We start from the raw sequence: 87,905 nt of genomic DNA, 5'->3' as shown, positions 1-87,905 counted from the left end.
ACGTGTTACTCACCCGTTCGCCACTCCTTGTATAGTTCTACGTCAGTATTGAGCAAGCTCTCTAAATCAGTAGAACGACAAGGCGTTCGACTTGCATGTATTAGGCACGCCGCCAGCGTTTATCCTGAGCCAGGATCAAACTCTCATTTTGAGAATTTGAGTAGTACTCAAATTATGTTGTTGTTTAACAGATGTTAAACGAATTTACTAGCGAATTGACTTCGCAAATGTTTGCACCACATACGTGGTGACCCTACACATTTGTTATATCGAAACGATATTCAGTTTTCAATGATCTACAAATTGTTGACTGCTTTAATAGCGACAACAGAAATTAATTATACACGTTTCAAAATAGATGTCAACACCTTTTTGAAATTAATAATCCGATGACTTGCGTCCCTTCCCAATCAACATTTATTACTATAAACCATCTCCGAACGTTCGTCAACTACTTTATTTATTTATTTTTTTACGAACATTAAAAAAGGATCATTGCTACTAGCAATGATCCCATTCCATGCTTATCTAAAATAGTGCCAATTGATTTTGATCAGGCATTCCCGTTAGCACCCCATTCTCTTCAAAAAATTCCATTAAGGATTTAGAGATACCAGCGCGTTGTGCTAGGTCCTCTTTAGAGAGGAACTCGCCTTCTGCCCGTGCCGCTACAATTCGCTTTGCAACGTTGTCTCCTAGACCAGGCACTACATTAAATGGTGCAATCAAGGTCTGCCCTTCTATAATCCATTGCTCAGAATCAGACTTATAGAGGTCAACCATACTAAATTTCAGGCCACGTTCTAGTGCCTCATTGGCAATTTCCAAAACAGTTAATAGGTCTTTATCTTTAGCTGAAGCATCATTTCCCATGTGCTTAATTTCTTCTATCCGTGCCTTAGTAGAATTTAATCCCCTCGACATAGCTACTATATCAAAGTTCGTCGCACGAACCGAAAAATAGGCTGTGTAATAAAGAACTGGAAAGTAGACTTTAAAATATGCAATCCTAAGGGCCATCAGCACATAGGCAGCAGCATGCGCCCTTGGGAACATGTATTTAATCTTAAAGCAGGATTCGATATACCATTCTGGAACACCAGCTTCACGCATTTCAGCCTGATACTCGTCTGAGATTCCCTTTCCCTTACGAACTTTTTCCATGATTTGAAACGCAGACTCAGGCTGTACGCCGTAATTAATCAAATCGGTCATAATCTTGTCACGGGTTCCAATAACGGTACCAATATCAGCCACACCTTGTTGAATCAATTCATCCGCATTACCCCGCCACACATCTGTACCATGCGACAATCCTGATATTTGCAATAGCTCAGAATAGTTTTTAGGATGTGTTTCTTCTAACATGCCCCGTACAAAGGCCGTTCCAAACTCAGGAACTCCTAAGGTGCCAGTCTTGGAAAAAATTTGTTCTTCTGAAACGCCAAGCGCTTTAGGAGAAGTAAAGAGACTCATAACACCAGGATCATCCATTGGAATTGTCGTAGGATCAATTCCAGATAAATCTTGTAAGGCACGAATCATGGTTGGATCATCGTGTCCTAAAATATCCATCTTCAAAATGTTGTCGTGGATTGAATGGAAATCAAAATGCGTCGTCTTCCAAGTCGCTTCAGTATCATCAGCTGGATATTGAATCGGAGTAAAATCATAAATTTCCATATTATCAGGCACGATTAAAATTCCTGCGGGATGTTGGCCAGTTGTTCGCTTAACACCAGTGGCCCCCAAGGCAAGCCGATCAATTTCAGCCCCTCGTAATGTTAACTCATTTTCACGCTCGTAAGCCTTTGCATACCCATAAGCAGTCTTATCTGCCACAGTAGCAATGGTTCCAGCACGAAAAACATTATTCTCTCCAAACAATGATTTCATATAGTTATGCGCATAAGGTTGATAGTCACCAGAAAAGTTTAAATCAATATCAGGAACTTTATTCCCCTTAAATCCTAAGAAGGTTTCAAAGGGAATGTTATGTCCATCCCCAATCAACAAACTCCCATCAAGTGGACTGTATTTATCAGGTAAATCATAGCCAGACTCATACTGTCTTGGATCAACAAATTCAACATAGTCACCTTTAACGCTTCGATAATGTGGTGGCAAAGCATTCACTTCCGTCACCCCAATCAAAAAGGCCACCAAAGAAGACCCAACCGATCCACGGGAACCAACTAAATAACCATCTTTATTTGATTTAGCTACTAGCCGTTGCGCCACTAAATAAATGACTGAGAATCCATTTGAAATAATCGACTTGAGTTCTTGCTCAATTCGGGCCTCAATAATAGTTGGTAAATGGTCGCCATATAAGAGATGTGCAGTGTCATAGGTCCGCTGTCGAATTTCTTCCTCTGCTGTTGGCATATTAGGTGGATAATTCCCCGTTTTAATCGCTTCAACATCATCAATCTCATCTGCAATTAACCGCGTATTATCAATGACCAGTTTTTTGGCCAGGTCAGGTCCCATCCAGGCAAAGTCTTCTAGCATTTCCTGGGTCGTTCTAAAATAAACTTTAGGTAAACTATGTCGATTTAATGGATTAGCTCCTCCTTGTGAACTGATCAAGACTTTACGGTAAATATCGTCATGCGGGTCTAAATAATGGACATCTCCCGTGACAACGACTGGTTTACTTAACCGTTCCCCAATCTCAACCGTTTGTTGCATTAATTCTCGCAGGCGGGCTTCATCTTTAATCAGTTCACCCTCAATTAGTGGTACATAGTCTGCTGACGGGTGAATCTCAATATAATCATAATATTTTGCTATATCCGTTGCCTGGCCAACGCCCTTTTGCATTAATGCTTCCCAGAATTCGCCAGATGTATCACCGGTTCCAACTAAGAGTCCCTGACGATACTTGTTAAGCAAGGATCTAGGAACCCTTGGCACCTTATAAAAATAGTCGGTATTAGCTGCTGATAGCAACTTATACAGGTTTTTGACGCCCTCTTGATGCTGCACTAGCAAAGTAGCCCGGTTAGGCCGTCCATGCCGCCATGCAGCATTATCCTGCATATGATCGTTCAACTGATCAGCAAACGTAATCTGATAGCGTTTGGCTGCGTCTGCTAGAAACAAGTGGTTCAAATGACCTGTTGTTTCGGCATCATAGATAGCCCGGTGGTGATGTTCCAAAGAAACATTAAAATGCTTAGCTAATGTATTTAACCTGTAGGATCGCATATTCGGATACAAGAAACGTGCCAAGGTCAAAGTATCAATAATGACATTGGGCAAGGTTGGATAGCCATAGTGAACCCGTGCTTCGTTAACGAAGCCCACATCAAAAGTCACGTTATGACCCACTAAGATTGCATCCGCACAAAAGTCATTAAAAGCTTTGATGACCTCTTCTTCTGTCTTAGATCCCCTAACATCAGCATCCGTAATTGACGTTAAATTAACCGTTGTTTCGCTAAGGGGAAATCCAGGATCAATGAACTCTGAAAATTCGCCAATAACATTGCCTTTTTGCATTTTAACGGCTGATAGCTCAATAATCTTATCGTAGGCTGCTGACAAACCTGTGGTTTCAATATCAAAGACTACATAAACAGCATCGGCTAATGCAACATGTTGTGGGTTAAAAGCAATGGGTTCGCCATCCTCAACTAAGTTCACCTCAACACCATATAACATTTTAATCCCGTACTTAGCAGCTGAACTGGCTGCCTCAGGAAAACCTTGTGCGCCTGCCGTATCTGTGATGGCAATTGCATCCATCCCCCAGTCAGCCGCCCGCTTAACATAATCGCCGATACTATTAGTTGCATCCATAGTCGACATAATACTATGCGTATGCAATTCGACACGCTTATCCCCTTCATAGGTATCTTGACGTTGCGCATGCTTAACTAAGGTTAAATCATAGGCCATCATGGTCAAATCCCTGACATAATCATCTTGTTGAATAGGTCCGCGGGCCTTAATCCAAACACCAGGCTTAATCCGCTCAAAAAAGGCCTCATCATCTTCATCACGTGAGAAACGCTTTACGATAAACGAACTCGTATAATCCGTTACTTTCATCGTTAATATTTGACGGCCCGATTTCAACTGTCTAACTTCAGCATCAAATACATAGCCTTCTATAACAACTGACCGTTCCTCATCGACAATCTGATCCATCTTCACAATCTCTACATCATTCCCAATTTTACGACCAAGATTGTTACCAGCTTTGCCCTGATTAGCGTTTCGATGCTGATGTTGTTGCTCTAGTTGGACTTTAGCCTGAGAAACCATATGTTGTTCCTGTTGTGCCTTTTGTTGTGCTAATTGAGAGGCTGAGACTGCTGCCAATTGTTCATCTACCTGCGGCACAAAACTTAACGCCTGCTCAACACCTAATTGTTGGTACAATCTACGAATAACTGCTAAACCCTGTGTCTGGGCATAATTTGCCCAAGCTTGATTATCAAAAAGCACCTGAATTTGGGTTCCCTGTACCTGTAGTTTTGCATTAGCAAACGCTCTTTGCAAAGCTCCTCCATTCTTAGCTGCTTCGGCAATTACCCAAGGCCAGTAGGCCAAAATAGTTGTCATAGTAGGGGCCGTTTTAAGAGTAAGTTGAAAGTCCACTCTGGCAATCCCAGTAAAGGCACTTTGTAATCGCTCTATAAAATTACTAAAAGTTGCTAAGTCTGGTAAAGCAGTCAGGGTTAGCAGGAACTGCCACTTTTTAGACTTCTTATGAACAACTAATTTATCTAATTGAGCATTTTCAAAGCCAGCTGGGCATTGTGTATACTCTAACTGCTGCAATAAAACTTGGAACTGCTCACGCGCATCCAAAGCCATTCATTATCTCCTTTATGTCAGTCATTTATCAGATTCGCATACTGCTAAGAAGCAGTTGATTTAGTTAAAAAATAGCTAAAAAACCAGCCACTGTTTTTCAGCCACTGGTTACTTATAGCAAATTTTTAAACTTCTGGATGGTTATCCCCTAATAAAATGCCAAGGGTGTTAACCAGCTCTTCACTACGTACCTCGATGCCATCCTCAGCCTGGCGCAACTTCACTTCAACAATTCCTTCTTGGGCCTTTTTACCTACCGTCACCCGGACTGGTAGCCCAATTAAGTCAGAATCCTTAAATTTAACCCCTGGACGTTCTTTTCTATCATCCAAGAGAACTTCATATCCAGCTGCTTCCAACTGTTGTTCCAATTGATCGGCCAAATCTTTTTGTAGCTCATCAGTGTACTTAATCGGTACGATATGCACGTCCCAAGGGGCAACTGCTTTTGGCCAAGCTAACCCATTTTCATCGGCATTTTGTTCCGCAATCGCTGATAGAAGTCGTGAAACACCAATTCCATAAGAACCCATAATGACATCTGTTTGTCGGCCATTAGCATCTAAAACTTGGGCCCCCATAGATTCTGAATAACGCGTACCTAGCTTGAAAATATGCCCAATTTCAATACCACGAGTGAATTGTAATTGACCCTTACCGTCAATGGCTAAGTCCCCTTCTCGTACCGTTCGAATATCAGCGACTTGATCGATTCTAAAATCACGTCCCGGATTAGCATTTAAGTAGTGGAAGCCGTCTTCATTGGCACCGACTGTTATGTTAACCATATCCGTAACCCATTCATCAGCTATGATAGTTACATCTTCACCTACCGCAACTGGACCTAAGGACCCAAAGTTGGCCCCAATAATACGCTCTGCCTCTTCTTCAGTCGCCATCCGTAGTTGATTAGCTCCTAAAAGATTTTGCACTTTGACTTCATTAATATCAAAATCTCCACGCACCAACAGCAAGATTGGCTGGTCGTCAGCATACATAAAGATTGTTTTAACTAGGTCAATGGGTTCCTTTTGCAGGTAATCTGCTAGTTCCTTAATTGTTTTGACTTCCGGTGTTGCAATTTTTTCTAACGGTTCTTCAGGTGCATGTGATTTATTAGGCTGATAAAAGTCCTTTGCCATTTCTAAATTGGCTGCATAGTCAGACGCATTTGAGTAGGCAATAATATCTTCACCCGCTGCGGCCGGTGCTGAAAACTCCTTAGAGTCAGAACCACCCATCGCCCCAGCATCACCAACAATCACTCGATAATCAAGGCCAACTTGATCAAAAATAGCGGTAAAGGCTTGCTCCATCTGCTCATACGCATGATCCAATCCAGCTTGGTCAACTGAGAATGAATACACATCAAGCATGGTAAACTCACGACCCCTTAAAAGCCCAAAGCGTGGCCGATCTTCATCCCGGAATTTGGTTTGAATTTGGAACAAAGTTAACGGTAGCCGTTTATAAGACTTAATGTCATCACGAATCAAGGTTGTCATAGTTTCCTCGTGAGTAGGCCCCAAAATCATATCCCGATCATGCCGGTTCCTTAATTTAAACAGGTTAGGACCATAGGTTTCGTAACGACCAGATTCTTGCCACATTTCAGCTGGCAGGAGAACTGGCGTTGCCATTTCAACCGCATCGACTTTTTCCATCTCCCGCCTAATAATCGCGTTAACTTTATTAAGCACTCGTTGTGCTAATGGCAAGTATGCATATACCCCGGCCGAAACCTGACGAATATAGCCAGCACGCACCATCATTTGATGTGAAATCACCTCTGCATCAGCAGGGACCTCACGTAAGGTTGGAATAAACACCTTTGATTGCTTCATTTTTTATTAAACCCTCATTCTTAATTTATGTGTCCCATATGTACACAACCGTTTACCATTCATTTTACCATAACCTATGAGGCGCCATTACAGCAATCCACATATTAGTTACCAGTCATCCATTAGTTTAGTTAATAAAATAGCGTAAAATATCATTTCCTGTTACAAGGACCATCAAAACCACAAGAACCAAGGCGCCAACAACTGTTAGAGCAACTTCAATTTTTTCAGAAACTGGATGTCCAGTAATCGCTTCGATTCCATTCATTACTAATTTCCCACCATCTAGGGCTGGGATAGGTAATAGGTTCATCATCCCCAAGTTTATGGATAACATCGCAGTAAAGGCAACAATGCTTAGTAAACCATAATCACTAGCCTGCTCAGTTGATTTATAAATAGCAACTGGACCTCCCAGTTTATTCAAGGAAAAGTCTTGCACCAGATTTACAATTGCCCGCCAAATTTGTAAGGCTGCTTGACCAGTCGCTTGAAAGGCATACTTTAATCGTGCCCCCAGTGCCGTCGTCGTTGCCGGCATAATACCGATTTGACCGATCTTGTTGCCTTGAATTTCTACTGCTTGCGGTTTGACCACTGCCTTTTTGCTCTGATGCTGTCGCTGATAGGTGAGAACCAGTCGTTTGTTTTGAGCCGGTTGAATTTTACCCTGTAACCCTTGCCAAGAAGTCACTTTTTGCTGGTTGACAGCAGTAATGGTATCGCCCGGCTTTAATCCAGCTAGTGCAGCTGGAGAGTCTGGTCTAACCGCCTTAATTGTAGTCGTCGTCACCCCAGGTAAAGCAAATGCTAATCCAATAAACAAAACCAAGGTTAAGACAAAATTGTTAAAAGGCCCCGCAAAATTAATCAGGGCACGCTGCCATAATTTAGCTGACTGAAACTGGGTGTCAGCTGGTGCAATCAATACTTCAGTCCCATCAGCTTCAATCATGGTAGCATCATGATCGACTGCCAGCTTAACCAACTCCTCTTCGTTATCAGACCAGTAGCCCTGTAGGTACAAGTCATTTACCAGGTCCGCATCATCAATGATAAAGGGGCGTCCACCCACCAATTCTACCTGATCAGACTGATTAATCCGGGTTACCAACCCATCCGTTTCAACCACAGTAACTGTCATTCCAGGACGTAAGCTATCACTTTCATCCTCACCACGTCCAGCCATCCGTACATAACCACCTACTGGCAAAATACGCAATGTATAGGTTGTTCCATTCTTCCGCGTTTGAAACAACTTTGGTCCCATTCCAATGGCAAATTCACGGATTCTGACACCCGCTTTTTTGGCTACATAAAAGTGCCCAAATTCATGCACTAAGACAATTAAACCAAAAACTACGATAAAGGCTATCAATGTTTTCATATTTTCTCCGTTACCTTGCTTTAACTCAGGTCTTTTCACTAATCTAGTTAATCTTTACATAGGTTAGTATACAGGAAAAGGCATTTGAACGATTACGTTCCAAACGCCCCCCTAATATTTCTTACTAAAGTTATATCATTTACTAGGTTCTAAAAACCGCCTAGGAGGTAAAAAACAGGGAAGGCAATCAGCATCGAATCAAATCGATCGAGAATACCACCATGTCCCGGTAAAATATCTCCCGAATCCTTAACCTTATAAAACCTTTTTAATGCGGACTCAATCAAATCACCAAGTTGACCAGCTATTGATAAAATAAACGCAATCAGTACCATTAAACTCCAGTTATAACGTTGTGGGAAAAAGTAAACATAAATAGCAGCTACTAGAACGGCTAACAAGGTTCCACCAATTGATCCTTCCCAAGTCTTGTTTGGACTAATATGTGCAGCCAGCTTATGCTTACCCAGCTTGCGTCCCACCATGTAGGCACCAGAGTCTGTAACCCATACAATGAGTAAGACGAAGAACAAGGTCGTGATTCCTTCAGCCCGTGCTTGCACTAGCATATGAAAACCAATCCCGACATACATCATTGCTAAGGTAAATACCCCTGCATCTTCAAAATTGAATTTATTCTTTGCAACCACTGTGTGGACCAACATCAACAAGACAAAAATATAAAGGAGTGACGACCGGTGTAAGACGACCGGCGTATTGACAGTCTGCCAAAAGGCATCCGGAATCGTCATCACAACCGCTCCCACCATTGCTAAAATGGCCCCAAAATCAATTAATAAGGTGCGTCGCATTAACACAATCTCACTCGTTGCCACTAAGGCTAAAGCTGCTGCCAAGGCTTGTATCCACCAACCACCAGCTACTACCATTGGCACAAAAATGGCTAGGGCCACTATGGCCGTGATTACTCTTATTTTCATGAATTAGTCTCCTTCACTTGGTTATCTTTTTCTTCCAACCCGCCGAAACGTCGATGCCGGCCTTGATATGTTTTTAATGCACGTTTAAACACCTCACTGGTCACATCAGGCCAATGTTCATCAATAAAGACAAATTCACTATAAGCCAATTGCCACAACAGAAAGTTTGACAACCGTTCCTCACCGCTAGTACGAATTAACAAGTCAGGATCACGATATGGACTAAGATTGGCCGTCATCAACTCATCAGCAATCATTTCTTCAGTAATATCGCTTGGTGCTAATCCACCAGTCGCTACTTTTTGCCCCAAGGCTTGCATAGCTGTTGTCAGCTCAGCCCGTCCACCGTAGTTTAAGGCAAAGTTTAAAACCATCCCTGTATTGCCCGCGGTTTGGGCAACAGCTTTTTGAACTGCTACTTGAGTGTCGACAGGCAGATCATTCAGATAGCCCATCACTTCTACTCGTACGTTCTGCTCAATTAATTCTGGCACAAAGGTATCAAAAAACTTGCCAGGCAGTTTCATCAAGAAACCCACTTCGGTTCGTGGCCGTTTCCAGTTCTCTGTTGAAAAAGCATACAAGGTCAACACTTTAACCCCTAATTGACTGGCCGTCTTCGTAACCTCTTTTACAACTTCCATACCACGTTGGTGTCCAAAAATGCGTGGCTTATTCTGTTGCTTAGCCCAACGCCCATTTCCATCCATAATAATGGCAACATGGGCTGGGATTCGATTTAAATCCAGTTCTATCTGGGTAGTCGTTTTTTTACCACTTGCTTTGCCAAATTGCATTATCTTTCCTCCGCCTATCATTAGGCCTATGCACTAATTTAACCGAAATACGCTCTCGGTGGACTAGTTTGATAGCTCAGTCAATCCATCAGCCAAAATAGCCTCAATGGTATCAACAACTCCATTATGGTTATTATCATTTAGCGCCTGGGTAGCAATCCGCTTATGCATAAAAGGAGCCGCATTTGGCATCACAAAAGGGTGCTTTACATAACGAAGCATTTCTAGGTCATTATCATTATCACCAAAGGCAACCATTTCCTCAGGCTTGATCTGCCATAATTTCGCCAATTCAACCAACCCTGTTTTTTTATTGACTCCTGGTGCTAAAATATCAACTGATCCAAAGCCTGAACCCGTTGTATGCAATTCATCACCAAAGGCAACCCTTAATTTCTTAATATGTTCTTTCACATCCTCATGTTCATCCCAAATTAATGACACTCGGAAAATATCATCGTTAACATCTAAGAATCGTTCAACTTGATAAACATTAGGGTAGAAAAGTTTCGTCATTCTAATCATGTCATCAGTTGCGTGATTTGACACGTAAGCCCCATGAATACCTGAAAGAATGATCATATTGGCAGTTAATCCATTATGTTCTTTATTCCACTCTAAAATTCGTTTAATTTGATCACGGGTCAAGGTTTCCTTTGCTAGGATTTGCCCTTGGTCAGACACCAGTGCACCATTATCAGAAATATACGTAATCTGGTCAGGCCCAACTGGCTTAAAATAATCTCTTAATTTGGAGTACTGATTGCCACTAGCCGCGACAAAACGAATGCCGCGTGCCTGCATTTCATCCAACAATTGTCGCAATTTGGCTGCGTCATAAGTTCGATCATCTCGCAAAAGCGTCCCATCCATATCAGTTGCAATTAGTTTAATGGTCATCATTTACCCCTTCATTCTTTTTAAAAATTACTAATTTACTCAAAGCATAGTTACTTACAATGACAAAAACCTGGGATAAGATATTCCAGATAAAGTCATTCTGCTGTAAGACATAAACACCAAAAAGTACGATAACGTAGCCAATCACGCCAGTCGCAATCCGGGCTAGACAAAAAGCCACAAACTCATGCCAGAGTTCAGTAACGGAATGGGCACCACTTTCAAACACCCAAACCCGATTGGTCAGATAAGCAAAAATAACTGATCCTAACCAAGCGATGCTATACTTGACCGTCACAGGTGCATCAACTAAGCCCAACAACCAATACAAGGCAATATTGATAACCGTGGTTAAGCCCCCAAAAATTAAATAAAGTAATTGTTCTTTGTACTTTTTGTATAAGTCACTAATCGCTAGCATAAGTTCCTCTTTATTTAGCATATGTTTTGTCTAAAACTACAACAGGTAATTATAACAATAATGAGCGTAACGAAAGTAAGTTTGCTACAATATTAAGAGTAAGTTTATCACTTTTTTATTTACTGGACCTAAAATAGGTCTTATTCAGCATTATTTTAAACGTAACGAGGTTGGTCATGAACCAAGAATACGAAGAAAGCCTGGCCCGCCTGAACCGGCTAAAACAAACTCCTAATCAAAATGCTAATGCTGCCCTAGCAAACAATCAATCGGTGGACCACATTTCATCACGGACCATGTGGATTTCCCTACTTTTAACAGTCGCTTCAGAACTGGCAATTTGGTGGATTTATCCGCTCATTTATTCTAAAAACCTAGCTGGTGGTCAATGGCAACAGAACCCGCTTTTAGTGACCTACACCATCATTTTAGCCATTGCTATCTACTTTTGCATGGGGCAGGGATTTTTCCGCTGGTTAAATCTACTCATTGCATTAGTCCCCTTAGGCTTTTTATACTTTTTGTACGGTCAAATGTCGATCCAACAAATTATCTTATTAGGTCTGTTACCTTTGACATTAATTCTTATTAATATCACCTGGCTCAACCTACAAAATATGCTTGGCTTAATTTTATTTGCCGGTGTTGCCACCTTAAGCATTCCCGTTGTGATTTTTTACCAACAAAATACTTTCTTAACGCTTCCTTTTCTTACCAGCCTACTCCCCCTTTTTCTCAGTTACCTCTACTATATGAGCAGTATTTTCATCCCAAAGGGTCAAAAGAAGCGGGTCATTTCTTTATTTTTCGGTATTGTTTTTTTGCTAGATGTTTTAACTTTACCTTGGAACAGCTGGACCTTATTAGCTATCGTCTTGATTGTTTTTACTTGGATGATTTTAATTAATTTGAGTCTAAAGGCTAAATATCGCCTGAGTTTCTTATCCTTTTTACAAATGATTACCATTCTGGCCATCTTCTTACAACAAAAATAAGTAGAAAAGCAACTTCATTAAACAGTTATTTTCGACTAAAAACAAAACAGCCCTGCTAATCAGCAGGGCTGTTTTGTTTTTAGTTTTAATCGCTCGTCGATAACACACGGACCGCCTTCAAACTACGAAAATGTTCTTCATAGTCCATTCCGTAACCAACCAGAAACTCATTGGGCACTTTTGCACCAACGAAATCAGGGCGAATTCCGCCATCTGTAGGATGTTCTCTTTTATCCACCGCAACTGCAACATAGACCCTTTTGGCCCCCCGTTGAATAAAGTCATCCTTTAGATAACGCAGTGTAAGTCCCGTATCAATAACTTCATCCAAGAGCACCACGGTACGCCCCTTAAGGTCTGTATGCACATCCCGTTGGATTGTTATTCGACCAGTTGAAGCGGTACCCACATAGCTAGATACATCAATGTAATCCATTTCGACGTCGCGGTCTAAGGCTCGTAAAAGGTCAGCCATCCAAATGTAGGCCCCTTTCATAACACCAACAAAAACCGGCCGTTCAACTTCAGCTAATGTAAGACGTAGCTCCTCAGCTACCCGTGCAACCATTTCTTCAATGTCACTTGGCGATAAGACTGTTCGCTCTAAGGTCATCTTCATAGACGTTATTTATCCTCGTGCCAAATATCAAAAAGGACATTGGTTTGTTCATTAGATGGGCCAACTGCAAAGGTGTACAAGGGTACCCCAATTAACTCCTCTACTCGCTTTAGATATCGCTGTGCATTCACAGGTAAATCTTCGCGCCGTTTAACCTGCGTAATATCTTCCTGCCAGCCTGGCAACTCTTCATAGACAGGCTCAGCTCGTCTTACTTCAGCCAAACTAGCTGGATAATGTTCAATCCGTTCTCCATCTAAAGTATAAGCAACCGCAATTTTTACTACCGGCAAACCTGACAAAACATCTAAGGAATTTAAGGCTAGGTGTGTAAAGCCACCAATCCGAGCGGCATGCCGCAAGACGACGGTATCTAACCAACCAATCCGCCGTGGCCGGCCTGTCACCACGCCATACTCATGACCTGTTTCTCGAATTTGATCGCCAGTTTCGTCAAACAACTCCGTTGGGAAAGGCCCATCACCAACACGTGATGTATAGGCTTTGGCCACGCCCACGACTCGTTGAATCTTTGTTGGACCAATACCAGCACCAATCGTTGCCCCACCCCCAACAGGTGATGACGACGTAACATAAGGATAGGTACCATGATCAATATCCAGCATGGCTCCTTGTGCCCCTTCTAAGAGGACCTTTTTGCCACGATCTAAGTAGTCATTAATAATCACGGTAGTATCGGTAATATATGGCTTTAAAGCCTGACCATAATTGTAAAACTCTTCAACCAGTGGCTCCAGGTCAAATGGCTGCTGACCATATATCTTTTCTAATAATTCATTCTTTTCGGCCAATACGGTCGTTAAACGTTCACGTAAAATGTCTTCATTCAATAAATCTACCACGCGGATACCAGTTCGTGCTGCCTTATCCATATAGGCTGGCCCAATGCCACGACCAGTTGTTCCAATCTTACCAGCGCCCTTTTTAGCATCTGCCAACTGATCCATCAAAATATGGTAGGGAAAAATAACATGCGCCCGATCTGAAATTCGTAGGTTATCTGTTGTGACCCCTTTATCTTGAATACTCTTCAATTCAGCTAATAGGGCTTTCGGATTGACAACCGAACCATTTCCAATCACTGCTAGGCGTTCAGGTTTAAAAATACCTGAAGGGATTGAAGATAGTTCAAACTTTTGGCCGTCAACATAGATTGTATGTCCAGCGTTGTTACCACCTTGATAACGGACAACCATATCTGCATCTTGGGCAATAAAATTCGTTATTTTACCCTTTCCTTCATCGCCCCATTGACTACCAACCACTACGATTCCTGACATCATTTTTCTCCTTATCGCCATCTGGCTTTTAAACAGTTATCGATTGCACGCAAGCTAGGGGTCTCTGTTCTGATATTTACTCCCCTTTGCGCAATCCTTATCTAGTCTACCAGCAAAAAGTTAGTTCTTCAATCCCAAATCAACATATTGTTCGTTAAATTTTCTTTATAAGTGAATATAATAAAGTAATGTTCGTATTTAGGATTGACTTGGCGGTTCCGGCTATTTACAATATAAAGATGTTACAAATTACTTAACCCACTATTTTTCATCTGGAGGATGTCATGCACGCTATCGAGAAGTACTTTACTTTCGAGACCCTTGGTACCAATTTAAAAACAGAAGTTATTGCTGGTCTAACGACTTTTGTTTCCATGCTTTATATTCTATTTGTAAATCCTTCCGTGCTGGGCGCTGCTGGAATGGATAAAGGGGCCGTCTTCACTGCCACCGGACTGACAGCTGCCATTGCTACCATCTTTATGGGCATTGTTGCACGCTACCCAATCGGGATTGCCCCAGGCTTAGGTGTTAATGCTTTCTTTGCTTATTCAGTTGTGATTGGTATGAAGGTTCCTTGGCAAACTGCCATGGCCGGCGTCTTAATTGCTGCCTTAATCTTTCTTTTATTAACCTTTTTCAAAATTCGCGAAACCATCATTAATATTATTCCACAAAATTTAAAAATAGCGATTGCAGCTGGAATTGGCCTATTTATTACCTTTATCGGCTTAGTAAATGCAGGGATTGTTACTAAAAACGAAGCAACTATGGTTGGGCTAGGCCATCTTACATCACCCACAACATTATTAGCCATTTTTGGGTTGGTAATTACCATCATTTTAATGGCCCGTAAAGTACCAGCTGCCATTTTTATTGGTATGGTCATCACAACCTTAGCGGGTATGCTAACTGGTCTCATTGCTTTGCCAAATCACTTAGTTGCCTCAGTGCCTTCCTTAAGCCCTACCTTTGGCGTTGCCTTTAACCATCTGTCCGAGATTAATTCCCTCCAATTATGGACGGTGGTCTTAACCTTCCTGATTGTGACCTTCTTTGACACTGCCAGAACCATGATTGGTCTTGCCACCCAGGCTGGTTTCATGAAAAATGGCAAGATGCCACGCGCAGGTGCGGCCCTCATGTCTGATGCAGTAGGAATGACGGCTGGTGCAATCTTAGGTACCTCCCCTACCTCAGCATACGTTGAATCTTCAGCTGGAATGGCTGTCGGTGGTCGGTCTGGTTTCACATCTGTCATTACCGGCTTCTGCTTCTTATTGGCGCTCTTCTTCTCACCACTATTAACCGTCATCACCTCCCAGGTTACAGCACCAGCCTTAATTGTTGTTGGTATCTTAATGGCCAGCAATCTACGTGATATTGATTGGGATGACTTAGCCATTGCGGCGCCAGCCTTTCTGATTGTCATCGGTATGCCATTGACCTATTCAATCTCTGATGGAATTGCCCTTGGCTTCATTTTATATCCAATTATGATGATCGCAACTAAGCGTGCTAAGCAGGTCCATCCTTTGATGTATGTAATGGCCGTAATCTTTTTGATTTTCTTATTTGCAATTAATCGTTAGACAAATATCGGAATACAAGTCCGCTCTACAGGAAGTAAAATCCTATAGAGCGGGCTTTTTTATTTAGCTGTCCTTATTCTTTCCTGCCCCCCTCTTACCATCATCTCTTTCTTATCTAAGCTCATCAAACTAAAAATAGAATTATTTTCAGTCATAATACTATTTTGAACTAAAAAAAGAACCAGCCTCACTAGCTGGTTCTCTTAATATCGTTATGCCTGACTATCTACTGCTGAATCTTGACTTCGACTTTCAAACTCTGCCTTTAACGTTGCCTGTTCCTGCCGATAAAGTTGGCGAGTCTTTTCAGTCAACCCTGGTTCTAATTGATCCAAGGTAGCCCCCAAGGTTGCCACCGCTTTTTGGTAGTCATATTCATGTTCATAGTAATACCGCGCCTGTTGCGTGGCTTCTCGTACTGCTGCTTGATCTTGATAGCGTGAAGCTTGTCGCACTAACCGCTCTGTAATGGCCGCTGCCTCTAACACCGCCTGTGTCTTTTCTTCTAACGTATCTAAATCAGCAGTCACAATACTTGACTGGCGTTGCACATCATCAGCATTGACCCGTGAAGAATCTAATTGTTGTTCTAGTCGACCCAGTTCATCAGCAACTACATAAAACTGATGCAGATACTCATTTGGCAAACCTGCCAGACCTTGACGTTCAACCATACGTTGAATTTGGCGCATTTTTTCTTTTAATAAAACAACCCGCTGTCTAGTCTGACTGACAATTTTTGGTAACAAAGCTAATTCTTTAGCTAGTGCTGTTTGCTCTTCCTCAATCCGCGCCAAGTGGGCACGTAGCTCTTTTTGAGGTGCAAGTAACTCAGAAAAAACCACTTCATGCTGTCCAATTTTATTATTCAACTCCGTCAGGCTGGTACCCACTTGAGCCAACTCTGTTCGCCAGCGTTGGACCTGGCCCACTTCGTTTTTACTAAAAATAAAGTCCTGTGCTAGTCGATCCAAGTCAATCATTAAATCATGATTCACTTTACGATCAGCAACCAGATAAGTTTGCAAGCTTTCCCCTTGCGCAAATACCTTTTGTGCTGCTAATGCTTCATTATCAAAGGTCTCGTACAAGTGGTCTGTTTTTTCTGCTAATTCGTCAAGCTTAGCTTGTACTTTCTTTAGCGTTAAAGCAGCTAATAAATCAAGCGCAATCCCACGCTCTTTTTCCAGCTCAGCTAAGTAAGCTTCTACATCAAAGGTAAACTTAAATCCACGCTTGTCTAATTCTTGGTAAGCTTCCTTAAGCTCCTTAAATTGATCTGGCAATGTTTCTTCTAACGTTTTGTCCAAATCCGGAATTTGGGCCATCCGTTGTTCCAACTGGGGCGTTTCCATTCCTAAAGTTTCATAAATCTTAGCTGCAGCCGCATGATCACCCGCTTCAGTTAAGCGGGCAAATTCTGCAAATTCATCTTCCAAAGAACCCAAAACTTCTTCCAATTTATCGATGGCCGGCCCATAACTAAAGCTCTCAGCTAGCAATTGTTTACGCAAGCCCTGATAAGCTACTTCTAAATCCTTAACCGCCTGTTTATGGGCGATATCTAACTGCTCCAAATCCTTTAAGCCCTGATTGACAATATCAATCACAGTTTCCGCATCACGAATCTGCTGTTGTAATTGTTTAAGCCCTTGGCCGGATTTAACAAAGTTCAATCCTTGAGAATCATAAAGAACTTGATTAGCAGCTTCATCAATGGCCGCAAAACCTGTTTTCTCTAATTGCTCATACTTTCGTTCTAATATCTGAAATTGCTGTAGGGACTGTCCCGTCAAACTCAATTGACGTCCCTTTACAAGCCGATCACGCATGGGAATCTCAGTGAGTTTTTCTTTTTGTTCCACAAGTTTAGCTACCTTGTGAGCAGTTAAACGTTGAGAGACAAAGATAATCAGGTAAATAGCCGCTGACACGACAATTAAACCAATGACAATATGTCCTATTTCTGTCATACTCAATCACTTCTGGCGAACAGCGTCGCCAAACTCCTTTTTCCCAGAATTAACTAGTACTAGCCTATCACGGCTCAGCCTGGAATATTGTTTTTTAGAGTGGCTTTTAGTCTTATTTGGGTTTCTTTACTTTTTTTTAACCGAATTCAGCCGGTTAAATAAAAAAAGAGACTCCAAAGAGTCTCTTTCTTAAAACCATTTGTACTAAACAGTCGTTTATCCCAAACGGTTGTAGTATTCAACGATTAGTGCTTCATTGTAATCATGATCCAATTCTGAACGCTCAGGCAAACGAATCAAGCTACCAGTCATTGTATCGCGGTTAAACTCAACAAATGGCAAAGTACCTGCTTGACCATCCAAAGCAGCTTGGATGTATACATTGTTACGTGACTTCTCACGAACTGAAATTTCTTGGCCAACCTTAACTTCGTATGATGGAATATCAACGCGCTTTCCATCAACTGTAATGTGACCGTGGTTTACCAATTGACGGGCTTGTTGACGAGTTGTCGCCAAACCTAACCGGTAAACAATGTTATCCAAACGACGCTCCAACAAGGCCATGAAGTTGTCACCGTGAGTTCCCTTACGGATACGACCAGCCTTGTTAAAGAGGTTGTGGAATTGACGCTCAGTCAAACCATAAGTAAAACGAACCTTTTGCTTTTCAGCTAATTGAACGCCATAATCAGATGGCTTGCTCCGACGACCATTACCATGGTCACCAGGTGCATAAGGGCGACGAGCAAGTTCTTTACCAGTACCTGACAATGAAACGCCAAGACGACGTGACACACGGTACTTTGGTCCAGTATAACGTGACATATAGATGTCCTCCAGAATTTTTTAATTTGTTGAATTCTAGAGAATTGCCTCGCATTCGTGCAGTTAACCCAAACGTTCGCCGCTGCAGCGCAGTTACTAGTTCTTTTCTCTGCCATTCTTGAAACAGGTCGGTTAATTGTTGACGAGCTTGCGGACAATCCGCTGCAGTTTCCAACACAGACTCCATCCTACCAAAAAACAGACCCATTGGCAAGCAATGAATCTGTTAACTTAGTGTTCTAAATAAAATTCAAACCGCGCACCGACATATTGGGTACGGACATATTCAAAGGGCTGTCCATGTTGATCAAGGGTTACTTGCCCCAAGGACAAGACCGGATCTCCGCGATCTATCTGCAAATATTGAGCAATGCGCTCCACCGCTGCTCCTGCCGTCACCCGTTGTTGGGCCTTTCCCACCTGAATGTCTCGTTGGTCAGCTAAGGTTCGATACAGGGAATCAGTCAAATCTTTGCGAGCTAAACCGAAAACCAGTTTTTCAGGTAAGGTGGCAATTTCATAGGCAATCGGCTCACCATCGCCATACCGAATACGTTCCATCCGTAATACTGAATCACCATCTGTGAGTTTAAGGTGTTGAACTTCCGCATTAGTTGCAATCCCCGTGTAGTAAGCAATCGTCTTAGATGTTGCCACCTTTCCTGCAGCTGTCATTAACTCAGTAAATGAAGAGATGCCATTTAAACGTTCCTGCACCTTTTGCTCTGCCACGAAGGTACCTGCCCCTACCCGACGTTCTAACAATCCTTCATCCACTAAGAGCATAATAGCCTGTCGTAAGGTCATTCGCGACACTGAAAATTCTTCAGCTAAATCACGTTCAGCAGGTATTTTATCACCCGGTTGCCATTTTCCACTCGCAATTGCTTCAGACATATCATCATGTATTTGAATATATCTAGCTGCTTTCATTTAAATCATTTCTCCCTTAGGTGCATCCGCTTTAGTAAAATGACGCCCTTGACTATAAGTACCAGCCAAGTCAGTTAAATCAGCACTGAAGACATTTAGGTCAGCATCCTTGCCTACTGCTAGGGTACCTTTTTTTGACAAACCAAATTCACGGGCTTGGTTAACTGAAGCCATCTTAACTGCTTCTTCAATGGAAGCACCAGTAAAGGCCATCATATTCCGGAAGGCATCGTCAAATTCTAATACAGAACCAGCTAAGGTTCCATCAGCTAAACGTGCCTGCTTGTCCTTTACCCAAACTTGTTGACCACCTAACTCTGACTCACCATCACCTAGCCCCTTGGCTCGCATCGAATCAGTAATTAAGTCAATGCGGTCAGCCGTCTTTAACTTAAACGCTAAATTAACCATATCCGGCTTAATGTGATAGCCATCAACAATCATTTCAGTATAGATTTCATCTTCTAGCATAGCATGGCCCGTAACTCCTGGCTCACGATGTTTCATGGGCCGTTGTGCATTGTATAAGTGGGTAATATGTGGCGCCCGTACATTATCTTTCAAGAAGTCACGAGTTGCGTTTGAATGACCAACAGACCCAATAATATGATGATTCAATAAGTAGTCTTCAAAAGCGTGAATATCCTCTGCCTGTTCAGGGGCATAAGTAATTAAACGCACTCGATTACCTGATAATTCATTCCACTTAGCAACCAATTCCTTTGAAGGGGCGATAATGTATTCTTCTGGTTGAGCACCTTTAAAATGGGGATTGATAAAGGGCCCCTCGAGATGAACACCCACAATAGCTGGTTCGTCTTGCGCCGCCTCGTTAATTGCCCGCATAGCTTGATCAATATGCTCAACTGATTGGGTCATCGTCGTTGGAAAGACAGACGTTATGCCTTCGGTAATTTGTCCCCTTACCATTTGCTTAATATCTTCTGCCCTACCATCCATTGTGTCAAAGCCATAGGCACCATGAGTATGAACATCAATGAAACCCGGTACAATTACTTGACGATCAGCTCGCTGAATATCATCACTAGCCTGTGGTCGAAAATCGCGCATTGATCCCAAGCTTTCAATCTGTTGACCAAAACGGATAAATCCCTCATGAATAACTGGTTGTCCTTCTTCGCCGGTGTAAATTGTTGCATGTGTCAAAACAGTACTCATTTTCTTGCCTCCACTTGATTCACTTAACGTTCACATCTTTCATTATAATGGTATAGTCCAATTTTAGCAAGAAAAAAGAGTGCAGCTTAACACTGTCACTCTTTATAAATTATGAAATACCAAGTTACCTAGTTAATCTGCTGATAGAGCATCAATTGGATTCAACTTTGCAGCTCGTCGGGCAGGCAAAAGTGCAGCCAAGAAGGAAATAACTAAGGCCAAAGCAAAGGTCCAACCAATGTTAGCAGGCTGAATTTGAATCATATCAAACTTAGCAATTTGATAAAGGGCTAGATTAATTAAATAACCCAAGCCAAAAGCTAATCCCGTAGCAAGAATAGCCGATAACAAGCCTAGCAATAGCGATTCACTCGTAAATAGGCGTCGTATGTCACGTTTAGATTCACCCAGAGCCCGCAAAATACCAATTTCCTTAGTTCGTTCAGCCACCGACATAAACATACTAACAATAATCATCAGGGCCGATACAACTAATGAGATACCCGCAATAGTAGCGAGCACATTCGTTGCTAAGTCAACAATCGTATTTATCTCACCTAAAATCGAGCCAGCTGTCACTGCTGTGAATTCTCGCTGGTGCTTAGCATTCTTTAAACCATCAATCTTCTTTTGCACTTGATCAACATGCTCACGCTGGTCAACTCGAATAGTCACAAAGGTTGGGTCAGCCATTGCTTGCCCTTCTTGCAAGGCCGCTTTCATGGTTGCTGTGTTCATCAGGTTTAACGCACTTTTATCATAATCAACCACGCCAGCTATCCGTACTGTTTTAGTTAATTTAACGGGCATCCCCTCTTTATTCACACTGGTCCAGTTTAAGGTAACCTGCTTACCGACTACTGACCGCCAATCCTTAGTGCTATATTTCTTAGCGACGGTTTTCTTATCTACCGCAATTTCATTTTTACCAGGAATGGTTCCGGCCTTGATAATCCGCTTCTGATAATCACTCGACCAATTTGAAACGTTGGCCATATTGATTGTTTTAGAACCTAACTGGTCTACCTGAACATTTTGAAACTGGTAACCCGGCTGGATTTGTTTAACATGTTTAACTGAACGGAGTTGTTGTATTTGCTGATCAGAAAAGCTTCCTAATTGTGGATTTGTTTGTACTGCTGACGCCTGATCATCAGGAATGTAACGCATAACATTTACTGATTGTGGGTTAATAAAGGTGTTAATCTCCTTATCAATATAAGCCTTCACCCCATTACCCAGGCCACCAAACAAGAGAACCGCAAACAACCCAATTGCCGTTCCTAAAACAATTAAAAAGTTTTGCCAAAAATGATACTTAACATGTTTAAAAGCATTCTGATAACTTACCCAAGCTGGGAGCGGCCGAGCTTCAATTTGGCTTGGTTCACCTGGAACCGGGTAAGGTGGCCGCAGAATTTGATCATCGTCAATTTTACCATCTGCTAAGTGCACAATGCGCGTACCCGCATGGGCCACCTCTTGTGAATGTGTGACCGCAATAACTAATTTCCCCTGGGCGGCAATTTGATTCAAAATTGCCAAAACTTCCTTTGTATTTTCACCATCCAAAGCCCCAGTTGGCTCATCAGCAATAATAATTGCTGGGTCTTTTGCCAAAGCCCGGGCAATCGCTACTCGTTGTTTTTGCCCCCCCGATAACTGACTTGGATATTTTTTTGCCTGATCGGCTAGGCCCACATCCTTTAGTAAAGTTCGTGCCCGTTGTTCGCGCTCCTCACGGGTCAAATTTGTCATATCAAGCGATACCAGAACATTATCCAATACCGTCAAATGGCTAATTAAATTATAAGACTGATAAATGTAGCCAACAGTTGCCCGTCGGTACTCATCTAATTGCTTTTCCTTATGATGATCTAACACTTGACCATCTACCGTTACAGTTCCTGAAAAATTACGATCCAGGCCACCAATAATATTCATTAGGGTCGATTTTCCACCACCCGACTCACCCAGGATTGAAACAAATTCCCCTAAATTAAAATCTAAACTAATTCCTTTTAATACCGGAATGGTTTGATCACCGACGTAATAAGACTTATAAATATCTCGTAAACTTAAAAAAGCCATTTTTTCCTCCAGTCAATGTCCTGCTTGAAGCCGCTACCTTAGTTTTAACTCAGTCTGCCACCTGCATTAATGCTTGCCAAACTTCTAAAACACCATCATGATTATTATCCTTTGGTACCACAGTAAAGCCTTCATTCAAGAGGCGCTGATCTCCATTAGGCATTACAAAGGGATGACCAGCTAAGCGCAACATCTCTAAATCATTCATTCCATCCCCAAAGGCGATAAGCTGGTCACTACTAAGCCCAAGCTTGGTTAATAGTAGCGATAGGGTATTTGCCTTATTAACGCCAGCGGGTAGAATATCAACCGCCCCATAACCTGATGTAGTGGCATATAAGCCAATTCCAGCATCATTAATAGCCTCTGCCGCCTGGTCACTTTCACTTGCAGCCCAATTACCAGTCACCGTTAAAATGGGGTCTGAAATTTCTTGCAGTTGATCTATTTCATAAACTTCATCATAAAGGGAACGTGTAAAATCACGCTCCTTTGTTTGAATATTTCCCATTCCATTAACCAAATATAATTTATCTTTCGTGTAGGCTCGTAAGCCTTGGGTCGGTTTACCAATCTGGTCAACAATTAACTTTTGCAGCATCATGAGACTAGCAGCAGGTAAAGTTTGCATCGTTGCTGTCTCCTGTCTTAATTTCAAGACAACCCCGTTACTAGCCACTACATCAATGTCAGACATAAAAGGAGCAAATTTAGCCTCTACCCAGCGTAACTCTCTACCAGTCGCAACAACAAACCGGTTCCCCTGAGCTAGCCACTTCGTTAATAAGCGTCCAAAGGCTTCGCTTGAATAGGATAAATCTCGATGTAAAAAGGTATTATCCAAATCCGTTGCTAAAACTTTCATCTGTCCCTCCCTTGCTCTGTCTTTGTCAGTATTGTCTTCTTTTTCTTCTCATAGTTTACCATGTTATGTATAAAAAAAGAGGAAGCCTACTCCTAGAAAGTAAGTTTCCTCTTTTTTTATAGCTCATCAGGGAGTCGAACCCTGGATGCCGGTGTGAAAAACCGGAGTCTTAACCGCTTGACCAATGAGCCATCATCAGTTGCTAACACAACAATATTCATATTAGCAACTTCTACCAAATAATGCAAGCTTTTTTATAGAAAATTAGCTTATATCCCCTTGTTCATTTTTATCCATCGTGGCGCTAACCGCACCAGACAATACTTCTTCTAGCTGACCCTGAGTTAAATACGAGTACCCTGCGTTCGTTGAAACGCCGGCCGCTATCGCTAAGTTAGCTAATTGAGTAGCGGACAGCGGCGTTTCCGTCATATTAATACCAGTCCCAGTTAACGTTTGCAAGGCAATAACCTGTGCTTGATCCTCAGTTAGGCCTAATTGCTGCCCCACAGCTTGATAACTCTTAACAAAGGCAGCCACAAAAGCTGGTCCCGATCCTGCTAATGCCGATACTACGCTCAATTTTTGTTCTGGATATTCATCTGTTTTACCAAGTTCTAAGAAAAGCATGGCAATAGCCCCTCGGGTACTAGCATCCACATACTGATCAAACGCCAAACCAGTATAGCCATAACGAAGGGCTACATTAATATTAGAGACAGCTCTTGCGATAACCAAACGTTCACCCAGCACTTGGTGTAATTCTTTAAGCGTGCCCCCCGCTAAAACCGAAACAATGATAACTTCAGGTTTTTGCATACGTACCAAGCGTAATTCATCTGCAACTGTTTGCAAGTCCTGTGGTTTCATTGCCAATACCACCATATCCGCTTGTTCCCAAACTTTAGCCGGTGTATCGACTACCTGTATTCCCAATTCACTGGCAACTTGCTTCTCAGCTGTGGGTGCATAAACCACTTGATGAATTTCTTCACGTTTCTGCCAGCCCTTTACCATCGCTTGTGCCATTTGGCCAGCACCAATAAATCCAATCGTTAACATTTGTCTACCTCCTAATACTAAGAAAGGAGAGCTTTAATCAGCTCTCCCTCCTGCAGGCCTTTCTTTAAGCAAAACCGCGCCGGTTAGATAATGTGAAAGACTTATAATGGTATCGCATGGACATAATCAGGCCAATCCCAATCATATTCCCAATCAAAGCCGAACCCCCTTGCGAAATAAAAGGTAAGGGAATTCCAGTTAATGGCACCAAGCCAATATTCATACCAATATTTTCAAATATATGAAAGACTAACATCATCACTACCCCAGCAGCAATGTACGCGTAAAACTGGTTTGATGTATCATAAACTACCTGAAAAACTTGATAAATCAGAAGGAAATATAAAATCAAGACCAAAATACTCCCAATAAACCCAAAATTTTCCCCAATAACAGAGAAAATCATATCAGATTCTCTGACCGGCACATTAACATGTGACACATTAAACCCGGTTCCCATTAAACCACCTGAGCCAATCGCTTTCATGGACTGCCACAATTGAAAACCAGCATTTGTCGTGTCCCCTTGTGGATTTAACCAAGAATCAATTCTAGCAAATTGATAGGCTTCAAATCCAAAGTGCCCCAAAATCCGTCGACCCCAGGGTTGCGTAACAAAAACAATCGCTGTTGTTCCAACTGTTGCTGCCAATCCAATAATTGGCCCTAAAATAGACCAAGACAACCCGGAAACCATCGTCATCCCAAAAATAATCGCCAAAAAGACGAGCATAGTCCCAAAGTCATGTTGAGCCAAAACTAAGACCAGAATTGGTAAGGACCATAGAATAATCTTACGTAGCAATATCCAGTCGGAATTTAATGTATGAACCGGAAAATCTGAATTATGATTAGCAATGACCCGAGCCAACATAATAATAAAGGCTGGTTTCATTACTTCAGATGGTTGGAAGGTCAATGGACCAACCGCAAACCAAGACTTGGCCCCAGTTTTAACTGCATAGCTTCGACTATAGAAGATTAAAACAGCGACCATCAAGAAGACGCCAATCGCAAAAACATACGGTGCTAGACGCCAGAGTTGTTCTGAATCAAACTGCATAATCAATAAAACGACACCAGTTCCGACAATGTAATAGGCTAGTTGCATCAACACCATCCGTTTTACATTTAGACCATTTGTATCATTAGAGGCTGCCACATACAAAGATGAGAGCCCAACTAAAGCCAACATTAAGACCACGAAGACAATGGACCAATCAATATCACCATCGGAACTAAAAAAACGCTTTAGCATGTGCTTCCCCCACTTTTTAAGTTAATGATGTAAATTATAGTCCGCTATCAGTCGTGAAACACCTTCATCAAAATCGGCTACTGTAGACTTGCGACCATCATGGAAGGTAATTTCTACTCCATCATGCTCGTTAATCAATCCTAAACTGACTTTATTAACTTTCACCTCTGATACGTCCTGGTCCTGCTCAATAATCTCCACTGACACTGGTTTATTTTTTCTAGCCATTTAACCACCTATCTTTCCTGAGTCATATGGCTCAATAGTTCTCCCGCCCCTTTAGCGACATTATCAAGGGGATGATCTGCAATCATCACTGGTACATCAAGTTGACTCGCTAATAGTTCTGCTGTCCCGTGCAAGAGAGCTCCACCACCGGTCAAGATAATACCACGATCAATAATATCAGCAGCTAATTCCGGCTGAATACTTGCTAAGACGTTATGGGCCGCCGTGACAATCTGCTTTAGCGAATCATGCATGGCCTGTTCCGCCTCGTTTTCATTAATTGTAATGGTCTGGGGCATTCCTGAGAAATTATCCCGCCCCCGAACTTCCATAGCCTTAGGTTCGTCCTTTGGAATGGCAGTTCCAATTTCCATTTTCACCTTCTCAGCTGTCCGCTCACCAATCAACAAGCCATGCTCATGCTTAATATAATTAGCAATATCAGCATTTAGCTTATCACCAGCGACGCGAATTGACGTACTAGCCACAATATCACCCAAGGAAAGGACGGCAATATCTGAGGTTCCACCACCCATGTCAATGACCATCGATGCGATAGGTGAGAAAATATCTAAGCCAGCCCCTACAGCAGCTACCTTAGGCTCATATTCCAAATATACCTTGCCACCGCCTGACTTCTCAGCTGCTTCGATAATTGCTTTACGCTCAATTTCAGTAATGTTAGTAGGCGCACAAACCATAATATTAGGCCGCGACATAATTCCCTTTAAGTTGAGCTTGGCCATAAAATACGACAACATTTCTTCTGTCATATCAAAATCTGAGATGACCCCATCCTTTAGAGGACGCACTGCGCGAATATTACCCGGTGTCCGCCCTACCATGCGGTAGGCTTCCATGCCCACTGCCAGCACTTTATCCGTCTTTGTATCGACCGCGACTACGGAAGGCTCGTTTAGCACAATCCCTTCGCCGTCAACGTAGATGAGGACGTTGGCCGTCCCCAAATCAATGCCGATTTCCTTACTCATGTTTTCACCTCTTTAATGAACAACGCTGTGCGTCATCACTTATCTTACTTATTAAGTATCCCTTTAAGTATACAACAAGTTGCCCTAGCTTTAATAGACAGTGTAAAATTAAATTAAATATTCAATAAAAGGAAGCATACTACTATGAATTTTCCCCTTTCCACCCTGGGCGATATTTTATCGGCCCCCCTACTTCAGGAAAAACCCCTGCGTGTTACCGGAACTAGTTTTGATTCCCGCAAGACACAAGCAGGCGATCTATTCATTCCTATCGTGGCTGCAAATGATGGTCATGATTTTCTAGACGATGCCATTAAACATGGTGCAGTCGCCTCTTTATGGCAAAAAGACCACCAGCCGTACCCAACCCAACTGCCAATCATTTTAGTTGATGACACCCTGCTTGCCTTTCAACAATTGGCACAAGCCTATCTTAAAATGGTCCATCCTAAAGTAGTTGCTATCTCGGGATCAAATGGTAAAACCACTACGAAAGATTTGACAGCCGCCATTGGTGCCACCTCTTTTAACACCTATAAAACACCGGCTAACTTTAATAATGAACTCGGTGTTCCCACAACCATTCTGAATATGCCAGCAGACACAGAGCTATTAGTTATTGAACTAGGAATGGACCATCCAAACGACCTTGTCGCCCTCTCTAATCTAGTGCAACCAGATATTGCTGTCTTAACTATGATTGGTGAAGCACATATTGAATTTTTCAAAACTAGAGCCAAAATTGCTGATGGTAAAATGCAAATTATTACTGGCTTAAAGCCAGGCGGTAGTCTTGTCTATAATGGTGACGAACCCTTGTTAAGGGAACGTGTCCAACAACACCCAGCACTTAACACCCGAACCTTTGGTTTAGCAAACACGAATGACAACTTTGCCAATGCTATTCACTTAGCAAGCGCTAGTGCCCACTTTTGTTGGCAACCGCTTAACGAGACCATTCAAATTCCACTAACGGGCACTTACAATGTCAGCAATGCACTAGCTGCCCTGAGTGTTGGCCAACTGCTCGGTATTAGTCCAGCCTTAATGGCAAAAGCCTTAGCTACCGCAACCATTACTGAGAATCGCACCCAGTGGCTTCCTGGTAATTTTGGTGGCCAACTTTTATCAGATGTCTACAATGCAAACCCTACAGCCGTCCAGGAAGTATTAAAAAGTTTTGGTCAAGTCCCCACTAAGGGAGAGCGCTATGTTGTCTTAGGCGACATGCTAGAATTGGGAGCCCAAGGGCCGGCCATGCACGCTGCCCTAGCATCTTCTCTAAAGCCTCAAACTGTCCATGAGGTTTTCTTAATTGGCCCGCTGATGCAAAATCTAGCCGAAGAACTAACGAAAACCTATTCTGCTGACCACCTACACTACTATCGTCAAGACCAACAAGCTGAGCTAATCCATGATTTGCAAGCAACCTTGTCTCCAGATGATCTCTTATTACTTAAAGGATCACATGGCATGCATTTAGAACGAGTGGTCGCAGCATTGTACGACCACAACTAGCCTTTTTAAGGTTGATATTGACTATCACCTTTAAAAAGGCTAGCTTTAAGCAGAGTTAGTTCTTATTATCAATCTATTATGTTTACTAGGATGGGAGTATCTTATGTCTAAAGAAGAAACGAATCACGCTATTGAACCTAGCAGGATTGCTGTGCAACCCGAGACGATTGTAACCAGCGAACAGACGATTGTGACTGATTTAACTCGCAAATGCCTTTTTGCAGCGGGAATTATTGCCATTTTACTTGGCATTATTGCCTTTGCTTTTCCAAAACAAGCCTTAGCCTCAATGAGTGCTCTATTTGCTCTATTTTCCCTCTTTATAGCCATCATTGATCTCATGTTGGTCACTAAAAGTCAAACGTTAAAAGGGGCCTTTTTGATGAGCGCCCTACTGGCAACTACAATGTCCCTTATTTTCCTTTTTCGCCAGGATGTCACTAGTCAATTCATTGGCCTTATTTTTGGTTTCTGGATTTTGCTTAATGCAACCGCAATTTTAGCTCAAATGCGGTCACCAGAATTGCTAGCCGGTTGGCAACGACTAGTTGGCCTAGTATTAGGTCTAACGAGCCTAGCAATGGGACTTTACCTGTCTTTAGTTCCAGATATTGCGGCTAATACCATGTCCCTTGTTGTTGGTTCCTTTGCCGATCTCCTGGGCATTTACTTTATTTTAATTGCCCTCTTCAGTCGCAAAAATTAAGCTACTCTTGCTCTAGTTAGGACCACGTCGTAACCCTTGGCGTGGTTTTTTACTAGCCTGTAAGACAAATGGAAGGAATAGGATTATGCATGATTTTGTTAGCTTTATCAAACGCAAGGATACCCAACGTTATCTAGCCTTGCTATTGATCATCGCTTGTCTAGTTATTTTACATAAACAACTATCAATTATTTTACTAACCATTATCTTTTCTTACCTGTCGATCAGTAATGCTAATCGCGTTAGTCACCGTTGGCATCTACCCTACATAGTCGTCGTCTTAGCCCTCTATCTGGTTGTCGTTGTTCTCTTTTTCTTAGCCTTGCGTTTCGTTTTACCCGTTTTAATTGATCAATTTATGGCGTTGCCTAAGGAAATCAACCGTTTCTTTCAAACCTATCCTGCTATTCAAGGTTTAGCTGATGAAGCCTACAAAAAATTTGATATTTTGCAGGAAGTTATCGCCAATTGGCGGGTCCTCCTGGCTAGCGGTTGGGGAACAGTTAGTACGATTAGTCGACTTATCCTACAGGTCTTATTAGCAGCATTTCTAAGTTTTGTGCTCGCATTAACTTGGCAACGGCTCAAACGGTTTGGTCATCAATTTCTAACTTCTGATTATCCTCATTTGTTTATGCATATTTATGAACTTGGTGGAACCTTCATCTCTATCCTTGGTAGCGTGATTGAAGTACAGTTAAAAATTGCCCTTATCAATAGTGTTCTAATGGTGATTGGCCTCTTTATCCTTAAAGTTCCCAGCGTACTGGTCATGGGAGTTCTGATTTTCATTCTCGGTTTAATTCCCATTGCTGGGGTTCTGATTTCCCTGATTCCTTTAAGTGTTGTCACTTTGGCAGCTAATGGTCCCTGGGGGGTGCTTGAATTATGGGTACTTATCACCATTATTCATCTCTTTGAGGCTTACTTCTTGCATCCCCATCTCATGGCTAACCGCACCGAGTTACCAGTCTTTGTAACCTTTGCTACCCTGATTATTATGGAACATTTGTTAGGCGCCTGGGGATTAATCATCGGTGTCCCGATTGTTGCCTTTTTCTTAAACCTAATTGGCGTTCAACGGGCGGCCATTGCTGATCCAACAAATCAAGGAAATATTGAAAATAACCAAGAAGTTTAAACTAAAAAAGAGGGTACAGTTTTCAAAAACTGCACCCTCTTTTTTAATGCCTTTTTAAGAGATTCAATCGCTTCAAGCCATAAATCACTACTCCAACGACAACCAGGGCCACTAATAGCCAGGTCAACATGCCAGTAATACTATCAACCTTAACTAACATCTTAGTCCAGGCTTTCCCAGCGATGTGTCCTAGACTAATCAACACAGTATTCCAAATTGCAGATCCAGCAAAGGTAAAGACTAAGAACTGTAAGAAGGGCATCTTAGTCATGCCAGCCGGTACAGAAATTAGGCTACGTACCACTGGTATAAAACGGCCAAAAAAAACCGCGGCCCGACCATGCCTTTGAAAATGAGATTCAGCTTTTTCAAAATCAGCTAAGCGCAAACGAAGTATTCGGCCTAGCCGACTATCAACTAACTTTGCTAACCGCTCTCGATTCAAATACGTTCCTATCCAATAGAGCAAACTTGCTCCAATTAGCGCACCTAAGGTAGCTGCGCAGATAGCACCAAATATGTTTAATTGCCCCTGATAAGTTAAAAAGCCCGCAAAGGTCAAAATCAACTCCGAAGGAATAGGTGGAAAAATATTCTCTACGACAAGCAAGATAATGATTGCCAAATAGCCATATTGATTAATTGCAGTCTCGATTAACTGTTCCATCATGTCCCCATTTCTTTTGGTCATATTTCGTTTATTGGCCGTATAACTAACTCGCCTCTTTATAATCCGAATTAACTATGCCAAGTTAAACTTTAATTCACCATAAGAATAAATATTGTTAACATTAGCTATCCATTCTTTTTAGCTAGCTGCCGCTGCATTATCACCATTGTTAACTTCTGGTACTGCTTGATTAACCTTGGCTGTCTTAGCTGCATCAGTCACAGCTGCCTCCTGGTTGTTTGCCTCTACAGGTGCTTCATCATTGGCTGGTGCTTGATTCGCATAACCGGCCGCTGATTGTGGGTCTTGATAAGCGGCCCCCCCTTGATCAATCATTGCTTGACTTTGATCAGGTACAACTACTGGCGTTGTCTGACTTGGTGTTTCTTCTACCGGTGATTGGGCTGGAAGGCTACTACTTGCATCAGCTTGACTACTTTTTTCCTGCTTTGATGTGGGCTTACGCTTACTCTTTTGATTTGACTCATCTAGTTCTTTAACCTCAGCTTTAATAGCTTTAGTAATAACTGGAACTGGATGCTTAACATATAAGGCTAATTCCATCATCTCTTGGGCTGCTTGTTTATTACCTCGCTCAACTTGTTTTTGAGCCTTCGTCACATACCCTAATTGCTGCAAGGCAGCTGTCGTTTCTGCAGTTGAATGTAAGTGATCGGCTTTTTTATACTCCCGCTTGGCCGCTTGCCACGCTCCTTGTTTAATGTCTTGCTGGGCTGCTTTAACATACTGATTAAAGTGGCGTTTATCCATATATACCTTCGACCCATACGCCCCACCTAACAAAAGGATAATGGGTATCACTACTAATACGAATTTCTTCATTTCTCCTCTTCCTACTCTTATACTCGCTTGGTCATTCTCTAGTACTTTGAAAAGAATTTGCGTTTCTTGATGGGCTCTTCCTTAAAGAGCTGCACTGCATCGCCGTTCACAATGGCCTTAGCATTTTCATTGAAGATTTCAGCCTTTCCTTCACCATAATTTTTGCGTAACTTTTCAAAGGCCAATTGCATCTCATAATCACGACCTGGTATATGATGCGCATCGGAAGCAAAGACTTGCGCCAGACCATGCCCTACGATATCCTCGGCAAATTGTTGAACAGCCTTACCAAAGGTCCCCACATATGAACTAGCAGTAACCTGCGCCAAGGCGCCACGACTTTCCAATTCGTATAGAATATTAGGATCTGTCATCATCCCCTCATTACGTTCAGGGTGAACGATAATCGGAATGAGTCCATGTTGTTGAATGTCAAAAAACATCCGTTCAGTATAGGCCGGTACTTCATTGGATGGAAATTCCAACAATAAGTACTTACCACCCGCATCGGCCGTCAAAATATCTCCTGCTTCCAAGGCCGCTATTAAATCACCATTAATGCGCACCTCTTGCGCTGGAAACACTGTTAAGGGAATTTGATGTTCATTTAAGGCCATCTGAAAAGTGTTGGTTGCAGCAATCACATCAGCTGCGTGATTGGTGTACCGCCCATTCATATGGTGTGGTGTCATTAAACTATGTGTTATGCCATCCGCAACTGCATCGCGCGCTAAATTCAAGGATGTTGTTAAATCCTTAGAACCGTCATCTAATCCTGGCAGCAAATGACTATGTATATCAATCATCGTGTATCCTCCCTAAATGTACCATACTAACATTTTACACTATTCGTCTATTAGCTGCCTACCAAGCAATGCTTATAATCTGTATAAGCTTTCTCCTGTCCCCCCTTTGTCCTAAAGTAGTATATAATGACTTATATACATTAATCTAAAGGAGTTCTTCATGAAGAAAGTTATTTTATGGGTGCTAGGTATCATTCTCGCCAGCGTCATTGGCTTTGGTGGTTATAGTTACTACAAGCTCAGCAACACAACTAGCAAAATTTATTCGGGCACACAACATACTAGTAAAATTTCCGATACGAAAACTAAAAAGGGGCAATCTATTGCCTACCTATTACTAGGTACTGACACTGGTGCACTTGGACGAACAGAAAAAGGACGTACTGACACTATGATTGTGATGGTGCTGAATCCAGACACCAATACAACCACTATGGTATCGTTACAACGTGATACCAAAATCCAAATTGATGGTCAAACTGAAAAGCTTAATGCTGCTTATCAATACGGTGACGCACAATCTTCAGTCGACCAAGTTGAAAAACTACTAAACATCAAACTTGATGGTTATCTCTTAGTTAATATGAATGGGCTAGAGCAACTGGTTAATGCTGTTGGTGGTGTTGATGTTACGGCTCCCCTAACCTTTAACTACGAAGGCTATGCCTTCACTCAAGGGCAAAATTACCATATGGATGGACAGAAAGCCTTAGCCTTTTCTCGTATGCGTTACGATGATCCAAACGGTGACTATGGTCGTCAAATGCGTCAACAATTAGTGATTTCGGCTGTCATTAATAAGCTAAAAAACAATCCAACCAATGTCCTATCTGATAATTTCTTACAGGCGGTTTCACAAAATGTCCGTACGAATATCTCGCTTAACTCAGTTCGCAACTTAGCTACTAAGTATAAGGGTTCTGCTGATAACATTGAACGTGATCAGATGAAGGGTGAAGGCGTCATGATTGGCAGTGTTTCTTACCAAATCATGCCAGAAAGTGAAATTTCTCGTGTTCATACCATTATCGAGCAAGCTCGTAATAATTAGTATCAATTCTGCAGTGTAAATAAAATTAATCACTACTAAAAAATAAAACCCGAACGTGCATAACACGTTCGGGTTTTATTTTTACACACATTTTTAAACAAACCATTTGTGTACATTAAATTCAATTCATCTATTTGTACTACATCTAGCCTCAACCGCTGCTTTTTCAGATTGCCACCAATCTTGATTAGCCAGGTACCAATCAATCGTATGTTGCAAGCCATCATCGAAGTTAGTGAACTTAGGTTGCCAGCCTAGCTCTACCCGTGTCTTTGAAGCATCAATAGCATAACGTAAATCATGGCCAGGTCGATCAGAAACAAAATCAAAATCATCCGGCGATTTACCCATTTTTTCTAAAATCATCTTTAAAACAGTTAAATTGTCTTTTTCACCATTTGCGCCCAACAAGTAAGTTTCACCAATTCGACCCTTTTCTAAGATAGCCCAAACACCAGTAGCGTGGTCATAGGTATGAATCCAATCACGAACATTCTTACCAGTACCATATAACTTTGGTTTGATGCCACTAACAATATTGGTAATTTGACGCGGAATGAATTTTTCAATGTGTTGGTAAGGACCATAATTGTTAGACATATTGGAAATGGTCGCCTTTAGACCAAATGAACGCACCCAGGCCCGAACTAATAAGTCTGAGCCAGCCTTGGTTGAGGAATATGGAGATGATGGATTATAACGAGTCATAGGAGTGAATTTTTCACCCTCACCTTCACCATGGCCCGGTAAATCTTCACGTAAAGGTAAGTCACCATAAACTTCATCAGTTGACACATGGTGAAAACGTACTGTGTACTTACGAGCAGCTTCTAATAAGGTAAAGGTACCAACTAAGTTCGTCTGAATAAATGGAGCAGGATCCTTTAAGGAATTATCATTATGACTCTCGGCGGCATAATGTACCACTGCGTCAGCATCTTTCATCAACGTGTCTACCAGTGGAGCATCTGCAATATCCCCTACTACTAATTTCACCCGATCTGCTGGTAATCCTGCCAAATTAGCTTTATTACCAGCATATGTTAATTTATCTAAAACCGTGATAAAAACATCTGGATGTTCATCAACAACATAGCGAACAAAGTTAGCTCCAATAAAGCCAGCACCACCAGTAACTAAAATATGCTTATATTTAGACATTACATTTTTGACCTTGAAATAATTTAACTTGATTATGAAGCTCTAATTTCTTAAGTGTAAGAATACTAGTACCTATGCGTTTTTACTTCGTTTTAAACTCAAATTTCAATATACCTACTGACTAGGCTTAAGTGAGACTTTTATGTTTACTTTAGATAGCTAACATATTACGAAAATCAATCTATAAGTATGTAAATTAATAATTAAAAGTAGTATGTTAGTTCTTATTATAAGTTTGATTAAACAAAATAATATCAATATATAATCATACTATTCGTTCCTAAAATTCATTAATATCCTACCTATAAAAAATACAATCATAATTAAAAAAATCAAAATACTAATATAATTGTGTGACATATAAACTGAAAAAGAAATTGCTAAGTATGCAATAAACAGCATTATAAGTAACGCTACGTCCATGTGAAATGATACAAAATTTTTTATTTGTTTATATCGTATTAAACTTACCGTCGCAAATCCAAGGGCACTAGACAATGCTGAACCCATCAAACCAAAAGAAGGTATGAGTATCGCCCCTGCTGCTATGTTAAAAATCATACCCCAAATAGTTGTACTAAATAATCCTCTAGTTTTCTTTGCCACCAAATAAAAAGTCCCAAAAAAAGCTGATAAACATGAAAAAAGTATTGCTATCAAAAGGATTGGAACTAATTTCCACGCTTTAAAGTAATTTGCAGATACATAAAAAGACATAAACCATTTTATCATTAATACAATAACAGCACTTATAATGATAAGTAGTCCAAAAACTAAACTGCAAACTAATTCATATAATTTATCAGATTCTGAATTTTTTTCTTCCTGAACTGCCGTTATTTGCCAAGCATTTGAAAACATACCAAAAACTGTATTAATCACATTAGGGACTTTATTAGCAACCGCAAGTAACCCATTACTAGTCGGACCTAAAAAATAAAGAATTAAAATTTTATTAAAATCATTTGTTAACCACCAAGCTAAACCGTTAGGTATCATCGGAATAGAATATTTTAAATATTTTATTATCGAATCTTTTGAAATAAGGCGTAAATTTATATACTTATAAATTTTACTTGAAAAAAATAAATAAAATAACGCTGCTATCTGGGCCAGAATAAACGACAATAAATATCCTATTAATCCAAACTTCATTGTCCCCATCAAAAAAATGTTACAACAAACATTTGTCAACGTCATTATGATTCCAGATACCGTAAAACTAGTTATCTTATCTAGTCCACGAACAAAATTTTGAAGTAACGATACAAAAGCTACCAACGAAATATATATGCCAACATACATGGAATACTCTACTCCAAAAGCTTCAGATATTCCGGAGACTAGCAAAGTTAGTAATGTCCCAAAAAATGTTATAAATAATCCATTAGATATTAAAGTACTTTTATCTTCATCGGGATCTAAGGCAAAACGAAATATAGCCGCGGCAACATTTAAACTAACCACAGGAACTAACAGAAAAGTTGTAGTGTTAATTATATCAGACGTACCAAAATCTTTAGGTATCAATACCCTGGTATAAAAAGGAACCATCATAAACGATACTACCATTGAAACACTATTTCCAATAGCAAATATAATAGTGTTCCCAGCTAATGCTTTTAAAATATTTTTCATAATGTCTTTTTATCTTCCAGTTAATTTTGTAACTAAAAACTGCAGTTTATTAACTAGGGGCATGTATTCATTTGCTAAATTGGTATGAGAATCGTGGCTATCTATTAGTTGTTGTGCCTTCTCCACTAACCAATCCACATCTGGATTTAACCTAGGATCAACGAAAACAATATTCTCGCTTTTTGCTAGCCAATTTTTATAAGTCAATTTTATTTTACTATTATAATTATCAAAAACTAAACACGGCGTTCCAGTAATCTGCGAAAAAATCATTCCATGAAGTCTATCTGTAATGACCAGTTTGGAACTCCTTATCTTATCCCACTGCTTTGTGAGTTCTCCGTACCTTATATTAACTTGAGTAGCATATTCACTATAATCTTGTTGTAAGGTCACATTATAACCAATATTTTTTAAATAGTCTTTCAATTGATTTTGAACATTAGGGTTCAAAATCTTTTCCGATTCGTCCCGCATCATCATTAAAATACCATCACGAGAATTATTCTTCCTTCTTTCATCTAACGAAAGCACAATATCAGGAGTTAGAAGAATATTATTCTGAGGAAAAATATCCTGAAACAAACCTAAACTCTTAGTTTCTCTAGCAACTATTGTTAATTTATCGCCACTTTTGCTAAATACTTTCTTAATGTAATTTAAATTGTTCTTTCCATCTGTAAAGGTATAAGATTGGGGGAAAAAAATCTTTTCATTTTTTGGAAACTTTTTTATTACTGGCAAAAATATATCATGTAACAATGTATATTTGTTACCTAGGTTCCCACCACCGGTGAACACTATAATATCATCTCTACTGATTATTTGATATACGAACCTTATTGGCACACTACTCCCTACTTCAATAATAGGAACATTACATCTACCACTCACAAGTTTATCTAAAAACCTTCTCTGTGCGTATCCAATCGCTTGGTCCCCCAAATTAGCATAGTCAGCAACACCTAATAGAAGTATCTTAGGCTTTTTTTTCAATTTTTTATCCAAAGGTGATGTTCTAAATAATGAGAAAAAATATCTTTTCCACCATATTAAATCTAACCATTTCTCTTCTCCAACGATATTTCTAATCCACTTTTTGATTCTCATGTTATTGCCTTCTACTTTTTATTTTAATAAGAAAAACCTTAAAATACATTTTTAACCGTTGTTTAAAAGAAACTGGCACTGAACTGATTACTTTTAAAGCTTTATCAAATACATCTCTATCATTAGCCAAACATACGTTATTCTTTGCAAGTACTCTAGTCCAGTCTCTCATAAAGGCAAAAATTGCTTTTTTTAATAATCTTGCTTCATATTCATTATTAGTTTTTGTCAACATATTAATGAATTTAGAAACAATAACAGCTTCTGACTTAGATAATTTTTGTGCATCATTTGAAGTTAAAATGCTATTCGGCCTAACTCTGTAAAAGTACAACCTCTCTGCACTTGTTGCTATTCTATTCGCTAATAGATAAGCCCTTACAGTAAAATCACAATCTTCAAGTAGAATACCTGGAGTAAATAGCAATTTATTTTTTTTTATCCACGATGTTTTATATAGACTTGACCATACTACAAACGAAACATTCATATCTAAAAACTCTTCTAGTATGTCATATCCATTCCCTGGTTTTTCTTTAAAATCAGCAACCCAGCCTTTCAGGTAGTTACCATTTATATCACAAAAGGAACTTCTAACAATGTCAGCATTCTCTTTTTCTGCAACATTATAAAGGTTGCCTAAAAAATTGGGCGAAATTTTATCGTCTGAATCGATAAAACTTATATAATCTCCGTTAGATACGCAAATACCTGTATTCCTAGCAGCAGATAATCCCTGATTTTTTTGATTAATAACCTTAATCCTATTATCATTTAAAATTAAATCTTTAATTTCTTCTATAGAACCATCTGTACTACCATCATTCACTATAATGATTTCTATCTCAGAGAAATTCTGATTTAAAATTGATTCAATACATTCTCTTATATACAAACGTACGTTATACGTTGGAACTACTACTGAAATTTTTGGATTCATATTCTTTATACCTTCAAAAATATCTAAATTTTGATTAATGGAAACAACTAATATGCTCCAGAATCTCTGGGATAAAACATCTGCCAAATTGTTAGAAGCATAATTTTAATATCCATTAATAAACCTTGATGCCTCACATACTGTAAGTCTAAATCTATCATTTCTTCGTAGGTCAAATTGCTTCGTCCTCCTACCTGCCAAAGTCCCGTTAACCCCGGCATAACCTTTAACCGAGCACGATCTCGCTTAGAATAGGCTGCCACTTCCTCAGGTAAAGCAGGTCTAGGACCAACTAAACTCATATCACCTTTTACAATATTAAAAAATTGGGGGATTTCATCAAGAGAGTGTTTGCGAATCCATTGACCAATTTCAGTAATCCGTGGATCATCTTTTATTTTAAAAGTCGGCCCATCCGATTCATTTTTGTCTAGCAACGTATCCTTCATTGCGTGCGCACCAACTACCATAGAACGAAATTTCCACATCATAAATGGGCGTCCATTTAGACCTATCCGTTCTTGTTTGTATAAAATAGGTCCACCATCTTCATTTTTAATCTTATAGATAATGTATACACAAAACGGAGAGAATATAACTATTGCTACTGCACTCCTAATAATATCTACCAACCGTTTCATTAACCTATATATCCCGTTAACCATATATATTCCTTCTCAACGAATTATTCGTAGCCATAACCGTAGCCATAACCGTAACCGGCATCATTACTCTTATCCTTAACTCGTTCAACACACCCAAGTACCTTTGCATCAGTTAACGAAATAGTTTCGACCGTCCGCTTTAAATTAGCCTTTAGGGTTTTACCAATAGTAGTAACCAAAACAATACCATCAACCAGCTTAAACATGACTTGTGCATCTGTTACTGCCATAACGGGAGGAACATCCAACACAACCATATCGTAATTATTGCGCATCCAATTTACTAATGCAGTCATTCGCTTGGATCCCAATAATTCAGCCGGATTCGGTGGGACTGGACCAGCTTGCAAAACAGATAGGTTTGGAACAAATGTTTCACGCACTAAATCTTTGGGCTGCATATCACTTGCCAAAATGCTTGTTAACCCGCGTGTATTAGGAATATCAAAAGTCGAATGCGCAGTGGGCCGTCTTAAATCAGCATCAACTAGCAAGACACTTTTCCCTGCTTGTGCCCATGTAATGGCAATATTAGCTGCCACAGTCGACTTACCATCTGAAATTTCAGCTGACGTAAACATAACCACTTGCAATTTATCTAAAGCAGCCCCTGCAAATTCAATATTTGTTTTAACAGTCCTAAATTGTTCTGAAATGATGTTTTTAGGCTCCGTAAAAGTAATTAAACGTGCCCCGTTACGTTGTGTTTCATCATCTTGTTTGATTTTTTTACTGAAAAAGGTCATTTTATCTCCCCTATATGCGTCGTCCAGAACGTGTATCTTCAGAATTAAGATTCTGGTTAACATTACCCAATACTTCATGAACAGGTTTCATTTTATGAATATAATTAACAATTCCCAAATTGGTCAAACCTAACTCATCAGTAATAAAAGTAAACTCCTTAACTGTCCGGTCCGAAACTTCACGAATGAAGCCCCAACCATATCCAGATAATACCCCCAACAATACTCCCACTAAAGTAATTAATGGTATATTTGGTGAAACCGGTGTTGGATCTGCGACTGCTTTAGAAATAACCGACACATTAGAGATACTCATTATCTCTACAATTTTTTCTTTAAATACATCAGCAATGGTATTCGCAATATCTCGTGACATTTCAGGGTTAGCTGTTTTAACTGACACAGAAAAAACCTGAGAATTTTGTTGCGTCGCTACCGTAATCATGCTGGCAAGATTATCGTTCGATATTTCTTCAGGAGAATACTTAGCAGGAACTAACTTATAATCCTTTTTCCCAACTTTTTCCCTATGCGGCTTAGTTAATTTGTCGACTACTGCATTCAATGTAACGCGCTGCGTAATGATATCTTTATAGGTATTGATTAACTGAACATCGGCCTGTTGATCGGCATACTGTGCACCAGGGTTCTTATCGTCTTGTTTCCGATTTACTAAGAGCGATACAGAAGAGCTGTACTTAGGTTGAATAACAAACTTTGAAATTCCGAATCCAATTGCTCCGAAAACAATCCCTAGTATAATCATCAAGAGTGCATTTTTCTTTAAAATCAGCCATAGTCGATTTAAATCAATCACATTATCCATAAGTTAAATACCCATTTCTTCATTTTTTTCAGCAGACTCTACTTAACGAATCCAGCTTTAAACAAACATAAGTATTACAATTATACCACAGCCTAATCCAGCTTGACAAACCTATATTTATTAAACATACTTCAATAATATATAACAAATATAATAAAAAAAGGGGGCAATCCCAATATCCAGGACTGCCTCCTTTTTAATATACTTTATTTTAGTCTTTCGTCAAAATCGTCTTTGAAACAACCTTCAACTCATCGTCTAAGTCGTAGACGATTGGCTGACCATTGGCAATTTCCAGACCCATGATGTCATCATCTGAAATACCTTCAATATGCTTAGCTAAAGCCCGCAATGAATTACCGTGCGCCGCAATCAAAACGTTCTCACCTGCCAAAAGCTTCTTAGAAATTTCATCGTTCCAATATGGCAACACACGTTCCAAGGTAACCTTCAAGCTTTCACCGTATGGTAGCTCACCTTCAGGAACATCAGCATAACGACGATCATATGAAGGATACGTCTCGCCTTCCACAGTCACTTCTTCATCATAAGAATCCATTAATGGTGGCAACACATCGTAAGAACGGCGCCATTGATGAACTTGCTCATCGCCCCACTTCTTGGCTGCATCGGCCTTATTCAAGCCTTGCAAAGCCCCGTAGTTACGTTCGTTCAACCGCCAAGACTTTGACTCTGGAATCCACATTTGGCCAATCTCAAACAAAACAAAGTCCAAGGTCTCAATCGCCCGGGTCAAAACTGACGTATAGGCGTGATCAAACTCAATACCTGTCTCACTCAACAATTGACCAGCTTCTTTAGCTTGCTCAATTCCTAGGGGACTCAACTTTGTATCAATCCAACCATTAAACAGGTTCTTTGCATTCCATTCACTTTGTCCGTGACGAATCATAACTAATTTTGCCATTCCTCGGATACCCCTTTTTCTTTATAAAGTTCTTATCTATTATACCAGATTCACATTTGTTCAACCAGTGATGATTTGCACAAACTAACCTAATGAATTTGTCCATTATTTAGAGTTAAATTAGATGAATGGATTGGGACGGCCTGTTTAGGATAGAGATCTGCCACAATCGCATTTACCGCTGTGGGCGCCTCCCCAAAGCCAGTGGCGATTAAGTCTGCTTTCCCGAGATAACCTGCAATATCACCCACAGCATAAATACCGGGTACGGTGGTCATCATTTGTTGATTAACCAATAAATGCTGGCGTGCTTGTTCAAGCTTGACCGACCAGGTGGTAAAATCTTGGTCCGCTTGAAAACCATAACTGACAAGCACATTATCAACTTCAATTGTACGCTCTTTTGTGCCCCGAAACTCCTGTAATTGAACCTCAAGGGCAGCTTCTGCATTTTCAACAATTCCCGTAATGACATAGGGAATGAGCTGTGTCACTGAACTAGCCTCTACTTTACTAACCGTTTGTTCTAAGGCCCTGAACTGATGACGCCGATGCGTAAGAAAAACCTCGGCCCCTGCCTGCTCTAGTAACAAGGCTTGGTCTAGCGCTGAATCACCACCACCGGCTACCAATACGCGTTTCCTTCTAAAGGCTTCTGGATCCTTAACTGCATACAATAAGCCCTGCTTTTCCAGCTCCTTAACATTATCCAAGGGCAGCTTCCGTGGTTGAAAGGCTCCACCCCCAGTAGCCATAATAATCCGCTTGGTGGACCAGGTCCCACGATTGGTTATTACCTCAAAGCCCTGGTCAATTTTTTTAATATCAATAACCTTTGTATCCACCATTAAGTGATTTCCCACTTGATTTAATTGGTCTTGCAAGCAGGTGACCAGATTTTGTCCTTGGATAGCCGGAAAACCAGCGACATCTAAAATCGTTTTTTTAGGATAAAGACTCGCAACTTGGCCACCCACAATTGGCAAACTTTCAAGAATTGTCGTTTTAAGTTGCCTTAATCCAGCATAAAAGCCAGTAAAAAGGCCGACAGGGCCCGCACCAATTATGATTATGTCTTCCATATAAGCTCCTTTATAAAAAGGCCACTCTCAATGCTAGGCGGCCTTACCTTTATTGAATATCACGATCATATAGGGTTTGAAAGTCAGTCAGTTGGTCAGCTAAATCTTCTTTCATCGCCAAATTAAATGCTGCTCCTTCTTGACCAGCATTAGCTTTAAAAATTTGTTCAAACTGAGGTTGAAGCTCCTGGATTTTAGTTCGATCCGGACCATCTACGACCAGCAAATAAGCTGAACCTTCTTGGCCGTTCAACCGCAATAAATACATGTGGTCGATTGCTTCATGATGATCATCAGCTAATCCAATTAATTCATATTTCAGAGCCGTTGGCGCAATTTCATCAGCGGCCGTAATTTGAATTTCTTGATTATCATAATTTTTAATCAAGGTCGCCAAATAGGCCAAGTTATCACGGGTAATTGGCATCCCATTAGTAAAGGGGTTCAGAGCGATTCCAGCAATTTGCGCTTGTTCACCCTCCTCACCTTGAACAAAGGGAAGATAATCTTCGATAGTCATCACCCATGGATAGACCTTTTCTTCTGATTCAATTGGTTGCGCCCCAAAAGCATCCATATCAGTAAAGGCTGGAAAGACCGTTTCATCATCTTCAGTCTGAAATGTAATTAATTTGATTTCAGCCCCGGCAGGCATTTCTAGTTCGCCCTCCTCACTTACAGTTGGTTCTTCAGTAAAATTAACCGGTGCAATTAATTGTGCATTCAACAAAGCCACCGTAAAATTTTGCTCAGTGGTATCATTTTGTTCTTCACGCAAAGCGGCAAGAGCGTTCAAGACATCGTCATTGCGTAACATCTCGTCCTTTTCCTCATTCTCTTTTTGATCAACCATGAATCAGTGCTCCTTTTCCCCGTTGAATCGAATATAGTTAGGTTTATAACTCAAAAATTAATTTTTTTAATAGCTATTTCTTAGCTTTATGATATTCGTTTTAATAAAGAATTTAACCCGTTCCTTAACTGGACGTTTTTTTAATATCGGCTTAATTACGTCCAACGCATTATCGAAAGGACTAGTTGCCCTATCAATCCGAAAACCGCTTTGTACTAAGACGCGCGTCCAATCTCGCATAAACCAATAGATTGATTGCATGGTAACCCATCGTTCCATATTGCTCTGGGTTCGCTCCAACTTTAACATAAATTTTGAAATAATCTTTTCAGCTGACTCGGACATAAGTTGCGAATTATTTGAATTCACCAAGCTTCCTGAACGAACTCTATATAAGTAATTAATATCAGATGAGGTTGCCACTTTTGTTGCTTTCATGTACGCTTCAGCTATAAATTCAGCGTCCTCCATTAGCATGTGAGGAGTAAAGTGTAGTTGATTATTTTTTAAAAATTCTGTCCTAAACAAGCTAGACCAAATTACCGGGGAAACACTAGCCGACCAAAATTGCTCTAATACAACTAGCCCGGGCCCTGTCTCTACATCAAAATCAGCTACCCAGCCTTTAGGAATTTGGCCACTGAAGTCTCTAAAGGACCCTCTCACAATATCTGCTTGTTCTTTCTCAGCAATTTGATAGAGATTTTTTAAAAAATCAACCTGTATCTTGTCATCTGAGTCGATAAAACTAATATACTTTCCTTTAGCGACAGACATCCCTGTATTTCTAGCTACCGAGACCCCTTGATTTTTTTGTTTAATTACTTGAATGTTTGAATGTTGCTCTGCTAACTCAGCCACCACTTCTACGGTTTTATCATGGCTTCCATCATCTACAATAATAACCTCAATATCTTTTACCGTTTGGTCTAATATAGATTCCAGGCATTCGCTAATATAGGTTTCGACATTGTAGGTGGGGACTATTACTGATACCAATGGGGACATTTTCTATCACACTTCCCTTTACTTAATTACAGCCTTCATTGCATCATAGAATTTTGATCCTAAAAGGCGACGTAACTTCATTTTAAGTCTAATTAAGTTATCTTTCCCATCTTTCCAACTTGCGTCATAATGATGTATTGCAACCGTTTTGTCAGTAATCTTCAAAGTATCTCTCATTAAATCATAAGGGCAAAAAACAGCTGGTTCAAAAATTATCATATCGTCCATTCGTGTTGTCTGATCAGATAAGTTCACTTGCGTATTTAGCAAATTAGTGGTAATCGTCACGCATGATGTTTCATCAAATTTTCCATTTGGCAAAAGGAAATGTCGATTATCATATGCTGCCAGATTTTTTATTATAAATGGGTGTTCTTTTACTGCACCAAAACCTAATCCGGTGTTAACCCGTCCCTTAGTTTCCATCCCCATAAAAGCAGAATAAGCCAACAAATTATCCAAAGGCTTAATGAGTTCTACATCTGTATCTAGATAAACCCCCCCTTCATTTTTAATAATAGCCAGCCTAGCTACATCAGTGACAAAAGCATATTTTCCTGCATTATAGGCTTCTTTTGTATACGCCCTAGCATTTACATCAAAATTATCTTCGTTCCACTGCTTAATTTCAAAATCAGGGCAAAACTTCTCCCAAGAGGCAATACAGGCTTTAACCGAGTCAGGCAACTCGCCTCTACCAAACCAACAGTAATGGATTACATTAGGTATGTCCATAATTCCCTCCTTGATAGTGATTCGCTCATTTGAGATGCACTTCTTTATCTGAACCTTTAATCATACTAACTAGCACTATGGGTAAAAGTAACTCGAAGTGTTGCAATGATGTCTCTGTAAAACTTATTAGAAAATAACCCATGAACAGTAACAAAGACCTATAAGTATAGCTCTTTTTATGTCCTAAAAGGACAACTATGATAAATAACAACACCAGAAAAAAGAGAATTCCCTTTGACATGATAGCCTGCAGATAACTATTGTCCAACATCGCTTCTTCTAAGGCACTTTGACCAATAAGATGTATACCATATTGTTGGTAGAAAGTCTTGTAGAGAGTAATTCTACCAGATAAAAGACTATCAATGACTCGGTTTGTAGGATAAAATAGTAAGATTAATGAAATTGTTGTTAATATAATAGGCATTGAAAAAGTAGCTTTTTTTAATAAGAATGGTGCTTGAGAATCTAATCTATTTTTCAATAGTACAACTGCCATCGCCAATAAAATTAACACATACATTGATGTTCGTGATTGTGTTTCGTTAAATAAAAACCAAGAGGGAATCAAAAATGCTACTAGTTTTATAAAAACATGTCGATCATTTAATAATCCTATAAAGGAAAAAAAGATACTTATCCATAGCATAGACGCAACATTAGGCTGTAAGAATCCCAACGCTTTCCGATATATCATCGCCCCATTTCTCCACATAGAAAAATCATGATTATTAAAGTTAAAAAGATAGTACATCATAACAATTACTAAAAATAGCGAAAGTACTATTGAAAAATAAATGCGTAATAACCTACGATAATCCAATTCATTTGAATAACTAAAAACCTCAATCATCATCACAATTAGAGCTAATGATACCATGGCTAATGAGTGGTTTAATATTATTAAGATAATATCAAACCCAATTAACATGATACTAGAAATTTTTATTTTCTTTGAAACATATATGACAATTCCGTACCCAACTATTATTGTACTGGCCTGGATAACATTAAAAAAAGTTGAACTAACTAAATTTGTTGCTATACCTATTGAATTAATGGCAGTCATTACGACAATTGCCGTACATACACTCATTAACAAGTTATACTTTGTGCTTTTGTTTTGCATTTTGCTATATCAACCCATTAATTATTTCTGTTAAATTACCTACAAATTCACTGTTATGTGACTTAACATCCACCAACTCTGCGTCATTATACTTTTTTAAAACATCTTCAATTTCTTGAACATCTAAAATTCTTTCCATCGGATACCCTTTAGCTTGTACTTGTTGCGTAAAGTCCACTTGATGATTGTTTACGTGTTCATTAAATTTTTCCTGACGTGGGACCACAATAGGCTGTTTACCCTTCGCAATGACGTCCATAAAGCTAGCAGGTCCGCCATGTGTAATAACAATTCGTGCTTCATTCATTAGCTGATCCATTTCTGAATAGCTTACAAATCTTGAGTATTTTGCATACTTAGGCTCATATGTGGAATACCCTATTTGCATAATAACTGATTCGTCAACTTTACCGTCCCTAACTAGGTTATCAACATATTCTATTAGTCGATTAAATGGTTGTTCATGTGTACCCACTGTCAAAAAAATCATTAAAAAATACCACCCAAATATTCTGCTTTCGGATAAACCTTTTTCATTTCTTCCCACTGTACAATAAACCTATCGGTCACAGGATAAACAAGTTTACCAGTCAATGTTGGTTTGTCTACTCGATCAAATACTTCAATATAGACTGTCTTGGCTCCAAATAACTTACCCAGATAAAAGAAAGGCACAGCTACTGCAGCACCAGATGAAATAATGATATCTGGATGTTCCCTTCTTAGTACTTTGAAGGCTAAAATTGTATTTAAAAATAAATTTTTTAAATTACGATTTGTTGGAAAATGCGCATTATATCGTTTCTCTTCCTTAAGAAGGCTCTGTGCATCTTCCTTATCAAAAGTCACCCAGAAACGTTCTTCCTTTTCCCAAAATTTTTTAAGAAGATATAAATGCGTAAGGTGACCACCGCTTGAACCTACTAAAGCAACTTTCATATGAATTTAAACTTCCTTACTAAACTAATTTAATTATGCAACTCATCTAGAAACCAAGGTAATTATATCATATGTGTATAAAATTTTCTCTCGCTAGAATAACTAGCACTTATCAATGTAATGCTCTTAATATAAATTAAATCTATTACTATTCCCTATACTGACACTTAACTTCTTGATACAATATGACTTATCTTGTACAAAAAAAGGTGGTAACCCCATGCGTTATGTCTATATTTTACTAGGTCTAGTTGCCTTTGGTCTCGGGACTGTCGCAATCTGGATTCCCGGCATTCCAACGACCGGTTTCTATGTTCTAGCAGCCTTTCTCTTCGCTAAATCATCTAACCGTCTGCATACCTGGCTCTTAGCGAACCCCTACTACCAAAAATATGTAGATGAAGGTGTTTATCAACGTAAATTATCGCAAAAGCAACGGATTGTAATTTACTTAGTCTCGGCTACTTGTATGGCGATTCCCTTCTTCTTGGTCCCTAAGCTATGGTTGCGACTAGTATTAATTGCCTGCTCCCTGACACAAATTATCAGTATGGAAGGCTTTTACCGCGGTTGGTGGATGACTAATTGGTTTAGAAAATAAAGGAGTAGCCATTTTGGCTACTCCTTTATTTTTTAGTCATGTTTTCTTTTGCCTGCAACTTAGCTAAATCGCGTCGAACTTCATCAGCAACCCCAGTTGGCTCGACCCCATAATTCATAATAATCGCGACAATTGTTCCAATAAACGTATCAATGACTCTAGAAAAGGCGTATAGGTATTCACCATCAGCCGGTACCATCATTGAAATCATTAAATAGGCAGCACAGGCACCGATAATCCCCTTATTATTATTAATCCCATCATTTAAGATAATAACCATCATCAATAGGCCAGGGGCGACAATGATTTCAACCCAGTGGGCCCCATGCGTTTGTACAATGAAAAAGACATAAATCATCGCGAAGACACCACCAATTGCATTGGCTAGTACCCGACGCGTTCCAAAATTAACCGTTGTGCCAAAGTCCTGACGCATGGCAAAGACGGCTGCTAAACAAGCAATCATCGGGTTCCCTCGGTGTAATAGTAAAAACAGAATAATGATAATCATGACGGCCAGGCCGGTCTTCACCGTCCGCAAGCCCAGCCTGAATTTAAACTTACCCAGCTCCATACGCGTTCCCCTTACTCCTTACTTACTTTTTACTCTTTACCGGCTGATTATACTCCGTTACGTAACGGTAGCCTGATACCACCGTAGCTAAAACCAGGATAAAGGTGATCAAAACTAAGCCCGACCCACCATAAAATAAGGTTTGATAACCCTGGTGTTCAATGACAAAACCACCCAATACAGGTCCAAAGGCCCGTCCAATTGATGGTGCCGCCGCAGCTAAACCTTGGTACCGCCCCTTTAAATAGGACGGCGTCAGTTCATTAACCAAGGCCGGAATCATAGGAAATGCCGTAGCTTCTCCAAAGGTGGTCACCACCATTGCCAACGCAAAACCGGTAAAGGTCTTAGCAAAGGGCAATATCAAAAAGGCCAAGCCAAACATCAACAAGCCACCAAAGATTTGAATCCACATTGCCCGCCGACTAGTAGATAAATTCAGTGTATTAATCACAATTTGAATGATTGCAATCAAAGCTCCATTAATCGTCCATAACATGGAGTACTGCCATAAGGGCAAATGCAAGGTATCGGTCATATAAACCGATAAATTACCTAACCACTGAGCATACGCAATCCATAATACTACCAAGCCACCAATGGTTACGTAAATGATCCGTCGATTCCATTCAGATAAGGGGGCCACTGTGGTTGCTTGATCGGTTTCCTTTTTAACAAAGGTCAAATTAAAATGGACTTTGACGACTAGCAAAAGCAACACATAAAGAATCACTGATAAAATAAACAACCAGACAATTCCTAAGGGGAAGATCACCCCGACTAAAGCTGTAGCAAAGACCATTCCAAAATTACTAGTAAAATACAACATGTTAAAAACAAAGCGACCATCAACATTCACCACTCGTGTCCCATATGCATTCAAAATCGCTAATATCCAACCACTTAAGAATCCACAGACCGTAAGATTAAGGGCATAGAGAGGCCAACCATGAAACAAGATAAAACTGATTTGCGTCGCAATCATTAGGGCGACCACTATCTGAATGAGACGATAGGGGGCAAAACGATCAAATAAACGTCCACTTAGGATTGAGCCATAGGCTTGCCCAATTGAATTAGCTAAAATAACCCAACCAACGGTGATCAAACTCTGCTGCAAATTATTATGCAAGTAAACCGTTGTCACTGGCCAGATAAACCCTGCTGCAAAGTTGTTAATAAAACTAGCCACTAAAAGCCAGGTGATCGACATATTTGTTTTTTTCATTTAACTCCCCCTATTTTACTTATCCTTTAACTAAAACCACCCGCCTCATCATCTCCACGGTAATCAATACTTGAAAATTTATTGTACGATTTAACAAACAACAACCGGGCCGTACCACGCGCTCCTGAACGGTTTTTTTCAATAATGACTTCGACTTCCCCCACATCTTGTTGGCCCTCATCTCGGGGATCTTGTGGGTTATCAGTATCTTCATTATCACGTTCGTAATAGTCTTCCCGATATAAGAAGGCAACAATATCCGCATCTTGCTCAATGGAACCCGATTCACGAATATCCGATAGCATTGGTCGCTTATCCTGTCGCTGTTCAACACCACGCGACAGTTGTGACAGAGCAATTACTGGCACGTCCATCTCCATGGCCATTTTTTTAATTGCCCGCGAAATAGCTGAAACCTCTTGTTGACGACCATCACGGCTGGTGCCTTCAATCAGTTGCAGATAATCAATAATAACCAAGCCCAGCTGCCCCTCTTTTTTCTGTAGGCGCCGTAACTTCGACCGTATTTCCGTAACCTTTATACCCGGTGTATCATCAATAAACATCTTCGTATTAGATAACGACCCCATCGCTACAGCTAAATTATTCCATTCATCATTTTCAAGCTGACCAGTTCGCAAATGCTGTGAATTAATATTACCTTCGGCTGCTAACATACGGTTTACTAATGACGTATCCGGCATTTCTAGGGAGAAAATGACGACTGGCAAAGTAGGATCCGCTACCGCTACCCGTTGCGCGATATTCAACACAAAGGCCGTCTTTCCAACCGCCGGTCGAGCAGCAACAACAATCATTTCTCCACCATGAAACCCAGTCGTTAGGTTATCTAGGGCTGGATAGCCCGTTGCCAAACCGGTTACCGTTTCTTCAGTCCGTGAATTTTGTTCAATTTGTTCAAATGACTGATTCACCACATCGGCAATATTTTTAAAATCAGTATCCGTTTCGCCAGCATTAATTGTATCTAGCTTGGTGCTCAACTCTGCCAGTAAATCCTCGACATTTTCAGAACCCTCATACGAATCCTGCGCCCCAGCCTGTAAAGTATCAATTAATGCCCTTCGTAAGGCCTTATCTTTGACAATATGGGCATAATAAATTGCATTACCCGCTACAGGCACACTGGCGGCTAATTCGGTCAAATAGGCCATCCCGCCCGCATTTTCAGTCTGATTAGCCTTCTCTAATTCATCTGAAATGGTTAACACATCGATTGCCCGTTGTGCTTCATCTAAACGAATGATCGCCGCGTAAATTAGCCGATGGGCCGTCCGAAAAAAATCATCAGCGACTAAAATAGTTGATAATTGGGCAACGAGGTCTGTCGGATCAGTTGACAAGAGAATCGAACCAAGAACCGCCTGTTCAGCGGCAATATCTTGTGGAGCCCCTAATAATTGGTTTTGTTGCTCTTCTACCATGTGCCTGCTCCTTTATCACTGCAAACTTCAATTACTGTTCATTCTAACATGTTAAATCAGGTGACCCATCCTTTTCCACATAATAAAGACCAATACCTGCCTCTGTCGGCAAAGCATTGGTCTTTAAAAAATCAAACTAGTTCACTAGGCCATTAAACTTGTAATGACGGTCAAAAGTCCAAAAACAATTCCAGGCAAGTTTGAAATGATAATTGGCTTATCTGGATGGGTCTTAGCAAAACCATACCATGTCCATAAACTAGCATTAATCATCGCAATAAAGGGCTGTAAAATACCGACCGGGTGACCATGAAGATTACTCCAGATCATCGAAATATAAGCACCGTACATTAAAATACAAGTGACCGTCGCCATGGTTCCAATTCGCTTAATATGATTGATGCGCTCAGCTGGTACCGGTTTATCAGTCTTTTGTGAGTCTTTATTATCAAATTCTAAGGGCATGTCCTTATCTCCTCAATAGTATTAACTACAATCATAGCCAACCTAGTAACTTAGTCAAGCATATTGAGTATACCTTCAATAATCGTTTAACTTTACGCCCTTATTGTTCAGCTGTATGCACACGCAACTTGGCCTCAACGTCCTTGTGCAACCGTACAGGAATCGTCCGGTAACCGAGTGCCTTGATTGGCTGGTGCATCTCCATCTTACGCTTGTCTAACTTAATACCTAACTGTTCTTGAGCTGCCGTCACAATTTGCTTGGTTGAGATGGCACCAAAGAGGCGACCATCAGTTCCGGCCTTAGCCTTTAATTCGACAACGGCATCATCAGCTTCCAGTTTAGCCTTCAAAGCTTGGGCTTGGGCTTTAATTTCAGCAGCCTCACGTTGTTCTGCCTTTTGCTTACCCTTAGTAGCAGCAATATTTTGCGTCGTAGCTGGTTCAGCCTTATGGTTCTTAATTAAAAAGTTGTTTGCATAACCATCTGGAACATCCTTAATGTCCCCCTTCTTGCCACGCCCCTTAACGTCTTCTAAAAAGATTACTTTCATTCCTTCAACCTCCTAGTATCTATTCCTCTTCAGCCGCCTTCGTTTGCTCATCTAAAATTGTTACTAACTGTTGATAAGCCGCTTGAGTTGTGACATCTTTTAACTGGGTTGCCGCATTACTCAAATGTCCACCACCGCCCATTTGTTCCATAATCAATTGCACATTTTCTGTACCGTCCGAACGAGCCGAAATAGCAATGGTATGTTCATCCCGACGTGTAATCACAAAGGATGCTTTAACTCCAATTAGCTGCATCAAAGAATCCGCAGCTTGGGCCGCCACCACTGAATCATAGGTAATATCATCTTCACCCACGGTAATGGCAGCCGTCCCATGAAGTTGAACCCGTTCAATCAAATGTGAGCGACTCCGATATGAATCTAGGGATTCTTTCATGAACTCTTGCAGTAACTGACCATCGGCCCCCACTGATCGTAGATAACTAGCCGCATCAAAGGTTCGCGTACCAGATCGTACAGTAAAGGACTTGGTATCGATTTGAATACCCGCCAACATAGCCGTTGCCTCAATCCGTGTCATACCGCGCACGTTATCAGGTTGATATTCAAAGAGCTCCGTAACTAATTCTGATGTCGATGAGGCATAAGATTCAACATAGACGAGCTGTGGTTCCTCAGGGAATTCTTCCCCACGCCGGTGGTGATCAATAATCACTACACGGTCAGCTAATTTTTCATACAAAGCCTGATCTTCTGAAATTGACGGCTTAGAATGATCCACCATCACCAATAAACTACGTGATGTCGCCTGCTTTAAAGCTTCAGCCGGCGAAATAATAGCATGTTCATCGCGCGGCTCTTCAGCTAAATTCGCTAATAAGAGCTGAATGTCCGAATGCACCGTCTCTTTTTCATCATAAACTACCCAGGCTGGCCGGTCACGCATCTCGGCTAAACGCCTTACGCCCAAGGCTGCCCCAAATGAATCCATATCCGGCCGTGCATGACCAACAATAAAAATTTGGTCAGCCTGTTCAAACAAATCAGCCAGGGCCTGTGAGATAACACGCGCCCGCACCCGCGTCCGCTTCGCCATCGGATTAGTCGTTCCGCCATAGAAACGGGCTTCACCATCCGCAGCACGCACAACAACTTGATCACCACCACGACCAAGCGCCAAATCTAAATCAGCCTGTGCATTTTCAGCTAAATGCGTAATTGACTCTTCACCATAAGAAAGACCGATACTAAGCGTAAGGGGTGTATTTTGTGCTGAGGTAGCCTCACGAATGTTATCTAAAATACTAAATTTATCCAATTCGGCCTCACGCAGACCGCTGCGATAACCAACCACTAAATAACGATCAACCGAAATTCGGCGAACATACATATCATGCGCACTCATCCAGGATAGGAGTGAGCGCGTCACAAAGGTTCTTAGAGCTGATGAGTCAGCATCACTCATGCTTTCGGTCAGTTCATCATAATTATCTACCGATACTAAGCCAATCACTAATCGATGGTCATCAAAATTTTGGCGCAGCCGAGCTGACTCAGTATTGTCAAAAAAGTAGACTGCCCTAACGTCCGGTTGTACCTTCACCTTAAACTGATGTTCAGCCCAAGTTAAATCGGCCATGTAGGCACTACTATCAGCGCCATCAGCTTCCAGCTGGGCCAGTTGATCACCCCAACCATCAATGATTGTTTCTAAGTCAGGTACCGCTGCAGTTAAGGCTTCGCCAACAATAATATGATCATCTAACAGCTTTTGTAAGAAAGGATTAATCCAACTAATATTTCCCTGTTGATCATACAAAAGAATCCCAACCGGCATTTGTAATGTGGCTTCCTGTTCAGAACGGGCCACCCGATAGGACAGCTTATTAATATAGTGCGCTGTGTACTCACCAATTGTTTTAAGGGTCTTAAAAATAACCACTAGGGCAATCACCACTAGCGCTACCCAGACCATCCCAATGAGGACATTCACCTGAAAAGCGAGCAAGGTCCCTAGTAGGGCAATTAATGAAACCAGGCCTGCAATCCACGCTAACCCTTTATCCCGCAAAAAAGCTGGAAACGCATACTGCTTTTTCTCTCGTTTCACCTAGTTTATCTCCTTAATGAAAACTTTAATAATTAAACTTAATTATACCATGAAACCAGCTCAACACAAAAAGACGCCCGAATAGGCCACCCAGACGTCGTTTCTATTTTCTAAATTAATCCTTCTTGCCTGGCGCGCTCTTGATAAAAGGGAATCTCATCATTTGTCGCCGCCACAAAATGCTTAGGTGCAATTTCAATCATTTGCCGAGCTTGTCCATCTAATTCACGACTAGGATCATACACTTGGGGACGCCGTTGCCGTTCAATTTCAGGATCCGGCACTGGAATCGCACTTAACAAAGAACGGGTATAGTCATGCAAGGGATGCGCATAAACCTCATCCGCTGGTCCAATTTCAAGCATCTTGCCCCAATGCAAAACACCGATCCGGTCAGAAATATACTTAACCATTGACAAATCATGGGCAATAAACAGATAGGTTAAATCACGTTCTCGTTGTAAGGCCTGCATCAAATTGACAACTTGAGCTTGAATAGAAACATCTAGGGCCGAAATAGGTTCATCAGCAATAATAAAGCGTGGCTGCACCGCCAAAGCCCGGCCAATCCCAATACGCTGCCGTTGGCCCCCAGAAAATTCATGAGGATAGCGGTTTGCATGCTCCTTCATTAAACCAACCGTTTCGAGCATCTCAGTTACAATTTGTGATCGTTCCTCATCACTGCTTGCTAAATGATTAGCATCTACACCCTCCGCAATAATATCCTTAACCTTCATTCGCAAATCTAAGGATGCTTGCGGATCTTGGAAGATCATTTGAACTTGCTGCCGGAACTTACGCAAATCGTCCTTACTCTTTAAGTCAGCAATGTTCTTGTCATCCATTACTATTTCACCCTTAGACGGCTGGTAGAGCTTCATGATTGCCCGCCCAATGGTCGTTTTACCAGAACCAGATTCACCAACCAGGCCAAAGGTCTCACCTTGGTAAATATCAAAGGAAACATCTTGGACGGCTCGGGTTTCGTTACGTTTACCCTGGTTAAAGGTAATGTCTAAATGTTTAATTTCAACTAATTTCTTGTTCCCTGCAGCCATCTTTACATATCCTCCTTTCCCGTTAATGCTAAGGTCGTTGACACCTCTTTCGCCTGTGCTCGTTGTTCCAGTGCTTCAGGATGCTTTTTGATATAACGTTGCCAGCGGCGTTGAATCTCCATTGGTGGCGTTACTTCAGGTGCCCGGTCATCTAGTAACCAGGTTGCCGCAAAATGAGTAGGCGACAATTGAAAGTAAGGCGGTTGCCTCTGTTCGTCAATTGCCAGCGCATACTTATTTCGAGCTGTAAAAGCATCCCCAACTGGTGGATTTAACAAATCTGGTGGCGTACCTGGAATAGATTCTAAGACACCTGTTCTAGTCTCCACCGTTGGCATCGAATTAAGCAGGCCCCAAGTATAAGGATGTTGTGGAAAGTAGAAGATCTCATCCACGGTCCCAATCTCAACAATCTGACCAGCATACATAACGGCAACGCGGTCAGCCACTCCAGCTACAACCCCTAAGTCATGCGTAATAAAAATTACAGATGACGCACTAGCCTGTTGGATGTTTTTAATAAGATTTAAAATTTGTGCTTGAATTGTAACGTCAAGGGCCGTTGTTGGCTCATCAGCAATCAAAATTTCCGGATGATCAATTAAGGCAATCGCAATCACAATTCGTTGGCGCATTCCACCAGAAAACTGGTGGGGATAGTCATTAAGGTGGGCCTCAGCATTTGGAATTCCAACGGCCTTCATCATCTCCAAGGCTTGCTCTAAAGCTGCTTGCTTACTCAGCTTTTGATGTTTAATCAATGGTTCGGCAATCTGCTGGCCGATCTTCATCGTAGGATCCAAGGAGGTCATTGGGTCCTGGAAAATCATAGCAATTTCCGATCCTCGCAAGTCTTGTAACTGTTTCTCTGATAGATCAAGAATATTTTGGCCCTTAAAGGTGATTTGTCCGTGGTCTACTTGCGCATTTTTCGCTAATAGGCCCATGATTGATCGGGTTGTCACCGACTTCCCTGAACCCGACTCACCCACAATCGCCAAGGTTTCACCTTTAGCTAGATCAAAGGAGACGTCTCCAATTGCTTGTACCTCACCACTATCAGTATGAAAATTAATCTTTAGGTTATCTACTGTAAGTACTTTCTCTGCCATAACCGTCTTCACTCCTTCTAATCCCGTGTCCGTGGGTCAAATGCATCTCGTAACCCGTCGCCAAGCAGGTTAAAGGCAATCATGATCACTGATAAGACAATCGCTGGGATAATTAATTGATAAGGATAAAACTGAAAGACCTTCTGTCCATCATTCAACAAGGTTCCCAATGATGCCATTGGTACGGGAATACCTAACCCCATATAAGAAAGCAAAGCTTCAAAGAAAATTGCTGATGGAATAGTAAACATCAACTGGACGATAATTGTTGATGACATATTAGGTAGTAGGTGTTTAAGCCCAATCCACCAAGAGCTTGATCCCAAAGTTCGTGCTGCGGAAATATAATCTTGTTCCTTCGCTGATAGGACATCAGCTCGTACCAGACGGGCCATCGTCACCCAAGAAGTGAGCGCAATTCCTAAGGCAATTGAAAACATGCCAGGCTTCATAATTAAAATTAAAAGCACAAAGACTACCAAGTTTGGAATAGAAGATACAATTTCGATAATCCGTTGCATGACCAGATCAACACGGCCACCCATCCAACCAGATATCATTCCAAAGGTAATTCCGATCACTAAGTCAATCAGGGCAGCAATCAGCGCCACTTCTAATGAAACCCGTGTTCCATAGAGAACACGCTTAAAGAGATCCCGACCAAATTCATCAGTTCCAAAGGGATGGTAGACATCCTTTGGTAAACCAGCGTCAGCATAAGCATCAATCTTTTCACCATCAACCACTGTTTCACCACGAAGACCTGGAATATTTCCTGGCAGCTTAGGTGGTAAATTTTGCTGCATCACATCTTGATGGGAAGTAGTCTTAGGATTCGCATAGGGAACCGATAAAAAGGCAAACAAGAAGACGATGATCAGAATCCAAAACGAGACCAAAGCCCCCTTGTTTTTCTTTAACCGCCGCCAAGCATCTTGGCGGAAACTTAATGCAGGACGATCAATTTTTTCGGCCGTCATGGCCCGATCCATTGGTATAAAATCAAACCCTTCAGCTGTTAATCCTGTTGCTTGTTCAGCCATTGTTTTCCTCCTTAATCTGCCAAGCGAATGCGGGGATCAATTAACCCATAGACAACATCGGTAATGAGCAAGACCACCATCAGCATCATTGAATATACAATTGTAGTCCCCATAATTACCGGATAATCGTTCGTCAAAATAGAATTAACAAACTGACTACCAATTCCGGGAATGGTAAAGATCTGCTCAATGACGATTGATCCGGTCATCAAATTAACGGCCATGGGGCCAATTAAGGTAACCAGGGGAATCAGTGAATTTCGCAAAGCGTGTTTCCAAACGATCTCACTACGAGACAAGCCCTTAGCCCGGGCCAATTCGATATAGTCCGACCCCATCACTTCAACCATTTCCGTGCGAATAAAGCGAGCCGAAATCGCCAGCGGCTGTAAGCCTAGGGCAATGGTAGGCAAAATTGTATAGGCAAAACCTTCCCAACCCGCAATTGGTAACCAATCAAGCTTTAAGCCAATGTAATATTGCAATAGCGCTGCCACCACAAAGGAAGGAACTGAGATACCTAATACGGCCAAAATAGACAGCGCAGTATCAGTCTTCGTATTACGCCGGACTGCTGCCGCCGCCCCTAGCCCGATTCCGGCAATCACCCCAAAGACAATTGCTTGAATTCCCAGTTGAGCCGAAGGGCCAATGCGCTGTGCAATTAAGGTTGATACCGGTTGTCCTTGAAACTGGAAGGATGTTCCAAAATCAAGATGCAAGGCATTAACCAAGTAGTTCCAGTATTGAACCAACAGTGGCTTGTCCAAGCCGTATTGGGCCTCAATTAGCCGCTGCTGATCACCTGATAGACGTTCGGCATTTGCCAACGGCGAACCAGGCATTAACTTCATTAGGAAGAACGTCGCCGAAATAATTAAGATTAGGGTAAAAACAATAATCCCTAGGCGTTTCATAACATATTTAAACATTGTTCAACAAACCTTCCTATCTTGTAGTTAGCACAAGGACAGCATGGTAGACGTCAACATCCACCATGCTGTTCATGCATCTATCCTGTTTTAATTATTTTTTGTAGGCCCACTTCCAGTCGAAACTAGCTCCAGAGGTGTTTGTAACCATGTGCTTAATGCTAGTCCGTTGCAAGGCTGCCTGTGACCGGTAGTACAAAGGTACTAAGCCAGCTTCCTTATCTAAGATTTGTTCTGCCTTAGTCAAATCCTTAAAGCGTGCCTTAGGATCATTGACGTTCTTATTGGCTGCATCATCAAGGAGTTGATCGTACTCCTCATTCTTCCAGCCACCTTCATTGAAGGAAGAATCGGACTTATACAAGTCTAAGAAGGTTGATGGATCAGCATAGTCAGCTCCCCAGAGGGAAACCACCATATCAAAATCACGCTTCTCAGATAGGTTAATCCGTTGCTTAAATGGCACGGTCTTAATCGTTACCTTAACGCCATCTAGCTTTTCATACTGTGACTGAACAAATTGGGCTGACCGTTTTGCACCAGATGTGTCGTCGGTCAACATTTGTACCTTAATCTTCTTAACCCCGGCTTCCTTCATTCCCTGTTTCAAAAGCTTCTGAGCCTTTTTAAGATTGTAGGTGTTGACTCCTTTGACTGCCGCTGACTTAGCAAAGTCCTTTCCTGTGTTAGGATCCTTAACCAACTTCGTTGCGGTAAACGTTTTAGCTGGCGTTGCGCTACCAGTCAGAATTTTATCAGCAAAGGTCTCACGGTCAATTGCATAAGAGAAGGCTTGCCGCACCTTGGTATTCTTGAAGGCCTTAACCTTCTTTTCATTCAGTTGAAGGTAGGCTGTCGTAGCTTCTGGAATCGTCCGGTAGGCCTTAGTATTCTTAGCCTTCTTTACCTGTTCTGGTGACAGGGTCGTATAGTCCAACTTATTAGACTTGTATAGGTTATAGCCAGTGTTTTGCTCTTTAACCGTGGCCATCTTGATTTTTGGTGTCTTAACAACATCCGCATCATAATAGTTCTTATTTTTAACTAAGGTGTAGGTATCACTAGAACCAGACCACTTTTTCATCTTATAAGGGCCTGAAGACAAGGTGTACTTAGCGGCTGTCCCGTATTTCTTGCCCGCATGCTTAACGAACTTTTCATTTTGTGGGAAGAACGGTGCATTAGCAAGAATCGACTTTAACTGTGGCATTGGCTTTTCTAATTCAACCTGCAGGGTCTGATCGTCCAAGGCTTTCACCCCTAGCTTACTCAAGTCCTTTTCATCACCCTTTTGGATGGCATCCGCATTGTTGATACCCGAGTACAGGTAGGCATACTGTGACGCCGTCTTAGGATCATTCGTCCGTTGCCAACCATAAACAAAATCGTGGGCCGTCAGTGGATCACCATTCGACCATTTCAAATCAGGCTTTAATTTAAAGGTGTTGGTTAAGCCATCCTCTGATTCTTCAACTGAATCCGCCGCTGACAGTACAAAATCGCCTTTTTGATTAGCCCGGTACAAGCCATCACCAGTAGCTGTAATGGCAGTAAAATCAATATTCGTTGTTGTCTTTGATGGATCCATACTACTTAGAATGTCACTTTGCGACCAACGAATTGTTTTATACTTAGCTGCATCCGCTGAAACGGTGCCAAGGGCCCCCGCAGTTGCGAGACCAGCCGATAAGAGTGCAATGTTCTTTGTTAGTTTTTTCATAACCGGTACCCTCTTTTACTCTTCTTAAAATTTGATGAGAAATCAACTTTGTTTAACAAATATAAACTGTCATATTAACACTGTCAATCATTTTTCTAATTTTATCCACATTATTTTAATCAAATGCGTATTTTACTTTACATTTACTCATTAAAAACCTTAATTTAGCTAAGAAAAAAGAACTAGTGCCGTAAACACTAGTTCTTTTTCTGGTTTATTCTTATTAAGCTTCCATACGACGGTCAAAATAACTGCCTAGTTGTGAAACTGTAAAGTTTAATACGAAATAAAGTAAGGCCAACATGATAAACATGGGAATAATGGCCTGGGGCTTTTGCGCATAAATCGTTTGGGCCCGGAAGGTTACCTCTGGCAACATAATAATCGTTGCTAAAGAAGTATCTTTAATTAACGACACAAACTGTGATACCAAAGGAGGAATCATTTTCTTATAGGCCTGGGGCAATAAAATATGCCATAACGTTTCTGGCATGGTTAACCCATTTGATAGGGCGCCTTCCAACTGCCCTTTTGGCACAGCAAGAATTCCAGAACGGACAATTTCAGCAATCATGGCGGACTCAAAGATTGTCATGGCTACCGTTGTCGACATCATCACGCCCATATGGATACCAATCTTAGGTAACCCAAAATAGGTGAAGAAGATAATTAACAGCAGGGGCAGGTTACGAATCACGTCAACAATAAAGCCGACAATTTTAGAAAACCAGCCTAACTTCATATAACGGATAATACCTAAGAGTGACCCAATCACAAAACTCAAACCGATTGAAATGACAGAAACTTCAATTGTCACCCACAACCCCATTAGGAGAAAGCGTAAATTAATCCATGAATAAGCTTGTATTAATTCTTGCATTGTTTAGGCCCCCCCTTGTGCTAAGTGCTTTTCTAAATACTGCATATAATAACTTAGGGGCATCGTTAAAATCAGGTAGAGGATACCCACAATAATGTAGGGACCAAAGGTATCAAAGGTCGCCTGCGATAACATATTGGCTTGATACATTAAATCCATGCCAGCTACGAAAGCCAAAATGGATGAATTCTTAATCAAGGAAATAAATTGGTTACCCAATGGCGGAATCACCAAACGAAAGGCTTGTGGTAACACCACATAGCGCATACTTTCCCACCAGGAAAGGCCATTGGATAAAGCGCCTTCTAGTTGGCCCTTATCAACTGAGTTAATACCAGCCCGAACCGTCTCAGCAATAAAGGCTGATGTATAAAGGGTCAAACCAATCGTACCTGCTGCAAAACCATTTAGATGCCAGACTCTGGCCACAACCACATAAAAGAACATCGTGATAACCAGCAACGGGATATTTCGTACAATCTCAATATATATTTTTGCAATTATATTGGTTAAGCGATTCGGCACCACTTCCATTAAGGCAAAGACAGTCCCTAAAACTAACGATCCTGCCAGCGCAATGATGCTTGATAAAATGGTCCAACCAAAACCAGAAATAAATTCATTTGCATGACTTTGAAATAATGTCCACATTATTTAGCAATCTCCTTCCAGTCAAGACCAGGCACCCTACTGAACCACTTCTTTACCAAGTGGTCGTAGCTACCATCCTTGCGCATCTTTTTAATGGCTTGGTTAACCTTTTTTTGCAACTTGGGGTTGTTTTTATCTAGGGCAATTCCATAGGGCTCCTCGGTGAAGGTTTTGCCGACCACCTTAACCTTCTGATCCCCATAAGCAAGTCCATAAAGAATACCACTATCGCTAGTCAACGCATCACCTTGCCCAGTTTCCAGAGCCGTCATTGCAGTTGCATAGTCGGGTAAACTAACCACCTTAGCTTTAGGCGCAGCCTTTTTCATATTTTGTTCAGAATTAGACCCAGTTACCCCAAGGACTCTAACTCCTGACTTATTAAGATCCTTGACTGACTTTATCTTACTATCTTTACGGACCATGATCGCCTGCCCGGCATTAAAGTAAGGGTCAGAAAAGGCAACCACCTTCTGTCGTTCCGGCGTAATGGTCATGGTTGCAATGACAGCATCAATATTCCCATTTAAAAGCATTGGTACCCGGGTTCCCGAAGTAACTTGAGTCAACTTCACTTTTAACTTAGGGTCAATATGATGCGTTACCTCACGGGCCATATCAATATCAAAACCTTGTAATTTACCAGTCTTAATATCCATCAAGCCCATTAACCGCGTATCACCTTTCACACCCCAAACCATTTGGTCACTCTTTTGAATACGTTGGTAGGCTTCATTCTTAACTTCTGAGGCCGTTGCAGTCGATAAGCCCAAGGCCAGTAAGACCATCCCACCGGTGGTCAGGGCCGTTGCTAACCATTGATTAACTTTTCTTGCCATCTTCACCACCTCCTAATGCACAATCTGTGACAAAAACTTGCGCGCACGTGGTTCACTTGGTTGTTCAAAGAATTCCTTGGTTGGCGAATCTTCTAGGATTTGACCGTCAGCCATAAAAATAACTCGATCTGCAACTTGCTTGGCAAAGCCCATCTCGTGGGTCACAACTAACATGGTCATCGACGAATCTTGCGCAATTTCACGCATAAATTTTAAAACGTCATTAACCATTTCTGGATCTAAGGCTGATGTTGGTTCATCAAAAAGCAACGCCTTTGGCTTCATGGCTAAAGAACGCGCAATGGCAATCCGCTGTTGCTGACCACCAGATAAGGTTGAGGGGTACTTATTTGCCTGATCAACTAAATTAACTCTTTCTAGTAGACCCATGGCAACTTTTTTATTCTCGGCTTCATCTCGATGCAAGACTAAACGGGGAGCCAACATAATGTTCTCCAAGACTGTCTTATTCGCATAAAGGTTGAAATGTTGAAAAACCATCCCCACATCCTTACGAATCCGATTTAAATTCGTTTTAGGATCCGCTAAATCTTGACCATTTACAATTAATTGGCCCTTTTGAATCGTTTCCAGACCATTAACAGAGCGAATTAAGGTTGATTTACCTGACCCAGAAGGACCGATGAGCACCACGGTTTCGCCTGTTTCAACATCCAAATTAATATCCTTAAGGGCATGAAAATCACCGTAATACTTCTCAACATCTTTAAATTCTATCATCGACATCCCAGACTCCTCCTCTAACATACAGCCTACACTCTTGATATCTGCATTGTCTGCTAAGAAAAAACCCGACATAGTCTATCCATGCCGGGTGCTATTATTAATAATATTATGCTTAACAATTAACCCTGTCAATCACTGACTACTAAGATTAGCTTAACTAAATGGTTATTTGTTATCAGAATGTTCGTTATTATTTCTCTTCTGGTAGGCTAACTCGACCTTTAAGGTGTAAGGGTGGACCACCGTATGTAAGCCTGACCGGCCACGTTCATGACCGGGACCACCAGTAATCACGGCGGTGGCAATATAGAGATCATACTCTTTTTGTGCATCGGCTGTCTTTTGTAACCCAACGCGGGTAATGCGCCCCAACCGCTTAGCAAACATTTCATTTAAACCGCCATAGATCGCCAACCCATTATGTTCATCTTCTAATCGATAATAGGGTAACGGTGTTCCGGGTTCATTTGCATAAATCACATCATCTGTTCCTGCTAAACGTTTGAGTTGCTGCTCAGGACTCAATTGACCGTAATCTTCTTGCATTAAATGTTGTGCTTGTAATTGTTCGACTACACTTTTTAATTCTGCTTGCATATCAGCATCGGCACTAACGGTGGCTGGCAGAACCTTACCCTTAGCATAAACTCCATTTGAGGGCACAAAAGCAACCGTTTGAGCGCCAGTACTACCCTCCTCAGGTTTATTGCCCATATATTTAGCTAGCCAGGGTGAAATGTCCCACTTAACCGTTTTTTCCGTAAAATAATAGACAATATTAATAACGGCAAAATACAAAATAACGAGTCCAGCCAAAAGAATCAGGCCACCGCGCAAATAGGCCTTATTCATCATGTATTGAGTAGCCAAGTAAAAGATATAGGCATCCCCAGCCAGCGCCATTACAGAGTAAATGCGTCCTTTTAATTTCGAATTAACATTAAAGAAACCCAGGTAATGGTTTAATAAATCCAGCAATGATAACATGGCTTACTGTCCTCCTGTTTCTTGGTTATTCGCCGCAGGGGTAGTAGTACTTGAACTAACAGCCGTTGAACTGCTAGCAGAACTACTAGTAGCCTGATTTGCCTGTTAATCATGGTCTTGATTATCATCGCCTTGCTTACTTGATTGCTTTTGATCATCTGTTTGATCCTTCGTCTTTTCACTACTAGCTTGCTGACTACTTTCATGTTGACTGTGTTGGCCACTTTCACTAACTGATTGACTATCAGTCGTCGACCGGCTCGTAGATTCAGTATTAGATTGCTGCTCTTCACTCCCTGAAGAAGTCACACTTTGTGAACTTCGTGGTGCCCCATTGTGGGTTTTGGTAGACACATTAACCACCGCATTCCCTGCACTTAAAGCTAAAATCATTGAAACTAATGCTACTGGCGTAATAAAAGGTGGTGTTCGATATGCCATTTAATTAGCCTCCTCTCAACTTTCACTAATCTCTTCCTTAATTATCTGATCAATCTGCCGCTTAGTGTCAGCCCAATCATCATTTACCACCACATGGCTGCCCTTGGCTAAAGCGGCTGGCAACGTCAAATCACGTTGATATTCTTTGCTCTTAAGCCGTGATTCAATCTTAGCCACATCATCCCCACGGTTAGCTAGCCGGTGAATCAAATCCGCCGGTTCACTAACTGTTAGATAAATTACGACAACCTCATCAGCTGGCAACTCACGCGCATATGTCTGGGCGCCAGCCGTATCTAAAACAATGGTAATCAGAGGGTTCTTCTGCCAAGCGCGTTCTAACCCCTCGGTCGAGGACCCATAGTGATACCCATTATACTGTACTGTTTCTAAATAGTGGTTTTGCTTAAACGATTCTGGTGATTCAAAATAATAATCAACTTGGTCTTGCTCACCTTCCCGTGGTGGCCGAGTAGTATGCGTAATCACCTTTGGCATTTCATAAAAGTCATTCAAATATTTCGTAACCGATGTCTTGCCAGTTCCTGTATTTCCGGTCACAACAAACACTTTTCGTTTCATGTGGCTGATCACACTCCTCTTCCCCACAACTTGCACTTCTTTACGGTGCCTATAGTTTATGCTTTAAATAATAGGTCAAACTTAAGATTTTAGAGCCTCATCCTCGACCGGATACATTATTGCTTAGGCAAAACATTTACCTTAATTACTTCGCCACTATAAAAGGTGCGCTGTCCTTGATCCGTCTCTAATTGAATGCCACCGTGTTGATCAAATCCAGTTACCTGTCCCCTGATTTGTTGTCCCGCCACCTGCAAAATGACGTTGCGGTGCTGCAAACAAGATAAGTTTCGATAAATGGACATCACTTGGGCAAAAGGTTGCGTTTGCAAATAAAAAAATCGTTCTATAATAGCTGCTACTAAGGATGCTTTGTCAACTTGGTCCAGTGCCAGCGAGCCAACTTTTTTTTGCAAAGCTAAGGGATAATCAGCTGACATTAGATTTAACCCTAAACCAATCATTAAAGCTGACTGCCCATCCTGCTGCCAGCCTTCAACCAGAATACCAGCCACTTTATGTTGCAGATAGTAAAGATCATTAACCCACTTAATCCTAACCTCCCGCCTGACTGTCCGGGATATTGCCTGGGCGGTCGCGACAGCCATGGTGATCGTCACCTGCCCCGCATCAAGCTGTTTCAACTTAACGCCTGGTAGGACCAGGGTCATGTAAAGACCGACCGCCCTTGGCGACAAAAACGGTCGACCTTGGCGACCATAACCAGCAGTTTGTTCATTAGCAAGTAGTAAGGTTGGTGTTTCCTTAGTTGCTAAGACCAGCGCCTGTCATTTGGCCGCCAAATTAGTCGAATCGATTTGCTGGTACATCTGGAAGTCAATTGGTTTTATTCGTTTTAACAGTCTTCTTAATTTAACCTGGTCCATAATTATTACCTATTAAAACAAGTTTGCCAAAAACTGCTTAACAGGTTCCCAAATATTGATCATGAACCAATTCGTCGCTTCTTTTGCATCTGCAGAATTAGCAAAATCCTTTACCTTCGCCATCACATCACCCGCCGAATCTTGTAAGGTATCGGATAAATGACCCGTGTTTTTAATAAACCCTTTAGAATCAGAAATTGGCGCTGCATTGACCTCGCTTAAGGCCTGGCTGATATTTTGCACAGCAACACTGCTGGTCTGCTTCTCGATGCCCTGCTTACGCAAATTAATTGTCAATTGGTCGATGATAATATTGATCGTAATAGGATTTCCCGCCTGTTTTTCCTTAGCTAGATCACCCGCTGTTTCAGTTACCGCTGCCGTCAATTTACCTGGATACTTTTTATCATCAGCATTATCTTGGATGGCCCCACTAGTGGCCGACAGGACATTATTTGCCGCAGCCGTGTTCTGGTCATCGAGGGGAATACCATCTTGATCTAGGGCCTTATATACCCCGGCCAAGGCAGCTTCTCCCGAAACTGGCTTATTCGCCGTCACGGTAATAATGACATCCTTGACCCCGGCCATGGTAGCAGCCATGGCATATTGTTGGGACTTTACCTGTAAAATATTATTTTGACCTTCAAAGGGTTCAATATTCACTAAGGTCCCCGTCCCTGGCTCTGCAGGTGCTAAAGCCACGGAACTAATCATGGCTTCATCACTAATCCCTGACAAGCCGATGTATCGCGCATCGGCACCCGTGGTAGTCAAGGTTGCATACTTAGCTGTGACCCCCAAGGTCTGTGCCACTTGATGCTTTTGCTGGGCTGCTGCACCATAGACTACATACGGTTGGGAAAGAGGTCGATTTTGCTCTGCCTGGGTCTGGGCGGCGTTGGCCACCTGCACATACATACTGCTAATCAACGCGGTTAGGCCGACCATTGTAGCCAGTAAAATACGGATGGTCATCCAAGAATGTCTTTTCATAATGTGAATTGCCTTTCTCTTTGGTTAAACTTATCTGTCATTATTTTACCAGTTATTCCTTCGCAATGCTTAAAAAACCCAACCCCTGCCATCACGACCAGGCAAGGATTGGGTTAAACCACGATTCAGTTTAATTATTTGCTAACTCATACATAGCTTGGGCAAAAATAGCCATTGAGCGTGACAGGTCAGCCACTGGATAAAACTCATCTGCTTGGTGCATCGTATCTGGCACCCCTTCAAACATAGCGCCAAAGGCTACGCCTCGCTTCAACAGACGACCAAAGGTTCCTCCACCAATCACACGCTCACCAGCTGGCAAACCAGTGTGTTGACGATAAACATCTAACAAGGTCTTAACCAAAGGATCATCGCCTGATACATAATGGGGTCCCATCCCATGGCCTTCAGCAGCAACCGTTGCCTTAAATTCAGTTGGCAAGGCAGCTTGAACGGCCGCCACAATTTCATCAGCAGTGATGTTTTGTGGATAACGGAAATTAGCATTAATGAGACCATCCTGGCCCGCATTAAATTGTTGAATACCCACATTCATTGACAAATCACCCATCAAGTCATCATGCCGTTTTGCACCAATCTTCTTAGCTTGGGTATCATCATGTAATTGATCGCCAAGGAAAGTTAGGAAGCCTTTTGCATCACCAGCAAAAGGTTCATCCTTCAAGAAATTAGCCAAGAAGGTACCAGCATTGGTACCTGTTTCCGGCATAGCGCCATGAACTTGATGGCCAAATAAGGTAATCGTTACCTTTTGACCGTCCACTGCTGCCTTGGCTTGTACGCGATCTTCCTTAGCCAGGTAGGTCTCTAAATCAGTAACCAGCTTTTTAGGATCAGCCGTTTCAATCACTGCCTGGGCAGTACCGGGAACCATGTTTGGTCGTTGACCAGCGGCAAAGGATACTAAGGTCAAATCCCCACCATTGGTACCACCAAAACGCGTTACCGCTGAAACATTTCCCTTTTCTCCATTGATAATTGGAAACTCAGCATCAGGGGAGAAGCCCATTGTTGGCATCCCATATTCAGCAAAAAAGTCATCCATGCCCGTCCAGTCAGACTCTTCATCAATACCAACAACAAAAACGATTTTACGCTTTAAGGTTACTGCCTGGTCTTTTAACATCTTCAAAGCATAGTAAGCAGCAAAAGTTGGTCCTTTGTCATCCGACGAACCACGACCATATAAGCGACCCGCTTCGATTACCGGTTCAAAAGGTTCTTTCGTCCAGCCATCGCCAGCTGGCATCACATCCAAGTGTCCAATAACCGCTAGTGTTTCCTCAGCGTCTTCTGGACCAAATTCAGCGTAAGCTACCAAATCTTTGTAATTACCAGTCCGAAAACCATCGCGCTTAGCAATTTCTAAAAACTTTTGTAGTGCAGCTTTAGGTCCTGGACCCAATGGTGCATCGGGGGTTGCTGCCTCATCATCACGGACAGACTTAATTCGAATCATATCCTCTAAGTCCGCAAGTAAAGCATCTTGGTATTGTAAGGCATCTGCTAGCCATGTTGCTTGCTTTGTCATTTTTCCTACCCTCCACTCAATAAATTAATCTTGATTATACGCTAAATCATTTCACCTGGATAGTCTCCTGCCTAGCGAACCAAGGACTAGATATTGCTTTGCACTTGTGCCATAAAGTTTCCCATGCCATCAGCAATAAAACTAGGTTTAACTACATAACTGTACTGGGCCATCTGCTCAGCCACTGCAGAATGGGCATATACTGCTGCCATGACTGAATTAATTGGATTACGCTTAAATTGACCTACAAAGGCTGCGACGATACCGCCTAATGTGTCGCCCATACCACCAGTAGCTTGGTAGGCCCCGCCAATTTCTAGTTGGTACTGACCAGCTGATGAATAAATGACTGTATGATGTTGTTTTAACACTAAAACATCAATATTTAGGATTTGCCGTTGAACTTCATTCATTTGGACTTCATGTTGATAGCCAATCTTAATTTTACTTAGCCGTTCCCACTCCATTTGGTGTGGTGTAACCACGGTAAAGGTATCACGTGGAAAGACAAGGTTTTCCTTAGCAACAATGGTTAGCGCTGAACCATCTACAATGAGTATCTGCTCTTGATTAACAAGGTCTAAGACATGCTCGACTAAGGCCACTGCAAATTGATTAGTCCCCATCCCTGGTCCCAACAACACAACATCGCTTTTATGAATAGCTGCATCTAATTGGCTTTGATCTGTCCAATCAATAAACATTGCTTCAGGTGTACGACTGTGAAGAGCTGTTCGATTAACAACATCTGTTGCTACCGTTGTTAAGCCAGCCCCTGAACTAACTGCGGCCTGAGCTGCCATCAAAATAGCCCCACCTAATTGGTTATTACCTCCGATAAGCAAAACATGGCCAAAGTCTCCCTTTTGACTTTCATCTGGTCGGCGTACAATCACTTCTTTTAAAATATTTTCTGTTAATTTTTGGACCATTCGTCTTTCTCCAAACTCAAATTAGGCTAGCTTGCCTGCTGGCTCCATTATAGCACTAGTCTTTAACCCAATGCGCTTACAATCACATCCTCTATTCAATTCACGCTGTTGTATAATACAGCTATACTAACAATAAAAGGGAGTTTTACATTATGCAAATTAAAACCATGCGCATCTACGATTCTTTTTCAGATACCACTGACTATCGTATTTTAGTAGATCGTTTGTGGCCCCGTGGCATTTCTAAAGAAAAAGCAGCCTTGGATGTCTGGTTTAAAGCCATTGCCCCGTCAACCGAACTTCGCGAATGGTTTGCTCACCAACCTGATAAATTCACCCTTTTTACACAAAAATACGAAAAGGAACTAGCTGCTAATCCCGAAACATCACTCTTTATTCAACTTGTCGCTACTCAGTTAGCCCAGCAACAAGATATTGTCCTTTTATATGGTGCGCGCAACCAAAAAGACAATCAAGCCATTGTGCTCCAAAAGCACCTTATGCAACAACCTAGCATTAAACAATTCCTATCCTAGACTAAACAAAAAAGGTAGATGCCTGCAGGCATCTACCTTTTTTATTCTACTCACCTTAACTATTAATTATTCAAACGAATTGGCTTTTCAATTTGTAATTCCCACTTGCCTAACTGTTTTTGATAATAATCTAGGAATAAACTCCCATGCGTATCTTGATGAACCACTACCTTATTTTGATGATCAATCATGATTTCTTGGATTGCCTTCACCTTACTGCCTCCATTAATCTAGTTTTCTTCCATCGCTAAACGACATTCCTGTAAAAAGCCTTCACGTACACCAGATGATGAAAAGACAACTTCTTTAGCATCCGTGCGCTGAATCAGTTCAATTAACGGCACCAATCCACTAATGATAATATCTGCTCGGTTAGCCTCTTTACCCAAAAGCTCACGTCGTTCCTGATAAGTCAGGGCCACTAGTTCATCAAAGGTGGTTAAGACCTCTGCAGTAGTCATATGGTAACCATGAAAATCAGTCTTAGTATCAAATCCTTGTCGACCTCGGTTCAAGCGTGCCAATGAACGGTTGGCACCCCCTAACAAAATAATTGGCAAGGGATCCTCATCAACCAACCATGGTAATGAATCAAATTGTTGGCTAACATAAGCCTCGGCTGCTTGTAATTGTTTAGCACTTACGGTTTCAAACCCTAATTGGAAGCGCTCAGATAGGTTAACGGCGCCAAATGGTAGACTAATAAAATTAGCCGCCATTCGTTCCTCAATACCGACCAGTTCAACGCTGGCCCCGCCCGTATCCAACAACCATGCATCCTCAATCTTTGGCAAAGCACTCATGGCACCTAGGTAATCGTAGTAGGCCTCCTGGTCACCCGTTAAAACTTGAACATCAATACCTGTCGTTTCAAAGACATGGGCTAAAAAGGCCTTTTGGTTCGTCGCCTCACGGATGGCCGCCGTTGCAATTCCCTCTACTTTAACATTTGGATATTGCCTATAAATTGCTTGAAACTGTATGAGCGCCTGTTCCACTCGTTCCATGGCCGCTTGGGTCAAGGCCCCACCATTTTGATGCATCCCTTGTGCCAAGCGCGTATCAACTTTCTCGCGTTGTACTTCCTTAAATGTTCCAGTGGCCGTTAGTTCTTCAACAACCATGCGCGTAGAATTCGAACCAAAATCGACGACCGCTAAATAACTCATGTCTTACTTCCTTTAATTAACTAGTTCCAATAATTGATGCCCATCGCCGCACGCAATTCCTGCATAGTTGCCTGGGCTTTTTGCCTAGCCTTGGCTGACCCATCTGCTAACATCTGCATTACGGCTGCTGGGTCCTGTGCATAGCGAGCCCGACGTTCCCGCATTGGCATCAACTGTGCATTCAAAACTTCAAATAGGTACTTCTTAATCTTCATATCACCGAGACCACCTGCCCGATACTGTGCCTTTAGCTCCGCTACTCGGTCCTCATCTGGATCAAAGATATCTAAATACGTAAAGACCATATTACCTTCAACATGGCCTGGGTCAGTCACCCGAATGTGTTCAGGATCTGTATACATTGTCTTAACTTTGGCCCAAAGTGTGTCCTCATCATCGCTCATGTAAATGGCATTATTCAATGATTTAGACATCTTAGCGTTCCCATCTAGTCCAGGAATTCTTCCCTGGCCCTTAGGTGGAAAGACGCCGGTCGGCTCAACCAACAAATCCGCTCCATAATATCGATTAAAAGTCCGTACTAATTCACGCGTTTGTTCAATCATCGGTTCTTGATCATCGCCAACTGGTACCACCTCCCCCTTAAACAGGGCAATATCAGCGGCCTGTGAAACTGGATAGATGAAAAAGCCTGCTGGAATACTCTCACCAAACCCCTTTTGTTGAATTTCAGTTTTAACTGTCGGATTACGTTGCAAACGCGCAATCGACACTAAATTCAAAAAATACTCAGTTAATTCCGATAGTTCAGGAACCGCCGTTTGAATAAAAATTGTTGATTTTTGCGGATCAATCCCGACGGCCAAATAGTCCAATGCTACTTCTAGGACTGAACGATGTACTTTTTCAGGATCACGGGCGTTATCGGTAAAGGCTTGTTTATCAGCAATCATAATATAGGGGTCGTATTCCCCAGAATTTTGCATCTGCACCCGATTTTTTAATGATCCAACATAGTGTCCAATATGCAATTTACCAGTTGGTCGATCTCCCGTAATTAATACTTTTTTTTCTGCCATCTTTCTTCTCTCTAATTTCATTTGCTCATTATGTTCTACTTATGCCCTAACATCTTGCCAGTCAACCCACTGATTTGCTTGGGTTAAGGTAGCCGGCACGTCCCCAATCGTCATTAATACTAATTCATGAAGGGCCCGTGATGCTAACGTATAGAGTACTCCAGCCGACGAAGTCGCACCATAGCTTGTCTGTGACACATCATAACCGATTACTGCATCAAATTCCAACCCTTTAGCTAAATAAATTGGCATTACTAAGGTTTTAGCTTGCCGTGAACGTGCCTGATCATCAATTAACTGATAACTGTCTCCTGTCTGCTCAAGTAGTTGCGCTACTGCCTTAGCACTAGCTTGCGTTTGCGTCAAAATGGCAACCGTCTTCTGCCGTTGATGTAAGTCCTCGACAAAATGATGTAGTTGCGCTGCCGCCTGATTTGGCTTCATGACACTCACAATCGGTTTCTTCCCTGACCGTTCAAAGGTCTCAATCTCATCCCCCGCTGGTGCTACTGCACTAGCGAAGGCCATAATTTCCTTGGTTGACCGATAGGATTTATTAAGCTTAATTAACCGCTGTCGCTGATTCGAAAAAGTGGCTTGATATCGTTTTAATAAAGCTTCCGGTTTTTGCGCCTGTCCATAGAGCGCCTGTTGTGAATCACCTAGTAAGGTAAACTTAGCCTTAGGAAAGGCATGTTGCAAGTACTTTAACTGGACTAAGGAATAATCTTGCATCTCATCAACGCAAATGTACTGCATATGCTGATTTGTCCCTGCACCCGTCATATAATCACGTAAAAACAAGATTAAGGTCGCATCTTCATAATCAAGACGGTGAAATTCTAACTCATGCAGAAAACGTTCTCGTTTAGCCAACCAGAGATCCCGATTTAAGCCAGCATAGGTACGATCAGCTAAGTAAGCCAGAAAATCACCATACTGGACATAGATATCTAGCATACTAAAATTATATAACGCATCATCAATTGGCCTTAACTTCTGCTCTAAATAACGCTGTTCTATTTTCCGTTCACCCAACTGTGGATCGCTGTCTAAATCAATGACTACTTGGCCCTCCTCATCACGCAGTAAAGACTGATAATCACTTTCAGACAGACCTTGCATATCCTCCGCTACAAAATCCAGCTCACCACTATGCTCAATTTGCCTAGCCAACCGTTCTAAAAAGTCTTTTTGCATCATTTGCATACGATCTACCAGGGGATAAGCTGAAGGTAACGTCTGCAAGTATTCTCGCATTTCAGTAGCGCTAAACCAGGCCTGACCGCGAAGTCTAATATCTCGCAAGGCAATTTCTTGCGGTGATAGTTGTTCTAAATACTCATGCATAGCCGTTAAAATTTGGTCATCTTCGAGGGCTTTCTGAATGGTCCGACTAGCCTGGCCGGCCACAGCATTTTGTTCATAGCGCTCAAATAAGGTTTGTACTTGTAATCCCTGTAACCGTGCCGTTAAAAATTCAGCAAAAGTTACCTGCCGCATATTACGCTCTCCTAAAGACGGCAGTACATCAGCGATATAGCTTGAATATAAACGATTAGGTGAAAAGAGGACGATCTGATCAGCATTTAATGTCTCACGGGCATGAAAAAGCAAAAAGGCAATCCGTTGTAAAACAGCCGACGTCTTACCAGATCCAGCAACTCCTTGTACGACTAAGAGGTCACTACTTGTATCACGAATAATCTGATTTTGTTCTTGTTGGATGGTAGAGACAATATTGTGCATTTTCTCATCACCTTGCTGACCTAAAACATGCTGTAACATTTCATCACCAATCGTTACGTCTGTATCAAACATGTTTTTTAATTTCTGATCAGCAATTGTAAACTGTCGCTTTTTGACCAAGGTTACGCTTTGCTGGCCATTCGGGGTCTGATAGGTTGCCGGACCCAGCGCCCCATTATAATAAACACCACTAATAGGCGCCCGCCAATCATTAACCAAAAAATTACCCTGGTCATCTTGCAATGAAGCTGTACCAATATATATGGTTTCAGGCACCCCGTCTTCAACAATATCAACCCGGCCAAAATAAGGATTATGCAGCAAGGTCGTTAATGTTTGCAAGTGTTTTTGGGTAATCGCTTCTGTCTGAGTCACACGAGCGACAATATTACGTTGTTGCTGAATTTCAGCATTGGTCTCCATCGCATCATCCACTTCAAGCGTATTAATCGATGTATTAGCACCGTAATTTGCCTCTACGGCACTCGTTTCATGATGCGCTTGTTCATACTCGGCCTGTGCCTGTGCCAAAGCACTATGAATATGGTCAATCACCTGGGCTAAATAGTGCTTTTCTGCCTGCCAAGTTGCCTGATCCATAAACAATCTCCCTTTTTGTTTTATCTTTGTTGCTCTTACTTACCCAAACTGAAGATAAGCATTCCGCCTCTATTAGACTAAATCAAGGCTTACTACCAGAGCCTGATCAACCGCTGTCAATACCTGTGCTGGTACGACACCTAACTGATCTTGCAAACGGCGCTTGTCAATTGTTCTAATTTGTTCACACAAAATAACAGATGCACGCTGAATCCCCGTATGCGGTAAAGCAGCTGGTAAGGCCACGTGAGTTGGTAGTTTAGGCTTAGCTATTTGAGCTGTGATGGGTACGACAATCACCGTTGGTGCATGCTGATTTCCTACATCATTTTGAATAATCACTACCGGTCGCTGTCCACCCTGCTCTGACCCTCTAACTGGGTCTAAATCAGCAAAAAAGATTGCCCCGCGTTCAATCTGACGCAATTTTTTCTCTCTCACCATTATCTTTACCCAACAACCTTTCTCATCAGTCGTTGCCCCATGCCAGTAGCGATTTCATATGGAATCGTTCCAGCCTTTTCAGCTAACTCTTCGAGGGTGATTCTTTGATCGCCAACTGCACCTAGTAAGGTCACGACAGTTCCTTCTGGTAATGGACCCGGCAACCTGACCATACATTGATCCATCGCAATCCGACCTACAATGGGAGCCCTTGTTCCATCAGGCAGAAGAACTTCCATGCCTTGCAGGGCTCGTCGATACCCGTCTGCATAGCCAAGTGGTAAGGTGCCAATCCACTCATCTTCCTTAGCTTTATAGGTAGCTCCATAGGAAATAGAACTTCCTGCTGTAACCTGCTTAACGTAGACTAATTCCGCCCTTAATGAAAGCACTGGCTGCAGATCTCGAGCTGGTAGACTCGCTTGGGAGGGATCAAATCCATACATAGCTGCACCAAGACGAATCATATCAGGATGCGGTTGCTGATGCCAAAGGGAAGTTCCCGAATTAGAGACATGCCGCCAAACATTGTCAGCAATTGGCAAATCGTCAGTTAAAGCATGCCACTGTTTCAACTGCTTCTCAAAATAAGCTTCATTAGGTCCGTCAGCAGTCGCAAAATGCGTCCAAATCGACTTTAATTCAAGCCCTTCTGTCTTGTCAATCAACCTAATTGCTTCTGCCAAGGCGGTTGGCTCTCGAAAACCAATTCGGCCCATTCCCGTATCGATAGCTAATGCCAGTTGTAACTGCTCAGTCTTTGGTAGATACTGTCTGGCCGCTTTTAACCAATTAACCTCACTAACTGCTGGAATGAGATCATAATGTGCTAAATCAGGTGTGTATATTGCTGGTGTAATCCCTAAAATAAAAATGGGTACGGTTACACCAAAATCACGTAACCAAATACCTTCATCAATCGTCGCTACTGCAAAACAATCGGCCCCCGCCTCTAAGGCCACTGGTACAACCTCTGCTAATCCATGCCCATAAGCATTGGCCTTTACTACCGCACAAACACGTTGAGTGCCTGTTAATGCTCGCACATAGTGTATGTTATGGGTTAGGGCTGAGGCAGAGATTTCTAACCAGGCTGGTCGCCGACGGCTAACGGGCTGGTTTTCCTGTACTGTTTTCATTGTGTTTTTCGACTCCAATATTACTGCGCTATGTACTAAATCATCACTATGTGAAATGGATATGTGGGCTGTTAAAAACGAAGACTGTGGATATTTAGTAAAGACTGGTTCCCCCTTAGAACCTGGTAATATTTCTAAATCTTGCCAGGTTAATCCCTGACTCATGCCAGTTCCCAGCGCTTTACTGTAGGCTTCTTTAGCCGAAAACCGTCCTGCTAAAAATTCAATCTGATGTTTTCCCTTACGCTGAGCAAAAACTGCTCGTTCAGCTGGTGTAAGAATGGTTTCAACAAACCGTGGCTGACGGGCAACCGTTTTAGCCACCGCACTAATTTTTTGAACATCGATCCCTTGTTTTAACACAATCTATCCCCCCTTATCCTCAATATTATACATCGTTTTCTTAAACGCCCCTATTAATAGTAAAAAAAGAACCATAGATTGTACAATCTATGGTTCTTTTAAAGGTTAATCCTTATTTTTAATCACAAAGTCATGGGAACGTCGTTGACCACGTCCACCGCGGTCGTGATCATTGCGACGGCCACCACGATAACCGCCACCACTATGTCCACGATTACCTCGGTATCCACCACCATCGCGTCGATTACCACCACGATAACCACCACCATGACGATTGCCACCGCGACCGCCATGCTTATTAGGCAAAGGCCGTTCACGTGACAACGTGAAAGGTGCATTCATTTGCGAAATATCAGCAACAGAACCTAAGAGGGCTGCTGCCAATGTCTTAGCATCGTACTTATCAGCCAAGGCTGTTACTTCATCTTCAGCTAATTCAGCATTAGTATGTTGAATAATACCATCTACCTTAGCTGTAGCGGCTGCCAAACGTCCAGCTACCGCTTCCTCAAAAGTAGGTGGCTTAAGTGGTAACATCCGTTTCTTAGTTAACTTTTCGATATCCTTTAAGTAATCCATCTCTGAATTAGTAACAAAGGTTACTGAAGTTCCATAAGAACCGGCACGACCAGTACGGCCAATCCGGTGAACATACGATTCAGAATCCTGAGGAATGTCAAAGTTGTAAACATAATCAACTCCTGACACATCCAATCCACGGGCTGCCACATCAGTAGCCACCAAAATACGAATCTCACCGTTCTTAAATTGCTTCAAAACCTGTGAGCGCTTTTGTTGCGTTAAATCACCATGAATGCCAGCTGCGTTATATCCACGCAATTCCAATCCACGGGTCAATTCATCAACACGCCGCTTGGTCCGACCAAACAAAATTGCCAATTGTGGCTGTTCGACATCCAAAATCCGTGTTAAGGTATCAAACTTTTCATTCTCCCGTACCCGAACATAGTACTGTTCAACTAGGTCGGTTGTTAGTTCTTTGGCTTCAATTTGAATGTGGATGGGATCTTTCATAAACTGAACCCCGATTCGCTTAATTGAAGCTGGCATAGTAGCTGAGAACAACAATGTTTGTCGTACATCAGGAACGGCCTTTAAAATAGCTTCAATATCATCCAAGAAGCCCATGTTTAACATCTCATCGGCCTCATCTAAGACTAACGTTTTAACATGTGATAAATTAATGGTTCCACGACGAATATGATCAATTAAACGTCCTGGTGTACCCACTACGACTTGAGCTCCATGTTGTAAACCATTAATTTGACGGCGAATGTCAGCACCACCAAAGACAGCTTGAACACGAACATGCTTGTCACGTCCTAATTTAAACATCTCATCTTGGGTTTGGATCGCTAACTCACGCGTTGGTGAAACAATCAAGGCCTGAACATCAGGCTCATTGATATCAATTTCTTCCATGATTGGCAAACCAAAAGCAGCAGTCTTACCTGTTCCTGTTTGTGCTTGTCCAATCACATCTTTACCTGCCAACGTCAATGGAATCGTCTTTTCCTGAATTGGCGTTGCTTCTTCGTAGCCTTGCTTTTGCACGGCTGATAATAGGTCTTTTGATAGACCCAGTTCTGCAAACTTCAAAATATATCCTCCAAAATAGTACTTTCCGTACTATCATCTCTAATTATCTGATTAATTGATCATCAAGCAAGCTGACCACAATCCGGTGATCGTACCGCGCTTGCCGACGGCAGTTAATTTTTATTGTAACTTGTCTATTGTATATTATTATCTAAGCAGTGACAAGAACTTTCTCAAGCTAGCCATTAGAAAGCTTAAAGATCATTCAAAGTCATCCTCAATTTTGATATCACCATTCAACATCGTCAATTTATGAACAAGACGGTCATATCCACGTAAAACATGTTCTGCATTTTTAATTTCAGTTACACCATTAGCCATCAAACCGGCAATCACTAAAGCAGCCCCTGCCCTTATTTCAGCCGCGGCGACAACATCACCTTGTAGATCAACTGGCTGCGACTCTACTGTAATTAACCCATCATCACGATCACGCACATTCATCCCCAACTTACGTAGTTCAGGAATATGCCGGGTCCGCTCAGGATAAATTGTTTCTTGAATGCGGCTTTCCCCATTGGCTAAGCTCAATAAAGGCGTAATTGGTTGCTGAAGGTCAGTCGCAAAACCTGGATAAGGCGCTGTTTTGATGTTAATTGCCTGTAAACGCTCATGCTTGGGAACAAAAATATTATCTTGGCCAACTTCTAATTGGACACCCATCTCCATTAACTTCGATGTAAAGGCCTCTAAATGCTCGGGAATCACATTCTTAACTAAGATACCCTCACCTTGAGCGGCGGCCATAGCCAGATAAGTACCTGCCTCAATCCGATCTGGAATGATTGTATGGGTTGTTTGAGAGCCTAGATGTTCAACTCCAGTAATACGAATAACATCTGTTCCCGCTCCACGAATCTTAGCGCCCATGTTATTTAAAAAGGTCGCTAGATCAATAATCTCAGGCTCTTTAGCCGCATTTTCAATAATTGTCGTCCCTTTTGCATGCACAGCAGCCATGATGATATTCATAGTGGCCCCAACAGAAACCATATCCAAGAAGATGCGTGCCCCGTGTAACCCACCATGGGCAACAATATGCACCGTATCATTTTCTTCTGTAACTTCTGCCCCTAATGCTTTAAACCCTTTAATATGTTGGTCAATTGGTCGTGGACCAATATTATCCCCACCTGGAAAAGTTACTGTAGCCCGGCCAAAGCGCCCCAACAAGGAACCCATGAAATAATAAGATGCGCGTAAACTCTTAATCGCAGTCGAAGGTAATTGGGCTTCAACAATTTGGGTAGGATCAATCGACAAATTACCATCTGCAAACTCTGATGACACATTCATTGACTCTAAAATCAATTGAAGATTATAGACATCCAAAATATCGGGCACCCCATCAAATTTTACCGGATCTTCTGATAGAATAGCCGCCGGAATAAGTGCCACTGTTGAATTTTTCGCACCACCAATGGTTACCTCACCTTTGAGTGGCCGGCCACCATGAATTACTAAATTTTTCATTTTTGTATCCTCATTATTGTCAAAATGTTTTAAACCCAGTCACCCTATCAAGTTAATTAATAAGTGCTTAACTAGTCCCTTGGGTTGATTCATCACTAGATCCTTGTCTGGATAATATCACAGTCTACTAACTAAGCCATAGGCGCCTAGTCAGTAGGTAAACATACTAACTCTTAGTTTACCCTATTAAGAAGACTATCTGCACCCTAGCAAGACAGACTTAAGAATTCCACAAAAAATGGGCTGGACACTTTGCTAGCGCCAGTCCATTATCTATTGTTATTTACTTATCTGTTTCACTATGCTTGAGCGCTGCTGCAACAAAGGCTGCATATAGTGGCTCTGGATGATTAGGACGTGACTGAAACTCTGGGTGAGCTTGGTCGGCCATGAAAAAGTCGTTTTTTGGATATTCCATAATTTCCATTAAGGAACCATCTGGTGACTCACCAGAAAAGACCATTCCTGCTTCTTCAAAAGCCTTTTTATAAGCTGTATTGAATTCATAACGATGGCGATGGCGCTGCTTAATTTCATCTTGACCATAGATTTGATGGGCTTGACTGCCTGGCTTTAACCGCTCTGAATAAAGACCTAACCGCAGCGTTCCACCTCGATCAGTAATTTCTTGTTGATCATTCATTAAGGCAATAATTGGATGGGTTGTCTCTTCGTCCAACTCAATAGAATTTGCATCTTGATAGCCTAGCACATTGCGGGCAAATTCTACACTAGCCAATTGCATACCTAAACAGACACCCAAGAAAGGCACATTGTTTTCCCGGGCATACTTAATAGCCGCTAACTTACCATCAGTCCCCCGCTGGCCAAAACCACCAGGAACCATGATACCATCTGCACCTGTTAGTAATTCTGCGACATTGCTTTCTGTTACCTTTTCTGAATTGATCACATCAATCTTAACTTCAGCATCAACAGCATAGCCACCGGCCCGCAATGCTTCATTAACAGAAATATAGGCATCCTGTAAGTCCGCATACTTACCAACTAAAGCAATTTTAACTGACTTGGTCAAATGACGAATATGCTCAATCATATCTACCCACTTTGACATATCAGCTTCTGGTGCATCCAAATGTAGACCAGCTAAGACGACATCATCCATGCCTTGGGCCTTCATATTCATCACAACTTGGTACAAGACATCTACATCCAAGGATTCAATCACCGCTTCCGGGCGAACGTCAGTGAATAGAGCCAACTTGTCTCGCATCTCACTGGTAATCGGACGTTCAGTTCTAACTACTAACATATCCGGTTGAATACCTAGCGAACGTAACTCAGCCACTGAATGTTGCGTTGGCTTAGTTTTCATCTCACCAGCTGCACTCAGATAAGGGATTAAAGAAGTATGAATATAAAAAACGTTCTCCGGGCCAACTTCCCGCTTCATCTGGCGCAAGGCTTCAATGAATGGTAGCGATTCAATATCCCCCACCGTGCCACCAACCTCAGTAATGACAATATCCGCATCTGTTGTTTCACCAGCCTGCATCATCTTTTCTTTCAACATATTGGTAATATGCGGGATAACCTGAACAGTTGCCCCTTCATAATCGCCCCGCCGTTCCTTGGCTAACACTTCAGAATAAATGCGGCCAGCAGTAAAGTTAGAATATTTATTTAAGGAGATATCAATAAAACGTTCATAGTGGCCTAAGTCTAAATCTGTTTCTAACCCATCATCCGTGACAAAAGTCTCCCCATGCTGGTAAGGTGACATCGTACCTGGATCAATATTAATATAAGGATCAAACTTTTGTACCGCAATCTTAAAACCGCGGTTTTTCAATAAGCGGCCTAATGATGCCGCCACGATTCCCTTACCTAAGGAAGACACCACACCACCGGTAACAAAAACATATTTAGTTGCCATTAAAAAACCTCCTAGGTCCGATAAATATAAAAGAACTCCCAATGGCCATTGCCTTGGGAGCTTTAATCAACACTATTCTGTCTTGTAAACTTGTACAAGAGCCCGGAACTTAATAATACAGAACTTATGCACTCTTGTCAAATTCAGGTTTTTACTTTTCAATATCCCCTGAACCGTAATCATCATCAACGGGCGCAATGTCAGTAATTTCTTCACCAATACCACTAGCAACCTCATTCAGGTCAGCTGGTTGTGCGTCATCACTATCATCTTCAGTCGCTGTATCAGAAGCATCATCAGGTACATCAGCAGTTTCATCATCATCGACCACATCACTGAAGTCATCGTCTTCTGGATCGTCATCGTTATAATCAATAACATCATCATCATCGGCAACGTCTGCCAAGAAGGCGTTAATCTTCTTACGCTTCTTACGCTTAGGGCGGGTTTCTTCTTCTAGGTCCAAGTGAACCGCTTCATCAATAGAATCAATCGGATACCATGAACGCAGTCCCCAAACATTATCCCCTAAGGAAATGAATGAACCGTCAATATTCAAATCGGTATAAAATTGGGCCAAACGATCACGAATCTCCTGATCACTTTTACCCGTAAAGGCCTGCACCTCATTTAATAAGTTCGAAAATGCCATGGTCTCATGGCGGTCAGACAAAATTGCCCGCGCCACTTCAATCATAGAAAGTTCCGCTTTGTTTTGACCGTCAAATTGTGTAATTGCCAAATCGCGCACGTCCTTTCACAGTTTTACTCAATGATTAATCATAACTCATTTACCAGTCAAGAGCAATATTCTCAGCCTAATTTGCCGACTCTTTTTCCAATTCAGGTACAGTTTGATTCAATGCCCACTTCTCTAAGGCCAAACCAACCCCATCTTCATTTTGCGTTGTCGTTACAGCCTTAGCTGCCGTCTTAACCTCGGGAATGGCATTCCCCATCGCAACGCCTAACCCGGCTTGCTTAATCATCGATAAATCATTGGCTTGGTCACCCAAGGCCATCGTTTGCGCTAATGGAATATCTAAATAAGCAGCTAACGTCGCTAAGGCATTCCCTTTGCTTGCTTGTGGATTTAATACTTCTAAGAAGTCCACATTTGATTTCACCAAATTAAAGCGTGCTTTAATCTCTGCTGGCAAAGTGTTTTCAACCATCGCTAGCTGTTCACTCGGTCCAATAAACATGCATTTCACATAATGCAAGTCTGCTGGCATATCCTCTAAAGGTGATACCCGTAGTGGCATATCCACCATATAATTTTCACGTGAGGCTGATGGATTAATTAGGCGTGAAGTGGTATAAGCAGTATCAAGACTTTCAACCTGTAAATAAGTATCCAGTTTAACAGACCAGGCTACTAAGTCAGCGTAATCAGTTGCAGATAATTCCTTACCAGCAATAGCTTCACCAGCAGTTGTTTCAACAAGGGCCCCGTTATACGTAATTACATATTGATCATCCTGATGATTCAAGCCCAACTCGTCTAGATAACCCTGCACACCGGTCAATGGTCGACCGGTCGTCAACACCACCTTGATGCCAGCTGCCGTCGCTGCCTTAACTGCTGCCTTTACGCGGGGGGTAATCTGCTTAGCTGAGTTTACTAAGGTATCGTCGATATCAATTGTCACTAACTTAATCATGTCATGATCTCCTTTTTTATTTATCGGTTACTCGGATCAACTAATTTCCCATTATGAATATACTGTTGGAATTCACGATAAATTGGCGCCATCACGTCATCTACGGAATCTTGTGTCAGCATCTCTTTAGGAAAGAAGAAACGAGCATCGCCAAATGTGCGTCCCGTTAAGGTATCAACTAAGGCACTTTTTTTGGACAGCTCCGTTAAGGTACCATCAGGTGCCATTAATTCAATCTGTGTGCGTGGCTTATCAGCATGCGGTTTATAGTCATCATAGGGTAAATCAAAGCTATCATTTTCTGCTGTATAATAGCGCGGATCATAGCCTGCCTGCTCAATTAATTGTCGTAAATGTGGTAATAAATGTCTTGTCCCAGCCGTAATCTCAATTGACTTAAAAGGCTTGCGATCCAAAAAACGCTGTGCTAAATCAGCTAAGACTTGGTCCTCACTATCACGCCACTGATTGATATTGGCTAACAGCGTCACATCATCGAATTTCAGATAGTCCTTTAGACTGACCTGTCCACTAAATAGTGGTCGTAACGCTGGGAACACAAAATCCTTAGCAATTCGCGTTTCCGCACTCGTCTGGTTAAACAGTTGTTTAGCCCGCATCAACAGATGTTGAAGCAATACTTCAAATGCTCTTGATACTGGGTGGAAATAAACCTGCACATACATCTGATAACGTGAGATAACGTAATCTTCAATTGCATACATCCCTTTTTCTTCAAAAGCAATCCCATTAACATAGGGACGCATTAATTGACTAATACGTGATAAGTCAAATTCGCCATACGTTGCACCGGTATTGTAAGCATCTCGCAAGAGGTAGTCCATTCGATCAGCATCAATTTGACTCGATATCAATTGAACCACCTGGGGATTAGGATATGTTTTTGCAATCACAGCGGCAACGTCCTCAGGAAAATCAGGGCCGACCCGGCGTAATACCTGATTAATTTCCGTCTCTGGCGAGGTAATTAAGGCCTGGGTATATTCCTCATGATTGGACCCAAAAATATGTTCAAAGGTATGTGAGTAAGGGCCATGTCCAACATCATGTAATAAGGCGGCACACAGTAGTACTAAACGTTCATTGGGGTCCCAAAGACTGTCGCCTGGCATCTTTGTCCGGTAATTTTCACCTAAATGATCAGCAAAGCGCCGCGCAATTTCATATACCCCTAAAGAATGGGCAAAACGTGAATGTTCAGCGCCATGAAAAACATAACTGGTCACGCCTAATTGCTTTATCCGTCGTAACCGTTGAAATTCACTGGTCCCAATTAAGTCTAAGATCACTGGATCATACACACGGATAAGATTTAAAACTGGATCTCGAAACACTTTTTCTTTCATCGTCAGTACACCCATATCCTTTTTCTTTCCTGTCTGACCCTATTATAACTTAGTTTAATGGCAGTATAATAGTCATATCGTTATTTCAAGGAGGAGACCCATGCCAGCAGCTAAACAACTACCAGTTACCGTTACGTTAACTAGCCAAATTACTTATCCAGAGGATGAAGACACCCTAAAGCTCCAAGCACCCGGGACGGTCACCTGGCTCCATGACCAACTTTACTTACGTTTTACAGAGGATACCATTCTTGAAGGACAGTCCTTTCAAACCAAAGTCATGTTAAAGTTTGAGCAGGATGGTTCAGTCCAAATGCGCAGAACTAGCCCTACTAACAGTAGCCAAATGCATTTCATAAAGGGGCGTCCTAGTCAAACCCATTATCAAACGCCCGCTGGGATGCTTCTTTTATCAATCAAAACTCAAGCTCTTAAAAGCCAGGTTAGTCCACAAAAGCCTGACCAGGGACAACTAGATTTATCCTATTCGCTCACCCAAAATGAGCTAGTTGTTGGCCACTATCATATTCATCTAACATTTAAGCCTAGCTAAATTAAAAGGGTACACTCAGTTGAACTGAGTGTACCCTTTCTTCATAGCCAGTTACCACCGCAAGAGGGGGGCGCGGTAGTAACAAAGGTCAGTCATTTAAGACCAACTTCTTGATTATATAGTGGGGGACCATATGATCAATTCTATTACTTTGGGGAGCAATGAAGTCCACTATGCAAGATAGTGGACATTACTAGTATATCGCGTCCACCCAGGCAAATACATTTCAATTGTATTACATTGAAATGGGATTTACCCGTTCTGAGCCTTATTTAAGTGCAAGGTTAGCGTCTTAGGTTGGCCATCCCGGTAGATAGTTAACTTAACTTGATCTCCCACTTGATGCTTGTACAAGGCATCGCGCAAGTCACCAACATTCTTAATACTTGTATCATCAACTTGGCTGATAACATCGTATCGTTTCAAGCCGCCTTCTGCCGCTGGGGAACCTGCAGAGATTTTCATCACCACCACACCTTGATTAATTTTACTTGGTAAATTCAACACATCAGCCTGATCAGCTACCGAAATATTACCTAAGTCTAGTAAGGACACGCCTAAGGAAGGACGGGTAACCTTACCTGACTTTTCTAAGTCATCAATAATCTTGACAACAGTGTCTGAAGGGATCGCAAAGCCCATTCCTTCAACAGAGGTACCATCGGTCGAAGAGGCTAATTTCATTGAATTGATACCAACCACCTGACCGGCCAAATTAACCAGCGGTCCTCCGGAATTACCAGGGTTAATAGCCGCATCCGTTTGAATAACAGTCGCCTTACCAAGTGCTTGACCAGATTCACTTTGTGCGACCACTTCACGTTTCTTAGCCGAAATAATTCCTTCTGTAACAGAGGTTGCATAGTCAGAGCCTAAGGGTGAACCAATGGCCAAAACTGTTTCACCGGTTTCAATCTTATTAGAGTTAGCAAAGCTAGCTACTTGCTTAACCTTACTTGCATCTACCCGCAAAACAGCTAAATCAGTCACCTCATCCGTTCCCACTAACTTAGCTGACAATTTTGTTCCATCACTCAGCAAGACTTGCAACTGCTTAGAACCAGCGACCACATGATTATTCGTCACAATGTAGGCATGCCGATTATCCTTTTTATAAATCACACCAGATCCTTCAGATGCAGCCTCTAATGCACTGTTACCATCCCTTGTTGCATCTGTCCTTTGTGTATCGAACAAGTCACCTTGGGAAATTGCATCCTTTTTTTGCAAGTTAATAACTGACACCACTGCCCCTGAAACCTTGTTGAAGGCTTGGGTAGCCGAAGACTCTCCCTTTACCTGTGATGGTTCTACCTTAACAGTCTGCTCCTTTTTGACCGTCGAATTAGTCTGTTCCTGACCAAAATACGTGACGGCGCCAGCTGCTACTCCACCACCTAAAAGACCGGCCACTAAACTTACCACAACTGTTTGCTTGCTAAACTTCATTCCATTACGTTTTTGCATCCTTCATCCTCCACCCAGTAGATTCATTAACCTATAAGCTAATCCACATCCCTTTACCTAGGCTTAATTATATATCTTGCAAGGGAGTTGCGGATAACGGATCTGTATCATGCAGGTAAAAATCATGATCAACTGCAAAATTTTCCGCCTGAAGAATACTTTGTACAGTCATATGTGCTAACAATTTTTGGTTATTCTCTTGACTCAAGTGCCCCAAATAAACATTTTTCGTCCGCAAGCCTAACATTCTTTCTAAGGCCTGTGCGCCATCTTCATTCGACAAATGTCCCTTATCACTTAAAATGCGTTGCTTTAGCGGCCAGGCATAAGATCCCATCCGCAACATTTCGTAGTCATGATTAGCCTCGACCAATAGAGCATCGGCATTGCGCAAAGTTGCTAACATCCGGTCACTCACATAACCTGTATCGGTAACGGCCGCAAAACTCTTATTATGATGATGGAAAGCATAAAATTGCGGATTAGCCGCATCATGAGACACAGCATAGCTTTCAACATCTAAATCACCTAAATCTTTTACCTCACCTGGCTCAAATAATTTAACCTGTTCAGGCTTAACCTTACCAATTTTGGATGACATTGCCTGCCAAGTTGCTTGATTAGCATATACATCCATTCCATAGCGCCTGGCTAGCACCCCGACGCCAGCAATATGATCTGAGTGTTCGTGACTCACAAAGATTGCATCAACATCCTTCAAAGTTCGCCCAATTTGCGTCATTAACTGTTCAATTTTTTTACCAGATAAACCAGCATCTAGCAGCACTTTGTGTTGGGGGGTTTCAATATAAGTGACATTCCCCGAACTACTTGATGCGAGCATCGACACTTTAAAATCACTTGTCATTTCTTATTTGCTTCCCTTACTGTTATTGCAATAGTGCACCATTCAAGGCATTAATACGGATAGTCGAACTTTCACCAGCTACATTTTTCACTGTAAAGGTCCAGGTTGGAATAAAAATTTCATTTC

Annotated in this window: 83 protein-coding genes, 1 tRNA gene and 1 rRNA gene (1 of these 85 only partly in view); 9 read left to right on the top strand and 76 right to left on the bottom strand. The window is 41.6% G+C overall.

The window, feature by feature from the left end:
- From G414_RS0106215 to G414_RS0106180, 8 genes are all read right to left on the bottom strand, one after another.
- A 16S ribosomal RNA gene (locus G414_RS0106215) occupies positions 1-151 on the bottom strand; the annotation flags it as partial.
- Positions 152-528: 377 nt separating this feature from the next.
- Entirely contained in the window at positions 529-4,830 is a 4,302-nt protein-coding gene (locus G414_RS0106210; protein ID WP_022791959.1) for a PolC-type DNA polymerase III, read from the bottom strand.
- Between the two features lie 125 nt (positions 4,831-4,955).
- On the bottom strand, positions 4,956-6,674 hold the full coding sequence (locus tag G414_RS0106205; protein WP_022791958.1) for a proline--tRNA ligase: 1,719 nt from the start codon (positions 6,672-6,674) through the stop codon (positions 4,956-4,958).
- 127 nt (positions 6,675-6,801) lie between these two features.
- Positions 6,802-8,061: an RIP metalloprotease RseP gene (rseP, locus tag G414_RS0106200; RefSeq protein ID WP_022791957.1), complete on the bottom strand. Its 1,260-nt coding sequence runs from the start codon at positions 8,059-8,061 to the stop codon at positions 6,802-6,804.
- A 149-nt stretch (positions 8,062-8,210) separates the two neighbouring features.
- Positions 8,211-9,002, bottom strand: a complete 792-nt coding sequence (locus G414_RS0106195) for a phosphatidate cytidylyltransferase (RefSeq protein ID WP_022791956.1) — start codon at positions 9,000-9,002, stop codon at positions 8,211-8,213.
- Entirely contained in the window at positions 8,999-9,799 is an 801-nt protein-coding gene (locus G414_RS0106190; RefSeq protein ID WP_022791955.1) for an isoprenyl transferase, read from the bottom strand. The genes G414_RS0106195 and G414_RS0106190 overlap by 4 nt, the downstream gene beginning before the upstream one ends.
- Before the next feature lie 63 nt (positions 9,800-9,862).
- Positions 9,863-10,699 (bottom strand): Cof-type HAD-IIB family hydrolase, encoded by an 837-nt coding sequence (locus G414_RS0106185; protein WP_022791954.1) that lies wholly within the window; start codon positions 10,697-10,699, stop codon positions 9,863-9,865.
- Positions 10,689-11,120 carry a GtrA family protein gene (locus tag G414_RS0106180; protein ID WP_022791953.1) on the bottom strand — a complete coding sequence of 144 codons (432 nt, stop codon included), beginning with the start codon at positions 11,118-11,120 and terminating at the stop codon, positions 10,689-10,691. Before G414_RS0106180 ends, G414_RS0106185 begins: the two co-directional genes overlap by 11 nt.
- A 176-nt stretch (positions 11,121-11,296) precedes the next feature.
- Between G414_RS0106180 and G414_RS0106175 the strand changes: the two genes are divergently transcribed.
- A complete protein-coding gene (locus tag G414_RS0106175; protein ID WP_022791952.1) occupies positions 11,297-12,115 on the top strand; it encodes a hypothetical protein in 819 nt (272 codons plus the stop codon).
- Between the two features lie 85 nt (positions 12,116-12,200).
- Here the strand turns inward: G414_RS0106175 and G414_RS0106170 are convergent, their stop codons facing one another.
- On the bottom strand, positions 12,201-12,734 hold the full coding sequence (locus tag G414_RS0106170) for a phosphoribosyltransferase (RefSeq protein ID WP_022791951.1): 534 nt from the start codon (positions 12,732-12,734) through the stop codon (positions 12,201-12,203).
- 5 nt (positions 12,735-12,739) lie between these two features.
- Positions 12,740-14,035 (bottom strand): adenylosuccinate synthase, encoded by a 1,296-nt coding sequence (locus G414_RS0106165; RefSeq protein ID WP_022791950.1) that lies wholly within the window; start codon positions 14,033-14,035, stop codon positions 12,740-12,742.
- A 284-nt stretch (positions 14,036-14,319) separates the two neighbouring features.
- Between G414_RS0106165 and G414_RS0106160 the strand changes: the two genes are divergently transcribed.
- Positions 14,320-15,627, top strand: coding sequence for an NCS2 family permease (locus tag G414_RS0106160; protein ID WP_022791949.1), 1,308 nt, complete (start codon positions 14,320-14,322; stop codon positions 15,625-15,627).
- Positions 15,628-15,839: 212 nt separating this feature from the next.
- Here G414_RS0106160 and G414_RS0106155 read toward each other — a convergent pair whose 3' ends face one another.
- The 11 genes from G414_RS0106155 to mreB form a co-directional block, all read right to left on the bottom strand.
- Positions 15,840-17,600 carry a septation ring formation regulator EzrA gene (locus G414_RS0106155; protein WP_022791948.1) on the bottom strand — a complete coding sequence of 587 codons (1,761 nt, stop codon included), beginning with the start codon at positions 17,598-17,600 and terminating at the stop codon, positions 15,840-15,842.
- 216 nt (positions 17,601-17,816) lie between these two features.
- Positions 17,817-18,428, bottom strand: a complete 612-nt coding sequence (gene rpsD, locus G414_RS0106150; RefSeq protein WP_022791947.1) for a 30S ribosomal protein S4 — start codon at positions 18,426-18,428, stop codon at positions 17,817-17,819.
- A gap of 231 nt (positions 18,429-18,659) precedes the next feature.
- The gene (locus G414_RS0106145) at positions 18,660-19,361 is read right to left on the bottom strand and encodes a GntR family transcriptional regulator (RefSeq protein ID WP_022791946.1); all 702 of its coding nucleotides are present in this window, start codon (positions 19,359-19,361) and stop codon (positions 18,660-18,662) included.
- On the bottom strand, positions 19,362-20,540 hold the full coding sequence (gene nagA / locus G414_RS0106140) for an N-acetylglucosamine-6-phosphate deacetylase (RefSeq protein WP_022791945.1): 1,179 nt from the start codon (positions 20,538-20,540) through the stop codon (positions 19,362-19,364). It lies immediately after the preceding gene.
- A 132-nt stretch (positions 20,541-20,672) separates the two neighbouring features.
- Entirely contained in the window at positions 20,673-22,631 is a 1,959-nt protein-coding gene (locus tag G414_RS0106135) for an ABC transporter ATP-binding protein/permease (protein ID WP_022791944.1), read from the bottom strand.
- A gap of 49 nt (positions 22,632-22,680) precedes the next feature.
- Positions 22,681-23,496, bottom strand: coding sequence for an HAD-IIB family hydrolase (locus G414_RS0106130; RefSeq protein ID WP_022791943.1), 816 nt, complete (start codon positions 23,494-23,496; stop codon positions 22,681-22,683).
- 119 nt (positions 23,497-23,615) lie between these two features.
- Positions 23,616-23,687, bottom strand: a tRNA-Glu gene (locus G414_RS0106125).
- Positions 23,688-23,760: 73 nt separating this feature from the next.
- Positions 23,761-24,558 carry a pyrroline-5-carboxylate reductase family protein gene (locus tag G414_RS0106120; RefSeq protein ID WP_022791942.1) on the bottom strand — a complete coding sequence of 266 codons (798 nt, stop codon included), beginning with the start codon at positions 24,556-24,558 and terminating at the stop codon, positions 23,761-23,763.
- A gap of 64 nt (positions 24,559-24,622) precedes the next feature.
- Positions 24,623-25,816 carry an FtsW/RodA/SpoVE family cell cycle protein gene (locus tag G414_RS0106115; RefSeq protein WP_022791941.1) on the bottom strand — a complete coding sequence of 398 codons (1,194 nt, stop codon included), beginning with the start codon at positions 25,814-25,816 and terminating at the stop codon, positions 24,623-24,625.
- A gap of 21 nt (positions 25,817-25,837) precedes the next feature.
- Positions 25,838-26,044 carry a DUF2969 family protein gene (locus G414_RS0106110; protein ID WP_022791940.1) on the bottom strand — a complete coding sequence of 69 codons (207 nt, stop codon included), beginning with the start codon at positions 26,042-26,044 and terminating at the stop codon, positions 25,838-25,840.
- 8 nt (positions 26,045-26,052) lie between these two features.
- A complete protein-coding gene (gene mreB / locus G414_RS0106105; protein ID WP_022791939.1) occupies positions 26,053-27,036 on the bottom strand; it encodes a rod shape-determining protein in 984 nt (327 codons plus the stop codon).
- 144 nt (positions 27,037-27,180) lie between these two features.
- Here mreB and G414_RS0106100 point away from each other — a divergent pair, with 144 nt between their 5' ends.
- From G414_RS0106100 to G414_RS0106090, 3 genes are all read left to right on the top strand, one after another.
- Positions 27,181-28,554 (top strand): UDP-N-acetylmuramoyl-tripeptide--D-alanyl-D-alanine ligase, encoded by a 1,374-nt coding sequence (locus G414_RS0106100; protein WP_022791938.1) that lies wholly within the window; start codon positions 27,181-27,183, stop codon positions 28,552-28,554.
- A 103-nt stretch (positions 28,555-28,657) separates the two neighbouring features.
- A complete protein-coding gene (locus G414_RS0106095) occupies positions 28,658-29,260 on the top strand; it encodes a DUF308 domain-containing protein (RefSeq protein ID WP_022791937.1) in 603 nt (200 codons plus the stop codon).
- Positions 29,261-29,345: 85 nt separating this feature from the next.
- On the top strand, positions 29,346-30,401 hold the full coding sequence (locus G414_RS0106090; RefSeq protein WP_022791936.1) for an AI-2E family transporter: 1,056 nt from the start codon (positions 29,346-29,348) through the stop codon (positions 30,399-30,401).
- Between the two features lie 43 nt (positions 30,402-30,444).
- Here the strand turns inward: G414_RS0106090 and G414_RS0106085 are convergent, their stop codons facing one another.
- From G414_RS0106085 to G414_RS0106075, 3 genes are all read right to left on the bottom strand, one after another.
- Positions 30,445-31,068, bottom strand: coding sequence for a DedA family protein (locus G414_RS0106085; protein WP_022791935.1), 624 nt, complete (start codon positions 31,066-31,068; stop codon positions 30,445-30,447).
- A 141-nt stretch (positions 31,069-31,209) separates the two neighbouring features.
- Positions 31,210-31,914, bottom strand: a complete 705-nt coding sequence (locus G414_RS0106080) for a hypothetical protein (protein WP_022791934.1) — start codon at positions 31,912-31,914, stop codon at positions 31,210-31,212.
- A gap of 38 nt (positions 31,915-31,952) precedes the next feature.
- Positions 31,953-32,720 carry a tyrosine-protein phosphatase gene (locus tag G414_RS0106075; RefSeq protein ID WP_022791933.1) on the bottom strand — a complete coding sequence of 256 codons (768 nt, stop codon included), beginning with the start codon at positions 32,718-32,720 and terminating at the stop codon, positions 31,953-31,955.
- Between the two features lie 160 nt (positions 32,721-32,880).
- Here G414_RS0106075 and G414_RS0106070 point away from each other — a divergent pair, with 160 nt between their 5' ends.
- Positions 32,881-33,771: an LCP family glycopolymer transferase gene (locus tag G414_RS0106070; RefSeq protein WP_022791932.1), complete on the top strand. Its 891-nt coding sequence runs from the start codon at positions 32,881-32,883 to the stop codon at positions 33,769-33,771.
- 126 nt (positions 33,772-33,897) lie between these two features.
- Here the strand turns inward: G414_RS0106070 and rfbB are convergent, their stop codons facing one another.
- From rfbB to pssD, 15 genes are all read right to left on the bottom strand, one after another.
- On the bottom strand, positions 33,898-34,932 hold the full coding sequence (gene rfbB / locus G414_RS0106065; protein ID WP_022791931.1) for a dTDP-glucose 4,6-dehydratase: 1,035 nt from the start codon (positions 34,930-34,932) through the stop codon (positions 33,898-33,900).
- Between the two features lie 270 nt (positions 34,933-35,202).
- Positions 35,203-36,570 carry a lipopolysaccharide biosynthesis protein gene (locus tag G414_RS0106060; RefSeq protein WP_022791930.1) on the bottom strand — a complete coding sequence of 456 codons (1,368 nt, stop codon included), beginning with the start codon at positions 36,568-36,570 and terminating at the stop codon, positions 35,203-35,205.
- Between the two features lie 9 nt (positions 36,571-36,579).
- The gene (locus G414_RS0106055; RefSeq protein ID WP_022791929.1) at positions 36,580-37,680 is read right to left on the bottom strand and encodes a polysaccharide pyruvyl transferase family protein; all 1,101 of its coding nucleotides are present in this window, start codon (positions 37,678-37,680) and stop codon (positions 36,580-36,582) included.
- 1 nt (position 37,681) lies between these two features.
- Positions 37,682-38,620: a glycosyltransferase gene (locus G414_RS0106050; RefSeq protein ID WP_022791928.1), complete on the bottom strand. Its 939-nt coding sequence runs from the start codon at positions 38,618-38,620 to the stop codon at positions 37,682-37,684.
- Positions 38,621-38,667: 47 nt separating this feature from the next.
- The gene (locus G414_RS0106045; protein ID WP_236695802.1) at positions 38,668-39,261 is read right to left on the bottom strand and encodes a sugar transferase; all 594 of its coding nucleotides are present in this window, start codon (positions 39,259-39,261) and stop codon (positions 38,668-38,670) included.
- Positions 39,262-39,305: 44 nt separating this feature from the next.
- On the bottom strand, positions 39,306-40,031 hold the full coding sequence (locus G414_RS0106040) for a CpsD/CapB family tyrosine-protein kinase (protein ID WP_022791926.1): 726 nt from the start codon (positions 40,029-40,031) through the stop codon (positions 39,306-39,308).
- Positions 40,032-40,041: 10 nt separating this feature from the next.
- Positions 40,042-40,857 (bottom strand): YveK family protein, encoded by an 816-nt coding sequence (locus G414_RS0106035; RefSeq protein WP_022791925.1) that lies wholly within the window; start codon positions 40,855-40,857, stop codon positions 40,042-40,044.
- 211 nt (positions 40,858-41,068) lie between these two features.
- Complete coding sequence (gene gpmA / locus G414_RS0106030; protein WP_022791924.1) at positions 41,069-41,785, bottom strand: 2,3-diphosphoglycerate-dependent phosphoglycerate mutase; 717 nt, start codon at positions 41,783-41,785, stop codon at positions 41,069-41,071.
- An 89-nt stretch (positions 41,786-41,874) separates the two neighbouring features.
- Complete coding sequence (locus tag G414_RS0106025; protein ID WP_022791923.1) at positions 41,875-42,867, bottom strand: NAD(P)/FAD-dependent oxidoreductase; 993 nt, start codon at positions 42,865-42,867, stop codon at positions 41,875-41,877.
- A 49-nt stretch (positions 42,868-42,916) separates the two neighbouring features.
- The gene (locus tag G414_RS0106020) at positions 42,917-43,720 is read right to left on the bottom strand and encodes an SseB family protein (RefSeq protein WP_022791922.1); all 804 of its coding nucleotides are present in this window, start codon (positions 43,718-43,720) and stop codon (positions 42,917-42,919) included.
- Between the two features lie 66 nt (positions 43,721-43,786).
- Positions 43,787-44,728: a glycosyltransferase gene (locus G414_RS0106015; RefSeq protein WP_022791921.1), complete on the bottom strand. Its 942-nt coding sequence runs from the start codon at positions 44,726-44,728 to the stop codon at positions 43,787-43,789.
- Between the two features lie 18 nt (positions 44,729-44,746).
- Entirely contained in the window at positions 44,747-45,463 is a 717-nt protein-coding gene (locus G414_RS0106010) for a glycosyltransferase family 32 protein (protein ID WP_022791920.1), read from the bottom strand.
- Positions 45,464-45,488: 25 nt separating this feature from the next.
- Positions 45,489-46,592: a hypothetical protein gene (locus tag G414_RS0106005; RefSeq protein WP_022791919.1), complete on the bottom strand. Its 1,104-nt coding sequence runs from the start codon at positions 46,590-46,592 to the stop codon at positions 45,489-45,491.
- A gap of 4 nt (positions 46,593-46,596) precedes the next feature.
- On the bottom strand, positions 46,597-47,082 hold the full coding sequence (gene pssE, locus G414_RS0106000; RefSeq protein WP_027694577.1) for a PssE/Cps14G family polysaccharide biosynthesis glycosyltransferase: 486 nt from the start codon (positions 47,080-47,082) through the stop codon (positions 46,597-46,599).
- On the bottom strand, positions 47,082-47,531 hold the full coding sequence (gene pssD, locus G414_RS0105995) for a PssD/Cps14F family polysaccharide biosynthesis glycosyltransferase (protein ID WP_022791918.1): 450 nt from the start codon (positions 47,529-47,531) through the stop codon (positions 47,082-47,084). Before pssD ends, pssE begins: the two co-directional genes overlap by 1 nt.
- A gap of 220 nt (positions 47,532-47,751) precedes the next feature.
- Between pssD and G414_RS0105990 the strand changes: the two genes are divergently transcribed.
- Positions 47,752-48,132 (top strand): YbaN family protein, encoded by a 381-nt coding sequence (locus tag G414_RS0105990; RefSeq protein WP_022791917.1) that lies wholly within the window; start codon positions 47,752-47,754, stop codon positions 48,130-48,132.
- Between the two features lie 25 nt (positions 48,133-48,157).
- Here G414_RS0105990 and G414_RS0105985 read toward each other — a convergent pair whose 3' ends face one another.
- The 22 genes from G414_RS0105985 to G414_RS0105880 form a co-directional block, all read right to left on the bottom strand.
- Positions 48,158-48,706: an FUSC family protein gene (locus tag G414_RS0105985; protein WP_022791916.1), complete on the bottom strand. Its 549-nt coding sequence runs from the start codon at positions 48,704-48,706 to the stop codon at positions 48,158-48,160.
- Positions 48,707-48,728: 22 nt separating this feature from the next.
- Positions 48,729-49,934, bottom strand: a complete 1,206-nt coding sequence (locus G414_RS0105980) for an MFS transporter (protein ID WP_022791915.1) — start codon at positions 49,932-49,934, stop codon at positions 48,729-48,731.
- Between the two features lie 26 nt (positions 49,935-49,960).
- Complete coding sequence (dnaB, locus tag G414_RS0105975; RefSeq protein ID WP_022791914.1) at positions 49,961-51,379, bottom strand: replicative DNA helicase; 1,419 nt, start codon at positions 51,377-51,379, stop codon at positions 49,961-49,963.
- A gap of 144 nt (positions 51,380-51,523) precedes the next feature.
- A complete protein-coding gene (locus G414_RS0105970) occupies positions 51,524-51,754 on the bottom strand; it encodes a SemiSWEET family transporter (protein ID WP_420031176.1) in 231 nt (76 codons plus the stop codon).
- Between the two features lie 190 nt (positions 51,755-51,944).
- Complete coding sequence (rplI, locus tag G414_RS0105965; RefSeq protein WP_022791912.1) at positions 51,945-52,397, bottom strand: 50S ribosomal protein L9; 453 nt, start codon at positions 52,395-52,397, stop codon at positions 51,945-51,947.
- A gap of 19 nt (positions 52,398-52,416) precedes the next feature.
- Positions 52,417-54,468 (bottom strand): DHH family phosphoesterase, encoded by a 2,052-nt coding sequence (locus G414_RS0105960; RefSeq protein WP_022791911.1) that lies wholly within the window; start codon positions 54,466-54,468, stop codon positions 52,417-52,419.
- Positions 54,469-54,578: 110 nt separating this feature from the next.
- A complete protein-coding gene (locus G414_RS0105955; protein WP_022791910.1) occupies positions 54,579-55,529 on the bottom strand; it encodes an ABC transporter ATP-binding protein in 951 nt (316 codons plus the stop codon).
- Positions 55,530-55,531: 2 nt separating this feature from the next.
- Positions 55,532-56,641: an ABC transporter ATP-binding protein gene (locus G414_RS0105950; protein ID WP_022791909.1), complete on the bottom strand. Its 1,110-nt coding sequence runs from the start codon at positions 56,639-56,641 to the stop codon at positions 55,532-55,534.
- A gap of 17 nt (positions 56,642-56,658) precedes the next feature.
- Complete coding sequence (locus G414_RS0105945; protein ID WP_022791908.1) at positions 56,659-57,684, bottom strand: ABC transporter permease; 1,026 nt, start codon at positions 57,682-57,684, stop codon at positions 56,659-56,661.
- 11 nt (positions 57,685-57,695) lie between these two features.
- Positions 57,696-58,616 carry an ABC transporter permease gene (locus G414_RS0105940; RefSeq protein ID WP_022791907.1) on the bottom strand — a complete coding sequence of 307 codons (921 nt, stop codon included), beginning with the start codon at positions 58,614-58,616 and terminating at the stop codon, positions 57,696-57,698.
- Positions 58,617-58,710: 94 nt separating this feature from the next.
- On the bottom strand, positions 58,711-60,336 hold the full coding sequence (locus G414_RS0105935) for a peptide ABC transporter substrate-binding protein (RefSeq protein WP_022791906.1): 1,626 nt from the start codon (positions 60,334-60,336) through the stop codon (positions 58,711-58,713).
- A gap of 223 nt (positions 60,337-60,559) precedes the next feature.
- Positions 60,560-61,216, bottom strand: a complete 657-nt coding sequence (locus G414_RS0105930) for an amino acid ABC transporter permease (protein WP_022791905.1) — start codon at positions 61,214-61,216, stop codon at positions 60,560-60,562.
- Positions 61,217-61,219: 3 nt separating this feature from the next.
- Positions 61,220-61,867: an amino acid ABC transporter permease gene (locus tag G414_RS0105925; RefSeq protein ID WP_022791904.1), complete on the bottom strand. Its 648-nt coding sequence runs from the start codon at positions 61,865-61,867 to the stop codon at positions 61,220-61,222.
- A complete protein-coding gene (locus tag G414_RS0105920; RefSeq protein ID WP_022791903.1) occupies positions 61,867-62,706 on the bottom strand; it encodes a glutamate ABC transporter substrate-binding protein in 840 nt (279 codons plus the stop codon). Before G414_RS0105920 ends, G414_RS0105925 begins: the two co-directional genes overlap by 1 nt.
- Before the next feature lie 12 nt (positions 62,707-62,718).
- Positions 62,719-63,447 carry an amino acid ABC transporter ATP-binding protein gene (locus G414_RS0105915; protein ID WP_063067352.1) on the bottom strand — a complete coding sequence of 243 codons (729 nt, stop codon included), beginning with the start codon at positions 63,445-63,447 and terminating at the stop codon, positions 62,719-62,721.
- A gap of 171 nt (positions 63,448-63,618) precedes the next feature.
- Entirely contained in the window at positions 63,619-64,440 is an 822-nt protein-coding gene (locus tag G414_RS0105910) for a DUF6681 family protein (RefSeq protein ID WP_022791901.1), read from the bottom strand.
- A gap of 105 nt (positions 64,441-64,545) precedes the next feature.
- Positions 64,546-64,881 carry a hypothetical protein gene (locus G414_RS0105905; RefSeq protein WP_022791900.1) on the bottom strand — a complete coding sequence of 112 codons (336 nt, stop codon included), beginning with the start codon at positions 64,879-64,881 and terminating at the stop codon, positions 64,546-64,548.
- Between the two features lie 15 nt (positions 64,882-64,896).
- Positions 64,897-65,463 (bottom strand): guanylate kinase, encoded by a 567-nt coding sequence (locus G414_RS0105900; protein ID WP_022791899.1) that lies wholly within the window; start codon positions 65,461-65,463, stop codon positions 64,897-64,899.
- A gap of 116 nt (positions 65,464-65,579) precedes the next feature.
- Positions 65,580-66,245 carry a biotin--[acetyl-CoA-carboxylase] ligase gene (locus tag G414_RS07395; RefSeq protein WP_081634573.1) on the bottom strand — a complete coding sequence of 222 codons (666 nt, stop codon included), beginning with the start codon at positions 66,243-66,245 and terminating at the stop codon, positions 65,580-65,582.
- A 117-nt stretch (positions 66,246-66,362) separates the two neighbouring features.
- On the bottom strand, positions 66,363-67,328 hold the full coding sequence (locus G414_RS0105890) for a DUF1002 domain-containing protein (RefSeq protein WP_022791897.1): 966 nt from the start codon (positions 67,326-67,328) through the stop codon (positions 66,363-66,365).
- A 148-nt stretch (positions 67,329-67,476) separates the two neighbouring features.
- Positions 67,477-68,898, bottom strand: coding sequence for a dipeptidase PepV (gene pepV, locus G414_RS0105885; RefSeq protein ID WP_022791896.1), 1,422 nt, complete (start codon positions 68,896-68,898; stop codon positions 67,477-67,479).
- Between the two features lie 86 nt (positions 68,899-68,984).
- A complete protein-coding gene (locus G414_RS0105880; protein ID WP_022791895.1) occupies positions 68,985-69,830 on the bottom strand; it encodes an NAD(P)H-hydrate dehydratase in 846 nt (281 codons plus the stop codon).
- Between the two features lie 152 nt (positions 69,831-69,982).
- Between G414_RS0105880 and G414_RS0105875 the strand changes: the two genes are divergently transcribed.
- A complete protein-coding gene (locus G414_RS0105875; protein WP_022791894.1) occupies positions 69,983-70,366 on the top strand; it encodes a DUF488 domain-containing protein in 384 nt (127 codons plus the stop codon).
- 62 nt (positions 70,367-70,428) lie between these two features.
- On the opposite strand, the gene G414_RS07635 is transcribed toward G414_RS0105875, so the two are convergent.
- From G414_RS07635 to G414_RS0105815, 12 genes are all read right to left on the bottom strand, one after another.
- Entirely contained in the window at positions 70,429-70,578 is a 150-nt protein-coding gene (locus G414_RS07635) for a hypothetical protein (protein ID WP_022791893.1), read from the bottom strand.
- A gap of 18 nt (positions 70,579-70,596) precedes the next feature.
- Entirely contained in the window at positions 70,597-71,535 is a 939-nt protein-coding gene (locus tag G414_RS0105865) for a Ppx/GppA phosphatase family protein (RefSeq protein ID WP_022791892.1), read from the bottom strand.
- A 20-nt stretch (positions 71,536-71,555) separates the two neighbouring features.
- Complete coding sequence (gene trpS / locus G414_RS0105860) at positions 71,556-72,575, bottom strand: tryptophan--tRNA ligase (RefSeq protein WP_022791891.1); 1,020 nt, start codon at positions 72,573-72,575, stop codon at positions 71,556-71,558.
- 39 nt (positions 72,576-72,614) lie between these two features.
- Positions 72,615-74,924: an RNA polymerase recycling motor HelD gene (gene helD, locus G414_RS0105855; protein ID WP_022791890.1), complete on the bottom strand. Its 2,310-nt coding sequence runs from the start codon at positions 74,922-74,924 to the stop codon at positions 72,615-72,617.
- 72 nt (positions 74,925-74,996) lie between these two features.
- Positions 74,997-75,368 carry a type II toxin-antitoxin system PemK/MazF family toxin gene (locus G414_RS0105850; RefSeq protein ID WP_027694574.1) on the bottom strand — a complete coding sequence of 124 codons (372 nt, stop codon included), beginning with the start codon at positions 75,366-75,368 and terminating at the stop codon, positions 74,997-74,999.
- Between the two features lie 5 nt (positions 75,369-75,373).
- Positions 75,374-76,870 (bottom strand): alanine racemase, encoded by a 1,497-nt coding sequence (gene alr, locus G414_RS0105845; protein WP_022791888.1) that lies wholly within the window; start codon positions 76,868-76,870, stop codon positions 75,374-75,376.
- 105 nt (positions 76,871-76,975) lie between these two features.
- On the bottom strand, positions 76,976-78,490 hold the full coding sequence (gene cshA / locus G414_RS0105840; RefSeq protein ID WP_022791887.1) for a degradosome RNA helicase CshA: 1,515 nt from the start codon (positions 78,488-78,490) through the stop codon (positions 76,976-76,978).
- A 201-nt stretch (positions 78,491-78,691) separates the two neighbouring features.
- On the bottom strand, positions 78,692-79,963 hold the full coding sequence (locus G414_RS0105835; protein ID WP_022791886.1) for a UDP-N-acetylglucosamine 1-carboxyvinyltransferase: 1,272 nt from the start codon (positions 79,961-79,963) through the stop codon (positions 78,692-78,694).
- A 283-nt stretch (positions 79,964-80,246) separates the two neighbouring features.
- On the bottom strand, positions 80,247-81,860 hold the full coding sequence (locus G414_RS0105830) for a CTP synthase (protein WP_022791885.1): 1,614 nt from the start codon (positions 81,858-81,860) through the stop codon (positions 80,247-80,249).
- A gap of 151 nt (positions 81,861-82,011) precedes the next feature.
- Positions 82,012-82,602: a DNA-directed RNA polymerase subunit delta gene (gene rpoE, locus G414_RS0105825; RefSeq protein WP_022791884.1), complete on the bottom strand. Its 591-nt coding sequence runs from the start codon at positions 82,600-82,602 to the stop codon at positions 82,012-82,014.
- 76 nt (positions 82,603-82,678) lie between these two features.
- The gene (locus G414_RS07390) at positions 82,679-83,524 is read right to left on the bottom strand and encodes a Cof-type HAD-IIB family hydrolase (protein ID WP_022791883.1); all 846 of its coding nucleotides are present in this window, start codon (positions 83,522-83,524) and stop codon (positions 82,679-82,681) included.
- A gap of 20 nt (positions 83,525-83,544) precedes the next feature.
- Complete coding sequence (locus tag G414_RS0105815) at positions 83,545-84,891, bottom strand: HD domain-containing protein (RefSeq protein WP_027694572.1); 1,347 nt, start codon at positions 84,889-84,891, stop codon at positions 83,545-83,547.
- Positions 84,892-84,991: 100 nt separating this feature from the next.
- Here G414_RS0105815 and G414_RS0105810 point away from each other — a divergent pair, with 100 nt between their 5' ends.
- A complete protein-coding gene (locus G414_RS0105810) occupies positions 84,992-85,444 on the top strand; it encodes a YwiB family protein (protein WP_022791881.1) in 453 nt (150 codons plus the stop codon).
- A 252-nt stretch (positions 85,445-85,696) separates the two neighbouring features.
- On the opposite strand, the gene G414_RS0105805 is transcribed toward G414_RS0105810, so the two are convergent.
- From G414_RS0105805 to yycI, 3 genes are all read right to left on the bottom strand, one after another.
- Positions 85,697-86,911: a S1C family serine protease gene (locus G414_RS0105805; protein WP_022791880.1), complete on the bottom strand. Its 1,215-nt coding sequence runs from the start codon at positions 86,909-86,911 to the stop codon at positions 85,697-85,699.
- Between the two features lie 67 nt (positions 86,912-86,978).
- Positions 86,979-87,779, bottom strand: coding sequence for an MBL fold metallo-hydrolase (locus G414_RS0105800; RefSeq protein ID WP_022791879.1), 801 nt, complete (start codon positions 87,777-87,779; stop codon positions 86,979-86,981).
- A 22-nt stretch (positions 87,780-87,801) separates the two neighbouring features.
- Positions 87,802-87,905, bottom strand: partial view of a two-component system regulatory protein YycI gene (yycI, locus tag G414_RS0105795; protein ID WP_022791878.1) — the 3' portion only. The gene runs 706 nt beyond the window's last position; the window shows 104 of its 810 coding nt (coding positions 707-810); the start codon falls outside the window, past its right edge; it ends in the stop codon at positions 87,802-87,804.

This window comes from Weissella halotolerans DSM 20190 (genome assembly GCF_000420365.1).
In the GTDB taxonomy this organism is placed as follows: Bacteria; Bacillota; Bacilli; order Lactobacillales; family Lactobacillaceae; genus Weissella; species Weissella halotolerans.
The sequence above is the reverse complement of the archived record's forward strand: the minus strand, read 5'-3'. Positions and strand labels throughout refer to the sequence as shown.

Bases quoted from the DNA above. Each gene is read 5' to 3' on its own strand.
- G414_RS0106210 (WP_022791959.1), bottom strand. From the start codon at position 4,830: ATGGCTTTGGATGCGCGTGAGCAGTTCCAAGTTTTATTGCAGCAGTTA.
- G414_RS0106205 (WP_022791958.1), bottom strand. From the start codon at position 6,674: ATGAAGCAATCAAAGGTGTTTATTCCAACCTTACGTGAGGTCCCTGCT.
- rseP (WP_022791957.1), bottom strand. From the start codon at position 8,061: ATGAAAACATTGATAGCCTTTATCGTAGTTTTTGGTTTAATTGTCTTA.
- G414_RS0106195 (WP_022791956.1), bottom strand. From the start codon at position 9,002: ATGAAAATAAGAGTAATCACGGCCATAGTGGCCCTAGCCATTTTTGTG.
- G414_RS0106190 (WP_022791955.1), bottom strand. From the start codon at position 9,799: ATGCAATTTGGCAAAGCAAGTGGTAAAAAAACGACTACCCAGATAGAA.
- G414_RS0106185 (WP_022791954.1), bottom strand. From the start codon at position 10,699: ATGACCATTAAACTAATTGCAACTGATATGGATGGGACGCTTTTGCGA.
- G414_RS0106180 (WP_022791953.1), bottom strand. From the start codon at position 11,120: ATGCTAGCGATTAGTGACTTATACAAAAAGTACAAAGAACAATTACTT.
- G414_RS0106175 (WP_022791952.1), top strand. From the start codon at position 11,297: ATGAACCAAGAATACGAAGAAAGCCTGGCCCGCCTGAACCGGCTAAAA.
- G414_RS0106170 (WP_022791951.1), bottom strand. From the start codon at position 12,734: ATGAAGATGACCTTAGAGCGAACAGTCTTATCGCCAAGTGACATTGAA.
- G414_RS0106165 (WP_022791950.1), bottom strand. From the start codon at position 14,035: ATGTCAGGAATCGTAGTGGTTGGTAGTCAATGGGGCGATGAAGGAAAG.
- G414_RS0106160 (WP_022791949.1), top strand. From the start codon at position 14,320: ATGCACGCTATCGAGAAGTACTTTACTTTCGAGACCCTTGGTACCAAT.
- G414_RS0106155 (WP_022791948.1), bottom strand. From the start codon at position 17,600: ATGACAGAAATAGGACATATTGTCATTGGTTTAATTGTCGTGTCAGCG.
- rpsD (WP_022791947.1), bottom strand. From the start codon at position 18,428: ATGTCACGTTATACTGGACCAAAGTACCGTGTGTCACGTCGTCTTGGC.
- G414_RS0106145 (WP_022791946.1), bottom strand. From the start codon at position 19,361: ATGAAAGCAGCTAGATATATTCAAATACATGATGATATGTCTGAAGCA.
- nagA (WP_022791945.1), bottom strand. From the start codon at position 20,540: ATGAGTACTGTTTTGACACATGCAACAATTTACACCGGCGAAGAAGGA.
- G414_RS0106135 (WP_022791944.1), bottom strand. From the start codon at position 22,631: ATGGCTTTTTTAAGTTTACGAGATATTTATAAGTCTTATTACGTCGGT.
- G414_RS0106130 (WP_022791943.1), bottom strand. From the start codon at position 23,496: ATGAAAGTTTTAGCAACGGATTTGGATAATACCTTTTTACATCGAGAT.
- G414_RS0106120 (WP_022791942.1), bottom strand. From the start codon at position 24,558: ATGTTAACGATTGGATTTATTGGTGCTGGCCAAATGGCACAAGCGATG.
- G414_RS0106115 (WP_022791941.1), bottom strand. From the start codon at position 25,816: ATGCTAAAGCGTTTTTTTAGTTCCGATGGTGATATTGATTGGTCCATT.
- G414_RS0106110 (WP_022791940.1), bottom strand. From the start codon at position 26,044: ATGGCTAGAAAAAATAAACCAGTGTCAGTGGAGATTATTGAGCAGGAC.
- mreB (WP_022791939.1), bottom strand. From the start codon at position 27,036: ATGAGTAAGGAAATCGGCATTGATTTGGGGACGGCCAACGTCCTCATC.
- G414_RS0106100 (WP_022791938.1), top strand. From the start codon at position 27,181: ATGAATTTTCCCCTTTCCACCCTGGGCGATATTTTATCGGCCCCCCTA.
- G414_RS0106095 (WP_022791937.1), top strand. From the start codon at position 28,658: ATGTCTAAAGAAGAAACGAATCACGCTATTGAACCTAGCAGGATTGCT.
- G414_RS0106090 (WP_022791936.1), top strand. From the start codon at position 29,346: ATGCATGATTTTGTTAGCTTTATCAAACGCAAGGATACCCAACGTTAT.
- G414_RS0106085 (WP_022791935.1), bottom strand. From the start codon at position 31,068: ATGGAACAGTTAATCGAGACTGCAATTAATCAATATGGCTATTTGGCA.
- G414_RS0106080 (WP_022791934.1), bottom strand. From the start codon at position 31,914: ATGAAGAAATTCGTATTAGTAGTGATACCCATTATCCTTTTGTTAGGT.
- G414_RS0106075 (WP_022791933.1), bottom strand. From the start codon at position 32,720: ATGATTGATATACATAGTCATTTGCTGCCAGGATTAGATGACGGTTCT.
- G414_RS0106070 (WP_022791932.1), top strand. From the start codon at position 32,881: ATGAAGAAAGTTATTTTATGGGTGCTAGGTATCATTCTCGCCAGCGTC.
- rfbB (WP_022791931.1), bottom strand. From the start codon at position 34,932: ATGTCTAAATATAAGCATATTTTAGTTACTGGTGGTGCTGGCTTTATT.
- G414_RS0106060 (WP_022791930.1), bottom strand. From the start codon at position 36,570: ATGAAAAATATTTTAAAAGCATTAGCTGGGAACACTATTATATTTGCT.
- G414_RS0106055 (WP_022791929.1), bottom strand. From the start codon at position 37,680: ATGAGAATCAAAAAGTGGATTAGAAATATCGTTGGAGAAGAGAAATGG.
- G414_RS0106050 (WP_022791928.1), bottom strand. From the start codon at position 38,620: ATGAATCCAAAAATTTCAGTAGTAGTTCCAACGTATAACGTACGTTTG.
- G414_RS0106045 (WP_236695802.1), bottom strand. From the start codon at position 39,261: ATGAAACGGTTGGTAGATATTATTAGGAGTGCAGTAGCAATAGTTATA.
- G414_RS0106040 (WP_022791926.1), bottom strand. From the start codon at position 40,031: ATGACCTTTTTCAGTAAAAAAATCAAACAAGATGATGAAACACAACGT.
- G414_RS0106035 (WP_022791925.1), bottom strand. From the start codon at position 40,857: ATGGATAATGTGATTGATTTAAATCGACTATGGCTGATTTTAAAGAAA.
- gpmA (WP_022791924.1), bottom strand. From the start codon at position 41,785: ATGGCAAAATTAGTTATGATTCGTCACGGACAAAGTGAATGGAATGCA.
- G414_RS0106025 (WP_022791923.1), bottom strand. From the start codon at position 42,867: ATGGAAGACATAATCATAATTGGTGCGGGCCCTGTCGGCCTTTTTACT.
- G414_RS0106020 (WP_022791922.1), bottom strand. From the start codon at position 43,720: ATGGTTGATCAAAAAGAGAATGAGGAAAAGGACGAGATGTTACGCAAT.
- G414_RS0106015 (WP_022791921.1), bottom strand. From the start codon at position 44,728: ATGTCCCCATTGGTATCAGTAATAGTCCCCACCTACAATGTCGAAACC.
- G414_RS0106010 (WP_022791920.1), bottom strand. From the start codon at position 45,463: ATGGACATACCTAATGTAATCCATTACTGTTGGTTTGGTAGAGGCGAG.
- G414_RS0106005 (WP_022791919.1), bottom strand. From the start codon at position 46,592: ATGCAAAACAAAAGCACAAAGTATAACTTGTTAATGAGTGTATGTACG.
- pssE (WP_027694577.1), bottom strand. From the start codon at position 47,082: ATGATTTTTTTGACAGTGGGTACACATGAACAACCATTTAATCGACTA.
- pssD (WP_022791918.1), bottom strand. From the start codon at position 47,531: ATGAAAGTTGCTTTAGTAGGTTCAAGCGGTGGTCACCTTACGCATTTA.
- G414_RS0105990 (WP_022791917.1), top strand. From the start codon at position 47,752: ATGCGTTATGTCTATATTTTACTAGGTCTAGTTGCCTTTGGTCTCGGG.
- G414_RS0105985 (WP_022791916.1), bottom strand. From the start codon at position 48,706: ATGGAGCTGGGTAAGTTTAAATTCAGGCTGGGCTTGCGGACGGTGAAG.
- G414_RS0105980 (WP_022791915.1), bottom strand. From the start codon at position 49,934: ATGAAAAAAACAAATATGTCGATCACCTGGCTTTTAGTGGCTAGTTTT.
- dnaB (WP_022791914.1), bottom strand. From the start codon at position 51,379: ATGGTAGAAGAGCAACAAAACCAATTATTAGGGGCTCCACAAGATATT.
- G414_RS0105970 (WP_420031176.1), bottom strand. From the start codon at position 51,754: ATGGCGACGGTCACTTGTATTTTAATGTACGGTGCTTATATTTCGATG.
- rplI (WP_022791912.1), bottom strand. From the start codon at position 52,397: ATGAAAGTAATCTTTTTAGAAGACGTTAAGGGGCGTGGCAAGAAGGGG.
- G414_RS0105955 (WP_022791910.1), bottom strand. From the start codon at position 55,529: ATGGCTGCAGGGAACAAGAAATTAGTTGAAATTAAACATTTAGACATT.
- G414_RS0105950 (WP_022791909.1), bottom strand. From the start codon at position 56,641: ATGGCAGAGAAAGTACTTACAGTAGATAACCTAAAGATTAATTTTCAT.
- G414_RS0105945 (WP_022791908.1), bottom strand. From the start codon at position 57,684: ATGGCTGAACAAGCAACAGGATTAACAGCTGAAGGGTTTGATTTTATA.
- G414_RS0105940 (WP_022791907.1), bottom strand. From the start codon at position 58,616: ATGTTTAAATATGTTATGAAACGCCTAGGGATTATTGTTTTTACCCTA.
- G414_RS0105935 (WP_022791906.1), bottom strand. From the start codon at position 60,336: ATGAAAAAACTAACAAAGAACATTGCACTCTTATCGGCTGGTCTCGCA.
- G414_RS0105930 (WP_022791905.1), bottom strand. From the start codon at position 61,216: ATGCAAGAATTAATACAAGCTTATTCATGGATTAATTTACGCTTTCTC.
- G414_RS0105925 (WP_022791904.1), bottom strand. From the start codon at position 61,867: ATGTGGACATTATTTCAAAGTCATGCAAATGAATTTATTTCTGGTTTT.
- G414_RS0105920 (WP_022791903.1), bottom strand. From the start codon at position 62,706: ATGGCAAGAAAAGTTAATCAATGGTTAGCAACGGCCCTGACCACCGGT.
- G414_RS0105915 (WP_063067352.1), bottom strand. From the start codon at position 63,447: ATGATAGAATTTAAAGATGTTGAGAAGTATTACGGTGATTTTCATGCC.
- G414_RS0105910 (WP_022791901.1), bottom strand. From the start codon at position 64,440: ATGTTATCATTGCTGGATTTATTAAACCATTACCTGGGTTTCTTTAAT.
- G414_RS0105905 (WP_022791900.1), bottom strand. From the start codon at position 64,881: ATGGCATATCGAACACCACCTTTTATTACGCCAGTAGCATTAGTTTCA.
- G414_RS0105900 (WP_022791899.1), bottom strand. From the start codon at position 65,463: ATGAAACGAAAAGTGTTTGTTGTGACCGGAAATACAGGAACTGGCAAG.
- G414_RS0105890 (WP_022791897.1), bottom strand. From the start codon at position 67,328: ATGACCATCCGTATTTTACTGGCTACAATGGTCGGCCTAACCGCGTTG.
- pepV (WP_022791896.1), bottom strand. From the start codon at position 68,898: ATGACAAAGCAAGCAACATGGCTAGCAGATGCCTTACAATACCAAGAT.
- G414_RS0105880 (WP_022791895.1), bottom strand. From the start codon at position 69,830: ATGGTCCAAAAATTAACAGAAAATATTTTAAAAGAAGTGATTGTACGC.
- G414_RS0105875 (WP_022791894.1), top strand. From the start codon at position 69,983: ATGCAAATTAAAACCATGCGCATCTACGATTCTTTTTCAGATACCACT.
- G414_RS0105865 (WP_022791892.1), bottom strand. From the start codon at position 71,535: ATGAGTTATTTAGCGGTCGTCGATTTTGGTTCGAATTCTACGCGCATG.
- trpS (WP_022791891.1), bottom strand. From the start codon at position 72,575: ATGGCAGAAAAAAAAGTATTAATTACGGGAGATCGACCAACTGGTAAA.
- helD (WP_022791890.1), bottom strand. From the start codon at position 74,924: ATGGATCAGGCAACTTGGCAGGCAGAAAAGCACTATTTAGCCCAGGTG.
- G414_RS0105850 (WP_027694574.1), bottom strand. From the start codon at position 75,368: ATGGTGAGAGAGAAAAAATTGCGTCAGATTGAACGCGGGGCAATCTTT.
- G414_RS0105835 (WP_022791886.1), bottom strand. From the start codon at position 79,963: ATGAAAAATTTAGTAATTCATGGTGGCCGGCCACTCAAAGGTGAGGTA.
- G414_RS0105830 (WP_022791885.1), bottom strand. From the start codon at position 81,860: ATGGCAACTAAATATGTTTTTGTTACCGGTGGTGTGGTGTCTTCCTTA.
- G414_RS07390 (WP_022791883.1), bottom strand. From the start codon at position 83,524: ATGATTAAGTTAGTGACAATTGATATCGACGATACCTTAGTAAACTCA.
- G414_RS0105815 (WP_027694572.1), bottom strand. From the start codon at position 84,891: ATGAAAGAAAAAGTGTTTCGAGATCCAGTTTTAAATCTTATCCGTGTG.
- G414_RS0105810 (WP_022791881.1), top strand. From the start codon at position 84,992: ATGCCAGCAGCTAAACAACTACCAGTTACCGTTACGTTAACTAGCCAA.
- G414_RS0105805 (WP_022791880.1), bottom strand. From the start codon at position 86,911: ATGCAAAAACGTAATGGAATGAAGTTTAGCAAGCAAACAGTTGTGGTA.
- G414_RS0105800 (WP_022791879.1), bottom strand. From the start codon at position 87,779: ATGACAAGTGATTTTAAAGTGTCGATGCTCGCATCAAGTAGTTCGGGG.